The 82230-nt window shown below is 52.7% G+C and carries 72 protein-coding genes, 1 tRNA gene, 1 other RNA gene and 1 pseudogene (1 of these 75 running past the window's edge); 42 read left to right on the top strand and 33 right to left on the bottom strand.

The window, feature by feature from the left end:
• Positions 1-197, bottom strand: a pseudogene (locus OGV98_RS13610) (type VI secretion system tip protein VgrG); the annotation flags it as partial.
• Positions 198-397: 200 nt separating this feature from the next.
• Between OGV98_RS13610 and OGV98_RS13605 the strand changes: the two are divergent.
• The 7 genes from OGV98_RS13605 (at position 398) to OGV98_RS13575 (ending at position 8986) form a co-directional block, all read left to right on the top strand.
• On the top strand, positions 398-1006 hold the full coding sequence (locus OGV98_RS13605) for a glutathione S-transferase (RefSeq protein ID WP_003024191.1): 609 nt from the start codon (positions 398-400) through the stop codon (positions 1004-1006).
• Positions 1007-1104: 98 nt separating this feature from the next.
• Complete coding sequence (gene selA / locus OGV98_RS13600) at positions 1105-2496, top strand: L-seryl-tRNA(Sec) selenium transferase (protein ID WP_003837664.1); 1392 nt, start codon at positions 1105-1107, stop codon at positions 2494-2496.
• Complete coding sequence (gene selB / locus OGV98_RS13595; RefSeq protein WP_210943917.1) at positions 2493-4337, top strand: selenocysteine-specific translation elongation factor; 1845 nt, start codon at positions 2493-2495, stop codon at positions 4335-4337. The genes selA and selB overlap by 4 nt, the downstream gene beginning before the upstream one ends.
• Before the next feature lie 189 nt (positions 4338-4526).
• The gene (yiaY, locus tag OGV98_RS13590; RefSeq protein WP_003844555.1) at positions 4527-5678 is read left to right on the top strand and encodes an L-threonine dehydrogenase; all 1152 of its coding nucleotides are present in this window, start codon (positions 4527-4529) and stop codon (positions 5676-5678) included.
• A gap of 92 nt (positions 5679-5770) precedes the next feature.
• Positions 5771-7309: an aldehyde dehydrogenase AldB gene (aldB, locus tag OGV98_RS13585; RefSeq protein WP_003837670.1), complete on the top strand. Its 1539-nt coding sequence runs from the start codon at positions 5771-5773 to the stop codon at positions 7307-7309.
• 211 nt (positions 7310-7520) lie between these two features.
• Positions 7521-7844 (top strand): DUF3302 domain-containing protein, encoded by a 324-nt coding sequence (locus OGV98_RS13580; RefSeq protein ID WP_003024200.1) that lies wholly within the window; start codon positions 7521-7523, stop codon positions 7842-7844.
• Positions 7845-7849: 5 nt separating this feature from the next.
• On the top strand, positions 7850-8986 hold the full coding sequence (locus tag OGV98_RS13575) for an HlyD family secretion protein (protein WP_061549525.1): 1137 nt from the start codon (positions 7850-7852) through the stop codon (positions 8984-8986).
• 7 nt (positions 8987-8993) lie between these two features.
• Here the strand turns inward: OGV98_RS13575 and OGV98_RS13570 are convergent, their stop codons facing one another.
• Positions 8994-9956 carry a LysR family transcriptional regulator gene (locus OGV98_RS13570; RefSeq protein WP_003844559.1) on the bottom strand — a complete coding sequence of 321 codons (963 nt, stop codon included), beginning with the start codon at positions 9954-9956 and terminating at the stop codon, positions 8994-8996.
• Between the two features lie 121 nt (positions 9957-10077).
• Here OGV98_RS13570 and OGV98_RS13565 point away from each other — a divergent pair, with 121 nt between their 5' ends.
• Positions 10078-10818, top strand: coding sequence for a MipA/OmpV family protein (locus OGV98_RS13565; RefSeq protein WP_003024206.1), 741 nt, complete (start codon positions 10078-10080; stop codon positions 10816-10818).
• An 87-nt stretch (positions 10819-10905) separates the two neighbouring features.
• Here OGV98_RS13565 and OGV98_RS13560 read toward each other — a convergent pair whose 3' ends face one another.
• Positions 10906-12861, bottom strand: coding sequence for a glycoside hydrolase family 127 protein (locus OGV98_RS13560; protein ID WP_202580931.1), 1956 nt, complete (start codon positions 12859-12861; stop codon positions 10906-10908).
• A 10-nt stretch (positions 12862-12871) separates the two neighbouring features.
• A complete protein-coding gene (locus OGV98_RS13555) occupies positions 12872-14272 on the bottom strand; it encodes an MFS transporter (protein WP_102191052.1) in 1401 nt (466 codons plus the stop codon).
• A 252-nt stretch (positions 14273-14524) separates the two neighbouring features.
• On the opposite strand from OGV98_RS13555, the gene OGV98_RS13550 reads away from it, so the two are divergent.
• Complete coding sequence (locus OGV98_RS13550; RefSeq protein ID WP_136345988.1) at positions 14525-15340, top strand: helix-turn-helix domain-containing protein; 816 nt, start codon at positions 14525-14527, stop codon at positions 15338-15340.
• 4 nt (positions 15341-15344) lie between these two features.
• Here OGV98_RS13550 and araD read toward each other — a convergent pair whose 3' ends face one another.
• The 8 genes from araD to yiaK form a co-directional block, all read right to left on the bottom strand.
• Entirely contained in the window at positions 15345-16040 is a 696-nt protein-coding gene (gene araD / locus OGV98_RS13545) for an L-ribulose-5-phosphate 4-epimerase (RefSeq protein WP_202580932.1), read from the bottom strand.
• The gene (locus OGV98_RS13540; protein ID WP_003024218.1) at positions 16034-16894 is read right to left on the bottom strand and encodes an L-ribulose-5-phosphate 3-epimerase; all 861 of its coding nucleotides are present in this window, start codon (positions 16892-16894) and stop codon (positions 16034-16036) included. The genes araD and OGV98_RS13540 overlap by 7 nt, the downstream gene beginning before the upstream one ends.
• Positions 16887-17549, bottom strand: a complete 663-nt coding sequence (gene ulaD, locus OGV98_RS13535) for a 3-keto-L-gulonate-6-phosphate decarboxylase UlaD (RefSeq protein ID WP_003837682.1) — start codon at positions 17547-17549, stop codon at positions 16887-16889. The genes OGV98_RS13540 and ulaD overlap by 8 nt, the downstream gene beginning before the upstream one ends.
• Entirely contained in the window at positions 17549-19051 is a 1503-nt protein-coding gene (locus OGV98_RS13530; protein ID WP_286551611.1) for an FGGY-family carbohydrate kinase, read from the bottom strand. The genes ulaD and OGV98_RS13530 overlap by 1 nt, the downstream gene beginning before the upstream one ends.
• 97 nt (positions 19052-19148) lie before the next feature.
• The gene (locus OGV98_RS13525; protein ID WP_003837687.1) at positions 19149-20468 is read right to left on the bottom strand and encodes an MFS transporter; all 1320 of its coding nucleotides are present in this window, start codon (positions 20466-20468) and stop codon (positions 19149-19151) included.
• A gap of 31 nt (positions 20469-20499) precedes the next feature.
• A complete protein-coding gene (locus OGV98_RS13520) occupies positions 20500-21432 on the bottom strand; it encodes a DUF4862 family protein (protein ID WP_130715272.1) in 933 nt (310 codons plus the stop codon).
• 12 nt (positions 21433-21444) lie between these two features.
• Positions 21445-21909 (bottom strand): YhcH/YjgK/YiaL family protein, encoded by a 465-nt coding sequence (locus OGV98_RS13515; RefSeq protein ID WP_016151153.1) that lies wholly within the window; start codon positions 21907-21909, stop codon positions 21445-21447.
• Between the two features lie 11 nt (positions 21910-21920).
• Positions 21921-22919, bottom strand: a complete 999-nt coding sequence (gene yiaK / locus OGV98_RS13510; protein WP_202580933.1) for a 3-dehydro-L-gulonate 2-dehydrogenase — start codon at positions 22917-22919, stop codon at positions 21921-21923.
• A 217-nt stretch (positions 22920-23136) separates the two neighbouring features.
• Here yiaK and yiaJ point away from each other — a divergent pair, with 217 nt between their 5' ends.
• A complete protein-coding gene (gene yiaJ / locus OGV98_RS13505) occupies positions 23137-23952 on the top strand; it encodes an IclR family transcriptional regulator YiaJ (protein ID WP_003024237.1) in 816 nt (271 codons plus the stop codon).
• Positions 23953-24069: 117 nt separating this feature from the next.
• Entirely contained in the window at positions 24070-24543 is a 474-nt protein-coding gene (locus OGV98_RS13500; protein ID WP_210943835.1) for a 4Fe-4S dicluster domain-containing protein, read from the top strand.
• A gap of 34 nt (positions 24544-24577) precedes the next feature.
• On the opposite strand, the gene avtA is transcribed toward OGV98_RS13500, so the two are convergent.
• Both avtA and malS read right to left on the bottom strand, forming a co-directional pair.
• Positions 24578-25828, bottom strand: coding sequence for a valine--pyruvate transaminase (avtA, locus tag OGV98_RS13495; RefSeq protein ID WP_003837697.1), 1251 nt, complete (start codon positions 25826-25828; stop codon positions 24578-24580).
• Between the two features lie 176 nt (positions 25829-26004).
• A complete protein-coding gene (gene malS / locus OGV98_RS13490; RefSeq protein ID WP_202580935.1) occupies positions 26005-28035 on the bottom strand; it encodes an alpha-amylase in 2031 nt (676 codons plus the stop codon).
• Positions 28036-28351: 316 nt separating this feature from the next.
• On the opposite strand from malS, the gene OGV98_RS13485 reads away from it, so the two are divergent.
• Entirely contained in the window at positions 28352-29176 is an 825-nt protein-coding gene (locus tag OGV98_RS13485) for a protein bax (protein ID WP_003024247.1), read from the top strand.
• A 44-nt stretch (positions 29177-29220) separates the two neighbouring features.
• Here OGV98_RS13485 and xylR read toward each other — a convergent pair whose 3' ends face one another.
• Positions 29221-30399 carry a D-xylose utilization transcriptional activator XylR gene (gene xylR / locus OGV98_RS13480; RefSeq protein WP_003024250.1) on the bottom strand — a complete coding sequence of 393 codons (1179 nt, stop codon included), beginning with the start codon at positions 30397-30399 and terminating at the stop codon, positions 29221-29223.
• A 361-nt stretch (positions 30400-30760) separates the two neighbouring features.
• Here xylR and xylA point away from each other — a divergent pair, with 361 nt between their 5' ends.
• The 3 genes from xylA (at position 30761) to yiaB (ending at position 34130) form a co-directional block, all read left to right on the top strand.
• Positions 30761-32083 carry a xylose isomerase gene (gene xylA / locus OGV98_RS13475; RefSeq protein ID WP_202580936.1) on the top strand — a complete coding sequence of 441 codons (1323 nt, stop codon included), beginning with the start codon at positions 30761-30763 and terminating at the stop codon, positions 32081-32083.
• Positions 32084-32154: 71 nt separating this feature from the next.
• Positions 32155-33609: a xylulokinase gene (gene xylB / locus OGV98_RS13470; RefSeq protein WP_202580937.1), complete on the top strand. Its 1455-nt coding sequence runs from the start codon at positions 32155-32157 to the stop codon at positions 33607-33609.
• 167 nt (positions 33610-33776) lie between these two features.
• Positions 33777-34130: an inner membrane protein YiaB gene (gene yiaB, locus OGV98_RS13465; protein WP_003844581.1), complete on the top strand. Its 354-nt coding sequence runs from the start codon at positions 33777-33779 to the stop codon at positions 34128-34130.
• Here the strand turns inward: yiaB and OGV98_RS13460 are convergent.
• Positions 34127-35122, bottom strand: a complete 996-nt coding sequence (locus tag OGV98_RS13460; protein ID WP_003837703.1) for an acyltransferase — start codon at positions 35120-35122, stop codon at positions 34127-34129. The two genes, yiaB and OGV98_RS13460, sit on opposite strands and share 4 nt — an antisense overlap.
• A 172-nt stretch (positions 35123-35294) precedes the next feature.
• On the opposite strand from OGV98_RS13460, the gene OGV98_RS13455 reads away from it, so the two are divergent.
• The 3 genes from OGV98_RS13455 to glyS all read left to right on the top strand — a co-directional run bounded on the left by OGV98_RS13455 (position 35295) and on the right by glyS (position 38689).
• Positions 35295-35603: a YsaB family lipoprotein gene (locus tag OGV98_RS13455; protein ID WP_032937205.1), complete on the top strand. Its 309-nt coding sequence runs from the start codon at positions 35295-35297 to the stop codon at positions 35601-35603.
• 95 nt (positions 35604-35698) lie between these two features.
• Positions 35699-36610: a glycine--tRNA ligase subunit alpha gene (gene glyQ / locus OGV98_RS13450; RefSeq protein WP_001168551.1), complete on the top strand. Its 912-nt coding sequence runs from the start codon at positions 35699-35701 to the stop codon at positions 36608-36610.
• Positions 36611-36619: 9 nt separating this feature from the next.
• Complete coding sequence (gene glyS, locus OGV98_RS13445) at positions 36620-38689, top strand: glycine--tRNA ligase subunit beta (RefSeq protein ID WP_202580938.1); 2070 nt, start codon at positions 36620-36622, stop codon at positions 38687-38689.
• Between the two features lie 113 nt (positions 38690-38802).
• Here glyS and cueP read toward each other — a convergent pair whose 3' ends face one another.
• From cueP to OGV98_RS13430, 3 genes are all read right to left on the bottom strand, one after another.
• The gene (gene cueP, locus OGV98_RS13440) at positions 38803-39342 is read right to left on the bottom strand and encodes a copper-binding periplasmic metallochaperone CueP (RefSeq protein ID WP_202580939.1); all 540 of its coding nucleotides are present in this window, start codon (positions 39340-39342) and stop codon (positions 38803-38805) included.
• Between the two features lie 187 nt (positions 39343-39529).
• The gene (gene cspE / locus OGV98_RS13435) at positions 39530-39742 is read right to left on the bottom strand and encodes a transcription antiterminator/RNA stability regulator CspE (protein ID WP_000014594.1); all 213 of its coding nucleotides are present in this window, start codon (positions 39740-39742) and stop codon (positions 39530-39532) included.
• A 279-nt stretch (positions 39743-40021) separates the two neighbouring features.
• The gene (locus OGV98_RS13430) at positions 40022-40312 is read right to left on the bottom strand and encodes an HTH-type transcriptional regulator (protein ID WP_003024273.1); all 291 of its coding nucleotides are present in this window, start codon (positions 40310-40312) and stop codon (positions 40022-40024) included.
• 380 nt (positions 40313-40692) lie between these two features.
• Between OGV98_RS13430 and OGV98_RS13425 the strand changes: the two genes are divergently transcribed.
• Positions 40693-41403 (top strand): DUF3053 domain-containing protein, encoded by a 711-nt coding sequence (locus OGV98_RS13425; RefSeq protein WP_003837709.1) that lies wholly within the window; start codon positions 40693-40695, stop codon positions 41401-41403.
• A 58-nt stretch (positions 41404-41461) separates the two neighbouring features.
• Here the strand turns inward: OGV98_RS13425 and ghrB are convergent, their stop codons facing one another.
• From ghrB to OGV98_RS13395, 6 genes are all read right to left on the bottom strand, one after another.
• On the bottom strand, positions 41462-42436 hold the full coding sequence (ghrB, locus tag OGV98_RS13420) for a glyoxylate/hydroxypyruvate reductase GhrB (RefSeq protein ID WP_003024278.1): 975 nt from the start codon (positions 42434-42436) through the stop codon (positions 41462-41464).
• A gap of 22 nt (positions 42437-42458) precedes the next feature.
• On the bottom strand, positions 42459-43739 hold the full coding sequence (locus OGV98_RS13415) for an MFS transporter (RefSeq protein ID WP_044713978.1): 1281 nt from the start codon (positions 43737-43739) through the stop codon (positions 42459-42461).
• Between the two features lie 70 nt (positions 43740-43809).
• Positions 43810-44748 carry a sugar kinase gene (locus OGV98_RS13410; protein WP_202580940.1) on the bottom strand — a complete coding sequence of 313 codons (939 nt, stop codon included), beginning with the start codon at positions 44746-44748 and terminating at the stop codon, positions 43810-43812.
• Between the two features lie 3 nt (positions 44749-44751).
• Positions 44752-45501 (bottom strand): sugar phosphate isomerase/epimerase family protein, encoded by a 750-nt coding sequence (locus OGV98_RS13405; RefSeq protein WP_003024284.1) that lies wholly within the window; start codon positions 45499-45501, stop codon positions 44752-44754.
• A 99-nt stretch (positions 45502-45600) separates the two neighbouring features.
• Positions 45601-46617: a LacI family DNA-binding transcriptional regulator gene (locus OGV98_RS13400; protein ID WP_044700393.1), complete on the bottom strand. Its 1017-nt coding sequence runs from the start codon at positions 46615-46617 to the stop codon at positions 45601-45603.
• A 141-nt stretch (positions 46618-46758) separates the two neighbouring features.
• A complete protein-coding gene (locus OGV98_RS13395) occupies positions 46759-47421 on the bottom strand; it encodes an OmpA family lipoprotein (RefSeq protein ID WP_003837719.1) in 663 nt (220 codons plus the stop codon).
• Between the two features lie 159 nt (positions 47422-47580).
• Between OGV98_RS13395 and OGV98_RS13390 the strand changes: the two genes are divergently transcribed.
• Positions 47581-49914 carry a molybdopterin guanine dinucleotide-containing S/N-oxide reductase gene (locus OGV98_RS13390; RefSeq protein ID WP_003837720.1) on the top strand — a complete coding sequence of 778 codons (2334 nt, stop codon included), beginning with the start codon at positions 47581-47583 and terminating at the stop codon, positions 49912-49914.
• On the opposite strand, the gene OGV98_RS13385 is transcribed toward OGV98_RS13390, so the two are convergent.
• Both OGV98_RS13385 and tag read right to left on the bottom strand, forming a co-directional pair.
• The gene (locus OGV98_RS13385; protein WP_003837722.1) at positions 49883-50323 is read right to left on the bottom strand and encodes an N-acetyltransferase; all 441 of its coding nucleotides are present in this window, start codon (positions 50321-50323) and stop codon (positions 49883-49885) included. The two genes, OGV98_RS13390 and OGV98_RS13385, sit on opposite strands and share 32 nt — an antisense overlap.
• Positions 50313-50882, bottom strand: a complete 570-nt coding sequence (gene tag, locus OGV98_RS13380; RefSeq protein WP_003837723.1) for a DNA-3-methyladenine glycosylase I — start codon at positions 50880-50882, stop codon at positions 50313-50315. Before tag ends, OGV98_RS13385 begins: the two co-directional genes overlap by 11 nt.
• A gap of 157 nt (positions 50883-51039) precedes the next feature.
• Here tag and OGV98_RS13375 point away from each other — a divergent pair, with 157 nt between their 5' ends.
• The 13 genes from OGV98_RS13375 to OGV98_RS13315 all read left to right on the top strand — a co-directional run bounded on the left by OGV98_RS13375 (position 51040) and on the right by OGV98_RS13315 (position 63250).
• Positions 51040-51741, top strand: a complete 702-nt coding sequence (locus OGV98_RS13375) for an autotransporter outer membrane beta-barrel domain-containing protein (protein ID WP_061549536.1) — start codon at positions 51040-51042, stop codon at positions 51739-51741.
• Positions 51742-51992: 251 nt separating this feature from the next.
• Positions 51993-53195 carry an L-lactate MFS transporter gene (locus tag OGV98_RS13370; RefSeq protein ID WP_003024301.1) on the top strand — a complete coding sequence of 401 codons (1203 nt, stop codon included), beginning with the start codon at positions 51993-51995 and terminating at the stop codon, positions 53193-53195.
• Positions 53196-53408: 213 nt separating this feature from the next.
• Positions 53409-55103: a kdo(2)-lipid A phosphoethanolamine 7''-transferase gene (gene eptB / locus OGV98_RS13365; RefSeq protein ID WP_003837727.1), complete on the top strand. Its 1695-nt coding sequence runs from the start codon at positions 53409-53411 to the stop codon at positions 55101-55103.
• 91 nt (positions 55104-55194) lie between these two features.
• A tRNA-Pro gene (locus OGV98_RS13360) sits at positions 55195-55271 on the top strand.
• Between the two features lie 32 nt (positions 55272-55303).
• Positions 55304-55437, top strand: a non-coding RNA gene (locus OGV98_RS13355) — RtT sRNA.
• 73 nt (positions 55438-55510) lie between these two features.
• The gene (locus tag OGV98_RS13350; protein ID WP_141110492.1) at positions 55511-55810 is read left to right on the top strand and encodes a hypothetical protein; all 300 of its coding nucleotides are present in this window, start codon (positions 55511-55513) and stop codon (positions 55808-55810) included.
• Positions 55811-56019: 209 nt separating this feature from the next.
• Positions 56020-56256: a hypothetical protein gene (locus OGV98_RS13345; RefSeq protein WP_127674029.1), complete on the top strand. Its 237-nt coding sequence runs from the start codon at positions 56020-56022 to the stop codon at positions 56254-56256.
• On the top strand, positions 56171-57778 hold the full coding sequence (gene dppA, locus OGV98_RS13340) for a dipeptide ABC transporter periplasmic-binding protein DppA (RefSeq protein ID WP_032937213.1): 1608 nt from the start codon (positions 56171-56173) through the stop codon (positions 57776-57778). The genes OGV98_RS13345 and dppA overlap by 86 nt, the downstream gene beginning before the upstream one ends.
• A gap of 166 nt (positions 57779-57944) precedes the next feature.
• Positions 57945-58964, top strand: coding sequence for a dipeptide ABC transporter permease DppB (dppB, locus tag OGV98_RS13335; RefSeq protein ID WP_003837733.1), 1020 nt, complete (start codon positions 57945-57947; stop codon positions 58962-58964).
• 9 nt (positions 58965-58973) lie between these two features.
• Positions 58974-59876 (top strand): dipeptide ABC transporter permease DppC, encoded by a 903-nt coding sequence (gene dppC, locus OGV98_RS13330; RefSeq protein WP_003837734.1) that lies wholly within the window; start codon positions 58974-58976, stop codon positions 59874-59876.
• A gap of 10 nt (positions 59877-59886) precedes the next feature.
• On the top strand, positions 59887-60870 hold the full coding sequence (dppD, locus tag OGV98_RS13325) for a dipeptide ABC transporter ATP-binding protein (protein WP_003024317.1): 984 nt from the start codon (positions 59887-59889) through the stop codon (positions 60868-60870).
• A complete protein-coding gene (gene dppF, locus OGV98_RS13320; protein ID WP_003846120.1) occupies positions 60867-61871 on the top strand; it encodes a dipeptide ABC transporter ATP-binding subunit DppF in 1005 nt (334 codons plus the stop codon). The genes dppD and dppF overlap by 4 nt, the downstream gene beginning before the upstream one ends.
• Positions 61872-62047: 176 nt before the next feature.
• Entirely contained in the window at positions 62048-63250 is a 1203-nt protein-coding gene (locus OGV98_RS13315; protein WP_003024321.1) for a sigma-54 interaction domain-containing protein, read from the top strand.
• A gap of 35 nt (positions 63251-63285) precedes the next feature.
• Here OGV98_RS13315 and OGV98_RS13310 read toward each other — a convergent pair whose 3' ends face one another.
• Both OGV98_RS13310 and megL read right to left on the bottom strand, forming a co-directional pair.
• Positions 63286-64584, bottom strand: coding sequence for an aromatic amino acid transport family protein (locus OGV98_RS13310; protein WP_003837738.1), 1299 nt, complete (start codon positions 64582-64584; stop codon positions 63286-63288).
• Between the two features lie 117 nt (positions 64585-64701).
• On the bottom strand, positions 64702-65898 hold the full coding sequence (gene megL, locus OGV98_RS13305; protein WP_003023295.1) for a methionine gamma-lyase: 1197 nt from the start codon (positions 65896-65898) through the stop codon (positions 64702-64704).
• A gap of 428 nt (positions 65899-66326) precedes the next feature.
• Between megL and OGV98_RS13300 the strand changes: the two genes are divergently transcribed.
• From OGV98_RS13300 to OGV98_RS13285, 4 genes are all read left to right on the top strand, one after another.
• Positions 66327-66434 (top strand): type I toxin-antitoxin system toxin Ldr family protein, encoded by a 108-nt coding sequence (locus OGV98_RS13300; protein WP_003023297.1) that lies wholly within the window; start codon positions 66327-66329, stop codon positions 66432-66434.
• A gap of 226 nt (positions 66435-66660) precedes the next feature.
• The gene (gene hmsP, locus OGV98_RS13295; protein ID WP_003846127.1) at positions 66661-68667 is read left to right on the top strand and encodes a biofilm formation regulator HmsP; all 2007 of its coding nucleotides are present in this window, start codon (positions 66661-66663) and stop codon (positions 68665-68667) included.
• Positions 68668-68824: 157 nt separating this feature from the next.
• Positions 68825-70111: a C4-dicarboxylate transporter DctC gene (dctA, locus tag OGV98_RS13290; protein WP_003837746.1), complete on the top strand. Its 1287-nt coding sequence runs from the start codon at positions 68825-68827 to the stop codon at positions 70109-70111.
• A gap of 221 nt (positions 70112-70332) precedes the next feature.
• Positions 70333-71826, top strand: a complete 1494-nt coding sequence (locus tag OGV98_RS13285; protein WP_044713960.1) for a M16 family metallopeptidase — start codon at positions 70333-70335, stop codon at positions 71824-71826.
• 100 nt (positions 71827-71926) lie between these two features.
• On the opposite strand, the gene kdgK is transcribed toward OGV98_RS13285, so the two are convergent.
• On the bottom strand, positions 71927-72856 hold the full coding sequence (gene kdgK / locus OGV98_RS13280) for a 2-dehydro-3-deoxygluconokinase (protein ID WP_202580942.1): 930 nt from the start codon (positions 72854-72856) through the stop codon (positions 71927-71929).
• Between the two features lie 230 nt (positions 72857-73086).
• Here kdgK and pdeH point away from each other — a divergent pair, with 230 nt between their 5' ends.
• Together pdeH and OGV98_RS13270 are read left to right on the top strand one after the other, a co-directional pair.
• On the top strand, positions 73087-73854 hold the full coding sequence (pdeH, locus tag OGV98_RS13275) for a cyclic-guanylate-specific phosphodiesterase (protein WP_003023308.1): 768 nt from the start codon (positions 73087-73089) through the stop codon (positions 73852-73854).
• A gap of 78 nt (positions 73855-73932) precedes the next feature.
• A complete protein-coding gene (locus OGV98_RS13270) occupies positions 73933-75993 on the top strand; it encodes an AsmA family protein (protein WP_286551605.1) in 2061 nt (686 codons plus the stop codon).
• A 93-nt stretch (positions 75994-76086) separates the two neighbouring features.
• On the opposite strand, the gene OGV98_RS13265 is transcribed toward OGV98_RS13270, so the two are convergent.
• The 3 genes from OGV98_RS13265 to OGV98_RS13255 form a co-directional block, all read right to left on the bottom strand.
• Complete coding sequence (locus tag OGV98_RS13265; RefSeq protein ID WP_003023312.1) at positions 76087-77409, bottom strand: MFS transporter; 1323 nt, start codon at positions 77407-77409, stop codon at positions 76087-76089.
• Between the two features lie 350 nt (positions 77410-77759).
• Entirely contained in the window at positions 77760-78785 is a 1026-nt protein-coding gene (gene yhjD / locus OGV98_RS13260; protein WP_016151136.1) for an inner membrane protein YhjD, read from the bottom strand.
• Between the two features lie 47 nt (positions 78786-78832).
• A complete protein-coding gene (locus OGV98_RS13255; protein WP_003837759.1) occupies positions 78833-79732 on the bottom strand; it encodes a LysR family transcriptional regulator in 900 nt (299 codons plus the stop codon).
• Between the two features lie 119 nt (positions 79733-79851).
• Between OGV98_RS13255 and OGV98_RS13250 the strand changes: the two genes are divergently transcribed.
• From OGV98_RS13250 to OGV98_RS13240, 3 genes are all read left to right on the top strand, one after another.
• Positions 79852-80610: an SDR family NAD(P)-dependent oxidoreductase gene (locus OGV98_RS13250; protein ID WP_003023319.1), complete on the top strand. Its 759-nt coding sequence runs from the start codon at positions 79852-79854 to the stop codon at positions 80608-80610.
• A 521-nt stretch (positions 80611-81131) separates the two neighbouring features.
• Positions 81132-81572: a winged helix-turn-helix domain-containing protein gene (locus tag OGV98_RS13245; protein ID WP_003837762.1), complete on the top strand. Its 441-nt coding sequence runs from the start codon at positions 81132-81134 to the stop codon at positions 81570-81572.
• 199 nt (positions 81573-81771) lie between these two features.
• Positions 81772-82230, top strand: partial view of an EAL domain-containing protein gene (locus OGV98_RS13240; RefSeq protein ID WP_044700373.1) — the 5' portion only. It continues 390 nt past the right edge of the window; the window shows 459 of its 849 coding nt (coding positions 1-459); it begins with the start codon at positions 81772-81774; its stop codon lies beyond the right edge, outside the window.

The raw sequence follows: 82230 nt of genomic DNA, 5'->3' as shown, positions 1-82230 counted from the left end.
GCCCCCTGCCAGACAGTGAGGGTGGCGTTTTTCTCGAGAAAATCTGTGGCGGTGAGGTCAGGCAGGCCGCTGGCGATATCGACACTGAGTGTAAAGGGGGTGGAGAGATTCTGGCAGAGGGTGAAGCTGACGACGGCGGTATCCGTCGCCAGTAACCCGTCCACGTCGAGCGTAAAGCGCAGTCCCTGCTGTGACATGAGTTACTCCGTGACGTATTCATACGTTTGCAGAGAACCATACGTCCCGAACAATGCAGGGAAAAGTACGTTGTATAAAAAGCAGCTTAAATTCAGAAAACGTTTAGGTCATAAGTAAAACAGTAAGAATGGAAGTCATCACCTGCCATTTACGGCGACCTGAGCCATACTGATATTTTTGTTGGCAAAAAGGACCCGGCATGAAACTCATTGGCAGCTATACCAGCCCTTTTGTGCGTAAAATTTCTATTCTGTTACTGGAAAAGGGCATCACCTTCGAATTTGTGAATGAACTTCCCTATAGCGCGGATAGTGGCGTGGCGCGTTATAACCCGCTAGGAAAAGTACCCGCGTTGGTCACCGATGAGGGTGAGTACTGGTTTGACTCTCCGATCATCGCAGAATACATCGAGCTGCTGGATATTGCGCCAGCCATGCTACCGGGTGAACCGTTAGCGGCACTCAAAGTTCGTCAACTGGAAGCGTTGGCCGACGGTATTATGGATGCGGGATTAGTCTCGGTGCGCGAGCAGGCTCGCCCCGCCGCGCAGCAGTCAGAAACTGAACTGTTACGCCAGCGGGAGAAGATCACCCGCAGTCTGGATATGCTGGAAGGCTATCTGGCGGACGGTACGCTGAAAACTGATACGGTTAACCTGGCTACCATCGCGATTGCCTGTGCCGTCGGTTATCTCAATTTCCGTCGGGTCGCGCCCGGCTGGTGTGTGGACCGCCCACGTCTGGTCAAACTGGTGGAAACGCTTTTTCAACGCGAAAGTTTTGCCCGCACAGAACCGCCAAAGGCTTGATGCAGATAATACCTGCCTGAGCAAAGTCACGGTACAATCCTTCCTATATCGATAGCCCTCCCCGCGGTGGAGAGGGCCACCAACAGCCAGGCCCTTTCATGACAACCGACATGCGTTCACTCTACAGCCAGCTTCCCGCTATCGATCGTTTATTGCGCGATAGCGCCTTCCCAGCCTTACGTGAATCTCACGGTCATACCCGGGTGGTTGACCTGCTGCGTCATATGCTTGACGAAGCCAGAGATGCGATTCGCGACACGCACGCGCTCCCGGCATGGTGTGAGGACTGGGCGCAAGAAGCCAGCGCCCGGCTGGAACGAGAATCGCAAAGCGCGCTGCGTCCGGTGATTAACCTGACCGGAACGGTGCTGCATACCAACCTTGGGCGAGCGTCGCAGGCCGAAGAAGCGATCGAGGCGGTGGTGCAAGCAATGCGCACGCCAGTGACGCTGGAATATAGCCTGGATGATGCCGGACGTGGACATCGGGATCGGGCGCTGGCGGATTTACTCTGCCGTCTGACGGGAGCGGAGGACGCCTGTATCGTCAATAACAATGCGGCAGCGGTTTTACTGATGCTGGCCGCCACGGCCAACGGCAAAGAGGTGGTCGTTTCGCGCGGTGAGCTGGTGGAAATTGGCGGCGCGTTTCGTATTCCGGACGTGATGTGCCAGGCCGGATGTGTTCTGCGCGAAGTCGGTACCACCAACCGGACCCATGCGAAAGATTACCGTCAGGCGGTGAATGAAAATACCGCTCTGCTGATGAAAGTCCATACCAGTAATTACAGCATTGAAGGCTTTACGAAGTCGGTGGATGAGGCTGAGCTGGCCGCTATTGGCAAGGAAGTGGATGTGCCGGTGGTGGCGGATCTCGGCAGCGGCTCACTGGTCGATCTCAGCCAGTATGGATTACCGCAGGAACCGATGCCGCAACAGCTGATTGCCGCTGGCGTCAGTCTGGTGAGCTTCTCTGGCGATAAATTACTGGGTGGGCCGCAGGCCGGGATTATCGTCGGTAAAAAAGAGATGATCGCTCGCTTACAGAGCCATCCGCTGAAACGCGCATTACGGGCTGATAAAATGACACTGGCTGCGCTGGAAGCGACGCTGCGGCTCTACCTGCACCCGGAAGCGCTGGCGCAGAAGTTGCCGACGTTACGCCAGCTCACTCGCTCGCAGGAGGCTGTCCACGCGCAGGCCCAACACTTACAGGCACGGCTTGCCGAGCATTACGGTGACGAATTCGCCCTGAACGTCATGCCTTGCCTGTCGCAAATTGGCAGCGGCTCGCTACCGGTTGATAGGCTGCCCAGCGCGGCATTAACCTTTACCCCCCATGACGGGCGCGGTAGCCGCCTCGAAGCACTGGCCGCCCGTTGGCGTGCACTGCCCGTGCCGATCATTGGCCGGATTTATGATGGCCGCATGTGGCTGGATCTGCGCTGCCTTGAAGACGAGACCCGGTTTATGGAGATGATGCTGAAATGATTATTGCAACCGCCGGACACGTTGACCACGGAAAAACAACGTTATTACAGGCGATTACCGGCGTGAATGCCGACCGTCTGCCGGAAGAAAAAAAGCGCGGCATGACCATCGATCTCGGCTATGCCTACTGGCCGCAGCCGGACGGGCGGATACTGGGATTTATCGATGTACCCGGACACGAAAAGTTTCTGTCTAACATGCTGGCGGGTGTTGGCGGGATTGATCACGCGCTGCTGGTGGTGGCGTGTGATGACGGCGTGATGGCGCAAACGCGTGAGCATTTGCAAATTCTGCAACTGACGGGTAATCCGCAGATCACCGTGGCACTTACGAAAGCCGACCGCGTGGACGAAGCAAGAATTGAAGAGGTGCGTGCGGAGATTCAGGCCGCGCTGGGGAATTATGGTTTCGCGGAGTCGGTGCTTTTCGTCACTGCCGCCAGTGAAGGCCGTGGCATCGAGGAACTGCGCGAACATTTGCTGCAATTAACGTCGCGTGAGCATGCCCGCGATCACAGCTTCCGCCTGGCGATTGACCGTGCCTTTACGGTCAAAGGCGCGGGACTGGTGGTGACCGGGACGGCGCTCAGCGGTGAAGTGAATGTCGGTGACACACTGTGGCTCACGGGCGTCAACAAACCGATGCGCGTACGTAGCCTGCATGCACAAAATCAGGCCACCGATCGCGCGCAGGCGGGACAACGTATTGCGCTAAATATTGCCGGTGATGCGCAAAAAGAAGAACTTAACCGCGGCGACTGGCTGCTTGCTGATGCGCCGCCAGAGGCGTTTACCCGCGTGATTGTCTCTTTAGAACATGCCGCGCCGCTGATGCAGTGGCAACCGTTGCATATTCACCACGCGGCCAGCCACGTCACCGGGCGTATTTCCCTGCTCGAAGGGACGCTGGCGGAACTGGTGTTTGATACACCACTCTGGCTCGCCGATAACGACCGTCTGGTGCTGCGTGATATTTCGGCTCGCACGACGCTGGCCGGTGCGCGCGTGGTCACGCTCAATCCGCCGCGTCGCGGGAAGCGTAAGCCGGAATATTTGCAGTGGCTGTCGGCGTTGGAAAACGCACAGAGTGATGGTGACGCTCTGGCGCTGCACCTGACGCGTGGAGCGGTAAATATTCCCGACTTCGCCTGGGCGCGTCAGCTCAACGGTAACGGCATGCGTCCGTTGATCGAGCAGCATGGTTTTATTCAGGCGGGATACAGTCTGTTGGATGCCACTGTTGCAGCGCGCTGGCAGCGCAAAATCCTCGATACGCTGGGGACTTACCACGACCAGCACCGCGATGAGCCTGGACCTGGGCGCGAACGCCTGCGCCGGATGGCTTTGCCGATGGAAGATGAAGCGCTGGTCCTGCTGCTGATTGAAAAGATGCGCGAGAGCGGCGTCATCCATAGTCATCATGGCTGGCTGCATTTGCCCGATCACAAGGCCGGTTTCAGCGATGAGCAGCAGGCTATCTGGCAAAAAGCAGAACCGCTTTTTGGCGATGAGCCGTGGTGGGTGCGCGACCTGGCAAAACAGACGGGCACGGATGAGCAAATGATGCGTGTGGTGTTACGACAAGCGGCGCAGCAAGGCATCATCACCGCGATCGTGAAAGATCGTTATTACCGTAACGATCGGATAGTGGCCTTTGCCAATATGATCCGCGAACTGGATCAGGAAAGGGGATCGACATGTGCCGCTGATTTTCGCGACAGACTTAACATCGGGCGCAAATTGGCTATTCAGATTCTGGAATATTTTGACCGCATTGGTTTTACTCGCCGTCGGGGAAATGATCATTTATTACGCGATGCATTGCTGTTCCCCGAAAAGTAATGAAACAATTAATTCAGGAATTAAATGAATTAATACAAAATAGATATTGATTGAAATAAGCACATTAGATTATGAACCTAATGTGCTTTTTAATTTTGGTTGTTATTAAAATAACAACCATGATCATATTCTGTTGGATATTTCACTCGTATGCTTCCTGACTCTTTTAGAGTAATTAAGGATCGTACAATGGCTGCTTCAACATTTTTTATTCCTTCCGTGAATGTAATCGGCGCTGATTCATTAAAAGACGCAATGAATACAATGGCGGAATATGGTTTTCGCCGTACGCTGATTGTCACGGATGCCATGCTAACGAAATTAGGTATGGCTGGCGAGATTCAAAAAGCATTACAGGAACGTGATATTTTCAGCGTAATTTACGACGGTACGCATCCTAATCCCACGACCAGCAACGTTGCCGCTGGCCTGCAAATGTTGACTGAAAACGACTGTGATAGCGTTATTTCTCTCGGTGGCGGTTCTCCACACGATTGTGCAAAAGGTATTGCGCTGGTGGCGGCTAACGGTGGCGATATTCGCGATTACGAAGGTGTAGACCGTTCTGCAAAACCGCAGTTGCCGATGATCGCCATCAACACCACGGCGGGTACGGCATCTGAAATGACCCGCTTCTGCATCATCACCGATGAAGTACGCCATATTAAAATGGCGATTGTGGATAAGCACGTTACGCCGCTGCTGTCGGTTAACGACTCCTCGCTGATGGTCGGCATGCCGAAGTCTCTGACGGCGGCTACCGGTATGGATGCGTTAACCCACGCTATCGAAGCTTACGTGTCGATTGCTGCCACGCCGATTACCGATGCATGTGCGCTGAAAGCGGTCACCATGATTGCGCAAAACCTGCCGGTCGCCGTTGAAGAGGGCAGTAATGCTCAGGCGCGCGAAGCCATGGCCTATGCGCAGTTCCTCGCAGGTATGGCCTTTAACAATGCCTCTCTTGGCTACGTGCATGCAATGGCGCACCAGCTGGGTGGCTTCTACGATCTGCCACACGGAGTATGTAATGCCGTACTGCTGCCGCATGTACAGGTATTTAATAGTAAAGTTGCTGCCGCCCGCCTGCGCGATTGCGCCTCGGCAATGGGTGTGAACGTTGCTGGTCTGAGCGAAGAGCAAGGGGCAGAAGCCTGCATCGCGGCGATCCGCGAACTGGCGCAGAAAGTGAATATTCCGGCCGGTCTGCGTGAGCTGAACGTGAAGGAAGAAGATTTTGCCGTTCTGGCGACTAATGCCCTGAAAGATGCCTGTGGTTTCACTAACCCGATTCAGGCGACACATGAAGAAATCATGGCGATTTATCGTGCTGCCATGTAATTCGTGATACCTGTCGTAAAGCAGTAAAAGGCTGGCGAATAATTCGCCAGCCCCGTCTACCCTTGTAGTACCCCTACAGCAAGGAGACGGTCATGACCAATAACCCCCCTTCAACGCGTATTTACCCCGGCGAGTATGGTTACCCCCTGAAGTTAAAAGCCCGATACGATAACTTTATCGGTGGTGACTGGGTCGCCCCGGTGGACGGCGAGTATTACCAAAACCTGACGCCGGTAACCGGGCAATTACTGTGCGAAGTGGCCTCTTCCGGCAAAAAGGACATCGATCTGGCACTGGATGCCGCGCATAAAGTAAAAGATAAATGGGCGCAGACTTCCGTGCAGGACAGGGCGGCGATTTTGTTCAAAATTGCCGATCGTATGGAGCAAAATCTGGAGCTGCTGGCAACGGCCGAAACCTGGGATAACGGTAAACCCATCCGCGAAACCAGCGCGGCCGATGTGCCGCTGGCAATTGACCATTTCCGCTATTTTGCCTCCTGTATTCGTGCGCAGGAAGGGGGAATCAGCGAGGTTGATAGCGAAACCGTGGCTTATCACTTCCATGAACCTCTTGGCGTGGTAGGGCAAATTATCCCGTGGAACTTCCCGCTGCTGATGGCCAGCTGGAAGATGGCACCCGCGCTGGCGGCGGGTAACTGCGTGGTGCTTAAACCTGCGCGCCTGACGCCGCTGTCCGTACTGTTGCTGATGGAAGTCATCGGCGATCTGCTCCCGCCTGGCGTGGTGAACGTGGTAAACGGCGCGGGTGGGGAGATCGGTGAGTATCTGGCGACGTCAAAACGTATTGCGAAAGTGGCGTTTACCGGATCAACGGAAGTTGGGCAGCAGATCATGCAGTACGCCACGCAGAACATTATTCCTGTCACGCTGGAACTGGGCGGGAAATCACCCAATATCTTCTTCGCGGACGTGATGGATGAAGAAGATGCGTTCTTTGACAAAGCGCTGGAAGGTTTTGCATTGTTTGCCTTCAACCAGGGCGAAGTGTGTACCTGTCCGAGTCGTGCGCTGGTTCAGGAATCCATTTATGAACGTTTTATGGAAAGAGCCATTCGTCGGGTGGAAAGTATCCGTAGCGGCAACCCGTTAGACAGCGTGACGCAAATGGGCGCGCAGGTGTCGCATGGTCAACTGGAAACTATTCTGAATTACATCGACATTGGTAAGAAAGAAGGAGCAGATGTTCTCACCGGCGGGCGGCGCAAGCAGCTGGATGGCGAGTTAAAAGAGGGGTACTACCTCGAACCAACCATTCTGTTTGGTAAGAACAACATGCGGGTTTTCCAGGAGGAGATCTTCGGGCCGGTGCTGGCTGTCACAACGTTTAAAACCATGGAAGAGGCGCTGGAAATCGCTAATGACACCCAATATGGGCTTGGCGCTGGCGTCTGGAGTCGTAATGGAAATCTGGCGTACAAAATGGGACGTGGGATTCAGGCGGGGCGAGTTTGGACCAACTGTTACCATGCGTATCCGGCACATGCGGCGTTTGGTGGCTATAAGCAGTCGGGCATCGGGCGCGAGACGCATAAGATGATGCTTGAACATTATCAGCAAACCAAGTGCCTGCTGGTGAGCTACTCTGATAAACCACTGGGGCTGTTTTAATTTCACGTCACTGATTGCCCGGTCGCGTTTAGCGTTCCGGGCATCAAGTTATGTCCTGCAGCTCGAAAGACGACGGGTGTATATAGAAACCCATATATCGTTATATAAATAAGAAAATTGCATCCAGTCTGGTCATTCCAATACTATTATCAACTCTATTGTTTAAATCAAATTGCATCTGAATTCCTTAATTTAAATCCCTGAGGCAAATATGTTCCTTAATTATTTTGCATTAGGAGTGCTTATTTTTGTATTCCTGGTCATTTTTTACGGGATTATTATTCTGCATGATATTCCCTATCTAATTGCAAAGAAACGTAACCATCCTCATGCCGACGCAATACATGTTGCGGGTTGGGTTAGTTTGTTTACCTTACATGTTATTTGGCCCTTTTTATGGATCTGGGCAACGCTTTATCGTCCGGAGCGCGGATGGGGTATGCAGAGCGCGGATTCTTCCCTGATCCAGCTTCAGGCAAGGGTTGCGGATCTGGAAAAGAAACTGGGTGAGGCCAAGACCTCTCCGGCGGAGTAATATCGATGGATTTACTAATTGTTCTGACCTATGTGGCGTGTGCATGGTCAATATTTAAAGTTTTTAAAATTCCTGTAAATAAATGGACAGTTCCTACCGCAGCATTAGGCGGTATATTCATTGTTTGCGGGCTTATATTACTGATGAATTATAACCATCCGTATACATTTAAGGCACAAAAGGCGGTCATTTCTATTCCCGTGGTGCCGCAGGTAACGGGTGTAGTGACAGAAGTGACGGATAAGAAGAATACGCTAATCAAAAAAGGCGAGGTTCTGTTTAAGCTTAATCCAGGGCGTTATCAGGCACGGGTCGATCGCCTGAAAGCTGATATTGTCACCGCACAGCATAAAGAGCAGGCTCTGGTTGCGCAGTTAGACGAAATGAAAGCCAACACGCAGCGGGCAAAGGCCACGCGTGACAAACTGGCAAAAGATTACCAGCGCTATGCGCAGGGTAGTCAGGCGAAGGTGAATCCTTTTTCTGAACGCGATATTGATGCGGCGCGGCAAAACTATCTGGCGCAGGAAGCGTCGGTGAAATCTTCCGTCGCGGAGCAGCAGCAAATCCAGAGTCAGTTAGACAGCCTGATACTGGGCGAGAATTCGCAAATTGCCAGCCTGAAAGCGCAGTTAGCCGAAGCGGAGTTCAACCTAGACCAGACGGTGGTTCGCGCGCCCAGCGATGGCTATGTTACGCAGGTGCTGATGCGCCCGGGAACCTATGCCGCCGCGCTGCCGATGCGTCCGGTGATGGTATTCATCCCGGATCAAAAAAGGCAAATTATCGCCCAGTTCCGTCAGAACTCGCTGCTGCGTCTGGAACCTGGCGATGAAGCGGAAGTGGTATTTAACGCGCTGCCGGGTAAGGTATTCAGCGGTAAACTGGCTGCAATTAGTCCGGCAGTGCCGGGCGGGACATACCAGTCGAATGGGGCGCTGCAATCCTTAAATTCTACGCCCGGTTCGGAAGGGGTGATCGCCACGATTGAGCTGAATGATAATGCGGAGGTTAGCGCGTTACCTGATGGGATCTACGCGCAGGTCGCGGTTTATTCTGACCACTTCGAACATGTGTCCGTCATGCGCAAAGTCTTGTTGCGCATGACCAGTTGGGTGCATTACCTGTATCTCGATCATTAAACTCAGGCTATTTTGCTTGCTCAGTCTGCTGATCCAGCGACTGAGCAAGCTGCCGGCGAATCTCCGCCAACATCTCATCAAGAATAAACTGTACCCGCCATGGCTGATATTCACGTTTGCGGAAAATCGCCACCAGATCCAGCCACCATTCATGCTGTCCGGAGAAACACGGAACCAGCCCGTTAGGCTGACTTTCTTTTTGTACGCTCGCCTTGGGTGCAAAAACAATGCCCAGATGGTTTCGCGCCAACGACAACGCAGATTGCGTATTGTCGCAAACATAATTACCCGTTACGCGGTAATCATGCATCTCTTTACCACCGGGGGAAGAGAATCGCCAAATGTTAGCATCATCAATCATCATGGAATCAATCAGAATACAGGAGTGATGCTCAAGTTCTTCAGGAGTGCTGATGGGATGTTGGGCCAGGTATTGATTACTGGCGAAAGCGGTAACCACATATTTGGTAATAAAACTGGCGACCAAAGATTCATCTTTTGGATGTGCATAAGTAATTAAAACATCACAGTCATCAGGAAATTCGACTCCTTCATAAAAGGCTTTACGTTCCAGGTTATAGGTTTTTAGCACCAGACTGATATCGCCAATATCCATAATTTTTGCAATAACATGTTGCGATAAGTAAGCGATAATTCCGGTTGGTGCATATACCGTTACTTTTCCACGTTTCTCGTGCTTATAATCAGCAATGAAATTATTTAACTGCTCGTTTCTGTCTAACATGTCATTGATGTAAGGAAGTAACGCTATACCAAACGGCGTGAGGGTCAGTTGCCGGGTGGTGCGGTCAAACACCTTTAATCCAACTTTTGATTCAAAATCAGCAAGATATTTACTGACGTTGGCCTGTGCGATGCCGAGAACAGTCGCGGCATGACTGATATTTTCACTGGCAGCGATTACCGAAATAATCTTCAGCTCCCGGTGTTTAAGTTGTAATTTATTCATCGCCAAGCCCAATATATATAATTTTTTATATATTACTATATAAATATGAACCTTGCACCGATGAAATTGTAAGCATTATTATGCACCAGTTTTGTAGCTTATTTTAAAATGGAATGTTGGCATGTTAATTAAACACAATATTGTGGCGCTGCTCGCCTTTTCTTTTATGGCGAGTGCAACTGCCGCAGAGTTTTCAATTGGCGCTGGTGCTGTATATAATGAATCACCTTATCGCGGGTATAATGATAATGTTCACGCAGTACCGCTAGTCAGTTACGAAAGTGAATCATTTTATTTTAGGCAAACAACGCTAGGTTATATTTTGTCTAAGAGTGAAAGTAATGAATTTAGTATTACTGCCTCTTATATGCCGCTTGAGTTTGATCCCGGCGATAATGACGATCATGCGATGAAAAAGCTGGATAAGCGTGACGCAACTGCAATGGCGGGTGCCGCGTGGTATCACCATGAAAGATGGGGTAGCGTGAAAGTCTCCGCCGCTGCGGATGTGCTGGACAACAGTAATGGCTGGGTAGGGGAAGTTTCACTGTTCCGTCCAATGCCGATGGGCAAGCTGACGCTGACGCCATCGATTGGCGTGCTCTACTATGACGAAAACTTCAATGAATACTACTACGGCATATCGGGTAATGAGTCCCGTCGTAGTGGCTTATCAAGCTATTCCCCAGGCGATAGCTGGACACCGTATGTTGGCCTGTCCGCTAAATACGCATTGACCACTAACCTGACGCTGCTGGCAAGCGCCAATTATAGCGCACTGCCGGATGACATTAAAAATAGCCCGATGGTTGATCGCGATGACAGCTTTACCTTTATGTCCGGTCTGACCTGGCGTTTCTGATTCTCACCCGTTTGTCCTCAGGGAGGAGGGCAATCTTTTCATGAGACATTGACGGATGGGGGCTAACCGCCGCCATCCGCCTTATTATTACTGCTCGTTTATCCAGATACGCATTTCGCCTTCACCACGGTTTGCCCAGCTAAACCACGGAATAAACGTCAATGTATGCGCCTGACGCGAAGTTGGGGAAACATCGTAGTGCCACAACGATTGTTGTGCTGCATCGGCTGCACTTTGCTTCACACCTTCAGCCTGAATTAACATTTTATGGCTGAACAATCCCTTACCTTCGAATACTCTGAACTCACTCTCTTTTGGCAACCACAGATTATGCAATTCCTCGCCGTTGTCGGCCTGCTCCAGGCAATATACCAGTGGCCCACGCTGAATGGCGACCTTACCGGCAACATGACGCACTAATGGATTTCCGTATACCCGACGCACCGGCATTGGCAGGGTCAAACTGAGCGTATCGCCTTCCTGCCAGGTTCGACTGATGTGCAAATAGCCTTTGCGAATATCCTGCTCAACCGACTGACCATTCAACAAAACCTGCGGCGCGGAGCACCAGTCTGGCAGGCGCAGAGCCAGGGTGTGATAAACCGACTGCGGTGATTCGATGGTGATTTTTACCTGCTCATGCCATGGGTAATCTCCGCTAATACGCAGTTTAAGCGAGCCGTTTACAACAGGGACCTCCATGCTATTGCCCACGTACATATTGATATACAGCGCGTCCTGACGCGGTGTATAGATGTAGTGACCAATTGAGGTTAACACGCGGGCGATATTCGGCGGGCAACAGGCGCAGCCAAACCAGCGCTGACGAACGGGTTTCACGTGGTCATAAATATGATTGAATTTTAATGATTTAGGATGTACTTCCAGCGGGTTCACATAGAAGAAGTGCTTGCCATCGAGCGCCATCCCGCCCAATACGGTATTATACAGGGCGCGCTCCATCACGTTGGCATACTGGCTGTCGGCTTCCATTTCCAGCATTCTGCGGGCGAACATCATCAGGCCGATAGAGGCGCAGCTTTCCGCATACACGGAGTCGTTGGGCAGATCGTAATCGCAGCTAAACGCCTCGCCGCTGCTTTGTGAACCGATCCCGCCGGTAATGTACAACTGGCGCTGGGCCATGTTTTTCCACAGACGCAGGCAATCCTGACGCTTGCCTTCGTCCTGGCTTAAGCGTGCCAGATGAGCGACGCCGGTCATCAGGTAGACAAAGCGCACCGCATGCCCGATCGCCGTTTGCTGTTCTGAAATGGGCTGATGAGCCTGGCTATAGGGTTTATCCTTCACCATCCATGCCGGACCGTAAGTATGCCAGTAAGAGGTTTGGCCGCGCTTTTCGTACTCTTCGTCATAGAAATGGGGCTGTGCGCCGCGCTGTTCCACAAAGTAATTTACCAGCGCCATATAGCGTGGTTGCTGGGTCACTTCGTATAAGCGCATTAACGCCAGCTCGATCTCCGGGTGTCCTGGGTAGCCGCGCAGTTGATTCTCCCCGAGTCCAAACACGCTGTCGATGTGATCTGCCAGGCGACACACCACCTCTAACAGACGGCGTTTACCCGTCGCCTGAAAGAACGCGACGCCTGCTTCGATCAAATGACCTGCACAGTACAACTCATGACACTCAGCGAGGTTGCTCCAGCGTTCATCCGGTGCTTTCACTGTGAAGTACGTATTGAGATAGCCATCTTCGCACTGGGCGGCCGCCACCAGTTCAATGACTTCATCGGCCGTTTTTTCAAGTTCCGCATCGGGTTTCTGGCACAGGGACCAGGCAACGGCCTCCAGCCACTTTGCTACGTCGCTATCCTGAAAAACCATGCCGTAAAATTCGCCATCCTGCAGGCCCGCGGCGATACGGAAATTCTCTATCGCATGACTTGGTTCCGCCTCTGCAATGCGGTCATTGAGCGCATCCCATTGATAGGGGATCACCACGTCACGCACCAACTGCTGATATTGTCCGAGGAACGGATCGCTGACGGTGAGCTTATGCAGGTCGACTTCCAGTACGTTCATTTCGTGCTCCTTAAGGCTGTACATGACGCTGACGCAGATCGGTGGCAATGCGCGACATCATCGGATTATTGAGTTTGCAGATGCGGATGGACAGCGCCAACAGCAGGTGGAACAGTGCGGGAAGCAGCGTCTCCATCGCGGTAATTCCTTGCAGCGAGCTGGCGGTTTGGTTACCAGCGCCTGGCTGATAGGCGACAAAAATAAACAGCAGGCTGATGATCCCCGCACTTGAGGCCCAGGCCAGCTTGATGAAAAACAGATTGAAGGCGAAATTCATGCCGGAGGAACGTACGCCGGTTTTCCACTCGCCGTAATCGTCGGCGAAGGCCATCAGTGAGAAGTGCAACGGCAGCGTGAAGCCTAAAATAATGCCGTTACCGAGGATGACTGCCAGCCACAGCGTCTGATAAGCCGGGCCGGTTGGCAGGAACCACATCAGTATCGCCAGGGCCGTCAGCACCAGATTGGTGTAGTAATAGAGTTTGACGGTATCGATGCGGCGGGTCAGGGGGCTGACAATCACTGAACCGATGATGGACGCGAAAGTGACCATGGTGAAAAACAGCGACGTATAGGCGGTGCTGCCTTCCAGCACGTAGGTAATAAAATACATGTACCCGCCGCCGCGAATATTAAAGACGTTGATCAGCAGGAAAGACATTACCAGCATCAACAATAGCTGATCGTTTTTGCGCAGCCCTCCAATGTGTTCACGCAGGGTAAATTTCCCCATCATCGCCAGCGGTACACGCTCGCGAACCCAGAAGAAACAGCACAGGAACATCACCACCGCGATGGCACACAGGATGCCCACGCCAAACTGATAACCCTGTGCGGCATTGCCCTGACCCAGAATATCCACCATCCACGGCAGACCAACGGAAACCAGGAATCCCGCCACGCCGCACAGCACAAAGCGCCAGGACTGACAGGCGATCACCTCGTTATGGCGGGTCGTCATGGTGTTGATCAGCGCACAATACGGTACGTTGATGGCGGTATAGCCGACAGAGAGCAGGAGATAGGTGCCGAATGCCCAGGCGATCTTGACCCCCATGCTGGTGTCCGGGACGGTAAAAGTGAGCACGCCAATAATACCGATCGGAATCGCAACCCACAGTTGCCACGGGCGAAAGCGCCCCCAGCGGCTTTGCGTACGGTCGGCTAGCACACCCATGATGGGGTCGGAAATGGCGTCAAATACACGCAGGGCAATAAATAATGTGCCGACCAGCGCAGGCGTTAACCCGAAGACATCGGTGTAGAAAAATGTCAGGAAGTTCATGATCAGGCAGGTAATTACTGTCCCGCCAGCATCGCCTAGTCCATAACCAATTTTTTCACGCAGGGATAATTTGTCGTCCTGGGCACGCTGTGCCAAATCAGATGTTGTAATCGGAGCCGAAGTCATAAATAACTCCCGGAGAGGATGTTCAGAAAGTATCCCGCTACGTTGCGGGTTATTTGTTTGTAATTTGCAAAATACGTTATTTATTCTGCACGAAATGTTTGGGTCAACAAGGGAAGAGAAAAGTATAAAAAGATGACAATTCCGACTTCATTATAAAAATGTGATTTCGATCCGGCGGAAAGCAGGTTTATCGTGAATAATCAATGATAAAGATCGGTTTAAATAATGTAGAAAGCGGGAATTTGAATATATATGCTCGAATTATCCATGTCTCTTCCGATTAAAGTGCAAAATGGTGGGCTATTTATTTCCCGGGGCGTGGGCAGTCATCCTGCGCGACGATTGCAATCCTGGGAAATTATCTTTGTTGAAAAAGGGACATTAACGATTCGCGAAGGCCAGACAGTTTTTTGCGTGAATGCCGGAGAAAGTTTGCTGCTGTGGCCGCAGCGCTTGCATATTGGCGTTGGGCAATTTCCGGCTGATTTGAAATTTTACTGGCTGCATTTTGAGGTGACGGCAGAAAACGACGCATCAATAACGGAACCGTTACTTGCTATCCCTCAACATACCCGGGTGGGCGAGCCCCAATATATTATTTCGCTGTTTCGCCAGTTCTTACGCGAGCAGGAAAATATTCATCGCAGCATGGCGCTGGAACTGATCCTGCTGCTGATTTTGCAGCAAATATCCGCAGCCGCCTGCGAGCAACCTGTCGACAGCCCCGGGAATGCGTTGGCCTGGAAAGCGCAGCAAATCATTCACACCCGGTTCCACCTGCCGATTTCCGCCTCAACGTTGGCGAAAGAGCTGCATTGCAATGCGGATTATCTGGGGCGCGTTTTCCGTGGCGCTTTCCGGCTGACGCTAACCGAAGCGTTGCACCGTCAGCGGGTAAGGGCGGCAGAAAAACTGTTAATCAGCGATTCGCTGTCGCTAACCGAGGTGGCGATGAAATGTGGATTTAATGATGTGGGTTATTTTCGCAAAATATTCCACAAGCACACCAGCCTGACGCCCGCGGCGTGGAAACGGCGCTATTGCAAAGAACATATCAATAGCGCCTGACCCGCTATTGTCCGTAATACGCATTCGCCCCGTGTTTGCGCAGATAATGTTTATCCAGCAACTCAGACTGCATATCCGGCAACTGCGGGGCTAACTGGCGAGAGAACAACCCCATGTAGGCGCACTCTTCGAGCACCACAGCGTTATGCACCGCGTCTGCGGCGTCTTTACCCCAGGCGAACGGTCCGTGGGAGTGCACCAATACCGCCGGAACCTGCAGCGGATTGAGATCGCGCTGCTCGAAGGTCTGAATGATCACCTCTCCGGTTTGATATTCATATTCGCCGTTGATCTCTTCAGCGGTCATTAGACGCGTACACGGAATAGAACCATAGAAATAATCGGCATGCGTGGTGCCCCATGCAGGGAGATCCAGACCCGCCTGCGACCAGATTGTCGCGTGGCGAGAATGGGTATGGACGATCCCGCCGATCTGTGGATAACGACGATACAGCGCCAGATGGGTTGGCGTGTCGGACGACGGTTTTTTGTTGCCTTCCACTACGTTGCCGCTGGCAATATCCACTACCACCATGTCGTGGGCGGTCATCACCTCATATTCCACGCCGGATGGCTTAATCACCATCAGTTTACGTGTTTCATCCACTGCGCTGACGTTGCCCCAGGTAAAGGTGACTAAGCCATGAGCCGGGAGCGCCAGGTTTGCCGCCAGCACCTCGGCTTTCAGTTGTTCTAACATGGAAATCCTCCTTCCTGCATGCGTGCTTCTATCCAGCGCCGTGCCTGGATAATTTCCAGTACCGGCTCCTTCGCTTTTTCAGTCCACATTTCAATCAGAAACGACCCGCGATAGTTCAGCTGATGCAGCGTTTTGAAGATGCCAACAAAGTCCACGCACCCTTCGCCAAACGGCACATCGCGAAACTGGCCCGGATGAGTTTCGGTTACCGGCAGCGTGTCTTTCAGATGGATAGCAGCGATGCGGTCAATGCCCAGCGTCAATTCGGCAGTGACGTCATTCCCCCAGGCGCTGAGGTTGCCCACGTCCGGATAAACGGTGAACCACGGCGATGACAGCATTTCATCCCACTTTTTCCACTTGCTGATCGAGTTCATAAACGCGGTATCCATGATTTCTACCGCCAGCATCACCTGCGCGGCAGCGGCTTGCTCGACTGCCCATGCCAGCCCTTCGGCAAAGCGCTGCTGCGTTCCTGCGTCATGTTCTTCGTAATAGACGTCGTAACCAGCCAGTTGAATAGTGCGGATACCCAGATCGCGCGCCAGACGAATGGCTTTGCTCATTATTTCTCGCGCCCGCTCACGCACGGCTTCATCGCGGCTGCCAAAGGGAAAACGACGGTGGGCGGACAAGCACATTGATGGGATCGCCACGCCGGTTTCCAGCATCGCGCTCACCAGCGATGCGCGCTGAGCCGGACTCCAGTCGAGACGCGACAGACGTTCATCGGTTTCATCCACCGACATCTCGACGAAATCAAAACCGCAGCTTTTTGCCAGCACCAGCCGTTCCGGCCAGGAGAGGTCTTTCGCCAGCGCTTTTTCATAGATACCTAATGGATGATTACGCATGCTGTGTTCCCCAGATGGCGTCGATTTGCGCATGGAACTCGCCAGCAACCTGCGCTGGGTTTTGCGCTCCCGCCAGCGCGCGCCCGGCAATAAAAGCTTTGACGTTAATATCGCGAAACAACGACAGATCGGCGGGCGTGATCCCACCGGTAATCGACAGTTCCAGACCAATATCAGAAAGCGCCTTCATGCGCGCCAGGTCTGCTTCTCCCCACTGTTGTCCGCTGGCCTGAGCATCGCGGCCACGATGGTAAATCGCCTGGCGAACGCCAACGCGATACCAGTCGCGGGCATCATCCAGCGTCCAGTTGCCGAACAGCTCCATCTGAATTTCGCCGCCGCAGGACTGCGCGATGCCATGACCTTTCTCTACCGTCGCCAGCGGCGCAGCACAGATAATGGTCATCCAGTTTGCACCTGCTCCAAAGGCTTGCTGCGCGAGGGTTTCGCCCGCATCGGCCACTTTCCAGTCGGCGACGATGATTTTATTCGGGCACTGGGCACGCAGTGCTTTCACGGCGCTCAGCCCTTCGGTTAAGCAGAGAATCGTCCCCGCTTCAACGATATCGACGTTCTCTTGTAGCAGCGCGACGTCGCGTTGTGCGGCTTCAAGGCTGGTGTGGTCGAGCGCCAGTTGCAGTAATGGTCGACTCATCATTCGTGCTCCTTAATGCGGGCGTGGTAGCCCTGTAGTGCGGTAATTAAATCCAGGTATTGGCGGTATTTACGCTGGTAGCTCGCCTGCGCGGCGGCGTCCGGCAATAGCGTGCGTACCGGGTGCTGTAGGCTGCGCTGGGCGTCGCTGAAGTTGGAATAAACGCCGGTGCCGACGCGGGCGGCGAGCGCAGCGCCAAAGCAACCGGTCTCTTCAATCTGTGGCAATTCGATACGTAAACCGCTGACGTCTGCCAGCATTTGCATCCAGATGTCGGAGTGCGCCGGACCGCCGGTGACACGCAGGGTCTGCGCCTTCGTAAAACGTTCGCGCATGTGGTTGAGGTGGGTCATGTGGCTAAAAACCACGCCTTCGTAGATGGCCTGTAATAAGTGGGCGCGAGTGTGTATTGCCTGCATGCCATAAAAGCCGCTGGTCATCTCCAGCCCGGCGTTGCTGCCGTACAAAAAGGGCAGGAAGAAAAGCTCGCTACCGGCTTTCGGTAAGCTGGCGACGGCCTGATTGATCTCAGCAAAAGAGAGTTCGCCCCACTGGGCGGTAAACCATTCCAGATTGCCGGAAGAGGTCGGGCTAGCTTCGTGAACGATGTACTGCCCGTCGTTGACATAGCGCCCATAAACATAGGGATGGGCCTCGTGGTCGCGCAGACCGTGAGCGATCCCGCTGGTGACGGCCCAGGTACCCATCACCGCGTTGAGGGTGTATTCATCTTCGATACCGGCGCAGAGTGCGGTGGAAACCACATCAAACAGTCCGCCGACGACGGGCGTGCCCGCCGCCAGACCGGTTATGGCGGCTGTCTGAGCGGTGATTTCCCCGCATATTTCTGCTGAGCCGACAATCGGCGGTAGCGCATTGTCGATCTCACTGATGCCCAGCCACTGGGTCAGGCGCGAGTCGTACTGACCCGAAGTCATGTTGTAGAGGTTCGACTCGGAGATATTGCTCTCTTCACAGCCTTTGACGCCGGTTAAGCACCAGCGCAGATAGTCATGGCCCATCATGACGCAGCCAATTTGCGCGTAACGGTGAGGTTGATTCTCTTTCACCCAGCGCAGCAATGATGCCGGATGCCCGGTCCACAATGTCTGGCGGGTGACCGGGTAGAGCTGCTCAGGGATCCCATCCTGCTGCCAGCGCTGAACGATGCCCATCGCCCGGCGGTCGGAAGAGAGGATGGCATTGCCCAGCGGTTTATCCTGCTTATCGAGAAGGAACAGGCCTTTGCCCTGAGCGGAAATACCGACGCCTTTGATTTGATCGCCGCAGACGCCGGTGCGCGCTAACAGCCCGGCGATCGTGGCTACACACTGTTGCCACAACTGGTGCATATCGCGTTCGGCGTAACCGGGCAATGGCGATGCGGTCTGCAACGATTGCCGGTTAATGCCATGTTCATGACCTTTGGCGTCATACAACCCGGCTTTCAGATACGTACCGCCACAATCAATACCCAGCCAGAAGGTCTCTTTCTCACTCATCTTGTTATCTCATTTTTGCCGGATGGCGCTGCGCTTATCCGGCCTGGGACGGTTGCTACCTGTAGGCCCGGTAAGCGAAGCGCCACCGGGCATTGTTTTACGCTGTACGTTTATGTGGATTCAGTGTCTTTAGCGGAGCGGCACCGGCGTCGCATTTGGCTGGCAGCAGCAGCGCCATCAGCGCGGCCAGAGCCAGTGAGATAGCCAGGCAGTAAACCCCCGCATCTTTGCTATACAGGGTGATGAGTACGCCGACCGCATAAGGACCGCAGAAGCCGCCGAGGTTGCCCAGCGCGTTGATGACTCCACGCGCGCCACCGGCCATTTCCGCACTGAACAAACGCGCCGGAATGGTCCAGAACACGCCCGCTGCCGATTGCAGGAAGAAGCCGCAGCCGACCAGCGCGGCATAAGCCAGCCAGACGTTATTTTTCAGCGCCACGGAAAGGAACATGCACAGGGCAAAGCCAATCAACGGCAGGCAGACGAACAGCTTGCGTTTGCCGGTGCGGTCAGAGAGAGAAGAGAACAGGAACATCCCGGCAATGGCCCCGACGTACGGCAGAATGGCGAGCATACCGACCTGTCCCATACTGCTGTGCGTCAACTCTTTGAGAATGGTCGGCAGCCACAGGGTGTAACCGTAAATCCCGGTCTGATAGAAGAAGTTCAGCGCGATGAGCTGCCACATGGTTTTATCGGAAAGCACCGCGCCCAGAGAGGCATTTTTGACTTCCGTTCCGGCAATGGCTTTTTGCTCGGCGGCCAGCGTTTCGACCAGGTAATTTTTCTCGGCCTCAGAGATCCAGCGCGCCTCCTGCGGACGGTCGTAAACGGTATAGGCCCACAACACCAGTACAACGACGGAAAGCAAACCTTCAATGATGAACAGCCAGCGCCAGTCGAGAACGGTGATAATCCAGCCCGAGAGCGGGGCGGTAATGATCCCGGCAATCGGCACAAACATAATCACAATCGCATTGGCGCGACCACGCTCGGCGTCGGGGAACCAGTTACTGATCATCGTCAGCACCACCGGCAGCATGCCGCCTTCGGCAACGCCGAGTAAAAAGCGTAGAACCAGCAGTTGGTACTGATTAGTGATTAACCCCGTGAGGACGGAAATAACCGCCCAGGCAACCAGCGACCAGCCGATAAATTTCTTGCCGCTGCCGTGAACGGCAATTTTTCCGCCGGGAACCTGTAAAAACAGATAACCGATAAAGAAAATACCGCCAGCCAGTCCTGCCATGGTGGCGGAAATACCTAATTCCTCATCCATTCCGCCCGGCATCGCGAAAGCGATATTGACGCGGTCCATATAAGAAATAATACAGGCGATGAGAATAGGTGGAATAATCCGCAGCCAGCGCTGACGGGGTATATCTTTGAGTGTAGGGCGAGAGGTCATGTTCATATTAATATTCTCGTAGAGTAGTATTTTATTTTTATAGTTTTGCTTTATTTAATGCGGCGATACCGTCGCGCAATATTGCTACGCGATGGTTCACATCTGCATTGGCGTTTATTTCCAGCAATTTAATACCGGCAAATTGCAATGGTTCGGCTTTTGCGCAGGCGAATAATTCGCGGGCATGGTCGGTGGTCATCAGGCTTTGTGGGCAGAATGGGGCAAACGGCGCATGTAAGTCCTGCCACTCGCCGTATTCCCCCGCAAGCGTGGTACCGGAGAACATCAGCGCGCCCAGTTTTCCAGCCCGTTTGGCCTGCTGCGTGTGGGCCAGCGCCAGGGCGGGGTTCTGCCCTTCAATGGTCGATCGCGCCCAGTTAATGCACACGCTGATGTCATACCCGGCAATGACCTCCAGCACATTGTCTAACGGCAGAAAGCCTTTGCGTGGCGCAATGCCGGTCATGGCATCGCAATGTTCCAGCACCAGATCGCAGGACCAGTCCCAGGAGGTAATCTCTTTCAGCGAACGGGCAAACGCGTCGGTGGCCTGTGCAACATTTGGGTTGCTGGCATTGGGGGCGGCATGCAGTTCCAGCGCAATCACTTTTCCGGCGTGTGCCGTATTGATATGGTTGATTTTCTGCTGCAGATGACGGTAATACGCCACGCTGGCTTTACGCTGTTCTTCGTCGCTGGAGGCCAGCCCAAAAGCGCTGTTTGCGCCGCGACGGCGCATGGTTTCCATAATGGCGGTGACCACGATTTGCCAGTCGCCCGGCGTATGACGTAATAACCATTCGTCGCCTAACGGGTGAAGATGTTCAAGGCAGGGCTGCTCCAGACCGCGAATATCCGGAGTATCGGCGAGCTGTCGCCAGAATTCCTTCTCTTCCTCTTCACTCTTTTGATGAAATGAGGGTGCACAGGGGTACGCACCGATAATATAACCGGCATTATTAACGCTCATGTTGTGCTCCTTTTATAAAACTGAAATAGCAACCTTCACAACTATTTTGCGGATCGCCGTGGCGACAGTTTTATGACATGCAGGACGGTGAACATCCTGCGGGAAAAATATGGCGTAGCTTCCCGGAATCATTTCAATGAAAGATTCATGTTCGCTGGCGTGATAAAAAATAATATCGCGCTGTTCTAATAACGATTCGCTGATTTGGTTATTCCCGGTATCAATCGCGATCCCGATTTTCTCTTCGCCCCAGGCCAGAAATTGAATATCCAGGTAGCGGCGATGCACCTCCGGGCGATTTTCGGCAACGTCACGCGTGGTTAAATCGATAACCTGCGCGAAGATATTTTTACCGTCGATTTCTACCACGCCCGGTTCCAGATTGCGGAAGTCTGTGCTGCGCAGAAAGTCGAGTGCCCTTTCAATCGCCGCGGGTAAACGACATGGGTTAGGCTGAGCGATATGTCCAAAGATCATACTCTGACTCCTTACAACGCCTGAATTTTGGCCCAGACGCTGTCATCAACGGTGATACCGTTGCGGCGGTTTTCTTCCAGCAGCTTTGTAAACTCGTGGCCCGGCAGACGGACAGGTGTGTTTTCATCGGCGCGTTCGGCGGAGGTGATGAAATCCATAATCCGCTGTAGCTTGGCATCACGGGTGGCGCCATCGATCAGCTTGTCTACTTCAATGGCGATGAAAATCTGTGAAACGCCATATTCATCGCTGTTGTCCTGGGTGACCTCGGCCACGGAAGAACCGTCTGAAAGCAGGGTGGCGATCATATCCAGCACAATCGACAGACCTGAACCTTTCCAGTAACCCATTGGCAAAATACGGCGGTTTTTCTCGATAACGCCAGGTTCTCTGGTGAGGTTACCTTCATCGTCGAACCCGCCGTCCACCGGCAGTTCGCGACCGGCCAGGCGATTCACTTCCAGCATGCCGTAGGAGAACATCGACATCGACATATCAACCATGGTGATTGGCGATGAGGGGATCGCGACGATCAACGGGTTAGTACCAATGCGGCACTCTTTCGAACCCCACGGCGGCATGACGGCAATCGAGTTAGTCCAGCAGATACCGATGTAACCTTTCTCCGCCGCCTGCCAGCCATAGCTGCCGCCGCGCATCCAGTGGTTGGCGTTACGCAGTGCGACTAGGCCAATACCGTGATCAGAGGCCAGCTCAATGGCTCGGTCCATCATCTTTTTCGCCGTCAGATTTCCGATCGAACGCTGGGCATCCCATTGTTCAATCGCTCCCAGGCTAGTAATGCGTTGCGGTTTGGCCTCAGGAATGATGTCGCCGTTATCTAATTGCTGAATAAAACGAGGAAAACGATTCACGCCGTGCGAATACACGCCGGACTCGGTGGTGCGCGCAAACATTTCGGCACAGGCATCGGCGGTTTCAACGGCGATACCGCGTGCCAGTAGTACCCGATTGAACGCATCTTTCAACTGCTCAAAAGTGACTTTCATTCCTGTTTCCTTGTTTAAATTTGATCGCTTTTTTATCTCTAAATTTCACTATGCGAAATCTGATTTCAAATATAGCGATCAAGTTTTGACAGATCAACGGGGTGGTCTATTTTTTAAAATCATCAAAATCAAATAGTTGTGTTTTTTCGGTTCAGATCGTGAACTGAAACACACTTTGCGCTACCATCAGAGCGCGACGAAAAGGGGAGCGGAAGCGATGGGCACAAAAGAGAGTGAAATGACGCAAGACAAAGAGAGGCCGGCCGGAAGTCAGAGCCTGTTCCGTGGTTTGATGTTGATTGAGATTCTGAGCAACTATCCGAATGGTTGCCCGTTGGCGCATTTGTCTGAACTGGCAGGGCTGAACAAAAGTACTGTGCATCGACTGCTGCAAGGGCTGCAATCCTGTGGGTATGTCACCCCCGCGCCAGCGGCAGGGAGTTATCGCCTGACCACCAAATTTATTGCCGTGGGTCAGAAGGCGTTGTCGTCACTGAACATCATCCATGTTGCTGCGCCGCACCTCGAAGCGCTGAATATCGCCACCGGTGAAACCATCAACTTCTCAAGCCGTGAAGATGACCACGCGATTCTGATTTATAAGCTGGAACCGACGACGGGCATGCTGCGTACCCGCGCTTATATCGGCCAACATATGCCGCTGTATTGCTCGGCGATGGGTAAAATTTACATGGCGTTTGGGCATGCGGATTATGTGGAAGCCTACTGGGAGAGCCATCAGGATCTTATTCAGCCCCTGACCCGCAATACCATTACCGGTTTACCGGCGATGTACGACGAATTGGCGCAGATCCGCGAAAGCAGTATGGCGATGGATCGGGAAGAGAACGAACTGGGCGTTTCCTGTATTGCCGTGCCGGTGTTTGATATTCATGGTCGGGTGCCGTACGCGGTGTCAATTTCACTCTCTACCTCGCGACTTAAGCAGATAGGGGAAAAAAATCTACTCAAGCCACTACGGGAAACCGCGCAGGCGATTTCAAATGAGCTGGGTTTTACCGTTCGCGATTAGGCAGAGATCCATAGTTATTCAGGCACCTGACAATATTTAACCGTTTCCCCTGTCCGATCAAAGCGACAAGGGCGACCTCTCTGGCACTCTGTGGTTTTCACGCAGAGGGAGGGGACAATGAACGCGTTTATTATGGCGGATGCGGCAAAATGTATTGGGTGTCGTACCTGCGAAGTTGCCTGCGTCGTCGCGCACCAGCAAAACCAGGACTGTGCGTCGGTCTCTTCTTCTGCGTTTATACCGCGGATTCGGGTAATCAAAGATGACGCCTTTACAACGGCGGTCGCCTGCCATCAATGCGAAGACGCTCCCTGTGCAAATGTTTGCCCAACGCACGCCATTCGTCGTGAACATGGGCATATCTTCGTTGAACAGACACGTTGTATTGGTTGTAAAAACTGTATGCTGGCCTGCCCGTTTGGGGCAATGAATGTCGTTGCCCGTTCGTCGCGGGTGCAGGCGATAAAATGCGATTTGTGCTGGCATCGTGAGACGGGGCCAGCGTGTGTAGAAGCCTGCCCGACCAGCGCGTTGCAGTGTATTGATGCCGTCAGTATTCAGCGACAGCGTCTGCGTTCACAACCGCTGTGAAGTGAGCCCGACCCGCACTTGGGTCGGGTTTGCGTTAGCCTTCCAGCCAGGCGCGTTCGATCTCTTCAGCCAGAATCTTCACACCAGCTTCGATTTTCTCTGGTTCTGGCACGTAGTTCATCCGCATGCACTGATGGGTATGCGGCCAGGGTTTATCCAGCCCCGGGAAGAAGTAGTCGCCGGGAACCATCAGTACGCCGCGCGCTTTCAGGCGCTGATACAGCAGTTCAGTCGTGATGGGCAAATCTTTGAACCACAGCCAAAGAAAAATCGCGCCCTCTGGTTTATGGATAAGGCAGCGATCTTCTGACAAGTAGCGGCGAATAATCGCAATCGTCTCCTGAACGCGCTGATAGTAAAACGGTTTAATTACCGTTTCGGACAGGCGCAGTAGATCGTTACGTTTAATCATCTCGCACATCATCGCCGGTCCCATCCCGCCAGGAGCAAGGCTGATGATGCCGTTCATATTGGTAATCGCAGTGATGATTTTTTCATTGGCGATAATGATGCCGCAGCGGGAACCTGGCAGACCCAGTTTGGAAAGGCTCATGCACAGCACAATGTTGGGGTTCCACAGCGGACGCGCTTCGCTAAAGATGATGCCAGGGAATGGTACGCCATAGGCGTTATCAATCACCAGCGGGATCCCATGCTGGTTGGCCAGCCGGTCCAGCTTCATCAGCTCGTCGTCTGTGATCACGTTGCCTGTCGGGTTAGTGGGGCGTGACACGCAGATCATCCCTGTCTCTTCACCGATGTGCAGGTGTTCAAAATCAACGTGATACTTAAACTGGCCTTCCGGTAACAGTTCGATGTTCGGACGTGCGGAGACGAAAAGATCTTCTTCTAGCCCGGAATCGGCATAGCCAATGTATTCCGGGGCTAATGGGAATAACACTTTTTGCGTTGTTCCGTCAGCGCGGCGTCCGGCGAACAGATTGAATAAGTAGAAAAACGCGCTCTGACTGCCATTTGTCAGTGCAATATTTTGTGGCTCAATATCCCAACCCTGCTTCTCACGTAGCAGTTTCGCCAACTCAGACAGGAGCTCGGTTTTCCCTTGCGGACCGTCATAATTGCAAAGCGCATCAGTGGCTTTGCCGTTTGCCAGCATATCTGTCAGCAGAGACTGGAAGTAATTTTGCATCTCTGGAATTTGCGCCGGATTACCACCGCCGAGCATGATGGCGCCTGGGGTGCGTAAACCGTCGTTGAGGTCCTCCATCAGGCGGGTGATGCCTGAATGGCGGGTAAATTTGTCGCCAAAAAGTGAGAATGTCATAGCAGGGGGTCTGTCGAACTGAGTAGTAAAGTGGCTAACCATAGCGCTACCCATGGCAGGGTGCAAATCAGGGGAAGCGGACCGGATTGATGTTTTGTGCTGCAGATGTTTGCCTGGCTGGTTTTTTATTTTGTGTTGGGCTTCCCGCCGTATGCACAGCGGGAAGCCTGTTGGGATCAGGGCTGGCCGGCCCACACCACCATCACCTTATCGTCGCCATGCTCGCGGATAAATCCGTATCCCTGCTTCAGGGTAAGCGTAGTCTGTTTACCGGCGCCGATGGCGGGATGTCTGGCTCGGAACTGACTGATGCGCTGCCAGTGTGCGACGCTGGCAGCAGATTTCCCGCTCACATCCTGCCAGTTCATTTCTGAGCGCGTGCCCTGCAATGGGTCTGAACCTGTTGGTCCAAAGGGTCTGGCCGACTCGTCGCCGTAAAAGAGTTGTACCGCGCCAGGCGCCAGCAGCAATAGCTCGGCGGCTTTGTCTCCACCTTCGCGAAACAGACGCGTATCGTGCGAGGAGAGATAGCTCAGGACGTTGAAATCCTGCAGTTTTTCAGCCATTTGTTGCCAGGTGACATCCATGTTTGCCAGACAATCGACGGCCTTTGCCGCCTGCTCCTGATAGTCGAAATTGATCATCGCATCAAAGCCGTGTCGGTAATAGTCGCTTTGCATCACGCCGTGACCCCAGGCCTCGCCGGTCATCCAGAAAGGTTTATCATCCAGCGCTTTATCCGGGTTGGCTTTCTTCCATTCAGCCAGCGCCGCGCTGGCCTGTGTTTTTAATTGCTGCCAGGCGGGAAGCTCGACGTGTTTGGCGGTATCAACCCGAAAGCCGTCAATCCCGTAATCACGCACCCACTGGCTGAGCCAGTGCGTCAGATAATCGCGGGGCGTGTAACCGGCAATAGCTTTAGCGTGCGTATCTGGTTTGTGCTGATAAAAGTTTGGCAGCCCGGAAGGTGTGGTGGATTCGGTTTTCAGATCGGGCAGGAAGGCCAGTGACATGGTCAGGTCGTCAAAGCCAGGATTGTCGTAATCGCCAATATCGGTACGGATCCAGTTTTTCCCCCACCATTTTTCCCAACCTGCTTTATCGCTGAAGTTGATGTAATCATTAAAGCTGTGCCAGCTTTGCCCGGCGGCTGGCTTCCAGTCCGTCCAGCGTTCACCGAACGTGTTTTTCAGTTCATCGCCCGACAAGTACAGCGCTCCAAACTGATACTCCTGCATATCCGCCAGCGTGGCGTAGCCGGTATGATTCATGACGACATCGAACAGGATACGAATGCCGCGCTGGTGCGCACCGTCAACCAGGGCACGCAGGTCAGCTTCATTACCCATATTCGCATCGAGCGTGGTCCAGTCCTGAGTGTAATAGCCGTGATAAGCGTAGTGGGGGAAATCGCCTTTGGTGCCGCCGCCGACCCAACCGTGAATTTGCTCAAACGGTGCGCTGATCCACAAGGCGTTGACGCCCAACTGTTGCAGGTAGTCGAGTTTACTGGTGAGTCCGCGCAAATCGCCACCGTGGAAAGTGCCAATTTCCTGCATGCCGTCGTTGCGACGTCCGTAGCTGTGGTCGTTGCCTGGGTCACCATTTACAAAGCGATCCGTCAGAACGAAATACACCGTAGCGTTATGCCAGTCGAAAGTAGCCGGGGCATCGGTTTCTGCCCGTTCCAGCAGCAACAGCCCGTTACTGGCTGCGGCAGGCTGTAGGGTAATCGACCCATTCTTTACGGTTGCCGTTTGTTTGCTGTAGTAATCGCGCACCACGACACCTTCCGGAAAGGTCTGGCTCACATCCAGTGTTAACGGCGAACCATCCCATTTCGGGCACTGGCGAATCTGGGTCGTGACAGGGTCTGCGGCGCTTTTTACCGAAAGCATCAACGTTGGCGTTCCGGAGCGGGTATCGACTTCCAGCGTGTAATCGCCGTCTTTGAATAAACGCCACTGCGGCGGCGCGCCTTCACACGGTTTTAGCGATAGCATCTGGTTGAGTTTTATCGCATCAGCAGGCTGCCAGCACTGTTGGTCAAAATTCAGGATTAAAGGACGAGTACCCTTCGTCAACGCTGCATGGCTGACGAATTTACCCGTACCTTCCGCTTCGAAGTTGGGGAGTCCCTGAGAAGTCCATGATGAGGCGATGGCAATGCCGGGCATGAGCGCCAGCGCAACGGCGGCAAGTTTCATAATGCTGTCCTTGGTGCTGCTGTTTTCGCCAGTTTGCCAGTGAAATCAGGCTGGAAACTCATCCTTTGAGTCGATTCCGCCAGGAGGAGAAGTGAGGGTGAGCGATCGCGTTCAAAAAATGAACTTATTTTGCGATAACCTCCACATTTTCTTCGAATTAATGGTGCCCTGAACCGTTAATGCGTGACATAGTTTCAGAATTGGACTATTCCTTTGGGTGCTCTTGACGGCTATTTTTGATATGATTTGAGATTCATCTCTCATTTTTGTGAAAAATATAAGGTGTTGGAATGTATAAATCCGACCAGGAGACCTAATGATATTGACTCCCATTCGACGATATGGGGCAATGATTCTTATGTTACTCACCGTTGCATTTTCGGGTGAGGTGCTGGCAAAGACACACACGGCGACAACGAGTCACAAGCCCCAGATAACCAAGGCAAGTAATAAACAGGTTAGCAGTAAACAAGAGTATTCTCGCAATAGTGCAAAGAGTAGTTCACTTCCTGATTTGCGAAAATACCCTTCCGGAACACCAAGGAAAAAAGCGTTTCTCCGGACGGTTATGCCTTATATTACCAGTCAAAATGCTGCCATTACTGCGGACCGTAACTGGCTGATTTCAAAACAGTACCAGAATCGCTGGTCACCGACTGAGCGTACGCGTATGAAAGACATCGCGAAGCGCTACAAGGTGAGCTGGTCTGGCAACACGCGTAAAATTCCGTGGAATACACTGCTTGAGCGCGTAGACATTATCCCGACCAGTATGGTGGCAACCATGGCTGCGGCCGAAAGCGGCTGGGGTACGTCGAAGCTGGCGCGTAGCAACAACAACCTGTTTGGCATGAAATGTGGCAAAGGTCGTTGTAACAATGCCCCTGGTAAGGTGAAAGGCTACTCACAGTTTGAATCGGTGAAAGAGTCGGTGAATGCTTACGTCATCAACCTGAACACGCACCCGGCTTACTCTTCTTTCCGTAAATCACGTGCGCAGCTGCGTAAAGCCGATCAGGAAGTCACCGCTACCGCGATGATCCATAAGCTGAAGGGTTATTCCACTAAAGGACAGAGCTACAACAACTATCTGTTCGCAATGTATCAGGATAACCAGCGTTTAATCGCCGCGCATATGTAATTCTGTGTGCCGGATGGCGGCTTCGCCGTATCCGGCAATAATCCTCACAGCAACACTTCGCTGTTCACATCGCGATACTCTTTTGGCGTCGTGTCGTACTCTTTCTTGAAGACTGAATAGAAATACTGCAGAGACGGATAGCCACACATCTGTGAAATTTCGTTGATTGAAAGCGTGGTAGAAATCAACAGACTGCGCGCTTTTTCCAGCTTTTCGGCATGAATCACGGCGTGGATAGTCTCTCCGACCTCTTCTTTAAAACGCTTCTCCAGATTTGAACGTGAAATCCCTACTGAATCAAGAACTTGCTCAACCTTAATCCCTTTGCAGGCATGATTGCGGATAAAGTGCATCGCCTGAATGACGGCAGGATCGGTCAAGGAGCGGTAATCGGTTGAGCGCCGCTCAACCACGCGCACCGGAGGAACCAGAATGCGTTGCAGCGGCAGCGCCTCATTCGCCAGCAAGCGGTGCAGAAGTTTTGCGGCCTGGTAGCCCATCTGCCGGGCTCCCTGAGCCACGGATGACAGCGCTACCCGTGATAAGTAACGGGTCAGTTCTTCGTTATCTATTCCTATCACGCATAGCTTTTCCGGTACCGGGATATGTAGGTGCTCGCAGACCTGCAGGACGTGTCGTGCCCGCGCGTCGGTGACCGCGATAATGCCGGTTTGCGGCGGCAACGTTTGTAGCCAGTCTGCCAGACGATTTTGCGCGTGCTGCCAGTTTTCCGGCGCAGTTTCCAGTCCCTGATAGACGACGCCTCGGTACTTTTCTTTAGCCACCAACTGGCAAAAGGCATATTCACGTTCTGCGGCCCAGCGTTTACCGCTTGAGGAAGGCAGGCCATAAAACGCAAAACGGTTAACCCCTTTCTCTTTCAGATGCAGAAAAGCGCTTTCTACCAGCGCGTGGTTGTCGGTAGCAATGTAATGTACCGGGGGATAATCTTGCTCCCGATGGTAGGAACCCCCAACGCCGATGATCGGAACATCGACATCGGCAAGTAATTGCGCAATGTCATCATCGTCATAATCGGCAATAACGCCATCGCCTAACCAATCTTTAATATTATCGATACGGGCGCGGAAATCTTCCTCAATGAATATATCCCACTCGGATTGCGATGCCTGTAAATATTCACCCACTCCTTCTACCACCTGACGGTCATAGGCTTTATTGGCATTGAATAACAGAGTGATGCGGTGACGTTTATCAAACATAAGAACCTGTCCTGGAAAGGTTAACGTGGGCCTGTCGATACTAGCAAAACCGCCGGTACGACTGCTTGATGAAGCGTGACAAATTTCCTGATTGCCTGAGGCCAGGCAAAATTTACATACTGTCAGCGGGATGACAATTGTCATTTTTCATCTGCGCATTACGGTTTTTTGTTTAATGGCTAACCTTCGATCGCGATCGCTTTTTTATTTCGTTTTTCAGCGTGTTTTTTTGGGAGCCAGCGCACGTTTGGGTATTCTCTTAATAGCGGTGTGAAATAACGTAATTGAGCAATAAATCAGGAAATTCCAGTATAGCCATATCGCAGTTTACTTACCGTATTACCTGATTATGGAGCTTATTATGCCGGCTTATTTTGACCAACTCGATCGTGTTCGTTTTGAAGGTGCTCAATCCACTAACCCGCTCGCATTTCGCCATTACAATCCTGACGAAATCGTGTTGGGCAAACGTATGGAAGATCATCTGCGTTTTGCTGCCTGCTACTGGCATACCTTCTGCTGGAACGGTGCGGATATGTTCGGTATGGGCGCTTTCGATCGTCCGTGGCAGCAGCCTGGTGAAGCACTGGCGCTGGCGAAACGCAAAGCGGACGTGGCATTTGAGTTCTTCCACAAGCTGAACGTGCCTTACTACTGCTTCCATGATGTGGATGTCTCGCCTGAAGGGGCTTCACTGAAAGAGTACAAAAACAACTTTGCGCAGATGGTTGATGTGCTGGCGGCAAAACAGGAACAGAGCGGCGTGAAGCTGCTGTGGGGAACAGCAAACTGCTTTACCAACCCACGCTACGGCGCGGGTGCGGCAACAAACCCGGATCCAGAAGTGTTCAGTTGGGCCGCCACGCAGGTGGTTACGGCCATGGATGCCACGCACAAGTTAGGCGGTGAAAACTACGTTTTGTGGGGTGGTCGTGAAGGCTATGAGACGCTGCTGAATACCGATCTGCGTCAGGAACGTGAGCAAATTGGTCGCTTCATGCAACTGGTGGTGGAACACAAACACAAAACCGGTTTCCAGGGCACTTTGCTTATCGAGCCGAAACCGCAGGAACCGACCAAGCACCAGTACGACTACGATGCGGCGACCGTCTACGGCTTCCTCAAGCAGTTCGGTCTGGAAAAAGAGATCAAACTGAATATCGAAGCTAACCATGCCACGCTGGCGGGCCACTCGTTCCATCACGAAATCGCCACCGCTATCGCGCTGGGTCTGTTTGGCTCTGTTGATGCCAACCGTGGTGACGCGCAGCTGGGCTGGGACACTGATCAGTTCCCGAACAGCGTAGAAGAGAACGCGCTGGTGATGTACGAAATCCTGAAAGCGGGCGGTTTCACCACCGGTGGCCTGAACTTCGATGCCAAAGTGCGTCGTCAGAGTACCGATAAATATGATCTGTTCTATGGTCATATTGGCGCGATGGATACCATGGCACTGTCGTTGAAAATTGCGGCCCGTATGATTGAAGACGGTGGTCTGGATCAGCGCGTGGCAAAACGTTATGCCGGTTGGAATGGTGAGCTGGGCCAGCAAATTCTGAAAGGGCAGATGACGCTGACGGAAATTGCGCAGTACGCTGAACAACATAACCTGGCGCCGGTGCACCAGAGCGGTCATCAGGAATTGCTGGAAAATCTGGTGAACCATTATTTGTTCGACAAATAACGGGTTTCTGAGAACGTCCGTAAGCCCGGTCAGCTCGCGCTACCGGGCCTTTCTTTAAGGAACGATGCCTTATGTATATCGGGATAGATCTTGGCACATCAGGCGTAAAGGCCATCCTGCTCAACGAGCAGGGGGATGTGGTCGCTTCGCACACGGAGAAACTCACCGTCTCGCGCCCGCATCCGTTATGGTCTGAACAAGACCCTGAGCAGTGGTGGTCGGCAACGGATCGGGCTGTGAAAGCGCTGGGTCAGCAGCATTCGCTTCGCGAGGTGAAAGCGCTGGGGATTGCCGGACAGATGCACGGCGCGACGCTACTGGATGAGCAACAGAAGGTATTGCGTCCGGCTATTCTGTGGAACGATGGTCGCTGTGGTGAAGAGTGCGTGATGCTGGAGAATCAGGTTCCGCAGTCTCGTGCGATCACCGGCAACCTGATGATGCCTGGCTTTACCGCGCCAAAACTGCTGTGGGTGCAACGCCACGAGCCGGAGATTTTCAACCAGATTGATAAAGTCCTGCTGCCGAAAGATTACCTGCGTTTGCGCATGACCGGTGATTTTGCCAGCGATATGTCTGATGCGGCAGGGACAATGTGGCTGGATGTCGCGAAGCGTGACTGGAGCGATGTCATGCTGGCTGCCTGTAAACTGACTCGCGCACATATGCCTGCGCTCTATGAAGGCAGCGAGATTACCGGAACCTTGTTGCCAGATGTCGCTAAAGCCTGGGGAATGCAGGAGGTTGCGGTTGTTGCCGGAGGTGGTGATAACGCGGCGGGGGCGGTTGGCGTAGGCATGATGAATGCCGGTCAGGCGATGCTTTCGCTGGGGACATCCGGTGTCTATTTTGCGGTGAGTGATGGTTTCCTTAGCAAACCGGAAAGTGCGGTTCACAGTTTTTGCCATGCTTTGCCTGAGCGATGGCATCTGATGTCTGTGATGTTAAGTGCGGCATCGTGTCTGGACTGGGCGGCAAAATTAACCGGACTGGCGAGCGTTCCTGCATTGATTGGCGCTGCGCAACAGGCCGATGAACACGCGGAGCCGGTCTGGTTTTTACCTTATCTTTCCGGTGAACGTACGCCGCATAACAATCCGCAGGCCAAGGGCGTATTTTTCGGTCTGACGCATCAGCATGGTCCGGCAGAACTGGCGCAGGCGGTGCTGGAAGGTGTGGGGTTTGCGCTGGCTGACGGTATGGACGTGGTACATGCCTGCGGCGTGCAGCCCGCCAGCATTACGTTGATTGGCGGCGGGGCGCGCAGTGAATACTGGCGTCAGATGCTATCTGACATCAGCGGATTGCAGCTGGATTATCGTACCGGCGGTGATGTCGGCCCTGCACTTGGTGCGGCGCGACTGGCGCAAATTGCCATGAATCCGCAGCGGCCTTTATCAGACCTTCTGCCTCAGCTTACGCTGGAACAAGCGCATTATCCTGACGCCGGGCGCCACGCGCTTTACCAACAACGTCGGGAAACCTTCCGCCGAATCTACCAGCAGTTGCAACCGCTGATGTCCTGATCCTCGTTCCCCTCTGGTAAACAGAGGGGATTTATCAAATGTATATTTCAATCCAATAAATAGTTAGTACGCATGGATTTATTCTGAAAGTCCGGCGTAGTGCCATTTTTCTGTGTTGTCTTTAGCGGGTTATTCATATTGTATCCATGATGGATAAGGAGATCCCAATGAAGACGACAAGGCTGTTGCCATGGATATTATTCCTGTCTGGCGCACTGATTTACGTTATTGGCTTATGGCAGGCATGCCCGTTATTGAGCGGCAAAGGCTATTTTCTGGGCGTGCTAATGACGGGAATGTTTGTGACATATGTTTATCAGCGTGCAGTGAATCTCAATCAGAGCGACGAACGCTTCGCCTCTGTATGTCAAATGGTCACACTCATCACGATAGGGTTGCTGCTGGTGGGCGTCTGGAACGCCCCGTTATCGCCCCTCGAAAAAGGGCTGTATCCGGTGGCATTCATCATATGTTTACTGGGGCAAGTTTTGTTGCTACGTCTGCAAAATATGGGGGGTTAACTCACCAGCCTGCGCGTATCGATGCGCTGCAACAGTATGGACAACAGTAAACTGCCTGCCAGCGTGGCGCTGAAAATCCACAGCATATCCAGCGGTGGCCAGTTTTTGAGTTCAATTCCGTTGGTTCGTAGTGCGTGAATGATCAGCGCATGAAAACCATAAATGCCCAATGAATGGCGAGAAATAAGGCCCAGTAGCGGCAGAGTACGTGTGCTGAGCGTATTTTTGACCAGCGTCAGGAGTGAGACGGCGCAAATAAATACCGCAGGGCCGCAGTAGAGGTACCAGGTGTCGGCAAAATTGCCTCGCCAGCGCAGTTCATGCAATGTGCCACGAGAAATAATAAATACTGCGGTAATGAATAACGCCGCACAGAGCCAGCTGAGCGCGCGCTTTTGCGTATCCATCATGCCAATCGCCCGGCCCAGCATGCCGTACAGGATGTAATAGAAGGTGTCGCCGCTGATGTACAGGTTAATGGGTAGCCATTCAAAACCGCCAATTTTTTGCGAGACGGTGTTGGGATTGGCAATCACGCCTATCACCACCATCAACGCCAGCAGCATCTTGCCGCTGATATTTTTCACCTGTATCAGCGGAGAAACCAGGTAGATGACGGCGATCGCGAAGAAAAACCACAGATGATAGAACACCGGCTTTTGCAGCAGGTTCTTCAGCGACAGCTCAGCGTTGATCGAGGTAAACAGCAGGATATAGGCCAGCGCCACGCTGCTGTAAAACAGAATGCAGAGCGCGATGCGCAGGAAATGGCGCGGTTTGGCGCTACGCTCGCCAAAAAACAGATAACCCGAAATCATAAAGAACAGCGGGACGCTGACGCGAGAGGCTGAATTGAGCACGTTAGCCAGATCCCAATTCAACGGGCTGACGCTTTGCGCATTGGTGATGTACCAGGTCGTGGTGTGGATCATCACGACCATTAAACAGGCTATCCCGCGCAGGTTATCAATCCAGAAAATTTTGGGCTGCATCAGTTCCTCTGTGTCCATTAAAAAAAGTCTGACCGATATTTTGCGAACGTAGCTCACTGGAATAATCCGAGTTCTTACGCTAAAGCTTGAGATGGTCTGATGAGATTCTCAAAATAGGATCTGTTTCCAGACACTAATAATAAGACTGACCAGCAAACCAGGCGGTAATAAAATGATGATGAAGTATTTCTTTCCCGCAATCGCTACCCTTTTGCTGGTAGCGTGCGCTGACACACAACCGTCTGCACCTGCGCAGAAAGCGCAAAAGGTTAAGGTCAGTGCCACACGTTCGCTGGATATGGAGTCATTGTGCAAAAATGAAGCGGCGCAACGCTACAACACTGGCGCGCAGAAAATTGATATCTCCGGCCTGGAACAATTCCAGGGCAGCTATGAGATGCGTGGTTCTACCTTCCGTAAAGAGAGTTTTGTCTGTTCTTTTGATGCAGACGGGCAGTTTTTGCACCTTTCCATGCGCTAAGTTCCCCCTTTTTCCCGTTTCGTACTGTATATCTTGCAGCCAGCGGGTATACTGATCGCTTCCTTTAAATCCACACGTATCCAGCACGAAATAATATGCAAAAGTTTGATACCAGGACCTTCCAGGGCTTGATCCTGACCTTACAGGATTACTGGGCTCGCCAGGGCTGCACCATTGTTCAACCATTGGACATGGAAGTCGGCGCGGGAACATCTCACCCAATGACCTGCCTGCGTGCGCTGGGGCCGGAACCGATGGCGACTGCTTATGTGCAGCCTTCCCGTCGTCCGACCGATGGCCGCTATGGCGAAAACCCGAACCGCTTACAGCACTACTATCAGTTCCAGGTAGTGATTAAGCCGTCTCCGGACAACATTCAGGAGCTGTACCTGGGTTCTCTGAAAGAGCTGGGTATGGACCCGACCATTCACGATATCCGTTTCGTGGAAGATAACTGGGAAAACCCGACGCTGGGTGCCTGGGGTCTGGGTTGGGAAGTGTGGCTGAACGGCATGGAAGTGACTCAGTTCACCTACTTCCAGCAGGTTGGTGGTCTGGAATGTAAACCAGTAACCGGGGAAATTACCTACGGTCTGGAACGTCTGGCCATGTACATTCAGGGCGTAGACAGCGTTTACGACCTGGTCTGGAGCGACGGCCCGCTGGGTAAAACCACTTACGGTGACGTGTTCCATCAGAACGAAGTGGAGCAATCCACCTACAACTTCGAATACGCCGATGTGGACTTCCTGTTCACCTGCTTCGAGCAGTACGAGAAAGAAGCGCAGCAGCTGCTGGCGCTGGAAAATCCGCTGCCGCTGCCTGCGTATGAACGTATTCTGAAAGCCGCCCATAGCTTCAACCTGCTGGATGCGCGTAAAGCCATCTCCGTCACCGAGCGTCAGCGCTATATCCTGCGCATTCGCACCCTGACCAAAGCAGTGGCAGAAGCTTACTACGCTTCCCGTGAAGCCCTTGGCTTCCCGATGTGCAACAAAGACAAATAAGAGGCGGCCATGTCTGAGAAAACTTTTCTGGTGGAAATCGGCACTGAAGAGCTGCCACCAAAAGCACTGCGCAGCCTGGCTGAGTCCTTTGCTGCAAACTTTACCGCGGAGCTGGATAACGCTGGCATTGCGCACGGCAACGTTGAGTGGTTCGCTGCGCCGCGTCGTCTGGCGCTGAAAGTCGCGAATCTGGCGGAATCTCAACCCGATCGTGAAGTTGAAAAACGCGGTCCAGCCATTGCCCAGGCGTTTGACGCTGAAGGCAAACCGAGCAAAGCGGCAGAAGGTTGGGCACGTGGCTGCGGCATCTCGGTTGATCAGGCTGAGCGTCTGACTACCGACAAAGGCGAATGGCTGCTGTATCGCGCGCATGTGAAAGGCGAAAGCGCTGAAACGCTGCTGCCAAACATGATCGCCACTTCGCTTGCGAAGCTGCCGATCCCGAAACTGATGCGCTGGGGCGCGTCTGACGTTCACTTCGTGCGTCCGGTTCACACCGTGACCCTGCTGCTGGGCGACAAAGTGATTCCGGCAACGATTCTGGGCATTCAGTCCGATCGTGTGATCCGTGGACACCGCTTTATGGGCGAGCCGGAATTCACTATCGATTCTGCCGATCAGTATCCGGAAATCCTGCGTGAGCGCGGCAAAGTCATTGCGGATTACGCTGAGCGTAAAGCGAAAATCAAAGCCGATGCTGAAGAAGCGGCGCGTAAGATTGGCGGCAACGCCGATCTGAGCGAAAGCCTGCTGGAAGAAGTCACCTCGCTGGTAGAATGGCCGGTAGTGCTTACCGCGAAATTCGAAGAGAAATTCCTCGCTGTTCCGTCTGAAGCGCTGGTACACACCATGAAAGGTGACCAGAAGTACTTCCCGGTATACGCGAATGACGGCAAACTGCTGCCGAACTTTATCTTCGTTGCCAACATTGAATCGAAAGATCCGACCCAGATTATCTCCGGTAACGAGAAAGTCGTTCGTCCGCGTCTGGCGGATGCTGAGTTCTTCTTCAATACCGACCGTAAAAAACGCCTGGAAGACCATCTGCCGCGTCTGCAAACCGTGCTGTTCCAACAGCAACTGGGTACGCTGCGCGATAAGACTGACCGTATCCAGGCGCTGGCGGGCTGGATTGCTGGTCAAATTGGCGCTGACGTTAACCACGCAACGCGTGCTGGCCTGCTGTCCAAGTGCGACCTGATGACCAACATGGTCTTCGAGTTCACCGACACTCAGGGCGTGATGGGAATGCACTACGCGCGTCACGATGGCGAAGCGGAAGATGTTGCTGTGGCGCTGAACGAGCAGTATCAGCCGCGTTTTGCCGGTGATGACCTGCCGTCTAATCCGGTGGCTTGTGCCGTGGCGATTGCTGACAAGATGGACACCCTGGCGGGTATCTTCGGTATTGGTCAGCATCCGAAAGGCGATAAAGACCCGTTTGCGCTGCGTCGTGCTGCGCTGGGCGTGCTGCGTATCATCGTTGAGAAGAACCTGAATCTGGATCTGCAAACGCTGACGGAAGAGGCTGTTCGTCTGTATGGCGACAAGCTGACCAACGCCAACGTGGTGGATGACGTTATCGACTTTATGCTTGGTCGCTTCCGCGCCTGGTATCAGGACGAAGGTTATACCGTCGATACCATTCAGGCCGTGCTGGCGCGTCGTCCGACTCGTCCGGCTGATTTCGACGCACGTATGAAGGCGGTTTCGCACTTCCGTACCCTGGAGGCCGCGTCCGCGCTGGCTGCCGCGAACAAGCGCGTATCAAATATTCTGGCGAAGTCTGAAGAAACGCTGAATGACCGTGTGAATGCGGCAACGCTGAAAGAGCCGGAAGAAATTGCACTGGCGATGCAGGTTGTGGTGCTGCGCGATAAGCTGGAGCCTGTTTTCGCCGCTGGCCATTACCAGGAAGCGCTGGTTGAGTTAGCGGAACTGCGTGAGCCGGTTGATGCGTTCTTCGAGAAAGTGATGGTCAACGTAGAAGATAAAGATCTGCGTATCAACCGTCTCTCCATGCTCGAAAAACTGCGCGAACTGTTCCTGCGCGTGGCGGATATTTCGCTGCTGCAGTAACGGTCCTGAGCTGACTTAGAAAATGCCGGATGGCAGCTTCGCCTTATCCGGCCTACGAGATAAACACCAGTAGGCCGGATAAGCATTGCGCCATCCGGCATTTTTTTATGTTGTTAGCGCAGCTGTAATTTAGTCAGACAGGTCTGGCTGTCTTCCATGGTCTTAATGGGATACTCCGCTTTTTTGCCGTTGTAGCTTACTGCGATGGTGCCTGCCATATTGCGCGGTAGCCAAACCCCGACGAAGCCATTTCGACCGCTTTTCATCTCTTTTTGTAGCACTACATCACCCTTGTTATCCGTCACTTTGACATTGAATGTCATCTCCGGCATTTCGCCCTGGCAACCGGAAAGGCTGTGGTTGAAGCAAGGATGTGTTTGCCATTCATAAGGGGCAAATGACAGATAGAACTTGTCACCGAGCGGCAGGGTATAGATCTGATCGCCTGAAGAGAGCTTCAGTTCAGTGCTGGTGACGGATGCCGAGTAGGGCAGTGGGCGGCTCTGTGGAGACTGGTCAATGGCCTCGACGATTTGCTCGACGGATTTTCCGCTGAGCCCGTGTTCCGCCAAAAAAGTGGCTTCAGGGGTTGCGGCGAACGCGCTACCGGTGGTGAGTAAACCTAAAACCAGCAGTAATGAGGATTTCGACATAGCTTCAATTCCTTGTGAACGTTGTGGAATACAGACTGGCTCACTATAAAGCTTGCCCTTAGGGAAAGGTCAAAGGGGCGACGGGTAAAGTAATGCAAAGACGCGTGTGGGCGAGGCGTTTTAAGAAGTACAGATAAAAAAAATCCCCGCCGTTTGGCAGGGATTCAGAATCTTGAGCTTTTTAAGCTTACAGGCTGGTTACGTTGCCAGCTGCCGGGCCTTTAGCGCCGCTTTCGATGGTGAAGGAAACTTTCTGACCTTCGTCCAGAGATTTGTAGCCATCGTTCTGGATAGCAGAGAAGTGTACGAACACGTCTTTAGAGCCATCGTCAGGAGTGATGAAGCCGAAACCTTTGTCAGCGTTGAACCATTTTACGATACCAGTCATTTTACCGGACATAGTGTATTACCTTTTAAAAAATAAGTGTGCCTTTCGGCGATATGGCGTGCTTTACAGATTTTTTAACAGTAAAGGAAATGCTCACTACGAAGGGTATCAACGATAACTCTTGAAGGGACTTGCCTTACTAACTGCTGTAATGGTCTGTACGTCAAACCGTTGAGGGCATTAACTCATTTTACGCATGTGGATGCAACTACTATTTTCTTTTTTGTGGATAACCTTCGTAAGGGAACGGCCCCGTTACAGGACCGTTCTTAAGCAAAATTGAAAAATAGTTCAATCCATCAGTTGCTTACTTAATCTTGGATCTGCCTGGATCAGGCGCATTAACTTCAATTCGGTAGTGGAAGGCTTTACGCGTTTAGACTCCCATTCATGAACCATCGCGACTGTCACGCCCATTACCCGGGCAAAATCATCTGTTTTTAAACCCGTCCCTCGTCGTAACTGTTCAAATTCGGTGAAAGGGTTGGTTTTTTGCGTCAGAGTGACCGTCTGCGATACATCTTTAAAAACAATCTGCTCCAGACTGCTCAGCAGTTCAAACATAGGATCTTTGTATTCCATTGAGAACTCCTACAAATCACACAGCGGGATCGTGAATTTCTTCGAAGCTCATTAAGAGTAGTCGGAAAAAATGAAGTCGGATTCGGGGTCTGAGAGATGGATTCGTTTCAGCAAACGGTGGGCAACAATCTATTGCTGGCTAACGAACTGATAAAGGTCGGGATCTCCGAACGATCGATTCCGATTGTAAAGATGACTAAAATATGACGCCGAGTAGTAAATGCAGCATTGTTTAGCAAAACGAACGGTGGTGGGAACGGTTATTTTCCCCCACAAGATTATGCGGAAAGGGTATCTTGCGGGGCTGACCTGGACTATCCTTGTTAACGTCAGGCACGCGGGTGTCGTTGTGCGCATTTTTGGGTGAAAGGAGTATTAAAATGGCGACAGGTAAGTCCTGCTCTCGCTGGTTTGCGCCTGTTTTGGCGCTCTTAATGGTAGTTGGCCTGAGTGGGTGTTTTGATAAAGAAGGCGATCAACGCAAAGCGTTTATCGATTTTCTGCAGAATACTGCAATGCGTAGCGGAGAGCGTTTACCAACGCTGACCGCCGATCAGAAAAAACAGTTTGGCCCGTTTGTGTCCGATTACGCGATTCTGTATGGCTATTCGCAGCAGGTTAATCAGGCGATGGACTCCGGTCTGCGTCCGGTGGTTGATAGCGTAAATGCGATTCGTGTTCCTCAGGATTATGTGACTCAGCGTGAGCCGCTGCGTCAGGCAAATGGTGCGCTAGGTGTATTAGGGCAACAGTTGCAGAATGCGAAACTACAGGCAGATGCTGCGCATGGCGCGCTGAAGCAGGGCGAAGATCTGAAGCCGGTCTTTGACCAGGTTTACAATAAAGTCGTCACTGTACCTGCAGAGGCGTTACAGCCGCTGATCCCTGCAGCGCAAATCTTCACGCAGCAGTTAGTGCAGGTTGGTGATTTTGTGGCGCAGCAGGATACGCAGGTGAGCTTTGTCGCCAACGGTATCCAGTTCCCAACGTCACAGCAGGCAAGTCAGTACAACACGCTGATTGGCCCGTTGGCTTCTCAACATCAAGCATTTAACCAGGCCTGGACTGCTGCGGTGAATGCCGCTCAGTAATTAAGCCGCTGTAAGATATGAAGGGCCGGGTGAGCGTAAGCGCTACCCGGCCTTTTGTTTATCGCGCGACCTGCGGGTTTACGCAGTTCTTCTCAACGCGTCCTTGCAGCGCATCGATTAAGTTATCCACCGCACAGGCCGCCATGTTATAGCGCGTTTCGTGCGTGGCTGAACCAATGTGCGGCACCGCAACCACGTTTGGCAGCGACAGCAGCGGTGAGTCTGCCGGTAATGGCTCCTGCTCAAACACATCCAGGCCAGCGGCATGAATTTCGCCGTTTTGCAGGGCGGCAATCAGTGCTTTTTCATCGACCACCGGCCCACGTCCGGCGTTAATGAAAATGGCGGAAGACTTCATTTTGGCAAACTGTTCGGTGCTGAACAGATGATGCGTTTCGTCGGTTAACGGCAGGATCAGGCAGACAAAATCAGATTCTTGTAACAGCGTATCAAGATCGCAGTAGCGCGCATTGAAGCGTTCTTCTGCTTCCTGATGATGACGGCGCGCATTATAGAGAATCGGCATGCTAAAGCCGAAATGCGCACGTTGTGCCAGCGCCAGCCCAATGCGGCCCATTCCGACAATCCCCAGCGTTTTGTGGTGCACATCCGTACCGAACCAGTCCGGCCCGATACTTTTGGTCCATTCACCGACCTTCACGCGTTCAGCCACTTCTACCACGCGGCGAGCGGTACTTAACACCAGCGCCATCACCGTATCGGCGACGGTTTCTGTCAGTACGGTTGGCGTGTGCATCAACAGCACCTTACGCGCGTTAAGGGCATCGACGTCGAAGTTGTCATAGCCGACGGAAATCGTGGAGGTCGCACGCAGTTTCGGCATTTTCTCCAGTAGAGCGGTATTGACGGCTTCACTGGAGCCCAGCAGACCTTCCGCATTGGCAAAAGCCTCAGCGTGCTGTGCGACCGTTTCCGGGCGCAGGTTAGGCACCTGAGTCACAGTAAAATGCTCTTCCAGGCGATGCAGTAAATCGTCAGGTAACGCTTTATAGAGAATAATGGACGGCTTCATGCGAATCTCCGTAAGTTAAAATTTAAGCGTGGCGTGCGCCAATAGGTAGCTGTTGATTATTAGCAGGCTTAACAATGAGAGTTAGCCATACTGAGACAAAAAGCGCTACCCCCATAAAAATGTACGAGGCGGACGGGCTGCCGGTAGCGCCATTGAGGTAGCCGACAAACCATGAACCAAAGAATGAGCCTAGCGCGCCCATACTGTTAATCAGCGCCATTGCACCCCCGGCAACGTTGCGCGGCAGCATTTCCGGAATGATGGCAAAGAAAGGACCATAAGGGGCATACATTGCCGCACCCGCAATAACCAAAAGCGTGTAAGAAATCCAGAAGTGGTCTACGCCCACGGCCCAGGAGCCGATAAAAGCGAAAGCAGCTATCAGTAACAGTGGCCAGACAAACAGCTTACGATTTTGCAGTTTATCGGAGGCCCAGGAAACGAGAATCATCGCCGCAGTCGCCGCCAGATAAGGTACGGATGACAGCCAGCCAACCTCAACCATCCCCAGATTTGCACCGCCGTTGCGGATAATCGACGGCAGCCACAGGACAAAACCATAGACGCCAATACTCCAGGTGAAATACTGCATACACAGCAGGATGACGTTACGTGAGCGGAAGGCTTCGCTATAGTTACGCACAGCTTTGATGCCTTGCTGCTCTTTTTCCAGTTGTGCCTGAAGGGCGGCTTTTTCAGATTCTGACAGCCAACCGACCTGAGACGGTTTGTCTTTTACCAGCACCCACCAGCAGAACGCCCAGATGATGGCCGGGAAGCCCTCGATGATGAACATTTCCCGCCAGCCCAGTGCCTGGATCAGATACCCGGAAACCACGGACATCCACAGGACGGTAACCGGGTTACCGAGGATCAGGAAAGTGTTTGCGCGCGAACGCTCGGACTTCGTAAACCAGTTACTGATATAAATCAGCATTGCGGGCATGACCGCGGCTTCAACGACGCCAAGAATAAAGCGGATGGCGGCAAGCATTGGAATATTGCTGACCATGCCGGTTAACGACGCACAGGCACCCCAGAGGATCAGACAGACAAAAATCAGTTTTCGTACGCTGCGGCGTTCGGCGTAAATTGCGCCCGGGATCTGAAAGAAGAAGTAGCCGAGGAAAAACAGCGCGCCCAGCAGGGAAGAGATCCCTTTGGTAATGCCGAGGTCCTCGTTGATACCTGCGGCGGAGGCGAAGCTGAAGTTCGCGCGGTCAAGGTACGCCAGGCTATACGTGATAAACACGATTGGCATGATGTACCACCAGCGTTTTGCTGCATTAGTTGAGCTATTCATAGACTGCCCTCTGGTTATACTGATACGCCGCCTCTGAATGTAGGGTACAGAGACAGAGTTGGCCGGGAATTTATTCCCCTAATTGTTCACGTGTGGGTAATCCTTCGCTGTCGCCCTGAACCTGAATGGCCAGTGCGCCAATTTTATTGCCGCGGGTCACCGCCTGATGTAGCGAGCGGCCTTCCAGCAGGGCGCTAATAACGCCCACGGCAAAACCATCACCTGCGCCGACCGTATCAACCACGTTGTCGACTTTTACCGGTGCAACGCAGCCTTGTTCACCGCCGGCGGTTTTGTACCAGGCGCCATCAGCCCCGGTTTTGATGATCACGGCCTTCACCCCGTGGCGCAGATAAAAGTCGGCGATGGCTTCAGGCGTCTGCTGACCGGTTAAAATCATGCCCTCTTTTAATCCAGGCAAAACCCAGTCGGCCTGGAATGCCAAACGGTTCAGTTTTTCCACCATCTCGGCTTCGCTTTTCCACAGCACAGGGCGTAAATTCGGGTCGAACGAGATGGTCTTCCCTTGTGCTTTCAGTGTGCGGGCGGTATGGGCTAACAGTTCATAAGAGCTGGTAGAAAGCGCCGCCGCTACGCCGCTCAGGTGCAGGTGGCGCGCGCTGGCGAAGTAGGCTTCGTGATAATCCTCAACGCTGAGGTGGCTGGCAGCGGAACCTTTGCGGAAGTATTCCACAATGGGATCGGTTCCATTTTCGACCTTAGATTTAAGCTGAAAGCCGGTAGCGTAACGCTCGTCCTGGGTGACTCCCTGCGCATCAATCCCTTCTTTTTCCAGCGACTTAACGATAAAACGGCCAAAACTGTCGTTGCCTACACGGCTTACCCAACCGACCTTCAGGCCCAGCCGGGCAAGACCGGTCGCTACATTGAGTTCAGCGCCAGCAACTCGCTTGATAAACTGCTCCACATCCGCCAGTTCGCCGGTTTGCGTGGCGACAAACATCGCCATCGCTTCACCAATAGTGACCACATCCAGTGAATTTTTCATGTGTTACTCCTCGCGTAACAGCTCGACGTAACGGCGGGTAACCGCCGCCAAATCCTGCCCTTCCAGGGGAAACTCAATGCCGCGTGGAACATCGCCCGGCAGCGTTTTCAACAGCGTCAGCCAGCGCGGATCGGCTGCATCAGGCGGTACGGCACGGTAGCTGTCGCGATGTGCAACGGCGGCTTTGACATGGATATACCCAACGGTTGACGCCAGTTTCTGCGCCGCCTGTTCCGGGGAGTCGCCCACCCACAGCCAGTTGCCCATATCGAAGGTCAGAGATATCGGCAGATTTTGCGTCTGGCAGGCTTCGTTAAAGCGCTGCATCGGCTTCAGGCGTCCGCAGGCGGTCTGATCGTTTTCGACAACCAGTTCCATTCCGCTGTTGTCCAGCCATTCACGTAACACGTTGAACTGTTCGGTATGGGAGAAATGGCCGAGGGAGACTTTTAGCCACAGAGCCTGCAGGGCCTGTGCTTCTTCAAGTAGCGCAGGAAGTCGGGGATTGAGGCTACCGTCCTCAAGGAACAACGGCTCAGGCGCTGAGTAACAGGCCAGCAGGCCGAAGATTTCGATAGCAGATGCCACCGTAGACAGCGTGTGCAGCTCGGCGTCGGTCAGCAATTCGCGGCGGATTTCGACGCCGTCAGCACCGGCTTCAGCGATAATGGGCAGCATTGCCGTTTGCCCGCCAGCGGCCCGTACCTGGTCGTGGCCGTAAGCGGCGGTGACCACCATAATTTTTCTTTTCATGGAAACTCCAGACTAGCGTTCTTGCTATAACGCTAGATGGAACCGGTTCCAAAGAAAAGCTTATGATGTTGAATTTATGATCACCATCACGAAGGAAATTTAACGGGCGGTAGAGCCGCGAACGATCAGTTCGCCGGAGAAGACCTGTTCCTGAATGGCAGCAGGGCCGCCATCGATCCGGCGTACAACCTGCTCAACGGCGGTGTAGCCAATCTGCCAGGTAGGTTGTTTCAACGTGGTAATACCAACGCCCGCCAGTTCGGCCCATTCCAGTTCGTCAAAACCGAGCAGGCCGATATCGCTGCCCCAGTTAAGGCCAATGCGTTTCAGGGCGCGGGCAACCTGCAGTGTGAGAGCGCCATTAGCTGAGATAACAGCTTTGCGCATTCCCCGGTGCTGCTGGTGGAACTGGCGCAGGGTTTCGTCCAACTGCGTATTGTCCGTGAGCGGGACTTCGGCATTTTGCGCGATAACGCCGGGGTACTGTGCGAGGGTGGCGCGAAAAGCGCTCAGGCGCTCGCGGCGGGTATTCACCATGCCGAGTGGTTCGCTGAGGAACAGGATGGCTTCAAAACCTTGTTCGACCAGATGTTCCGTGGCAACCGTTGCCGCCTGGGTGTTATCCAGCCCGACCATATCACAGGCGAAATCGGGGATTTTACGGTCAATCAGCACCATCGGCAGCGCAGACTGCTGCAGGCGGTTCAGCCCCTCTTCGCGCATCCCGACGGCGTTGACCACAATCCCTTCGACCTGGTAGCTGCGCAGCAGGTCAAGATAATGCAGTTCCTGATCCACTTCGTTGTTGGTGTTACACACCAGCGGGGTGAAGCCTTTATCGCGGCAGGCGGCTTCAATGCCGCTTAACACGTTGACGGAGTAGGGATTGGTAATATCGGCGATGATCAGACCAATCAGGCGGGTACGACCGTGTTTCAGGCCTCTTGCCATCAGGCTGGGACGGTAGTCGAGATCGGCAATGGCTTGTTCAATGCGGGCCAGTAGCGCGTCGGAAAGCAGGTGCTTTTCACCGTTGAGATAGCGTGAAATGCTGGTCTTGCCGGTTTTTGCGGCTTTCGCCACATCGCTGATGGTTGCCCGTGTTGATTTGCTCATCGCTGATTTCCCTGAATTTCGTGTGAATACCTTAGCGGGAAAATCTGACGAAGCAAGTAATTTGCCCGGTGGCGCTGCGCTTACCGGGCCTACATGTCGAACGTAGGCCGGGTAAGGCGAAGCCGCCACCCGGCTCAACGATTACTGCATAGGACTCAACGTAATCTCTACGCGACGGTTCTGCGCTTTACCTTCCGCCGTGCTGTTGCTGGCGATCGGATTTGACGGACCCATGCCCTGAGTGCGGATACGATTAGCGGCAACCCCTTGCGTGATTAAGGCGCTGGCCACGGAGTCCGCGCGTTGCTGAGACAGGCGCATATTCAGATCCTGGCTGCCGGTGCTGTCGGTGAAACCCAGCACGTTGACGGCGGTTTTATTGTACTCTTTCAGTACCATTGCCACGCCGGTCAGGGTGTTGGCACCAGCAGGTTTCAGGTTGGCGCTACTGCTGTCGAAGGTGACGTTATTCGGCATATTCAGAATGATGTTATCGCCACTACGCGTCACGCTGACGCCCGTTCCCTGCATTTTGTCGCGCAGTTTGGCTTCCTGCACGTCCATGTAATAACCGACACCGCCGCCAACGGCCGCACCCGCCGCTGCGCCAATCAGTGCACCTTTACCGCGATCTTTCTTCGAAGAAGAGAGTGCGCCAATGCCCGCGCCGACCAGAGAGCCAATACCCGCGCCAATGCCGGATTTACCTGCTTCGCGTTCGCCGGTGTAAGGGTTTGTTGTGCAGCCAGAAACCGCCAGGGCGCCGCTCACGATGGCAGCAATAACAAAAACACGTTTCTTCATCTTAATTCCTTAATGACTTTTTCTTCTTTGCCACAGCGACCGTGGCGGTTGATTATGACGTGTGAACATGAAGAAAATTCCAGGGAAGACTCTGAAATTTGTAAGTAACATTGAACGGCATAATAAATAAGCCGTCACATCGCATTCAGGAGCGCCATCTTGGCTAATTCACCCGCACATTACTCGGTGTTAACCGCCGCCCACTGGGGACCAATTCTCGTCGACACCGATGGTGAGACGGTTTTCTCCTCGCGTGGCGCGCTGCCCACTTCCCATCCCAACTCTTTGCAAACCGTGGTGCGCGACCAGGTTCACAGTAAAACGCGGGTACGTTTTCCAATGGTGCGTAAAGGCTTTCTTGCCTCGCCGGAGAATCCCCAGGGCGTGCGTGGGCAGGATGAATTTGTTCGCGTCAGTTGGGACGACGCGCTGAATCTTATCCATACGCAGCATAAACGCATCCGTGACAGCTACGGCCCGGCCTCGATTTTTGCCGGTTCCTACGGCTGGCGCTCTAACGGCGTGTTACACAAAGCGGCAACCCTGCTACAACGCTATATGGCGCTGGCAGGCGGTTATACCGGGCATCTGGGAGATTATTCGACGGGGGCTGCGCAGGCGATCATGCCGTACGTGGTGGGCGGTAACGAAGTTTACCAGCAGCAAACCAGCTGGCCAGTGGTACTTGAGAACAGCGAGGTGGTGGTGTTATGGAGCGCTAATCCGCTGAATACACTGAAGATTGCCTGGAATGCGTCCGATGAGCAGGGGCTCGCTTACTTTGAGGCTTTGCGCGACAGCGGTAAACGGTTGATCTGTATCGATCCGATGCGATCGGAAAGCGTCGAATTCTTTGGCGAAAAGATGGAATGGATTGCCCCGCATATGGGGACCGACGTGGCGCTGATGCTGGGCATCGCGCATACGCTGGTGGAAAACGGCTGGCATGACGAGGATTTTCTCGCCCGGTGTACCACCGGCTATGACCGTTTTGCAAACTATCTGCTGGGTAAATCTGATGATGTTGTGAAAACGGCAGAGTGGGCTGCGGAGATTTGCGGTATACCCGCAACAAAAATACGCGAACTTGCGGCGATATTTCACCAAAATACCACCATGCTGATGGCCGGATGGGGGATGCAGCGCCAACAGTATGGTGAGCAGAAACACTGGATGATCGTCACCCTGGCCGCCATGCTCGGGCAAATCGGGACGCCAGGCGGCGGTTTTGGGCTGTCGTACCATTTTGCCAACGGTGGCAACCCAACGCGCCGGGCTGCGGTGCTGGCTTCAATGCAGGGCAGCGTTAAAGGTGGTACCGACGCAGTAGATAAAATCCCGGTGGCGCGAATTGTTGAAGCGCTGGAAAATCCCGGTGGTTTTTACCAGCACAACGGCATGGACCGCCATTTCCCGGACATCCGCATGTTATGGTGGGCTGGTGGCGCTAACTTCACCCATCATCAGGACACTAACCGTTTAATTCGCGCCTGGCAAAAACCGGAGCTGGTGGTTATCTCGGAGTGTTTCTGGACCGCCGCAGCGAAGCATGCCGATATCGTACTGCCGGCGACCACCTCCTTTGAGCGCAATGATTTGACCATGACCGGCGACTACAGCAACCAGCACCTGGTGCCGATGAAGCAGGTTGTGCCGCCGCAGGACGAAGCGCGAAATGATTATGATGTTTTTGCCGAGCTGAGTGAACGCTGGGAAGAGGGCGGTTACGAGCGATTCACCGAAGGCAAAAGCGAGCTGGAATGGCTGGAGACGTTTTACAATATTGCCGGGCAACGTGGGGCCAGTCAGCAGGTGACATTGCCGCCTTTCGCCGAGTTTTGGCAGCGCAACGCCCTGATCGAAATGCCGGAAAATGCCGCCAGCGCGCAGTTTATCCGTTTTGCGGATTTTCGCCGCGACCCGCAGGCTCATCCGCTGAAAACGGACAGCGGAAAAATTGAAATCTACTCCGCGAGGATTGCTGGTTACGGCTACGCGGACTGTGCGGGGCACCCGATGTGGCTGGAGCCGGATGAGTGGTTCGGTAACGCCGAACCGGACCAGCTACAGCTGCTTTCCGCCCATCCGGCGCACCGTTTGCATAGTCAGCTTAACTACAGTGCGCTACGTGAGCAGTACGCGGTAGCGGATCGTGAGCCGGTAACGATTCATCCGCAGGATGCCCACGCACGCGGCATTGCGGATGGCGATACGGTCAGGGTGTGGAACCAGCGTGGTCAAGTTCTGGCGGGCGCGGTGGTGACGGCGGGTATTAAACCCGGCGTTATCTGTATTCATGAAGGCGCCTGGCCTGATTTGGATCTCGCAGCGAACGGTATTTGTAAAAATGGCGCCGTCAACGTGCTGACCAAAGATCTCCCCAGCTCGAAGCTGGGGAATGGCTGCGCGGGCAACACCGCGCTGGCGTGGCTTGAAAAATACAGCGGACCCACGTTGACGCTTACGGCGTTTGATCCGCCTGCCAGCCCATAATCCACGTGGGATGGTGAGTCTCTTCCTGCCATGCGCCGTCTTCAATGCGAAAACCCAGCGCATGGTAGAAGTTCACCGCGGATTGATTCTTCTGGTAGACCTCCAGGCTGAGTAACGAAAAGCGCTGCTGCACATGCTGCACCAGCGCTTTGCCGATCCCGCTTCTGATGGCGGCAGGCGCGACAAACAGCGCGCCGAGGAAGCGGTCATCAATGACGCTGACAAAACCTTTGAGCTCGCCTTCTTCTTCCCACACCCAGGTTTGCGCGGCTGGCAGATAAACATCCCGCACCACGGATTCACTTTCGCGCCAGTAGCGCTCTTCGATAAACGGATGGGCATGGATTGTGCTTTCCATCCACAGCGTCAGAATCGCTGATATATCTTCAGCCTTTGATTCACGAATCATGTTGTTCTCCCGGATAACAGATGCAGCTGGTGACATGATCGTTGACCAGGCCGCATGCCTGCATAAAGGAGTAACAAATGGTGGTGCCGACAAACTTAAAACCGCGTTTTTTTAACGCTTTAGACAGCGCGTCTGACGCAGGCGTGGAGGTGGGAATATCGCTCAGGTTGGCGGCGCGGGTCACTTGTGGTTGGTTATCAACAAATGACCAGACGAACTCGCTAAACGACTCTCCGTTTTGTGCCATCGTCAGAAAGGCGCGAGCGTTGCCGATAATGGCCTGAATTTTTCCGCGATGGCGAATTATGCCGGCATCCAGTACCAGCCTTTCCACATCCTCTTCGGTCATGGTCGCCACTTTTTCCGGGTCAAAATGGTGGAAAGCGTGGCGATAATTTTCCCGTTTCTTGAGTACGGTAATCCACGATAACCCGGCCTGCTGGCCTTCGAGGCAGATCATTTCGAACAGCTTTTTGCCATCGGTTTCGGGGACGCCCCATTCCTTGTCGTGGTAGGCAATGTAAAGTGGATCCTGACTGACCCATCCGCAACGCTGCATATTCTTCCTCGCTGTTTTTACTGGCGTAAAAATTTCATTCGGCCCGCCTTGACGCGCCAGCTAAAAAGACAATATTTAATACAAGGCCTACTGGCCCAAATACTTCACACAATGACAATAATATCGCCGAATTCGGCTCTTTTCTGGAGTCGCGTTGATGCTTATAAGAAACAGTAGTGGTCGCCAAAGGTTAACTCTGGCGAGCGTCATAGTTTGTGCGCTGTCCATCAATACAGCATATGGCTGGCAACAAGAATATATCGTTGATGCGCTGTCAGGGCATACGGCTGAACGTTATACATGGGACAGCGATCACCAACCACGTTATAACGACATTCTGGAAGAACGTATTCGTTCCACTCAGAACGTGGCGGGGCCCGTGGTGAATCTGGCGGATGAGACACCTATGGATGCCACCAGCGGCATGAGTATGGGCTGGAACTTCCCGCTTTCAAGGCAGGTGACAACCGGTCCGGTTGCCGCGCTGCATTATGACGGTTCCACCACATCTACTTACAACGAATTTGGCGATAGCGCGACGTCGGTAACGCAGAACGATCCGCTGTGGCATGCCAGCGTGAGCTCGTTGGGCTGGCGAGTCAATTCGCAGTTCGGTGATGTGCGACCGTGGGCGCAAATCAGCTATAACCAGCAGTTTGGTGAAAATATCTGGAAGGCGCAGTCGGGTCTCAGTCGCATGACGGCGGCGGGTCAGGATGGTAACTGGGTAGATGTTACCATCGGTGCGGATATGCTGTTGAACCCGCACATGGCGGCTTACGCGGCGCTGTCGCAGGCGGAAAATAGCACCAACAACAGCGACTATATGTACACCATGGGAGTGAGCGCCAAATTTTAACGTAAACAATCATCACATAAACATCTTGATTACATGTTGAGATCAACAATCACACGCACTCCAGCGATAGCGTGTACTAACTCATGCGATAAAATTCAGTAACCCGACTTTTTGTCTCGTCATTCATTCCGCATTCCAGGCATTTCATTCCGTCCTGGCGGCATTTCATGCCGTTTTCCCCTGCTCATAAAAACGCTTCGGTATGGTTGTTGGCAGAGAATTTCCCCTTTTGTTTATGCAGGAAGACTGCCATGAAAACTTCTGATTATCAGCGTACCCGCTGGCTGACACTGATCGGCACCATCATTACCCAATTTGCTTTAGGTTCTGTTTATACCTGGAGCCTGTTTAACGGTGCGCTTTCTTCTAAGCTTGATGCGCCGGTGAGTCAGGTTGCCTTTTCCTTTGGCCTGCTGAGCCTCGGGCTGGCAATTTCTTCTTCCGTCGCCGGGAAACTGCAGGAACGTTTTGGCGTGAAACGCGTCACCATGGCCTCCGGTATTTTACTCGGTGTGGGCTTCTTCTTAACCGCCCACTCTGACAGCCTGATTATGCTGTGGCTGAGCGCTGGTGTGTTGGTTGGTCTGGCGGATGGCGCAGGCTACCTGTTAACACTTTCCAACTGTGTAAAATGGTTCCCGGAGCGTAAAGGGCTGATTTCCGCCTTCGCTATCGGTTCTTACGGTCTTGGCAGCCTCGGTTTTAAATTCATCGATAGCCAACTGTTGAGCACCGTGGGTCTGGAAAAAACCTTCATGATCTGGGGCGCGATTGTGCTGGTAATGATCGTCTTTGGCTCCACGCTGATGAAAGACGCGCCGAATCAGGAAGTGAAAACGAAAAATGGCGTGGTTGAGAATGACTACACCCTGGCGCAGTCCATGCGTAAACCGCAGTACTGGATGCTGGCGGTCATGTTCCTGACGGCATGTATGAGCGGGCTGTACGTAATTGGCGTGGCGAAAGATATCGCACAAAGTCTGGCACATATGGATGTGGCAACGGCGGCAAACGCGGTGACCGTGATTTCTATCGCTAACCTGTCCGGTCGTCTGGTTCTGGGGATTCTGTCCGACAAAATCTCTCGTATTCGCGTTATCACCATTGGTCAGGTCGTTTCGCTGGTGGGTATGGCCGCACTGCTGTTCGCGCCGTTGAATGATGTGACCTTCTTTACGGCGATTGCCTGTGTGGCATTTAACTTTGGCGGCACCATCACCGTGTTCCCGTCACTGGTGAGTGAGTTCTTCGGTTTGAACAACCTGGCTAAAAACTACGGTGTCATTTACTTAGGTTTCGGTATCGGCAGCATTTGTGGTTCCATTATCGCCTCGCTGTTCGGCGGATTCTATGTGACCTTCTGCGTTATCTTTGCGCTGTTAATTATCTCGCTGGCGCTTTCTACCACTATTCGTCAGCCGCAGCGTAGCGTCTATACCGAGGCACACGCCTGAATCTATTAGTGGTCTGATTAATGCCCGGCGCATATATTTACAAAAATATATGCGCCGTTTGCATTCTCTATAAGCACTTTTCTTCCCTCCTGTGGTCTACTTACCTGCGCTGTAGAATTTTCTTATTATCTGCACTTGTCGCACTTTTCCCCTGTATGGCCTGACAGGCTTTTGCGCAGGGTGTTTTTATCCCTTCCTCCAGGGTTTGTTTGCATGAGATATATCAAATCGATGACGCAGCAGAAGCTGAGTTTCTTGCTGGCGATCTATATCGGTCTTTTTATGAATTGCGCTGTGTTTTTCCGTCGCTTTAGCGGATATGCGCACGAGTTTACCGTCTGGAAAGGACTCTCTGCGGTTGTTGAATTAGCTGGCACTGTGCTGGTGACCTTCTTTTTACTCCGTGTTCTCTCTTTATTTGGCCGACGCGTCTGGCGTGTCCTGGCAACGTTTGTGGTGCTCTGCTCTGCTGGCGCCAGCTATTACATGACCTTCCTGAACGTGGTCATTGGCTACGGTATTATTGCCTCGGTCATGACCACCGATATTGATTTATCAAAAGAAGTCGTCGGCTGGCATTTTATCGTTTGGCTGGTTTCAGTCAGTATTATCCCATTGGTGTTGATTTGGAGTAACCGCTGTCGTTATACCCTGATGAAACAGATTCGTACGCCTGGCATGAGATGGCGTAGCGTAGCGGCGGTTTTATTGGCTGGCCTGATGGTGTGGGCGCCCATTCGTCTGCTCAGCATGCAACAAAAAAGCGTTGAGCGTGAAACAGGGATCGATTTACCCAGCTACGGCGGAGTCGTTGCGAACTCCTATTTGCCGTCAAACTGGCTCTCTGCGCTGGGTTTATACGCCTGGGCGCAGGTGGATGAATCTTCAGACAACAAATCGCTGATGAACCCGGCGAAGAAGTTCACCTACGTTGCCCCCAACAATCTCGACGACACCTATGTCGTGTTTATTATCGGTGAAACCACGCGCTGGGATCATATGGGGATTTTTGGCTATGAGCGAAACACCACGCCAAGGCTGGCTCAGGAGAAAAACCTGGCGGCTTTCCGTGGATATTCCTGTGATACCGCGACCAAGCTTTCGCTACGCTGCATGTTCGTTCGTGAAGGTGGGGCAGAGGAAAACCCACAGCGTACGCTGAAAGAACAAAACGTCTTTTCTGTGCTCGGCCAGTTAGGATTTAAAACCGATCTGTACGCGATGCAAAGCGAGATGTGGTTCTACAGCAATACCATGGCGGAAAACATTGCCTATCGTGAACAGATTGGCGCAGAGCCGCGTAACCGTGGCAAAAACGTTGACGATATGCTGCTGATTAATGAGATGCAGCAATCTTTACAGAAGACTGATGATGGCGAAAAGCGTCTGATTATTCTGCACACCAAGGGCTCGCATTTTAACTACACCCAGCGCTACACCCGCGAATATGCACAGTGGAAGCCGGAGTGTGTCAATGTTGATAGTGGCTGCTCGAAAGCTGAGATGATTAATTCATTTGATAATTCGGTAACCTACGTTGATCACTTTATTACCCAGGTGTTTGATCAGCTGCGCGATAAGAAAGCGATCGTGTTTTACGCCGCCGATCACGGTGAGTCAATTAACGAACGTGAGCACCTGCACGGTACGCCGCGTAAAATGGCGCCGCCTGAGCAGTTCCGCGTTCCTATGATGGTGTGGATGTCAGACAAATATCTGGAAGACCCTGACCATGCGAAGGCATTTGCGCACCTGAAGCAAGAAGCTGAGATGAAGGTGCCGCGTCGTCATGTGGAACTGTACGATACCGTTCTGGGTTGCCTTGGTTATACCTCGCCAAATGGGGGGATTAACGAGAATAACAACTGGTGTCGTATCCCGGACGCGAAGAAGGTTACAGCCCAGTAACAGAGCTGCTGACTTTCTCGCCGATCAAATGGCATTTTGATACTAAGGGATTGACGGGCGCGCGGCTGAGCAGTAAGATGCGCCCCGCATTCGGTGATTGGCGCAGCCTGGTAGCGCACTTCGTTCGGGACGAAGGGGTCGGAGGTTCGAATCCTCTATCACCGACCAAATTAGAAAAGCCAGCCTTCGGGCTGGCTTTTTGCTTTCCGGAATTGACGAGGATGAGAACCTCCGGGGGCAAGAGGTTCGACTCGAGCGCAGCGAGAGAACGTTGCGTCAGCAACGGCCCGCAGGGCGAGCCACGCAGTGGCGAGTAATCCTCTATCACCGACCAAATTTAAAACCCTGCTCAACGAGCAGGGTTTTTTGTTTTGTAGGCCTGATAAGCGAAGCGCCATCAGGCAATATTGGAGACATTGCCGGATGGCGGCGCAAGCGCCTTATGCGGCCTACAGACTCAGTTTCATCCCGGCGTGTATGGCGTTATTCCAACCCCACCTTTGACCTTCCTTTTATCTGCAAAAATTGTGCATCACTTCCCACTGACAGTTAACGATTCTGTGACATATTCCATTGCCTTTTTTTATGTTTGCTTGAAACTTTTTTTGCGCTACTTATGGCTGGCGCTGGCATTTTCCGCTGTGCGTTTTAACGTTCATGGCATTAATCGCTCAGATATGCAGCATTCATTGGGAAAATTTGAATAAATTGCATAAATGTTAATCTCCAAATGTTGCGAAGTATGAAGATGTTTATTCTGGCATAGTGCGCGTAGCACAAATTTCCCTGCTGAAAATACCCGCTTGCACTTTTTTTAATCTTTGTTTGCCAATTCTCACCGTTGGTGTAAATCGCGGTTACCTGTATTGACGTTTTCACATTCTGTTGACAGATTGTAGGGTATGAGGGGCATTTCATGGAGAATCCGCACTGCAACTCAGTCGCTTATGTGAACGGAATCCCCATCCTCTTAACGCTGACCCGGCCGGGTAAAAAACAAAAAAGGCCAGGCGGTGCAAACCCATTGCAAAGGGTAAAACAACAAACATCACATTTGGAGCAGAAGAATGAGTATTTCCTTGAAGAAGTCAGGGATGCTGAAGCTTGGTCTGAGCCTGGTGGCTATGACCGTCGCAGCAAGCGTACAGGCTAAAACTCTGGTTTATTGTTCAGAAGGATCTCCTGAAGGCTTTAACCCGCAGCTTTTCACCTCTGGTACCACCTATGATGCCAGCTCCGTGCCGATCTATAACCGCCTGGTCGAGTTCAAAACCGGCACAACTGAAGTGATCCCGGGACTTGCTGAGAAGTGGGAAATCAGCGAAGACGGTAAAACCTATACCTTCCACCTTCGCCCTGGCGTGAAGTGGCAGGACAACAAAGATTTCAAACCGACGCGCGATTTAAACGCCGATGACGTGGTGTTCTCTTTCGATCGTCAGAAAAATGCCCAGAACCCGTACCATAAAGTTTCTGGCGGCAGCTATGAATACTTCGAAGGGATGGGTCTGCCAGACCTGATCTCCGAAGTGAAAAAAGTGGATGATAAAACCGTTCAGTTCGTGCTGACTCGCCCGGAAGCACCGTTCCTGGCTGACCTGGCGATGGACTTCGCTTCTATTCTTTCCAAAGAATATGCGGACAACATGCTGAAAGCCGGTTCCCCGGAGAAAGTGGATCTGAACCCAATCGGTACCGGTCCGTTCCAGCTGCAGCAGTACCAGAAAGACTCTCGTATTCTGTATAAAGCATTCGAAGGTTACTGGGGCACTAAGCCGCAGATCGACCGTCTGGTCTTCTCCATTACGCCTGACGCTTCTGTGCGTTACGCCAAACTGCAGAAGAACGAGTGCCAGGTGATGCCGTACCCGAACCCGGCTGACATCGCACGCATGAAGCAGGATAAAAATATCAACCTGATGGAGCAGGCCGGTCTGAACGTTGGCTACCTCTCTTTCAACACCGAGAAGAAACCGTTTGATGATGTGAAAGTCCGTCAGGCGCTGACCTACGCGGTAAACAAAGAAGCGATCATCAAAGCGGTTTATCAGGGTGCTGGCGTTGCCGCGAAAAACCTGATCCCACCGACCATGTGGGGCTATAACGACGACGTTAAAGACTACACCTACGATCCTGAGAAGGCCAAAGCGCTGTTGAAGGAAGCCGGTCAGGACAAAGGCTTTACCGTTGAACTGTGGGCCATGCCGGTACAGCGTCCTTACAACCCGAACGCTCGTCGTATGGCGGAAATGGTTCAGGCTGACTGGGCGAAAATTGGCGTTCAGGCCAAGATTGTGACCTACGAGTGGGGCGAGTATCTGAAACGCGCCAAAGCGGGTGAACATCAGGCGGTGATGATGGGTTGGACCGGTGACAACGGGGATCCGGACAACTTCTTCGCCACCCTGTTTAGCTGTGCGGCAGCGAAAGACGGCTCCAACTACTCTCGCTGGTGCTACAAGCCGTTTGAAGACCTGATCCAACCGGCGCGTGCGACCGACGATCACAACAAACGTATTGAACTGTACAAGCAAGCTCAGGTTGTTATGCACGATCAGGCCCCGGCTCTGATTGTTGCTCACTCCACCGTGTATGAACCAGTGCGTAAAGAAGTAAAAGGCTATGTGGTTGATCCATTAGGCAAACACCACTTCGAAAACGTCTCTGTCGAATAATTAAAAGCAATCAAGGAAGCGCTGCGCCCCGGTATTGTGTAGGCCGGATAAGCGCAGCGCCATCCGGCGTAATGCTTTACCCACGATGCAGTTTGCGTGGGATAAGATTTGTGAGCAATGCAGACTCACGGTTCCAGGCCGTGCGTCATTAGAGAGAATCCGGGTTATGTTGCAGTTCATTCTCCGACGTTTGGGACTCGTCATCCCCACGTTTATCGGTATCACTCTTCTCACCTTTGCCTTCGTCCATATGATCCCCGGCGATCCGGTTATGATCATGGCAGGTGAACGTGGGATCTCCCCTGAGCGTCATGCTCAACTGCTGGCTGAACTCGGTCTGGATAAGCCTATGTGGCAGCAGTACCTCCACTATATCTGGGGGGTTATGCATGGCGATTTAGGTATCTCACTGAAAAGCCGCTTACCGGTGTGGGAAGAGTTCGTACCTCGATTCAAAGCCACGCTGGAACTCGGCGTCTGCGCGATGATTTTCGCCGTCGCAGTGGGTATCCCGGTGGGTGTACTTGCTGCCGTTAAGCGCGGCTCCATTTTCGATCACACCGCCGTTGGCCTGGCGCTGACCGGTTACTCCATGCCGATTTTCTGGTGGGGCATGATGCTGATCATGCTGGTTTCCGTGCAGTGGAACCTGACGCCAGTTTCTGGGCGGGTGAGCGACATGGTGTTCCTTGATGATTCCAATCCGCTGACCGGTTTTATGTTGATAGACACCGCCATCTGGGGTGAAGAGGGCAACTTTATCGATGCGTTGGCGCATATGGTCTTGCCTGCGATGGTGCTGGGTACCATTCCTCTGGCGGTCATTGTGCGTATGACACGTTCGTCGATGCTGGAAGTGCTGGGCGAGGATTACATTCGTACCGCGCGCGCTAAAGGTTTGACCCGTATGCGCGTCATCATCATTCACGCTCTGCGTAACGCGATGCTGCCCGTTGTAACCGTTATCGGCCTGCAGGTTGGTACGTTGCTGGCTGGGGCAATCCTGACCGAGACTATCTTCTCGTGGCCGGGGCTGGGACGCTGGCTGATCGATGCGCTGCAACGCCGTGATTATCCGGTAGTGCAGGGCGGGGTACTGCTGGTCGCGACGATGATTATCCTCGTCAACCTGCTGGTAGACCTGCTGTATGGCGTGGTGAACCCGCGTATTCGGCATAAGAAGTAAGGGGCCATCATGTCACAGGTTACTGAAAACAAAGTTATTGCTGCACCGGTGCCGATGACGCCGCTGCAGGAGTTCTGGCACTATTTTAAACGCAACAAAGGCGCGGTTGTTGGGCTGGTGTATGTGGTGGTAATGATCCTGATTGCGGTCTTTGCCAACGTCCTTGCACCCTACAACCCGGCAGACCAGTTCCGCGATACGCTACTAGCTCCTCCTGCGTGGCAGGAAGGCGGTTCCATGGCGCATCTGTTTGGTACTGATGATGTGGGCCGCGACGTGCTGTCCCGCCTGATGTACGGTGCGCGTCTGTCGCTGTTGGTTGGCTGTCTGGTGGTTGTACTCTCCCTGCTGATGGGCGTGGTTCTTGGGCTGATCGCCGGCTACTTTGGTGGAATTGTCGATAACGTCATCATGCGTGTGGTCGATATCATGCTGGCATTGCCGAGCTTGTTACTGGCGCTGGTGCTGGTGGCGGTATTTGGTCCCTCGATAGGCAACGCTGCGCTGGCGCTGACGTTTGTGGCATTGCCGCACTATGTGCGTCTGACGCGCGCCGCCGTGCTGGTGGAGGTTAACCGCGACTACGTCACAGCATCTCGCGTGGCGGGAGCCGGCGCGATGCGCCAGATGTTCGTCAACATTCTTCCTAACTGTCTTGCGCCGCTGATTGTTCAGGCGTCGCTTGGCTTCTCTAACGCCATTCTCGATATGGCTGCCCTCGGCTTCCTGGGGATGGGCGCACAGCCGCCTACGCCGGAATGGGGCACCATGCTCTCTGACGTTCTGCAGTTTGCCCAAAGCGCCTGGTGGGTTGTGACCTTCCCGGGGCTGGCGATCCTGTTGACGGTGCTGGCATTTAACCTGATGGGTGACGGTCTGCGTGACGCGCTCGATCCCAAACTGAAGCAGTAAGAGGTTCGAGATGGCGTTATTAAATGTAGATAAATTATCGGTGCATTTCGGCGACGTAGGTTCCGAATTCCGCGCCGTAGACCGCATTAGCTACAGTGTGAATCAGGGTGAAGTGGTTGGCATTGTAGGAGAGTCCGGCTCTGGTAAGTCCGTCAGTTCGCTGGCGATTATGGGACTGATTGACTACCCAGGCCGCGTTATGGCCGAAAATCTGGAGTTTAATGGTCGCGACCTGAAGCGCATCTCTGAGAAAGAGCGTCGCCAACTGGTGGGTGCGGAAGTGGCAATGATCTTTCAGGACCCGATGACCAGCCTTAACCCCTGCTACACCGTCGGCTACCAGATTATGGAAGCCATCAAGGTGCACCAGGGCGGCAACAAAAAAACGCGTATTCAGCGGGCAATTGATCTGCTGACGCTGGTGGGGATCCCCGACCCGGCCTCGCGTCTGGATGTCTATCCGCACCAGTTGTCCGGTGGGATGAGTCAGCGCGTGATGATCGCGATGGCGATTGCCTGTCGTCCGAAGCTGCTGATTGCCGATGAACCGACAACGGCGTTGGATGTGACCATTCAGGCGCAGATCATCGAGCTACTGCTGGAATTGCAGCAAAAAGAGAACATGGCGCTGGTCTTAATCACGCACGATCTGGCGCTGGTGGCTGAAGCGGCACACAAAATCATCGTGATGTACGCTGGGCAGGTAGTGGAAACCGGAGCCGCGCAGGATATCTTCCGCGCGCCGCGTCATCCTTACACCCAGGCGCTGCTGCGCGCGCTGCCGGAGTTTGCTCAGGACAAAGCGCGTCTGGCCTCACTGCCGGGCGTGGTTCCCGGTAAATATGACCGCCCGAGCGGCTGTTTGCTGAATCCACGCTGCCCCTATGCGACCGACAAATGCCGTGCTGAAGAACCTGAACTGAACCTGCTGGAAGGCGGTCGTCAGTCGAAATGCCACTACCCACTTGATGATGCCGGGAGGCCTGGGCTATGAGTACGCAAAAGGCCGCCGCGCAACAGCCGCTGTTGCAGGCAATTGACCTGAAAAAACACTACCCGGTGAAGAAGGGCATGTTCGCCCCGGAACGCCTGGTGAAAGCGCTGGATGGCGTTTCCTTTACTCTGGAGCGCGGTAAAACGCTGGCGGTGGTAGGTGAGTCGGGCTGTGGGAAATCCACCCTTGGCCGTCTGCTGACGATGATTGAAATCCCGACTGGCGGTGAGCTGTATTACCATGGACAGGATTTACTCAAGCATGACCCGCAGGCGCAGAAGCTGCGTCGGCAGAAAATCCAGATAGTGTTCCAGAACCCCTATGGTTCCCTGAACCCGCGTAAAAAAGTAGGGCAGATTCTGGAAGAGCCGTTGCTGATCAACTCCACGCTAAGCAAAGAGGAGCGTCGTGAAAAAGCGCTGGCGATGATGGCGAAAGTGGGGCTGAAAACCGAGCACTACGACCGCTATCCGCATATGTTCTCCGGCGGCCAGCGTCAGCGTATCGCCATTGCCCGCGGTCTGATGCTTGACCCGGATGTGGTGATTGCCGACGAACCGGTCTCGGCGCTGGACGTTTCCGTACGTGCGCAAGTGCTGAACCTAATGATGGACTTGCAACAAGAACTGGGGCTGTCATACGTCTTTATCTCGCACGACCTGTCGGTGGTAGAGCACATTGCCGATGAAGTGATGGTGATGTATTTAGGCCGCTGTGTGGAAAAAGGAACCAAGGATCAGATCTTCAATAATCCACGGCATCCGTACACTCAGGCGCTGCTCTCCGCAACGCCGCGCCTGAACCCGGACGATCGCCGCGAGCGTATCAAGCTGACCGGTGAGCTGCCAAGCCCGCTGAATCCGCCACCAGGCTGCGCATTCAACGCCCGTTGCCGTCGTCGCTTTGGTCCGTGTACTCAGCTTCAGCCACAGTTAAAAGACTATGGCGGTCAACTGGTGGCCTGTTTCGCCGTTGACCAGGACGAAAACCCACAGCAATAAACGTGGGTTATGACCCGATAACCGGAGCCTTGTGCTCCGGTTTTTTTATATTTTGTTTTTCCGTCCACAATGTGAGTCCTCTGGCAGAACATTATTCCACAGCGTCTAAAATGTAGTCAGTTTTCCTCTCGTCACAGAAATATCTATTTCGCAGTTGCTAACTATCAGGAGCAAATGTGGTCACGATACGCTGGGATATTAAAACAATTGATCGTCTGTCGATGGTTGAGGATGTCCTGAAGGAATTTTCCTGCTGCGATATCAATATCATCTCCATGAAAGTCACACCTGGACGGATCCTGATTAAATCCTGGTGCCGCCAGCTACAGGATATTTCCTGTGTGCAATCCTGTTTAAGCCAGCGCGCCGATATTATTAATGTCGCTTACCTCTGTGAGGAGATAAGCGAGCTGTCAACGCCGGAGCCGGAACGCCCGCGTTATTTCTCTGACATTATTTGCAGCAGCCAGAGCATGCACGCGCTTATCGAAAAGGCGATAAAAATTGCTGACAGCAAATATACCGTTCTGATCCGTGGCGATACGGGTACCGGCAAAGAGCTGCTGGCCCGGGCTATCCATAATTCCGGGCAGCGACGTTTTTATCCGTTTATTCCGGTCAACTGCTCTGCACTACCTGAGTCGCTTATGGAGAGTGAATTCTTTGGCTATGAGAAAGGGGCTTTTAGCGGCGCGGATTGTAAAGGCAAAAAAGGGCTGTTTGAAATGGCCGATAAAGGCACCCTTTTTCTCGATGAATTTGGTGAAATGTCGCTGGGCTTACAGGCTAAATTATTGCGCGTCCTGCAGGATGGCGGGATCCGTCGCGTTGGCGGGGCGCAAATTATTCCGGTTAATGTACGCATTATTGTGGCAACCAACGCCAATCTGGAAGATATGGTGGAACAACGTCTGTTGCGCGCCGATCTCTATTACCGCATCAATGTACTTTCCCTGACTATTCCGCCTTTGCGGGAGCGTCCGCAGGATATCAGTCTGTTGATTCGCCACTTTGTGCAGAAATACGCAAAGGAATTCCAGCGGCGGATCATTCTGGATAAAGCTTGTTTTGATGCCTTGCACCATCACAGCTGGCCGGGAAACGTGCGCGAACTGGAAAATACCATTATTCGTCTGATGCTAATGGCGGAATCCGATGTCATTACGCCCGAAGAATTAGGGATGGTGAATTTGCCCGCCGCTGAGCAAGGCCCGACAGAACGTCCTTTTAAAGAGCAGGTTTTGTATGCGGAACGCCAGCTTATTGAACAGATGATGGAAGAGAATGTGTCGTCGCGGCATATCGCCAAAGCGCTGGGGGTGTCACATACCACGGTACTGAATAAAATTCGCAGCTATCAACTGGAGAGTGTGAGCTAAGCGCCGCCAGGAGCTGACGGCGCAGTTTACGCGGGTTATTCAATCAGCTTCAGTAATGGCGACAGGCACAGCAGGATCCCGTACAGCAGGATTAGCCAGGTTTTCAGCCCGCGTAGTTTTTCCAGCTGTGTGACTTTATAGATCAGGAAAAACGGAATAATACACGACACAATCCCGTACAGCGGGCTGCCTAACTGGAAGAACACCAGTACTGATACGCGAAACGATACCCAAATCACCAGGGTGATAACAATAAAGGTACAAATACCCAGCGTAAGCACCAGAGGATTAATTTTTTCCACGTCAATAACGCGGCTCAGTACGTTAAGAATAATTCCTTTGATCGCCTCGTGGAATCCCAAATAAATACCAAAGAACGCGGTTAATACGGCGAAGATATTTAATACCGTTGAGGTGATATGAATAATCTGTCCCGGAATGACCTGTGCCGCCAGCGCCAGTGCGGAAATATTTTGTTCGAAGGCCGAAACGGCTTCTTCATGGCTAATGGAAAAGGTAAAAGAAAAAGAGAAAAACAGGATGACCGCAATCAGCGTAATGTAACTGATCCGATGCGTGCGTATAGCCATACGTGTGGCCAGTACCCGGTCCGCCACCCGTTTGCGGTAAGCGATGTTCATAGGGTTCAACACCTGAATAAACACCGCGGAGAAGAAGCAGAACGGGATAGTCAGCAGCACATCGCGAAAGAACACCGAGGCTTCAGGGAAGGCGCTGATATTAGCGAAGTTCCAGTGCGGAACCATCGCAAAACCAAATACGATGATGATACCCACTTTGACCACTACCATCGGGCCGGAGATTTTGAACAGCAGTTTTTCTCCCCCGGAAGCAATGGCGACCAGCACGGCAAAAATGGCCACTTTGTAGATTATCGACTGTGAAAGATCGGTCTCGGTCAAGCCGAAGGTTTTGATGTATGAGGCGCTGTCAAAAACCACCGATAAGGAATAAATAAATATGCCGTGAATAATCATCAGAAAATAGATGACACCAAGAAATACGCCCCAGTTTTTTCCCAGATAATGACTTATAATATCCGTATAGTCATTACAGGTTTCACTTTCTGATAATGTTTTTAAATAAATATCCTGCACAATATAAGTTGCCGGATAAGCAATAATAAAGGCGACAATAAATACCCAAATTCCGGTTAAGCCAATTTGTACCGGCATCAGTACCGTTCCGGCACCAATGGCCATGCCTATACACAGTAATACCCAGCCAAAATCGTATTTCGTAAACGGTATTTTTTTTGAGAATGGTACGGCGGTTGCTGTATTGTTGCTTAATTGTAATGTGTTGTCCTGCATAGAACCCCCTGCCCAAAATACACGTTCTCCCCGAAAGAGGATTGCGCGTATTGCCAGACTGTTGTGCCTTGATTCTCAACAACCTGAACCGAACGGCGTCGGTTCAGGCCATATTGGTCAGAATGTTGCCTTTCTGATGGCGTGTTCAAGGTCGTTAATAATATCTTCTGGATCTTCAAGACCCACAGAAAGACGGATAAGCCCGTCGGTAATACCTGCTTTAAGCCGTTCCTCTGGCGCAACGGGCGAATGTGTCATAGACGCTGGGTGCTGAATGAGGGTTTCGGTATCACCGAGACTGACCGCGAGGAGGCATAATTCTACAGAATTGATCATCCGTCTGCCAGCCTCGAGGCCGCCGGCGATTTCGAAGCTGATAATTCCACCTGGCAGGCTCATTTGTCGCTGGCCCAGCTCATACTGCGGATGCGATGACAGGCCTGGATAATACACCCGAGTAATGGACGGATGCCCTTCGAGGAAGCGGGCGATTTTCAACGCATTTTCACAGTGACGCTCCATACGAATGCCCAGCGTTTTAACGCCGCGCAGCGTCAACCACGCATTGAAAGGACTCATGCAGCCGCCGGTGATATCTTTCAGGCCAACAAACCGCGCCTGGTCGATAAACTCCTGCTTACCAACAATGATGCCGCCAATCACATCCCCGTGACCGTTGATATATTTGGTGACGCTGTGCACCACAATATCCGCGCCCAGTTGCAAAGGCTGCTGACAGTACGGCGACATAAAGGTGTTATCCACCACCAGCAATGCGCCTTGCTGATGGGCGATACCAGCTACCGTTTCAATGTCGACCAGCGACAGCGTCGGGTTAGCGGGCGTTTCGATATATACAACTTTGGTTTCCGGGCGCATGGCGGCGCGGATTTCTTCAGGCTTTGCCGCGTCGACAAAGCTGACGTTAATCCCAAACTTCGGCATGCTGTGCGACAAAAACGCGTGGGTACAACCGTAAATCGCGCTGGCGGAAACGATATGGTCACCCTGCTGACAAAGCGTCAACAGCGTTGTGGTGATAGCTGAAATACCGGACGCGGTTGCCAGTCCGGCTTCACCTCGTTCCAGTACCGCCAGCTTTTTCTCCAGCGCATCGGTGGTGGGGTTACCCAAACGGGTGTAAATGTACCCGGACTCTTCGAGCGCAAAGCGGGCGGCACCTTGTTCGGCGCTGTCAAAAACAAACGTTGAAGTCTGGAAAATAGGCGTACTGAGCGCGCCAGTTGAAGGGTCGGGTTGTTGCCCCGCGTGAACGATCTGGGTGTTGAATCCGTAAGTACGACAGTCAGACATGATATCTCCTTTGATTCGGAACAGAACAGCTCACAGTCATATAGCAATCGCTGTGCCAGAAAATAAACCAATATATATCAATGCGTTAGTGGTTTTATCGTGCGGGTAGCCGTCAGGAAAGTTGCCAGTTGGCAAGAAACTTTCCAGCGCTTGGCGGATTTATTAAGCCGTAATTGCGAGGCTTTACGCAGACTGGATCACTCCGGGGTGATGAGACGGAAGTGTTACCGTAGAATCAGCGGCAAGCCGGGTTTACCCGGTGAGGCGCGATGTTGCGGGGGCTTGATCCCCGGCGGCATAGGTTGCTGGAAAGAGAAAACCCCCGCACGTTGTTCGGTATAAACCTGGCAACAAAACGGGGGCTAACCTTGATCCTCAACAGTTCAAGAATAGCCGCGAACAGTTGCCATTGCAACACAGGCGGCTATATGACGCTCGCACAGTTAGGCGTGGCTTTCTGGCACGATTTAGCGGCTCCAATTATCGCTGGCATTATTGCCAGCTTGATTGTGAACTGGCTGCGTAACAGGAAGTAATGCACTTTGCGGGCGTCTGCCTGCCGTAATGGCAACATGCGCCCGAACCAGGCCGCAGGGGGTAACCTTGCGGCCTTTTTCGGCTTAAATGCAGATAAATCTCGTCGTCAGGTGCCTATCCTGTCGCGATAATGCACGCTGGGAAGTTTTCAGATACCGCCTCTCTTAATACCGCTACGATCGGGTATACTCTGACGGCAGTTTCGTCTATCCGTGGAGAGTCAGTTTGCGTGTCAGTCGCTCGTTAACAATTAAGCAGATGGCAATGGTTGCGGCCGTTGTTATGGTGTTCGTTTTTATTTTTTGCACCGTTTTGTTGTTCCATCTGGTCCAGCAAAACCGCTATAACACGGCTACGCAACTGGAAAGTATCGCTCGCTCCGTTCGTGAACCTCTGTCGAACACTATCCTGAAAGGGGATATTCCCGAAGCGGAAGCTATTTTAAGAAGTATTCGGCCTGCAGGCGTGGTAAGTCGCGCCGATGTGGTGCTACCTAATCAGTTTCAGGCGCTGCGGATGAGCTTTATACCTGAACGTCCGGTTCCGGTTACGGTGACTCGCCTGTTTGAGCTTCCGGTACAAATTTCGCTGCCGATCTATTCTCTTGAACGTTCCGCTAACCCACAACCGCTGGCGTATCTGGTGCTGCAGGCGGATTCGTACCGCATGTACAAATTCGTGATGAGTACGCTCTCGACGTTAGTGACCATTTACTTACTTTTGTCGCTAATACTGACCGTCGCTATCTCCTGGTGCATTAACCGCTTGATTGTGCACCCCTTACGTAAAATTGCCCGTGAGCTGAACGACATTCAACAGCAGGACCTGATTGGTTATCAACTGGCATTGCCGCGTCTACATCAGGATGATGAGATTGGTATGCTGGTGCGTAGCTACAATCTTAATCAGCAGTTGATTCAGCGACATAGCGAAGATCAAAGCGACTTAGCAATGCGTTTCCCGGTTTCCGAACTGCCCAATAAGTCGTTTTTAATGGGGCTGCTGGAGCAGGTTGTTACCCGCCAACAGACGACGGCGCTGATGATTGTCACCTGCGAAACCCTACGTGACACCGCGGGTGTGTTAACCGAAACCCAGCGAGAAATCCTGTTACTTACGCTGGTCGAAAAACTGAAGTCTGTATTGTCTCCCAGGATGGTGCTTACTCAGGTGAGTGGCTATGACTTTGCCATTATCGCCCATGGTGTAAAAGAACCCTGGCACGCTATTACGCTAGGTCAGCAAGTACTCACTATCGTTAATGAGCGGTTACCGATTCAGGGCATTCAACTACGTCCTACCTGCAACATTGGGGTGGCGATGTTTTATGGTGATTTAACCGCAGAGCAGCTCTACCGCCGCGCCCTGTCAGCTGTGTTAACGTCGCGTCATAAAGGTAAAAACCAAATTCAGTTCTTTGATCCGTTGCAGATGGAAGAGGCGCAGCAGCGTTTAACCCAAGAGAACGATATTTTAACCGCCATGGATAACCAGCAATTTGCGCTCTGGATGCAGCCCCAGGTTGAGATGTCCAGCGGCAAGGTATTGAGCGCAGAAGCATTGTTGCGGATGCAGCAGCCGGACGGTAGCTGGGAGCTGCCGGAAGGGTTAATCGACAGAATTGAGTCTTGTGGTCTGATGGTGACCGTCGGTTATTGGGTGCTGGAAGAAACATGCCGCCAGCTGTCAGCCTGGCAAGAACGCGGTCTCATGCTGCCGCTCTCGGTGAATTTATCCGCTCTCCAGTTGATGCACCCAAGTATGGTGTCTGATCTGCTGGAGTTGTTAACGCGCTATCGCATTAAGCCTGGCACATTGATTCTGGAAGTGACTGAAAGCCGGCATATTGACGATCCCCACGCCGCAGTGGCCATTTTGCGACCGCTGCGCAACGCGGGCGTGCGCATCGCCCTGGACGACTTTGGCATGGGGTATGCGGGTCTGCGACAGCTACAGCATATGAAGTCGCTGCCGGTGGATGTACTCAAAATCGATAAGATGTTTGTCGATGGCGTGCCTGAAGATTGCAGCATGATCTCCGCCATCATTCAGCTGGCACATAGCCTCAACTTGCAGATGATCGCCGAAGGCGTTGAAACCGAAGCGCAACGCGAATGGTTATCAAAAGCCGGGGTGGAAGTGGCGCAAGGATTCCTGTTTGCCCGACCCGTTCCGGCAAATATCTTTGAAGAACGTTATCTGGCACCGGAAAGCGCTGATTACAAAAGTTAAAAAAGGTCTCGCTTGTGCGAGCCAGCTCAAAATTTTTAACATTTTTGTATCAATTATGATCCAGGTGCATTTCTGTCATGTTGAGTGGGTGTTACTTTAAGGCCGCAGGTTAAACAAAACCTTACAAGACCTGTGGTTTTTACTTTAAGGACACCCTATGAAGACCTCTATATTCAAAAGCCTTTACTTTCAGGTCCTGACAGCAATTGCCATTGGTATTCTCCTTGGCCATTACTACCCTGAATTAGGCGCCCAAATGAAGCCGCTTGGTGATGCTTTCGTTAAGCTCATCAAGATGGTCATCGCACCTGTCATCTTCTGTACTGTCGTGACCGGCATTGCAGGCATGGAAAGTATGAAAGCAGTAGGCCGCACCGGTGCGGTTGCACTGCTCTATTTTGAAATTGTCAGTACGATTGCGCTGATCATCGGCCTTATCATCGTCAACGTGGTGCAACCCGGTGCCGGAATGAACGTCGATCCGGCGACGCTGGACGCTAAAGCGGTTGCCATTTACGCTGAACAGGCAAAAGACCAGGGGATCGTAGGCTTCTTGATGGATATTATCCCGGGTAGCGTGATTGGCGCGTTCGCCAGCGGTAACATCCTGCAGGTATTACTGTTTGCGGTAATGTTTGGTTTTGCGCTGCACCGTCTGGGCAGCAAAGGCCAGATGATTTTCAACGTGATTGAAAGCTTCTCGCAGGTTATTTTCGGCATCATCAATATGATCATGCGTCTGGCGCCGATCGGTGCTTTCGGTGCCATGGCCTTTACCATCGGTAAATATGGCGTCGGAACGCTGGTGCAACTGGGTCAGCTGATAATCTGCTTCTACATCACCTGTATTCTGTTTGTGGTTGTGGTTCTGGGCTCCATTGCTCGCGCAACCGGCTTCAGCATTTTCAAATTCATCCGCTATATCCGTGAAGAACTGCTGATCGTACTGGGTACGTCTTCTTCTGAATCCGCGCTGCCGCGTATGCTCGATAAGATGGAAAAACTGGGCTGCCGGAAGTCGGTTGTCGGGTTGGTTATACCCACGGGCTACTCGTTTAACCTTGATGGGACATCAATCTATCTGACGATGGCGGCGGTGTTTATCGCTCAGGCAACCAACAGCCATATGGATATCTTCCATCAGATAACCCTGTTGGTGGTGCTCCTGCTCTCCTCAAAAGGTGCAGCGGGTGTGACCGGGAGTGGCTTCATTGTTCTGGCCGCGACGATCTCTGCTGTGGGCCATTTGCCGGTTGCGGGTCTGGCACTGATTCTTGGTATAGACCGCTTTATGTCTGAAGCACGTGCGCTGACTAACCTGGTCGGCAACGGTGTGGCAACTGTCGTCGTCGCTAAATGGGTCAAAGAACTGGACCATAAAAAGTTGGACGATGTGCTGAATAATCGTGCGCCGGATGGCAAAACGCACGATTTATCCTCTTAATCTCGTCACTTATGCCCGTAGTCCCTTCCAGGACTGCGGGCGTTTGCGCATAATTACCCCCTGTGCCTGAAACCGTCGATTCGGCGGCTCGGGATTTTTTCACTTCTTCCGTGACATTTTTATGTTCTCGCGGTCTAACACGAAGTGTTTTTAACGTCATATTCAGAGAGTCCTTTCGAGGGCTGTCTTTTTATTTCCAGGATAGTTGATCAGGGGTTCACATGCAGGGCACAAAAATTCGACTTTTAGCGGGCGGCTTGCTGATGATGGCCACTGCCGGCTATGTGCAGGCAGATGCGCTCCAGCCTGACCCGGCGTGGCAACAGGGCACGCTGGCAAATGGTCTACAGTGGCAAGTGTTAGCCACTCCCCAGCGCCCCAGCGACCGTATTGAGGTCCGCCTGCTGGTTAATACCGGTTCACTCACCGAAAGTACGCAACAGAGTGGTTTCAGCCATGCGATCCCACGTATCGCGCTGACGCAAAGCGGTGGCCTCGATGCCACGCAAGCCCGTTCATTGTGGCAGCAGGGGTTCGATCCCAAACGTCCCATGCCGCCGGTTATCGTTTCCTATGATTCCACGTTGTATAACCTTAGTCTGCCAAACAGCCGTAACGATCTACTGAAAGAGTCACTTTCTTACCTGGCGAATATCTCCGGCAATCTGAGCATCACCTCTGAAACGGTCAATCATGCGCTGAGCAGCGAAGATATGGTTGCAACCTGGCCGTCAGATACCAAAGAAGGGTGGTGGCGTTACCGTCTGAAGGGATCGACCCTGCTGGGACACGATCCCGCCGATCCGCTGAAAACGCCTGTAGATGCGGCGAAAATTCAGTCTTTCTATCAGAAATGGTATACCCCGGACGCGATGACGCTGATCATCGTCGGTAACGTTGATGCACGCAGCGTAGCTGAGCAAATCAATAAAACCTTTGGCGAGTTAAAAGGAAAACGCGAAACGCCTGCACCGGTACCTACGCTCTCTCCGCTGCGAGCAGAAGCCGTAAGCATTATGACCGATGCGGTACGCCAGGATCGCCTGTCTATTATGTGGGATACGCCGTGGCAACCGATCCGTGAATCTGCCGCGTTGTTACGTTATTGGCGCGCTGATTTAGCTCGTGAGGCGCTGTTCTGGCACATTCAGCAAGAGCTAACCAAAAACAATGCCAAAGACATTGGCCTCGGATTTGACTGCCGGGTGCTGTTCCTGCGCGCGCAGTGTGCGATTAACGTTGAGTCGCCAAACGATAAGCTGAACGCCAATCTGGGTACGGTTGCGCGTGAGCTGGCGAAAGTGCGTGATAAGGGACTTCCGGAAGAAGAGTTCAATGCGCTGGTCGCGCAAAAGAATCTGGAACTGCAGAAGCTGTTTGCCACCTATGGTCGTACTGATACCGATATTTTGATCAGCCAGCGTTTGCGCTCGCTGCAAAATCAGGTGGTGGATATTGCGCCTGAACAGTATCAGCGTTTACGCCAGAGCTTCCTCAACAGCCTGAGCGTTGAGATGTTGAATCAGGACCTGCGACAGCAGCTGTCGCAAGATATGGCGTTAATTCTGCTGCAGCCGAAGGGTGAACCTGAATTCAATATGAAGGATCTGCAGGCGACGTGGGATAGCATTATGGCGCCCGTTACCGCAGCGGCAACATCTGTTGAAACGGATGAATCACACCCTGAAGTGACGGATATCCCGCCGGTACAATAACCTGTAGGCCGGATAAGACGATTACGCCGCCATCCGGCATTGGAGATGCCGGGGGCGCTTCGCTTGCCCGGCCTACGGTATGCAGACCGGATAATCGACGTTATTGCGGCATAGCGTCGCGTGGGATAATCGCCCCGCGGTGCTGAATCACGGTGCTTGCTGTCAGGTGGCCGCGTTTTGCGGCCTCAGCAGCATCGCCACCGATCAGACGTACCGCCAGATATCCGGCGCTGAAGGAGTCTCCGGCCGCAGTGGTATCGATCACCTTCTCTTTCGGCAATTTAACGGCCGGAACGTCGATGAGCGCTTCGCCCGCGATGGAAACCAGACAAGAGTCTGCGCCACGCTTCACAACCACTTCCTGTACACCAGCTGCGTGAGTACGGGCAATCACCTCAGCAACGGGTTTTTCACCCCACAGCGCGTCTTCATCGTCCAGCGTCAGGAATGCGATATTGGTGCATTCCAGCATCTGCTGATACACCTGCTGGGTTTCTTCTTTGCTGCTCCACAGACGTGGGCGGTAGTTATTATCAAAAATGACCTTTCCACCGTTGGCACGGCATTCACGCAGCAACGACAGCAGCTTGTCACGACTTGCCGGGCTTAAAATCGCCAGGCTGATTCCGCTCAGATACAAGTAATCAAATGTCGCCAGCTCTTCGCAAATCGCGGCAGACTGCTCGCTCTCCAGCCAGAATTTTGCGGCGGCTTCATTACGCCAGTAATAGAAGGTGCGCTCGCCAGTGCTGTCGGTCTCAATGTAGTAGAGACCCGGCAGGCGGTTTTCCATGCGCTGGGTTAATGAGGTATCCACGTTTTCACCCTGCCAGGACTCCAGCATTTGTTGGCTAAAACTGTCGGTACCCAGTGCAGTCACATAGTGTACGGAAAGTGCCGTAGCATCGACCTGACGGGCGATATAAACGGATGTATTCAACGTGTCGCCACCGAATCCGCGCTGAACGTCAGCGCCTTTCTGTGACAGCTCAATCATGCATTCGCCAATCACGGCAATCTTTCTGGACATAGTCGTAACCTGCTCTGAAAAAAATTAGCGTTAGTGTGCGCTGTGGGTGTTAAGCGGTCAACTATATTAAAACAACGTTCCATTATTTTTTTGAGCCAGCACGTGTTCTGCGTTGTTTTTGCCGCTTAGTTTTTATTTTTGCGCACAGCTGAACGTAAAGTTCTGCGTCTGAGCGCCGATAACCTTTGACGAGTCCGGTCAGTCACACTCTTATTTACAGGACATCTCAGATGATAAAGCAGGTTACCCAGCAGCTCATTACGCTCGATGCGAGTATTGAAAACTTGCAGGAGAGACGCTATTGGCTGCAGTGCGAGCGTGCTTACACCTACCAGCCAATTTACCAGACCAACGGACGACTGATGGCCGTTGAACTGCTGACTGTCGTGAGCCATCCTGATAATCCATCCCAACGTATTGCGCCAGACCGCTATTTTGCCGAAGTAACCGTCCGACATCGTGTTGATGTGGTGATAGAGCAACTTCTTCAACTTGAGCTGAAAGGGGACTTTTTCAGAGCCAACAACCTGCTGGCTTCCGTGAACGTCGACGGACCAACGCTCATAGCGATGCGCCAGGATCCCGAAATCCTGAAAATCATTGAAGGCCTGCCGTGGCTGCGTTTTGAGCTAGTGGAACATATCCGCTTACCGAAGGGGTCGTCCTTCGCCTCAATGTGCGAGTTTGGCCCGCTCTGGCTGGATGATTTTGGTACCGGAATGGCGAACTTCTCGGCGCTTAGTGAAGTGAATTATGACTATATCAAAGTGGCGCGAGACCTGTTCGTCATGCTGCGCAAGACGCCGGAGGGACGTAATCTCTTCACACTGCTATTACAGCTGATGAACCGCTATTGCCGCGGCGTGATTGTCGAAGGCGTTGAAACGCTGGAAGAGTGGCGCGATGTGCAAAACTCACCGGCTTTTGCCGCACAAGGCTATTTTCTCTCTCGTCCAGTGCCTCTGGACACGCTTGAAGAGGTGATCCTGTCGCTTTGATGAGGACGTAGCACACCTCCTTTTCATCCTGCTGGACTATCTTTAGGACAGGCAAGGAAGGAAGTAGAGAGGTTAGACATGACGAAAACAGGTAAAATAACCACTTCAGTAATAGGGGTTTTCTTGTTGTTGATCGTCGTACTCATCATTGTGATTGCGACATTTGACTGGAACCGGCTCAAACCGACCATCAACCAGAAAGTCTCTACAGAACTCAACCGGCCCTTTGCTATACGGGGTGACCTGGGCGTGGTTTGGGAACGCCAGAAGCAGGAAACCGGCTGGCGTAGCTGGGTTCCGTGGCCGCATGTTCATGCTGAAGATATCATCCTCGGCAACCCGCCAGGCATTCCTGACGTTACCATGGTGCATCTCCCGCGTGTTGAAGCTACGCTCGCCCCACTGGCACTGCTGACAAAAACCGTCTGGCTCCCGTGGGTCAAGCTGGTCAAACCCGATGCGCGGCTGATCCGCCTGTCGGAGAAAAACAATAACTGGACCTTTAACTTAGCTGGGGACGAAAACCGCGATCCTAATGCGCCGCCATCCGCGTGGTCGTTCCGGCTGGATAACATTCTGTTTGACCAGGGACGCATCGCCATTAACGATAAGGTGACGAAGTCGGAGATTGAGATCCTGGTCGATCCGCTTGGCAAACCGTTGCCCTTTAGCGAAGTGACCGGCGCAAAAGGTAAAGAGAGCAACGCCCGCGTCGAGGACTACGTGTTTGGTCTGAAAGTGCAAGGGCGATATAACGGCGAACCGCTAAGCGGTAGCGGAAAAATTGGCGGAATGCTGGCGCTGCGTGGTGAAGATACGCCTTTCCCGATTCAGGCTGATTTCCGTTCGGGCAATACGCGCGTAGCGTTTATCGGCACGATAAACGATCCGATGAACATGGGCGGGGCGGATCTGCGACTTAAATTCTCGGGAGATTCGCTAGGGGATTTATACGATTTGACCGGCGTGCTGCTCCCGGATACGCCGCCGTTTGAAACCGACGGACGTCTGGTAGCGAAAATTGACCCGGAAAAATCCTCTGTTTTTGATTATCGCGATTTCAATGGCCGCATTGGCGACAGCGATATTCACGGAACGCTGGCCTACACCACCGGCAAGCCGCGACCCATGCTGAAGGGCGATGTGGAATCACGCCAGCTGAGGCTGGCCGATTTGGGGCCGCTGATCGGGGTGGATTCAGGCAAAGGGGCGGAACGGGCAAAACAATCTGAACAGCGCAAAGGTGAGAAGAGCGTTCAGCCTGCGGACAAGGTGTTGCCGTATGACCGTTTTGAAACTGACAAATGGAACGTAATGGACGCTGACGTGCGTTTCAAAGGACGGCGTATTGAGCATGGCAGTAGTCTGCCGATCAGCGATCTCTCCACTCATATCATCCTGAAAAATGCCGACCTGCGTCTGCAACCGCTGAAATTTGGTCTTGCGGGAGGCAGCATTGTTTCCAGCATCCATCTGGAAGGGGATAAAAAGCCGATGCGGGGGCAGGCGGATATCCAGGCTCGCCGCCTGAAGCTTAAAGCGCTGATGCCGGATGTGGAACTGATGCAAAAAACGCTGGGTGAAATGAACGGTGACGCCAGGTTTAGTGGGAGCGGAAACTCGGTGGCGGCGCTGTTGGGTAACAGCAATGGCAACCTGAAACTGCTGATGAATGACGGTTTGATCAGCCGGAATCTGATGGAAATTGTGGGCTTGAATCTGGGGAACTATCTTGTCGGGCAGATATTTGGCGATGACGAAGTGCGGGTGAACTGCGCGGCGGCGAATCTGGATATTGTTAACGGCGTGGCGCGTCCGCAGATTTTTGCTTTTGATACAGAAAACGCAGTCATTAATGTCACCGGTACGGCAAGTTTTGCGTCGGAGCAACTGGATTTAACCATCGATCCAGAGAGCAAAGGGATTCGTATTATTACTCTGCGTTCGCCGTTGTATGTTCGCGGCACCTTTAAGAATCCGCAGGCAGGCGTGAAGGCCGGGCTGCTGATTGCGCGCGGTGCGGTTGCTGCTGCGCTGGCAACGCTGGTGACGCCAGCGGCAGCCCTGCTGGCGCTGATTTCACCTTCTGAAGGGGATGCTAATCAGTGCCGGACAATCCTGTCGCAGATGAAGAAGTGATGAGAGCGCCGGATGAGGTGTAAACACCTTATCCGGCCTACGGGGGATTGCAGTCTGTAGGCCTGATAAGCATAGCGCCATCAGGCAATCAAATTACAGCGATTGATGCCGTGTCTCATGGGTTAACAGCAGCGCAATCAGCGTTAACGCCGCCATTGATGCCAGATACGTACCGACTGCCGCCAGACCATAGTTCGCCTGCAACCATGCAGCGATGTATGGGGCAACGGAAGCACCAAGAATCGACGAAACGTTGTACGAGAACGACGCCCCTGTGTAGCGCACTTCGGTCGGGAACAGCTCCGGCAGCAGCGCGCCCATCGGACCAAATGTCAGCCCCATCAGGCTTAAGCCCAGCAACAGGAAGGCGAAAACCAGCACCGGATTGCCAGAGCCGAGCAGTGGTTTAAAGGCAAACAGCGCAAACAGAATGATAAGCGTGGTGATGATGAGCATGCTCTTGCGACGACCAAATGCGTCGGCCAGCAGGCCCGCCACCGGCACCATGACGCCAAAGCCAATCACCGCCATCATCAGCATCCACAACACTTCATTACGCGGCAGGCCAAGTCCTACAGGCGCGGCTGCGGTGCTGAACGTCATCGAATAGACGGTCATGATATAGAACAGCGTATAGGTTGCCAGCATGATGAACGTGCCGAGGATCGTCACGCGAACATGCTTGGTCAGCAGGGTACCCAGCGGGATTTTCACCTGCTTTTTCGCCGCGGCTACTTTGGCGAAGACCGGGGATTCATGCAGCGAAACGCGAACGTACAGCCCGATAATCACCAGTACCGCAGAGAAGATGAACGGTACGCGCCAACCCCAGCTCATGAACTGCTCGTCGGTCAGCAGCCAGGAGAGCAGCAGAAAGGTACCATTGGCGAAGAAGAAGCCGATAGGCGCGCCCAACTGCGGAAATGATCCGTACAGCGCGCGTTTGCGCGGTGGTGCGTTTTCCGTCGCCAGCAACGCCGCGCCGCCCCATTCACCGCCCAGACCTAAACCCTGACCAAAACGCGCCAGCGCCAGCAGCAAGGGGGCGAAAATGCCGATTGTTTCATAGCCCGGCAGCAGGCCAATCACAACCGTCGAGATCCCCATGGTGAGCAGTGAGGCAACCAGCGTGACTTTACGGCCGACGCGATCGCCGAAATGCCCGAATACCGCAGAACCGATCGGTCGTGCCACAAAGGCGATAGCAAAAGTCGCCAGGGACTGTAGCGTCGCGGCAGTCGGATCCCCCTGCGGGAAGAAGATATGCGGGAACACGATCACCGCGGCGGTGGCGTAAATATAGAAGTCGAAGAACTCAATGGCGGTGCCAATGAGCGAGGCGACGACGACTTTATTGCGCGAGTTGACCGGGGTGTGTTCCTGTTCGTTGTCGAGTGTTGTGGCTGTTGCTTGCATAATATTTTCTTATTTTTGGCCGAACGAAAGGTCATATTACGCACAGCAAAAGAGACATTTCAATCTGTAACAAACTTTGAGGTTGGTCAAAAATGGAGCAAAAAGTGGATAATTTTTAGGCTTGAGATTTCACTTCCATGAAATGCTTCACATAATTTAAAACTTAGATGATAAAACTAGTTTTTGGTTAAATAAAAGTTACGGGTTGGATTTATTCACTAAATCGGTGAGATCGGGCGGCATTATAATTGCCGGATGGCGCTGCGCTTATCCGGCCTACAAAACTCACCCGTAGGCCGGATAAGACGCGTGCGTCGCCATCCGGCAATTCACAACTAATCCAGCGGTGGCTACTGCGTTTTACCTGGCATACGCGGGTCGTCTTTGTATTCAGCCGTGGCAATCCAGGCAGCGCAAAACAGAGTCAGACGAGCGAAGAAGTAGAAGAACGCCATCAATCCAAGCACGGAACCAAACGCCGCGCCTGACGGCGATTGCACCAGTGACGGCAGGGTATATGTCATGATCATTTTGATGACTTCAAACCCCAGAGCCGCGATAAATGTGCCGCGTATGAGCGCTTTTTTACGCGGTCGGTGACGCGGTAGCCGCCAGAAAATCCAGAAGAACAGCAAGTAGTTGGCGAAAATAGAGATGGTCAGGCCGATCAGCCGCCAGGCGGGCTTCAGCCATTCGATACCGTCGAGATACAACGCAGAGATAATCATCTGCTGGGCGGAGCCGGCAATGGAGGTAATGGACAGAGTAACAATCAGCGCAATCAGTAAGCCAATCAATGAGATAAAATCACGCAGATATTTGACCCAAATTTTTTCCTGATCCTGCGGGGTACGCTCCCAGACATCCCGCGACTGGGCACGAATTGCTTCGCGCAGGTTTCCCATCCAGTTAATGCCGGAATAGAGCGCGATGCCAAGCCCCACCAGACCGACGGTGGTACGTTGCTGTACGGCAGTATTAATGGTGTTTTTCAGCGTAGAGGCGAGCGTCGGATCGCTGACGTTGAGCAGAATTTTGCCGAAGATATCCTGTAACAGCGTAGGATGCGAAGCGAGAATAAAACCCGCGGCGGCAAACGACACCATCAGGATCGGGATCATCGACAGAAACGAGAAGTAGGTAATCGCGGCGCCAAACTGATTTCCCATGCGATCGTTAAACCGCTCCGCAGCCCGAATCAGATGGGCAATCATGGGCTGGCGTTGAACTTTTTCAGCGAAGGTCAGGGCAGTTTTCAACGCCTGGTTGGTCTTACCATTGGTTTCTGTATTTTCCTGCTCCAGGGGCTCAATTTTTAGGATGGGGGCGTGCTCAAGTTCCTGAATGGGGCGTTTAATCTCTTTTTCCTGCGTCATCAGGGCAATAATCCTTGTTCTGTTCATTCTCAGGACAGTATAGCTTGTCAGTCCACATAGTCTTTCATCACGCCAGTCAGCCATTCCATAAACAGATGTACCCGGCGAGAGAGGTTGCGTCGATGCGGATAAAGCAAAGAGACCGGCATTGGCTCGGCGCGATATTGCGGCAACACTTCGACCAGCGTACCGGCGCGCAGGGCATCACGCACGCCAACGCGCGGTACCTGAATAATGCCCAGACCGGCAAGGCATGCCGCGTGATAGGTTTCGGTACTGTTTACCGTTAGCATGCCGCCGGTTTTAACCCATTGCGTGCCGTTTTCTGTCGCCACTTCGAAGCCTTGCGCACGCGTTCCCAAATTGACCGAGTAGTGCACCACTGCATGTGAAGCTAAATCCTCCAGGCTTTCCGGATAACCAAAGCGGGCGAGGTACTGCGGGCTGGCGCAGTTAATCTGCGTGAGTTTCCCCAGTGGGCGCGCAATCAGCCCTGAATCTTTCAGCGTGCCTACGCGTACCACACAGTCGAAACCTTCGCGGACCAGATCCACCAGGCGGTCGCTGCTGCTGAGTTCGAGCTCAAGGCCGGGATACTGATGCAAGAAAGTGGGTAAGCGGGGCATCACCAGATTTCTCGCCACGCCAACCGGCATATCGACGCGCAGCTTGCCGCTGATGCTGGACGGATCGTGATGAAATAGTCCATCCAGCTCATCCAGATTGCTCAACAAATCTTTTGCGCGTTCGTAATAGATCATACCGTCTTGTGTGAGCTGAACGCGGCGGGTAGTGCGGTGCAACAACTGCGTGCCCAGATGATTTTCCAGGGCCTGGATTTGGCGAGATACGCTACCTTTAGGAAGACCAAGGGTGTCTGCCGCACGCGAAAAGCTCTCCAGTTCTGCGACGCGGATGAACAACTGCATTGCGTGAATTTTATCCATTCTTATGCCCTATTGTTGTTCCAAATGAAACAGTAATGCGCAACAGACGACATTTATTGTTTTTCTATCACCTAATAAGCTTTATCTCAATCATCACAACGTCGGAAATGAGGTTTCTTATGACGCAACGTATCGCATTAGTGACTGGTGGTAGTCGTGGGCTCGGTAAAAACGCCGCACTTAAGCTGGCTGACAGAGGAACGGACATTATCTTTACCTACAACAGCCAGCAGCAGGCGGCGCTGGATGTGGTTGCTGAAATTGAGCAAAAAGGCAGAAAAGCTGCGGCAATACAACTGAATGTCAGCGATGTGGCTGGCTTTGAGTCCTTTACCCATGAGGTACAAGCGCAGCTGAAGAGCATGTGGAATCGTGAGGCGTTTGATTATTTAGTGAACAATGCCGGAATTGGTCTGTATGGCGCTTTTGCCGATACCTCCGAAGCGATGTTTGATCAATTAGTGAACATTCACTTTAAGGGCCCCTTCTTCCTGACCCAACGTCTGTTGCCGTTGATCCAGAATGGCGGCAGGATCCTGAATGTTTCATCGGGACTGGCGCGTTTTGCACTGCCAGGGTATGCCGCCTATGCCTCAATGAAAGGGGCGATGGAAGTACTGACGCGTTATCAGGCGAAAGAACTGGGAGAGCGGGGTATTTCAGTAAATATCATCGCGCCTGGGGCGATTGAAACCGATTTTGGCGGCGGTCGACTGCGGGATAATAAAGAGCTGAATGCATATGTGGCATCGCAAACGGCGCTGGGACGCGCGGGCTTGCCGGATGATATTGGCGACGCGATTGCCGCGTTGCTCAGCGATGAGCTGGCCTGGATGACAGCGCAGCGTATCGAAGTATCGGGCGGAATGTTCCTGTAAATCGCTCGTATCTTATTCAGCTTTTGAGCAATAGAAAACCGGTGCGCCACTCCAGGTAAAAATATAGCTAGTGGCGTTTACCGGTATTATCTGCAATCTAATTCAGCGATCGCGGTGCCGAAAGAAATCCGGGATAAACTTTCTGATAACTCATTTTTCTTCGACAGCGGATTTGTCTCAGAAGAAACCATGATCACTTCCGCATCCCCCACGGATTCAGAATTTAATTCTTTAAAATGTTAAAAATTCGACATTAAAAATTGAGCGTTCGATCGCGTATGTGAAAACATGGCCTATGTGCTAAAAATTTCGCATAGGAAGAATAATAAATCGTGAATTTCATTTATAACCTCAAATCCACCATAAACGAATACTAAACGACCGCTTCCTCATAGTAGATTGGGATGAAGATTGGAAAGCATTTATAGCAGTCATATAATCCACCATACAAACGGTATGGATTATCTCAACGCTTATATGTAGAGGTGCATGTTCGTCTTCATTTAACGTGGGTATAAGATATGGGCTATCGTCTATATGGATTTATGATTGGTGCTGAAATTCATTTTGACATTTCTAATCGCCGACTGTATCGGCTTACTGGTAGCCATACCGAGAAAAACATCGTTTTTGCGTCAATTTACTTTAATGAAACAATGCTCAGGCTTTTCCTGTATTTATTAATAAATGCCAGGAGCCAGCCGATACCGAAAGAAGAATTATTTGAGAAAATCTGGGAAGCGCATAATCTGAGCCCCTCTGCGCAAAGATTATGGCAAGTCCTGCACAATCTTAATAATAAACTTGGCCTGCTGGGGTTACCCAGGGATTTTATCCTTAATATAAGAGGTCAGGGTTATGTCATCAATTATCCTGATGTCATTCCCGTTTATTACAAAGTGAGCGAACTCCCAACTCATGCTGTCAAAAAAAGGGAGAAAATAGATAACCTGAGTGAGTGATGTCAACCCAGGTATTTGCCCTGAGCATGCAGTGCGAGGGGCTTTTTTTATCGTTATATTTACTTTTTATTTTCAATGTATTTTCGCTAAATAGCGTTATTGTTCGATAGATACCAATAACGGCCAGGGCGATTGGGTCAGGTTCTGATGATTGCTGTGCGGTTGCCCTCAATAGGCCGCCGCACGCTTGAGGCTCGTGATGATTACCACAACCAGGCAACTCCCGATATTATTCTCTGACGCCAGCGAATTACTGGCCCGTTTCCTCACCTGTGCACCGGTAAAAACGTTGAATGCAGCCATTCTTCAACGGCAGTTCCAACCGGTGTATCAACCCATTTTTAACAGCCAGACGGGTGAAATTGCAGGTATTGAGGTACTCGCCAGGTGGACGCATCCCCAGTATGGCGCTATTCCCCCTGATATATTTATTCCCCTTGCGGAAGAGCATGGTCTTATCGCCTCGCTGACGCATCAACTTATTCAGCAAGTCATTGCCGACCTGCAGTCGCGGCTCCCCCTTTTCCCAAATGGACTTTACCTTAACCTAAATCTGAGCCCCGAAAACTGCCTCGATCCGCGCTTTGAGTCGGACGTCGTGGCGCTCATGCAAAAGCTTGCCCCGGTTCAGGTTCAACTGGTTATCGAAATTACCGAA

It is taken from the genome of Citrobacter sp. Cf136, from assembly GCF_030333815.1.
Classification (GTDB): domain Bacteria; phylum Pseudomonadota; class Gammaproteobacteria; order Enterobacterales; family Enterobacteriaceae; genus Citrobacter; species Citrobacter freundii.
This window is presented reverse-complemented; position numbering and strand designations above follow the sequence as displayed.

Excerpts from the sequence above, each read along its gene's own strand:
- OGV98_RS13605 (WP_003024191.1), top strand. The coding sequence starts at position 398 with ATGAAACTCATTGGCAGCTATACCAGCCCTTTTGTGCGTAAAATTTCT.
- selA (WP_003837664.1), top strand. The coding sequence starts at position 1,105 with ATGACAACCGACATGCGTTCACTCTACAGCCAGCTTCCCGCTATCGAT.
- selB (WP_210943917.1), top strand. The coding sequence starts at position 2,493 with ATGATTATTGCAACCGCCGGACACGTTGACCACGGAAAAACAACGTTA.
- yiaY (WP_003844555.1), top strand. The coding sequence starts at position 4,527 with ATGGCTGCTTCAACATTTTTTATTCCTTCCGTGAATGTAATCGGCGCT.
- aldB (WP_003837670.1), top strand. The coding sequence starts at position 5,771 with ATGACCAATAACCCCCCTTCAACGCGTATTTACCCCGGCGAGTATGGT.
- OGV98_RS13580 (WP_003024200.1), top strand. The coding sequence starts at position 7,521 with ATGTTCCTTAATTATTTTGCATTAGGAGTGCTTATTTTTGTATTCCTG.
- OGV98_RS13575 (WP_061549525.1), top strand. The coding sequence starts at position 7,850 with ATGGATTTACTAATTGTTCTGACCTATGTGGCGTGTGCATGGTCAATA.
- OGV98_RS13570 (WP_003844559.1), bottom strand. The coding sequence starts at position 9,956 with ATGAATAAATTACAACTTAAACACCGGGAGCTGAAGATTATTTCGGTA.
- OGV98_RS13565 (WP_003024206.1), top strand. The coding sequence starts at position 10,078 with ATGTTAATTAAACACAATATTGTGGCGCTGCTCGCCTTTTCTTTTATG.
- OGV98_RS13560 (WP_202580931.1), bottom strand. The coding sequence starts at position 12,861 with ATGAACGTACTGGAAGTCGACCTGCATAAGCTCACCGTCAGCGATCCG.
- OGV98_RS13555 (WP_102191052.1), bottom strand. The coding sequence starts at position 14,272 with ATGACTTCGGCTCCGATTACAACATCTGATTTGGCACAGCGTGCCCAG.
- OGV98_RS13550 (WP_136345988.1), top strand. The coding sequence starts at position 14,525 with ATGCTCGAATTATCCATGTCTCTTCCGATTAAAGTGCAAAATGGTGGG.
- araD (WP_202580932.1), bottom strand. The coding sequence starts at position 16,040 with ATGTTAGAACAACTGAAAGCCGAGGTGCTGGCGGCAAACCTGGCGCTC.
- OGV98_RS13540 (WP_003024218.1), bottom strand. The coding sequence starts at position 16,894 with ATGCGTAATCATCCATTAGGTATCTATGAAAAAGCGCTGGCGAAAGAC.
- ulaD (WP_003837682.1), bottom strand. The coding sequence starts at position 17,549 with ATGAGTCGACCATTACTGCAACTGGCGCTCGACCACACCAGCCTTGAA.
- OGV98_RS13530 (WP_286551611.1), bottom strand. The coding sequence starts at position 19,051 with ATGAGTGAGAAAGAGACCTTCTGGCTGGGTATTGATTGTGGCGGTACG.
- OGV98_RS13525 (WP_003837687.1), bottom strand. The coding sequence starts at position 20,468 with ATGAACATGACCTCTCGCCCTACACTCAAAGATATACCCCGTCAGCGC.
- OGV98_RS13520 (WP_130715272.1), bottom strand. The coding sequence starts at position 21,432 with ATGAGCGTTAATAATGCCGGTTATATTATCGGTGCGTACCCCTGTGCA.
- OGV98_RS13515 (WP_016151153.1), bottom strand. The coding sequence starts at position 21,909 with ATGATCTTTGGACATATCGCTCAGCCTAACCCATGTCGTTTACCCGCG.
- yiaK (WP_202580933.1), bottom strand. The coding sequence starts at position 22,919 with ATGAAAGTCACTTTTGAGCAGTTGAAAGATGCGTTCAATCGGGTACTA.
- yiaJ (WP_003024237.1), top strand. The coding sequence starts at position 23,137 with ATGGGCACAAAAGAGAGTGAAATGACGCAAGACAAAGAGAGGCCGGCC.
- OGV98_RS13500 (WP_210943835.1), top strand. The coding sequence starts at position 24,070 with ATGAACGCGTTTATTATGGCGGATGCGGCAAAATGTATTGGGTGTCGT.
- avtA (WP_003837697.1), bottom strand. The coding sequence starts at position 25,828 with ATGACATTCTCACTTTTTGGCGACAAATTTACCCGCCATTCAGGCATC.
- malS (WP_202580935.1), bottom strand. The coding sequence starts at position 28,035 with ATGAAACTTGCCGCCGTTGCGCTGGCGCTCATGCCCGGCATTGCCATC.
- OGV98_RS13485 (WP_003024247.1), top strand. The coding sequence starts at position 28,352 with ATGATATTGACTCCCATTCGACGATATGGGGCAATGATTCTTATGTTA.
- xylR (WP_003024250.1), bottom strand. The coding sequence starts at position 30,399 with ATGTTTGATAAACGTCACCGCATCACTCTGTTATTCAATGCCAATAAA.
- xylA (WP_202580936.1), top strand. The coding sequence starts at position 30,761 with ATGCCGGCTTATTTTGACCAACTCGATCGTGTTCGTTTTGAAGGTGCT.
- xylB (WP_202580937.1), top strand. The coding sequence starts at position 32,155 with ATGTATATCGGGATAGATCTTGGCACATCAGGCGTAAAGGCCATCCTG.
- yiaB (WP_003844581.1), top strand. The coding sequence starts at position 33,777 with ATGAAGACGACAAGGCTGTTGCCATGGATATTATTCCTGTCTGGCGCA.
- OGV98_RS13460 (WP_003837703.1), bottom strand. The coding sequence starts at position 35,122 with ATGCAGCCCAAAATTTTCTGGATTGATAACCTGCGCGGGATAGCCTGT.
- OGV98_RS13455 (WP_032937205.1), top strand. The coding sequence starts at position 35,295 with ATGATGATGAAGTATTTCTTTCCCGCAATCGCTACCCTTTTGCTGGTA.
- glyQ (WP_001168551.1), top strand. The coding sequence starts at position 35,699 with ATGCAAAAGTTTGATACCAGGACCTTCCAGGGCTTGATCCTGACCTTA.
- glyS (WP_202580938.1), top strand. The coding sequence starts at position 36,620 with ATGTCTGAGAAAACTTTTCTGGTGGAAATCGGCACTGAAGAGCTGCCA.
- cueP (WP_202580939.1), bottom strand. The coding sequence starts at position 39,342 with ATGTCGAAATCCTCATTACTGCTGGTTTTAGGTTTACTCACCACCGGT.
- cspE (WP_000014594.1), bottom strand. The coding sequence starts at position 39,742 with ATGTCCGGTAAAATGACTGGTATCGTAAAATGGTTCAACGCTGACAAA.
- OGV98_RS13430 (WP_003024273.1), bottom strand. The coding sequence starts at position 40,312 with ATGGAATACAAAGATCCTATGTTTGAACTGCTGAGCAGTCTGGAGCAG.
- OGV98_RS13425 (WP_003837709.1), top strand. The coding sequence starts at position 40,693 with ATGGCGACAGGTAAGTCCTGCTCTCGCTGGTTTGCGCCTGTTTTGGCG.
- ghrB (WP_003024278.1), bottom strand. The coding sequence starts at position 42,436 with ATGAAGCCGTCCATTATTCTCTATAAAGCGTTACCTGACGATTTACTG.
- OGV98_RS13415 (WP_044713978.1), bottom strand. The coding sequence starts at position 43,739 with ATGAATAGCTCAACTAATGCAGCAAAACGCTGGTGGTACATCATGCCA.
- OGV98_RS13410 (WP_202580940.1), bottom strand. The coding sequence starts at position 44,748 with ATGAAAAATTCACTGGATGTGGTCACTATTGGTGAAGCGATGGCGATG.
- OGV98_RS13405 (WP_003024284.1), bottom strand. The coding sequence starts at position 45,501 with ATGAAAAGAAAAATTATGGTGGTCACCGCCGCTTACGGCCACGACCAG.
- OGV98_RS13400 (WP_044700393.1), bottom strand. The coding sequence starts at position 46,617 with ATGAGCAAATCAACACGGGCAACCATCAGCGATGTGGCGAAAGCCGCA.
- OGV98_RS13395 (WP_003837719.1), bottom strand. The coding sequence starts at position 47,421 with ATGAAGAAACGTGTTTTTGTTATTGCTGCCATCGTGAGCGGCGCCCTG.
- OGV98_RS13385 (WP_003837722.1), bottom strand. The coding sequence starts at position 50,323 with ATGATTCGTGAATCAAAGGCTGAAGATATATCAGCGATTCTGACGCTG.
- tag (WP_003837723.1), bottom strand. The coding sequence starts at position 50,882 with ATGCAGCGTTGCGGATGGGTCAGTCAGGATCCACTTTACATTGCCTAC.
- OGV98_RS13375 (WP_061549536.1), top strand. The coding sequence starts at position 51,040 with ATGCTTATAAGAAACAGTAGTGGTCGCCAAAGGTTAACTCTGGCGAGC.
- OGV98_RS13370 (WP_003024301.1), top strand. The coding sequence starts at position 51,993 with ATGAAAACTTCTGATTATCAGCGTACCCGCTGGCTGACACTGATCGGC.
- eptB (WP_003837727.1), top strand. The coding sequence starts at position 53,409 with ATGAGATATATCAAATCGATGACGCAGCAGAAGCTGAGTTTCTTGCTG.
- OGV98_RS13345 (WP_127674029.1), top strand. The coding sequence starts at position 56,020 with ATGGAGAATCCGCACTGCAACTCAGTCGCTTATGTGAACGGAATCCCC.
- dppA (WP_032937213.1), top strand. The coding sequence starts at position 56,171 with ATGAGTATTTCCTTGAAGAAGTCAGGGATGCTGAAGCTTGGTCTGAGC.
- dppB (WP_003837733.1), top strand. The coding sequence starts at position 57,945 with ATGTTGCAGTTCATTCTCCGACGTTTGGGACTCGTCATCCCCACGTTT.
- dppC (WP_003837734.1), top strand. The coding sequence starts at position 58,974 with ATGTCACAGGTTACTGAAAACAAAGTTATTGCTGCACCGGTGCCGATG.
- dppD (WP_003024317.1), top strand. The coding sequence starts at position 59,887 with ATGGCGTTATTAAATGTAGATAAATTATCGGTGCATTTCGGCGACGTA.
- dppF (WP_003846120.1), top strand. The coding sequence starts at position 60,867 with ATGAGTACGCAAAAGGCCGCCGCGCAACAGCCGCTGTTGCAGGCAATT.
- OGV98_RS13310 (WP_003837738.1), bottom strand. The coding sequence starts at position 64,584 with ATGCAGGACAACACATTACAATTAAGCAACAATACAGCAACCGCCGTA.
- megL (WP_003023295.1), bottom strand. The coding sequence starts at position 65,898 with ATGTCTGACTGTCGTACTTACGGATTCAACACCCAGATCGTTCACGCG.
- OGV98_RS13300 (WP_003023297.1), top strand. The coding sequence starts at position 66,327 with ATGACGCTCGCACAGTTAGGCGTGGCTTTCTGGCACGATTTAGCGGCT.
- dctA (WP_003837746.1), top strand. The coding sequence starts at position 68,825 with ATGAAGACCTCTATATTCAAAAGCCTTTACTTTCAGGTCCTGACAGCA.
- OGV98_RS13285 (WP_044713960.1), top strand. The coding sequence starts at position 70,333 with ATGCAGGGCACAAAAATTCGACTTTTAGCGGGCGGCTTGCTGATGATG.
- kdgK (WP_202580942.1), bottom strand. The coding sequence starts at position 72,856 with ATGTCCAGAAAGATTGCCGTGATTGGCGAATGCATGATTGAGCTGTCA.
- pdeH (WP_003023308.1), top strand. The coding sequence starts at position 73,087 with ATGATAAAGCAGGTTACCCAGCAGCTCATTACGCTCGATGCGAGTATT.
- OGV98_RS13270 (WP_286551605.1), top strand. The coding sequence starts at position 73,933 with ATGACGAAAACAGGTAAAATAACCACTTCAGTAATAGGGGTTTTCTTG.
- OGV98_RS13265 (WP_003023312.1), bottom strand. The coding sequence starts at position 77,409 with ATGCAAGCAACAGCCACAACACTCGACAACGAACAGGAACACACCCCG.
- yhjD (WP_016151136.1), bottom strand. The coding sequence starts at position 78,785 with ATGACGCAGGAAAAAGAGATTAAACGCCCCATTCAGGAACTTGAGCAC.
- OGV98_RS13255 (WP_003837759.1), bottom strand. The coding sequence starts at position 79,732 with ATGGATAAAATTCACGCAATGCAGTTGTTCATCCGCGTCGCAGAACTG.
- OGV98_RS13250 (WP_003023319.1), top strand. The coding sequence starts at position 79,852 with ATGACGCAACGTATCGCATTAGTGACTGGTGGTAGTCGTGGGCTCGGT.
- OGV98_RS13245 (WP_003837762.1), top strand. The coding sequence starts at position 81,132 with ATGGGCTATCGTCTATATGGATTTATGATTGGTGCTGAAATTCATTTT.